Source organism: Adhaeribacter rhizoryzae (assembly GCF_008629685.1).
Lineage (GTDB): Bacteria > Bacteroidota > Bacteroidia > Cytophagales > Hymenobacteraceae > Adhaeribacter > Adhaeribacter rhizoryzae.
The window spans coordinates 1-92,732 of the sequence record NZ_VWSF01000025.1 but is presented as its reverse complement, the minus strand read 5'-3'; the positions used below and the strand labels follow the sequence as shown (position 1 = coordinate 92,732).

Sequence of the window (92,732 nt, the reverse complement as noted above, 5' to 3'; positions counted from 1 at the left end):
ATCTGGCGCCATTGCTTCTCTACTCCAGACCTGCACATGGCTGTAGCCCAGGCAGCGGCCAGTATCCGCTTGCACCACCAGCGAAGGATGCAGGAAAAAGCCTAAGGACTGCTTATCTCCAATCACCCCGAGCTGCTGCTGGTCGGAAATGTTGCGCCGGTTGCGTTCAAAGTTAGGCTGCGTCGTATCCTGAAATACTAAATAATGGGCGCCCACCTCCACTTGCCGCGCACAGTCCGCTTGCAAGTACGAAATGATTTGACTGGTCTGCAAACGGGGGTTATGCAGCAGACGGTAGTAACTCCGCTGCTCGGCTTCGCTCGCACTTAGCTGATGTATCACCACACTTTGCTTTTCTATTATCTTTTCTACTACTTGCTTGACCCGTCGCTCTATCCGAATATTGCTAAATATTGCATCTGCCATTTACCCCCAACAGCTCCCCGCTCCATTTTGTGTCCTAATCGTAGCCCTAATTTAGGGAAGGTGCCCGGAGGGCGGAAGGGTTAAGCTACTCCAGAAGAAAAGCCGTCCCAGCGAAAGCTAAAAAGACCAAAAAAGTACCATAGCATACCAAAGAACCCTAAATAGACAACTGCCTGAGTAGCCTTCCTAGGGAATAATGACTATTTGATTTGATATAACACGAACGCTTCCGTGCCACTTTAACTACCTTAACCAGGAATAATTAATATTTAAATAATTAGGGTGGCTGTTTATGCTGACAAAACTTTCACCAACCCTTTACTTCATTTTCATTAGCTCCGTGCCGGCTAATAAAAAGCAGCCTAAACCATAATCTTCAAAATCGGGTTTGCTGCTGTAGGTTACCGGCTGCCCATCTTTGGGTTCTTTGCCGGTGCCTTGCACGTAACCTAAAAAACCGTTGGGGTGTACCGCTTCCTTCGCAATGGCATTCCAGGATTTGTCAATAATGGGCTTGTATATTTTGGCATCGAGCAAACCATTATTTACGCCCCAGGCCATACCGTAAATAAATAACGCGGTACCGCTTACTTCTTTACCGCCGAAATGTGTGGTGTCGTGCAGGCTTACATTCCAGTAACCATCGGGCCGTTGTATGGGTACCAGGGCATGAATCATTTCCAGGTAGGTTTTCTGGTATTCTTCGCGGTGCGGCGCATTTTTGGGCATAATATCCAATACGCGCACCAGCGCTGCCACTACCCAGCCATTGCCTCTAGACCAATAACAATCCTCGCCGTTGGGCTCCTTGTAGGGCGGTACAAAATCTTTGTCGCGCCACCATAAAGCATCGGCGGGGTTGTACAAACCATTACCGCCTTGTACGGTTTTAGAGTGGTTATACAGGGCATACATTTTTTCGTAGTACGCATTGTCTTTGTACAAATTACCTAAACGGGCAAATACCGGCATAGCCATTTGCAACGCATCAATCCAGTGCCAATCATCTATTTTGGGGCTGTTTACCATGGCATCTACCGAATATTTAATATCCCGGATGCGTTCGGGTTTGGGGTCTAGCAGGTATAAATCGAGGTAAGTCTGGCCGGCGCATTGGTCGTCGGCGTCGCGGGTATCGCGGCCATTGCGCAAACCCCAGTTATGCTTCTGGCCCCAACCTACGGCATAATTAATATATTTTTGCTGCTTATCCACGGCGTATAAAGCCATTAATCCTTCGTAATAAACAGCGCGGGTCCAGAGGTTACTTGGGCGCGTTTTATTCGTGGTTATTTCTTTGCCCGGATCGGGCCAGGTTTTCATAAAATAATCGTTTGTGAGCCGCAGGGTTTGTAAAACCTGATTTTTTTTGGGCAATCGCTGGGCCTGAACAATAGACACACTGCCAAAAATAGCCAGGCTCAAAAGTAATATTTGCCGGAGTGAGGAAAACTTATTTTTCATGGTTAGAACCAGTAATTACTAAATTTATGCGGTTAAAATTAAAGGGTAAAGCTTACGCGGCAATCCTGTTCTATCCTGATTTTAACCAGCCGGTTATTTCTAAAGACCAGAATTAATGATGTTCGAACATTTTCCTGGTTTAACTACGATTAATAATTATATAGTTGTCCGGACCGGGTTGTTTTCCGAATAAAGGTCAAATATTTCCGCTACCTTTACCCGAATTGTAAAACAACAGAAAAATGTCAGTAAAAATATTTGATAATTTTGAGGATTTATCGCAAGATATTCAGCAAAATTGTAAAGGCAGCAACGAAATCCTAATCGGCAAAACTATTTTCGATAAAAGAAATGTAGGGGGCTATTCGGAAGTATTTTTAAGAATAAAAGGCAGCAACCGCCGTTACGACACCAAAATGTACGAAGTAAACGGCAATTTGCGCAACGAAATATTTACCGCTTTGAACGTAAAAGATACCGAAAGCCCGTACAAAGGCGAGTTTACGGCCAGCAAGTTTAAATTATAAATTTATACCTATACCCTATTTAACTTTTTTATAATTCCGTTCTTAAGAGCGCATAAATAGTTTAACTTAGGTATTATTTTAAATCTTAAAAAGAAGGGCAACTAAACAGTTGCCCTTCTTTTTTGCTAATATAATCTATGCCCTTTCAGCAATATTTCTTTCTCGTGTAAATATTAAAGTCTTGCTCCTTTTTTGCGGGCCGCGGGTGTCAGGTATTTATTTAACGCAATATTTTTTTGTTCTTTTAGCCCTTGTATAACCGATGCGGCATTTACCCGGGCGCCCGCTTCGATGGTATGCGTGTGGTCGGTGGTGTTAAAATATTCAGCTTTAACTTTGGCCTCCCCTTCGGCTTCGTACCGGTCCGAAATTATTTTGTTTAAATCTATGAAGTACGCGCCGCTTTGTATAGCGGCTTCGGCGGCCCATTTGCCGTAGTCCTGGTCGTTGCGGTTGGCTTTGCCGTCTTTCCAGGTGTTGCGGGGCACCGGCGACAATACAATAGCCGTGGCGCCCCTAGCCTGAATATCCGAAATAAATTGCCGCAGGTACCAGCCGTAAGAATGAACCGTTTCGTGCTTTTTGGTGATGAGGTTATCTATTTCTTGTGATTCGTCGCCGTTGCTTTTAATGGTACCGCGGGCCCGCAAGGTATCGTTTACCGGGCTGCTATCGTTATGCCCAAACTGCATCATTACAAAATCGCCGGGTTTAATATTTACGAGCACTTTGTCCCACAAACCCATCGTCCGAAAGGTGCGGCTGCTGGTACCACCAAACGCATTATTCCGCACCACTATTTTTGTAGTATCGAAATAAGCAGGCAAAAAATTACCCCAACCCCACAAGCCGCCATCGCCTTTGCCTTTGCCGTTTTTAACCGTAGAGTCGCCGATGAGAAATAAAGTAGGTTTTTGACTGGCTTGGTTTGGTTGCTTACAGGCCGAAACAATTACCATTATAGCGCAAAACAAAACCGGCCAATATTTTAATTGGGTTAATTTATTGCAATTCTGCGCTTCCCTAATATTCGATTTCATAACTGCTTTTACTTTTTAGGGGCAATATAGATGATAAAAAATTAATTACATTTTGCTTTTGCTGCCCCTTTGCTGGCGCGAGCGTCCCGCTCGTGCCCATCATCTCAAGGCCTCCGGCCAATCCATTGTAGATAATTAGCTAATGCGATTTTTTTTAACCTGTTTGTAGCGGCCAGAGGCCGCAGGAATGAAGACACGAGCGGGACGCTCGCGCCAGCGGGAGAATTAAAATAATCAATCTTCATACTTATGTTTTGGAACCAGATATTTATTTAAGGCTATTTTTTTATGTTGCTTTAAGCCTTCCACCACCGAGGCGGCATTTTCGCGGGCTCCCGCCGGGTTGGTGTGGGTGTGGTCGCCGGGGAAATATGCCTTTACTTTTTCAGGGCCCATTTTGTCGTACTTATCCGCGGTAATATTATTCAGGTCTATGAAGTAAACGCTTTCGGCTTGAGCTACTTCGGCGGCCCATTTGCCAAAGGTGTCGCTGGCTCGCAGCACTTTACCCTCCTGCCATTGGTTGCGCGGAATCATCGAAATAATAATGGGCGTTGCGCATTTGGCTTTGGCTTCGTTTATAAATTTACGCAAATACCAACCGTAAGTATGCACGGTTTCCTGGGTACCGTTGGGCCAGGTAAGTTCTTTGGTTTCTTCGCCAATACCCCGCAAAACGCCGCGGTAACCAGCTTTGGTGGTATCGGGTTGGCTACCTTCGTTGTGGCCAAACTGCATCATTACAAAATCGCCGGGTTTTAGCGTGGAAAGTACTTTATCCCAGCGGCCTTCTTTTATAAAAGTGCGGGTGCTGCGGCCCGCCATAGCCTGGTTGCTCACGTTTAGGCGGGTAGTATCAAAAAGCTCGGCCATATAACACCCCCACCCGCCGTAACCGGCATTGGTGTTCCGGACGGTAGAATCGCCGATAATATACAAAGTTGGTTTTAACGCTGGCGTTTTACCCGCGAGGCATCCACCCAACAGCAAAACACCCAGCAGCAAAAATTTGAAAGTTTTACTACTTAACATAATTAATTTTATTTTGACCTAACAAGCTTAATTATAATTGGCGGCCATTTAATATTTTTGGTACCATTGCCTAAATAAAAACTCGGATGCGGCGGTTGGTTGTAAGCTACATTTTGCCAGGCAATGGCCAGGCGGTATTGCGGCTCGTGCATCAGGGTGGGCAGCCGGTGCTCCGTGGGAATAGTAGTGGTAAAAATACGCAGTTCCTGGTTATTGGTGGTCCGGAATATTACTTCTTCCCGCCAATCACCCAAAATATCGGCGCTTAGCACCGGGGTTGCTTTAGAGCCGTTATTCGAGGTGCAGCCTTCTGCGGTAAATAATCGTCCGGCTTGGTATTTGTCGATGTGGTGACCGTCCAGCAGTTCTCGGGTCAGGTCGCCGTCCCACCAAATCACGAAATTAGTAGAAGGTGGATTTTCCCCGATTTTTTCACCTTTTAAGTTGAGCAAACCATCCGAACCGGAAAACCACATTTCGGCACCCGGATTAGCCGAGTCAATATCGGCGGCAACGCCCCGGCCTACGTCTTTGCCTTCGTGGCCGCGCCACAATATTTCACCGGTGCGGGCATCGTACAACGCTGCGCCGGGTCCGGCGGCATTGGTTTCGTTTTCGTGGATGCCAAATACTTCCAAGCCAGGCCGGCTGAGGTCTAAATCGGTTACGTGCAGGGCATCACCGTGGCGGAGGCGGGTAGTAAATAAACCCTGACCATTGTCATCTACTACCATCGCGCCGTAAATAATTTCGTCTTTGCCGTCGTGGTCTACATCGGCAATGCTTAGGCCGTGGTTGCCCATGCCGGAATAAGGATTTTCGCGGTTTTGTGAATCGAATACCCACCTGGACGTTAACTGCCCGTTGCGGTAATCCCAGGCGGCTATTACCGAACGGCCATAATAGCCCCGGCACATGAGCACACTGGGTAATTGGCCATCGAGGTAAGCTGCACCGGCCACAAACCTATCAACCCGGTTGCCGGTATTATCGTTGCCGCCATTGCCACCTACGCCGCCCCAGCCGCCTAAATCGCCGCGCTCCGGAATATAGTTGGTAGTAGCCAGGGCTTCGCCGGTTTGCCCGCTGAACACTGTAAAATATTCCGGGCCTTTTAATATTTTGCCGTTTTGGTCGCGCCAGTCGGCGGCAGCATCCCCAATAATTTTGCCTTTGCCGTCTTTGGTGCCATCGGCGGTTTTGCAAGCGAATTCGGCACGGCCATCGCCGTCCATATCAACCACAATAAACTGGGTGTAATGGGCCCCTTCCCGAATATTTTTACCCAGATTTATTTCCCAGATCAGCGTACCGTTTAGTTTATAAGCCTGGAAAATGGGCTCGTCGGTAAAGCCGTTGGCGGGCGTATCGCGGCTGCGGCCGGTTTGGTGCAATATTATTTCGTATTCGCCGTCGCCATCCAGGTCGCCGACGGAAGCATCGTTGGGGGTGTAACCCGTTGGTGTTTTTAGTGGAATGGAAAAATATTGCTGCACCGGAGCTTGGGCGGGCAGCGTAAAGGAAGTACTGGCCGCTTGTTCTTTACCTTGCAAAATTGGTTTTACAAAATATTCATTGGCGAATTTTAGATCAGCATTAGTATCTACAAAATTAGTGCTTTGGCTCAGTGGCGGTTTGTTTAGTTTAGTTGGCGGTTTGCTCCCGGATTTCCGGTATAAATTAAAGGCAATATTTTCCGGGTCATTGCCCAGCATCCGCCAGCTCACGAATACCTTGCCCCCACCCTGGTTTATGGCTACTAAGCCTCGCCCCAGGTTTTCCATGATACGCTGCGCCCAGCTACTTTCCGGCAAAAAGGTAAAAATCAGCCAGATGAATAACCCAACCAATATTTTGTAAGCTTTCATCCGGGCCAGGTTTTGTATTGGTTTAACAAATAGGAATAAACTGCGGCAGCTAATTTCCGGCGGAATATTTATTCTTTGGTGGCCATTGGCCTTTCATTGCGCGACCATTCGCTCCAGGAACCAACGTACAGCTTCGGGATTTCCAGGCCAGCGTAATCCATTGCTAGTAAGGTATGGCAAGCCGTAACGCCGGAGCCACAATGCACTGCCACATTCTCCGGTTTCCGGTTTTCCAAAGCTGCCGTATATTTGGCTTTTAGTTCTTCCGGCGTTAAGAAGAAGCCCTTTAGGTCCAGGTTAGAGGCAAAAGGAATATTTACCGCGCCCGGAATATGACCGGCAATTAAATCAATTGGCTCCCGTTCGCCGCGGTACCGGTCTGCTTCCCGCACATCAATTACCATAAAATCGGCATCCTGCCGGATGCGCTCTATCTCCTCAATATCTACCGTAGGTAATTGCCAGCCGGTTTGAGGGTAAGGCAAAGCGGGCACCGGCACTTCAGCCCCGGACATAGTAGGAAAACCAGCGACCAAGGCGGCCTGGTACTCACCATCCAGCACCTGTACCTGCGTATGGCCCATGGCCCGTAACATCCACCAGAACCGGGCTGCCGCGTTAGCGCCACTTTTATCGTCGTACACCACTACATGGCTTTCGGGTTTAATACCCAATTGCCCTAATAGTTCTGCGAAACTGGAAATATTGGGTAAGGGATGGCGGCCACCTTCGGCGGCATTCGGTTTTTTATCCGCAAGTTCTACTTCCAAATCCACCAAGAGCGCTCCGGCCAAATGTTCTGCTTCATATTTCTCCCGAACATCTGCCCCCGTGCGGGCATCAATCAGAACCAGGTTTTCTTTATTTTGAAACTGCAGTAATTCCTGGGGATTTAGGATGGATTTCATAGTTGGCGGCTAATGGGTTTTTGGTTGATAAAAATATATCCGAGTACTGTTATGATGAGTAATGACTAAATTTAAGGATAATAGAGAATTAATTAAAAGCCTAACAATACATTATAAAGAGCCTGATATTTTAATCTAATGACAGCGTGTTTGATAAGCTCTTGCGAAGCCATGTTTGTTTTTTGCAATTCTATTTTCTAAAAAAATATTCCTAATAATCTAAAGAATAAAATTGAGATTAATAATGAAAAGGGAATTGTAAGAATCGACAAAATGAAATTAAATATTCTTTGTTGCCTCGAAGTTTGTTGATATGTCAATTTTAATTCTGGGATATTAATAATATTTGCCAAAGGTTTTTTTAGAAAAATGGTGAGCAAAATACAATATATAACTACCACTAAGGTTCCCCATACAGGCGATTTTAGCCCAATTAACAAATAAATTAATACGGGTATTCCTAACGTAGATAAGATAATATTTGAAATTAGTATATTAATTATTGCGTCTGGAACTTGCTTTTTACTCCATTGTCCAATCATTTGCCCACAAAAATGGATAAAAATCCAGTTGCGGATTATTTTATGCTTAATACTCGTAGTTGCAATGTTCAACTTTATTATCCTTTAATTTTAACAGATAATGCATACGACTAATATAGTTCACCTCAACCCCATATTTCGTTCATGTGGGTTAAAATAATGGGTTTGTCATCGGTTACCACAATGGTATGTTCGTGCTGGGCAACGTAACCGCCTTTGTTGCCGATGAGTGTCCAGCCGTCTGGTAGCGTATTAGCATTGGTTGAAGCTGTAGAAATAAATGTTTCGATGGCTACCACCGAGTTTTTCCGGAATCTGGTTGGGTTATATTTATCGTAATAATTGGCAATTTCGTGGGGTTCTTCGTGCAGACTGCGGCCAATGCCGTGGCCGGTTAAGTTTTTTATTACCTTGTAACCGGCTTTTTTCGCCTCGGTTTCAATGAGCCGCCCAATTTCGGCTACCCGCACACCACCTTTAATATTTTGAATAGCTTTCTGCAGAATTTTTTTGGAAGTTTCGACCAGGGGTTGGTGTTGGTGCAAATCCTGGCCCATTACAAAAGAGCCGCCGTTATCCGACCAGAAACCATCTAACTCCGCCGATACATCAATATTTACCAGATCGCCTTCCTGCAATATTTTATGCGGCACCGGAATGCCGTGGGCCACCTCCTGGTTTGTGCTAATGCAGGTCCAGCCCGGGAAATTATAAGTTAGCCGGAGAGCCGATTTTGCGCCTAAACTGTTCAGGATTGCTCCGCCAAAATCGTCGAGTTCTTTTGTGGTAATACCGGGCCGGGCATGGTTGCGCATTTCTTTAAGGGTAGTAGCAACGGCCTGGCTAACCCGCATCATGCCGTCGAGTTCCTCTTGTTTGGTTATAGACATCTTTCTTTTAAGTGTAGATATTGGCTTTAGTCTCTGCTAAACAACGGGCGAGGCCGTTGTCTACTCATTTTGTTTAATTTTCAGTAAACTAAGGCAACAATGTAATCTATCTGTTAGATGGTTACTTTGGCTTTAAAAATTCTGATTCCTAGCTAAAAATCCTTTTACCCGATGCTGTAGATATATTTTAATTTGATTTATTTAAAATGAATCCACTAGCTCACTAATTATAAATAAAAAGAATATTATACCAATAAGAAGGATTACAATAGCTAAGATCCCAAATACTTTCAATAATTCTTTCATTCAGTTCATCAATGCCATACAACTCTTAGGTTAAAAAACCTGGTTAATTTCCTGTTTCAGGAAGCTAATGGCGGAACCGGTAGGCTCTTTTTCGGTGGCCAGAATATTTTCCAGTACGCGTTTAGCTAAATCGGTGCCTTTGGCATTTTCGGGCAGTTCGTGGTACACCCGGTTTATGAGCGTTACCACCTCTTCTTTCGAGCGTTTTACCATTTGCCAGGCTTGGTCGCTCATGTACATTTGCTGCGATACATTGTGGTTAAATTCTTCGCGGATTTCGGCTAATAATACCCGCTGGTATTCGGCGGCCGACTGGCCGGCACTGCTTACCCGCACCAATAAATTACTGGGCGTGATGCGTTCGAGTAACAAACAAACCCGCTCGTAAGCTTGCAGCCGAATGGGCAACACCACTTCCGAGTTTTTCATCCGCAGCTCCAGTATGCGTTTCTGGTATTCTTTTGTTAAATAATTATTTACCAAAGAATACATTCCGTATAAAACCAGTGCAGCCGGTAAAATTAATTTCAGCAAGTCAAAAATATATTCCGTCATAAAAAATAAAATTGGGTAAGGTGCGTAAAAATATAGAAATTAACGATGAATTATTTTGGGAAGCCGCCTGTTTTGTTACTATATGTAAATTGGACGAACAAAATTGTTAAATATTAGTTAATTTTGCATAGTTAAATCTAAAACCATGGAAACAGCAACTTTAAATAAAACCGCTCCCATTAGCTTAACGCCCCGAGCCTTAGAAGAGGTTAAAATAATAATGCAAGATAAAAACGTACCCGCTGAATATGGGTTACGAATTGGGGTGCAAGGTGGCGGCTGCTCTGGCATGTCTTACCTGTTGGGCTTCGATAAAAAGAAGGATAACGACGAAACTTATAATATTGACGGAGTAGAAGTAATAATGGATAAAAAACACGGCATGTATGTAATGGGTATGGAAGTAGATTTCCAGGATGGCCTGAATGCCCGTGGCTTTATCTTCAACAATCCGCAAGCCAAAAGTACCTGCGGCTGCGGCAGCTCTTTTTCTGCTTAATATTTAACTTACGTTGCTTAGTATCAATAAAAAAGCCACTCTGGGAGTGGCTTTTTTTATGGGTAATTATACCCAAATGAGCTAATTGCTGCGCTTTAAAATAATACAAAGGCTGTACCTCCCAATGCGGTTATTCCGGAGAGAATATTAAAACCATTATAAAATTAAACTTACGCAACTTGCGCTTAGGTGTTTACTACTGGGTCATCCTGAGCTTGTCGAAGGATCTATTACAGCATTATAAATTAGATTTAGATCCTTCGATAAGCTCAGGATGACTACAATAATGTAAGTGCCATACCCGAATATTAATAGTAAAATAAAGAAACTAAAGCGCAATTTTAGTTTAATAAGGCGATAGCTTAATTTTCTATGGAATAGCGTTGATGCTATTCTGGATATTATTCCGGTTTTCTAAAACTCATCTGTTAAGCCATTAATCAACCGCCGGCCTTCCTGGCGGGCTGCTTTCTTGCGGCTGCGGTTGGCATTACGCGTAACTAATTTATCTTTTTCGGTGATGCGCACGCCCTCTCCCAACGATATAGCAAATTTGGATTGACCTTGGTTCTTCTCGGCTAAATAAGGCTTCATTTTAGCCGGGGTACTCTTGGCTTCGGTGCGGGCGCGGTATTCTCTCTTGGTTCTGGCCATTTTATGCTGCTAAAATATGCTAGTGCTCCACCAAATTAAAAATTAGAAATTATAAATTATGAATTATCATCAACTCGGCCAATAATGTCTTATTGATGGATAAGTTTTCTAATACATTAATTTGGAGAAATTCTAGCCTTACTTACGAAAAGCACCAGAATAGGTATAAAGCTAAATCCGGCAGAATAGTTAAATTTATAGAAGTTGATTACAGCGGGCGCGCTAAGTAACATCTAAACAAACAGCCCTTCAACCGTTCGCAATTACCCAACCTGCCTGCAAATATTACCGGTTAAGTTGGGGTTAATTAACGTTAGGTTAAAGGGCTGCACCTAAAATGAATAAGCATAGTAGGCTGCTTAAAGCAGCCTACTATGCTTATAATAATATGGCCCCGGAGCCTGAATCTAAAGGCATGGCTCCAAGGTGCCAGTTTAATAAAAAAGCCTAACATTAGTACCGTAGGTTAACGGTATCGTCCAGTGAAAAATCCAGGTTCAGCATTCTCATTTTGTTGCGCAATTCACAATATTCCCGTAGCAATATTTCGTAACGCGGCTGGCCTTCTTTTAACTTTTCCGACGGGGATTGTAAGTCTTCCGGCATTTTGCGGTTGTCTTTTACGTACATTTCGCCTTGCCCGGCTACCAGCCAATAAACATTAAGCTCCGGAAATAATTGTATTAAAAGCTTGAGCTGCTCAATCGAAAGGTTTTGGCGACCAGCCTCGATGTGGGCCACGCCGGCTTTGCCCAGATTCAACAATTCCCCAAATGCTTCGCCAATTAATCGCTTCGACTTCCGAAAAGTCTTTAATCTTTCTCCTATTGTGCTGTTGACCATAATCTAATATTTAAGTAAAAGAATAAACAGGATAAGCTTACTTCTGCATTACCATTACATCATTCATCATAAAAGTAGAGCCGCCGCTGGCTTCTATGTTGTACACTTTCTGTACTCCGCCGGCAAACTCCTTTTTCTGTAATACTTTATAAGCCGCAAAATTCCCCGATTTGCTATCGAAGCAAAGCACCTCATCGCCGGCGGTAACTTCCCCTATTTTGCGGTTACCGTTTTGCGTTAGCATGGGGTGGTTAGGCGTGGCTTCAATTATTTTGCTTTCTAATTTAACTTCCTGTCCTTTTTTACCCGCTTTTTCGGTGGCATTTACCACCACCAGGCGGGTAATCGCGTAGTTTTTAGCTTCGTGCGATACCAGTTCTTTTACCTGTACTTTAGTGGTTCTTTTGGTCGCCGGGTCGATGGTTAAAACTTCATCGCCGGCCTTTACATCCTGCAATAATTTTTTACGGCCATTAGCCATGGCTACTTCCTGCGTACCCGGGAAACAAATATCATTGCCGTAAGTAGCCGATTCGGCTTTCAGGTCTTTGCCCTGACTCATGGCTTTGTATTCCTGAAAAGAAAGTTCTTTCGAAAGCACGTAAGAAAGCTTCAGCACGAAATTCTTTTCTACTTTATCAATGGCGTGAATATCTTCGAAATATTGCTCCCAGATTTTGCCTTCGGTTTTAGAACTGGGCAGGAGCGCCTGGAATTGTTTGCCTTTTTCGTTGGTGTAAAAAATCATCATGCCCAGTTCGGCCATGCCGTCTTTGGCCAGCAGCCGGTACAAATCGATGCGTTTTTTCAGGCCATCGTCGCCGGTAATAAAATAAGGTTTGCGGCCTTCGTAGCGGTCCAGAATATAGGAATTCTCAATTTTTACATAAGTTTCATTATCCAGGTCTTTCACGGTAAACGATTTAGCCTTCTGATATTCCGCTAAGGTTATAGCCCGAAAATCGTCTACAGGTCTGGCATCTGCTACATACAAACTTCCGATTAGCATTAACGATAAAATACTCTTGCGCATAATTGTATTTGTTTGTTGGAAAATTATTTAGAAGACCCAGGCCTGCCCGAAAGCGTTGGCCTGAGTAAATTTTTATTTAAGAAACTTGCTTAAAAGCATCGGCAAAGGCCTGCATTTCGTCCATGCGGCCAATACTAATCCGGCACCATTCTTTGTTGTTGAACTTCCAGTTGCGTACGCCAACGCCGCGTTTCATGAGTTCGGCGGTAAACTTTTCGCCCTCCATTTTCAGCGGGAACATTACAAAGTTGCTCGACGAAGGAATAAATTCGTAGCCTTCTTTTTTAAGCACATCGTAGAGGAAATTCTTGGAAGCCAAGGTTTTTTTCAAAGCGTCTTTTAAAAACTCCTGGTCGTTGTAAGCCGCCAGGGCCGCTTTTACCGAGGTAGCCGAAATACTGAAACCACCGGCGGTATATTTGCTCAAAGTTTTTACTAATTCGGGCTGGGCTACAATATAACCTACCCGCAAACCGGCAAAACCGTACAGTTTAGAGAAAGTGCGGGCCACAATTACGTTCTGGCCTTTGTTAATGGCATCCATCACGGAGGCGGCTTTTGGGTCGGGCAAATAATCAATATAAGCTTCGTCGACAAATACCGGTACTTTTTTAGAAACGCGTTCGCAGAAGGCTTTTAGTTTGGCCGTATCTACCACGGTGCCGGTGGGGTTATTGGGGTTGCAGATATACATGAGTGAGGTGCTGCTGTCTACCTTTTTCTCCATCGCATCTAAATCCAGTTTGTAATCGGCTGTCAGGGGCACTTTGGTCCAGGCGGTGTTAAATTCGGCGGCGCCGCGGGGTAAGCTGGCGTAGGTTGGGTCGCCGGATACAATATTAGAGCCGTTCTTTTCGCTGAAATACATAGCCGCGGCCAGCAGCAACGGCGAAGAACCAGCGCCCATTAATATATTTTCGGGCTTTACGCCTTCGTACTCGGCAATTTTATTTGTTAACTCCCTTATATAAACACTGGGGTATTGGTAGCTCGTTTCCAAAGCCTCCATAATGGCTTTCTTGGCTTTAGCCGACGGGCCAAAAGGGTTTTCATTGGAACTTAACCGGGCTTTCAGCGGCGCCGGCGCGGCCAGTATTATACTCTCATCGGTTGCATAATTAATGCTTTCTTCGAGCAGTTTTTTCCGGGCCACCTTACCAGGCATAGCCAGCAATTGATTAGCAGATCCCGAGAATAAAGTAAGTCCTCCGGCTAAAAGGGCACTGGATTTAAGCCAGTTACGTCTGTTCATTGATGATGCCATAGTTGTATTATTTGTATAAGTGTGAGACATATTTATTATTTATTGATTAACCTTTGTTCGTAGTGGTAGGATATTGCACCCGCTGTTCGGCCAGGCGGCTGTGGACGGCGGCCACCGTGCTGCGCGCCGATTCAAAGGCGCCGGCCATCCAGGCGGTGAGGTAGGTTGTATGCTCCCCGGCGAAGTACACGTTCTTGTCGGGTTTTAAAAGCGCCGGGTATAAATTTTTACGTTCTTCGCTGCCGTACACGGCCCAGCCCCCCATATTGTACAGGGTTTTGTGCCAGGTTACCGAGAACGAGTTTTCGAATTCTTGTTTGTACTGCGGATGAATGAGGCTGCCTTTTTCCAGGGCAAATTTTTCCCGCTCCGCTACTGACATATCCCCTACCCGCTTGGCTTTATCGTTAAAATTGTAGCAGCCAATGAGTACGCCTTTTTTACCGAGGTATCCGTTAGATGGGTAGAATATTTGGGTTAAATCGTTGTTGGTGTGGGTAATGCCACCGAAGATGTGTTCGTCTTCTTCCCAGAAGCGGCGTTTAAATTGCAACCCAATTTTACCAGTTTGGATGTACGGCACAAAATCGATGGCCCGGCTTACATCCGAAGCAAAATTGTGGTTAATGTTGCTGAGCACCGGCAAAGGCAAAGTACAAATGCAGATATCACCTTTAATTTCGTGTTCACCGGTTTTGTCTTTATAAGCTACTTTTACGCCATCGGCCACATTGGTAATGGCTTTTACTTCGGCACCTAACTTTAAAGAGCCGGCAATTTTCTTTTCCAGGGCTTTGGCAATATTATCCATACCCCCTACCGCCTGAAACATGGTCATTTGCAGCTCATAGGTATACTCGGCTACGTTGTAAAAATCCGGGTCGAGCAAGCCCGATTGAATAATATCGACGAGTTTGTGCGGGTCGGCAATTTTGCCGGATTTTTCGCCGGCACCCGGGGCCTCCAGGTAGCCGCGCCGCGCCGATGCCTTGTATAATTTATCGAGGTCCAAGCCACCTTCAGCCCGCAAATATTCCAGTACTTTAGCCGCATCTTCTTTGCTCATGGCTAAATCCAGTTTATCCTGGTCCAGGGCTTTGGCCAGCAGTTCGCTGGTGTAGCCGCGCATATCGTTATGTATTTCGCGGGCCCGTACTTTCTGGTTCGATAATTTGCCTTTGCCTTCGCTGAAATAATAAGTGCTTTCGTTTACGTTGTTGTACACTTCCAGCGGCACACCCAGTTCTTTGCAGTAATGCAGCGTAAGTTTATGGTGGTGCGGTATGCGCGACGGACCAGCATTAAAATATTGGCCTTCATCAAAATTAGAGGTAAGCAACGGTCCGCCTACTTCCTGGTGCGTAGAACCTTTCCGGACACTGAACACGCGCCCACCGGAGCGGTTGCGGGCTTCCAGTATAGTAGTGCGATAGCCTAATTTATTTAACTCATAAGCTGCCGTCATGCCGGCTAAGCCACCGCCTAATATAACAATGTGTTTGCCTTTGCCATCGCCCTGTAACGAGAAGGCGTGAGCCGGTGCACTTGGCATTAAGCCCAGCGCCAGCATAGCCGGGTAAGCCGTTCCGGCGATTAAGGCACTCTTATTAAGAAAGCTTCTGCGAGATATCTTTTTAACCATAATCCAATTAAATAATCTTTAATTTAATTACGTTAAAGGTATAAATTTTATACTTAATCAGCCAAATTATAATATAAAATATAATTTACGCTTTTAAAAATATATGCTTTTCCGAAAAAGTATATTGTTTTGACGAAATACACCATAAAATTTGGGTGTATTTAATTAATTAATTAAATATTATTCAAGAGGTTTGTATAAATAAATTACAAATAATTAAAGTTTAAAGCTGATTATTCAAGTAACCCGTAATTATTTTAGGGCAGTTTTCCGAAAAAAGGTATTTTTAGGACGAATAACTACTGAAATTACACTGTAGAAACTAAAATTCTTATTCTGGCCGAAAAAGCCTTACCTGATTTATCTTTTACCAACATAGCTTTCGGCACTCAGAAAAATATTGCGACTTATTTATTATAGATGAGATTTCTGGTAACCTTATATATAATGTACCTTTAACTTAACCTGATTTAATAGCCTATGAAAAATTCTATTCTGATTTCGGTTTGCTTATTATTTGCTACCAGCGCCTTGGCCCAGCAAGCTGCCCCTGCAAAAAAAACCGCCAAAAAAATAATTAAAACAGCCCAAGCTCCGCAGCCCATCGGGCCTTACAGCCAGGCCGTAGCCGCCAATGGCTTTTTGTTTGTAGCCGGACAGGTAGGCGCCAATCCGCAGACGCGGCAGATGGTAACCGAAAGTTTTGAAGCCGAAGCCACGCAGGTGCTGGAAAATATTAAGCACATATTAAAAGCCGCCAGGTTAGATTTTCGGCACGTGGTAAAGGCCACCATTTACGTAAAGGATATTGGACAGTTTGCGAAAGTAAACGAGATCTACGGCAAATATTTCGTTTCCGAGCCGCCGGCCCGCGAAACGGTGCAGGTTGCCAACCTACCGGGGAATGCTAATATTGAAATATCGGTAATAGCGATTATGGAGTAGGTAAATACTTAAATCTTTGTGGTTTTATTAGTAAGCAATATTTTAAGGCAGGATATTTTATTTATAATTTCTGGCGTGAACTTTCTCCATTTAATATACGGATGATGACATGGCAGCAATGTAATAATTAGCAGCATAAGTCGCCAGCAAAACTAATAGTATGTCTTGTGGTTTATGGTCGTACGAAATGCTGTAGTTATAACTAAATTTTGCCCAATTAAAATCAGGATTCAATAACATTAATCTTTGTCCTTCTTTGTCTTCCAGCACATATTTATTTAAGAAAGCCCCGGTTGCTTTTAATATAAACTCTTGTCCGGTTTGAAAGGAGATTATAATATTTCCTTTCCAATTCATTTGCATATTGGCAACCTCCGTACCATTGTTAGTTACAGAAATAGTAGTGCTAAATATTCCTTTAGGTGTAATTTTAAAATTATCATTACCCACTATAGCATTGGCCTTAAAAGAAAACAAACTATCATAGGTTAGGCTTCCTAACTTTTCTGAATCATCAGTCAGTTCAAATGTCTTGTTGTTGGTGCATTTAATTTCCATAGTTTTAGTTTTTAAATTGTCAATTTAGTTTAGTCATTTCATCTGCCTTGCTAGGTGTTATTATCTGACACCTATTACAATTAATACGTAATTAACATCTTAACTTATGTACAACTTCTGGTTTTATTTATTTTCACCCGTGTCAGGTGTTATCACCTGACACTTATTATATTATAAGTAATATATAATTAACATCATAACTTATGCACTGGCTTCTGGTGTTCTTAGCAAGTATCAGGTGATAACACCTGACACGGCAGAAAAAGTATGAACAATTGTCCTTAGTGCTCCAAAGTCAGCGTCAGGGTGATTTTCTAATAATTCAAAAAGAGTGGGTATCACCAGATAGGCGTCCTCGTTTTCGAAAAAGTCTTCCACTATTGTGTCAAGAAGTAATTCGTTACTTTCAAGTGGCTCTTCATCAACTGATTTGAACCTTCTTAATTCTTTGATTATCTCTGCTGTTTTTTTCATTATGTTGCCAGCTAACGTTTTGGCAGCCAGCCGTTGGTTGCGGATTTATGGAGAAAGTTCTATTGACAGAACGTAAATGTACTTAAAAATTGATTGTTTCGATTACTTCAAAGCAGCAATCACGGCTGGCTGCTGTTGGTGGCAGTTTAAGACTCTTCAATGGATTTAACTAAGTTAATAACGCTAATTGTACTTATGATACAAACCTCTGCAAATTGTTTTTTAACGTCCAATTTATGAACAGTTTGGTTTATAAGATCGACTGAATTTTCTGCAAATTCTATTGCGCTTTTCATTACGGCACGCATTTCTTCATTTTCACCGCCTCTAAGTCTATGCGCTAAATATGTGTGAATTTGATTTTTGAACTTCCCATTGGAAACATCAACTCCTGCAGGCGCAATATGAATACTTAGATTAAATACTGTTCGTGCCATTTTATCCAAAATTGTTCTGGAAGTAGTGCCAATGTTTTGAAAGTCAATTGAATCATTTCCTCCTTGCATAAGTCCAATCAGCTTTTTTTGAAGGTTATTTATTTCTTCCCAAGGAGTTTCTACTAAAATTATTTCTGTGTTTAAAATGTTTACTTTATCGTAATCAATAGTAATTTCTTCTACTCTTAATGTATTCCAATCAGCGCTAATATCAAAATAATGTTTTATGTTTCCGGTTATCCTTGACATATCCGTTGCATATTTAATATAAATAGCGGGGTTTACCAAAAAAGTAAGATAGTAAATTTCCGGCTCCCAACGGTATCTGGCTTGACGTGCCACAGTTTTCATTTCAGAATTTTGAATTACTTCTACACATGCAAAATCCTTATTTACTTGACAGATTTCCTTTACTATATACCTTATTTTTTCAATCATAGTCTAGCTAAATTATCACCAACGTACTGGGCTATGAGGCGGCGAAGCTGCCATATAGGTGTGGTTGTGGCTCGTTATTTTTTATAGTTCCAGACTTTCATTTTTGCCGAAAGTTTTTCTGTTTCCTTTCCCAGTACAATGAAATATTTTGTTTGAAGAATAATTTCAATTAAACAATTCATGATACGACTTCTCCATTTCTGTACAAGGGGAAAAGATGAATTCTGATTTAATCAAGTCTTTTTCAATCTTGGTAACAATTATATAATTATATATTGAATTGTTGTTAACACATTGAAAAGAAGCTTGTTCAGCTTTACAGAAAAATTTATTTGGATTAAAATCCTCCTTTAAATTGATTTTAATTGGTTTCCATCCAGAACTTTCACTAGCAAAATAAACTTGGTAATTATCGCGTGTTTCTAAAACTAGATGTCTTTCATAATTTGTTCTTTCTCCGGGCACAACAGTTTCAAAAATGAAGATGGTTTTAACTGAATCAGTTGTGTTTATTTTATTGTAACTGAATATACGTTTTAAAAACTGTGCTCTTGAAGAAGGATATTTTAATGAACTCTCTTCATTTTTTATTTTTTGAATATAAGGCGGAATCCGTTTTCGCTCATATTCTATTTTAGGCCCTTTATATAATTGCCTTTCCAGAGAAGCAATAGTTGCATTATTCCAATCATTAACGAAAGATATATTTTGTAATTTCGATATTTTTAAATATCTATTATTACTAACATATTCCTCCTGGCAAGAACAAGAACACAACCAAAATAATATTAAGAATAAAACTAATTTATTTATCATCTATACTGATGTGCCACAACTATTGGATATGCGTAATAATTGTGTTTATATTTCCAATATCAGCAAGTGGTTTTAAATTGTAAATTACTGATTTTATTTATCTTACGATTTACCTTCATTTTCTATCTCCCAAAAAATTTACGCATATCCAATTCCGGATTATTCTCCTCCTTAGCTTCATCCGGGTTGGTAGTTATCTTATATGATTTTAAAAATAGCCGGTATAGAAGCTTACAATATATATAACTTACTATAAATTGACAATCATAAACAAAAAAAATGGCGGAATCATGTTCTTCTGTATTATGCTATATTTTATCTAGCTGAATAAGGCTAACTGCCAGAGGCCGGCAGAAATATTCACGAGCGGGACGCTCGCGAAAGCAGAAGAGACAAGTTAGATAAATATAAAAAAGTAAGGGAGCCTGGATATTTAACATCCGGCTCCCCTTGAGTGAGAAATAAAATGAAAATTATTATTTTAAATTACTGCTTTTGGCGGCAGTGGCACTATCTTTAGCAATGGCCTGGATGGTACTTACCAGCCAATCCAAATCTTTCAAAGGCGTATACTCGTGCGGGGTAACGCATACGCCGGCAATATTTTCCCAAACCGTGGCCGACGTATGAATGTGGGCTCTTTTGTTGTTGAAAGAATTATAAACCTAATGATTTAAAAAAGGCTTCCTGGTTTGGTTCCCGGCCCAGAAATTCTTTTACCATTTCTAATTCATCGCGGCTGCTGCCATTGGCTAATATACTGTTGCGGTAACGCATCCCGGTTTTGGGATCCATAACGCCATTTTTCTCGAAAACTGAGAACATATCTTCGGCATACACTTTACTCCACATGTATCCATAAACACTGGCCCCATAGCCCGTTAAATGTCCGAAGGACGCCTGTAAATGGGTGCCTTCCAGGTAAGGGAAAAGCATAACGCTGTTTTGAACTTCTTTTAAAACTTCAGTAGTACTTTTGGGCCCGGCCGGATCATATTTATCGTGTAAAGTCATATCCAGGATGCCGTAGAAAATTTGGGCTGATGCTGCCAGCCCCGAACCTACATTGCGGGCCTCCCACATTTTCTGGTACATGGTCTGGGACATTACCTCACCGGTTTTATAATGCCTGGCAAACAATTTTAAGACATCGTAATTCCACACCCAGTTCTCGAATATCTGGGAGGGTGCCTCTACAAAATCCCATTTTACCGCCATAGCCGTCTGTCCGGCAAGCTCAGTTTTGGCTAATATGCTGTGCAGCACATGACCAAATTCGTGGAAGAAAGTTACGGCTTGGCTGTGAGTCAACAACGCCGGTTTGCCTTCGGTGGGGGCATTAAAATTACAAATTAAAGCGGCGGTAGGTATTTGGTAGCCCTGGCTGTATTGTTTTCCAAAACGGATAGGGGAACAGGCCGCATGGGTAAATTTATCATCACGCGGATGCAAATCTAAATAAAACCGTCCTAATGTAGCGCCATTTTGCTTTACTTCGAACATCCGTACATCCGGGTGCCAAACCGAAGCATTTTTAACTTCCTCATATTTTATCCCAAAAAGTTGCTGCGTGGTCTGGAATAAACCACTTAAAACGTTATCCAAGGCCAGGTATTCTTTTATCTTTTCTTCGTCTACCTGGTATTTCTGCTTCATGAGCAGGTTGTTATAAAAAGCATTTTCCCAGGGGTTTAGGCTGGTAATGGCCGGGTTGTTTAAATGAGCTCTTTTTACGCCCAGTAGTTCGTTTAAATCTGCCTGCGCTTTTTGTTTTACTTTAGCAATCAGATTATTTTCAAAATTCCAAACCGTTTCGGGCGTTTTGGCCATACGCTCAGCGGTTAAATAGGCGGCATAAGTTGGGTAGCCTAAGTGCTTGGCTTTTTTCTGGCGCGCTACTAATAATTGTTGTAGCACGTCCACATTTTTATCGGCAGCGCGGTTATTATATTTTATAAAAAGTTCACGGCGTGCCTGGTCCGATTCAGCAAATTTCATGAAGGTAGTATAGGCGGGGCCATCCAGATTTATAATATACTGGTCGCCTTCTTTTTTCCGGCTCTTAATAAAATCTTCTGGCAAGCCTTTCATATTAGCTTCACTCACCAGCAAATGGTCTTTATAAGTTGCAATATTATTACTAAAGGTCAGCTCTAATTTGGTAATATTATCATTCATCCCCTTTAATTGCTGGCGCTTCTCTCCAGATAAAGTAAAGCCGTTGCGTTCATATTGTTCAACTTGCTCCTTTACCATCTTTTTCCGGCCTCCGGTTAGCGTTTTAGCTTCCGGGGTTAGTGAGAACGCTTTTACCGCCTGGTATAATTTTTCATCCAAGCCGATTTCGTTACGATATTTACTTATTGTCTCCAAAGAGCGCTGGGCTTGTTTACGTATCGCAGAATCTGGACTGGCATTAGCTAAAATATTAATACTCCAGAAAACCGAAGCAATTTTATCATTAAAATCATCGGCGGCGAGCATGGTATTATTAAAAGTATGTTTGCCTTTCGGGATGGCATAAATTCTTGCTAAAGAAACCCTGGTTTCGGCTATAACCTGGTCTGTAGCCTCTTTAATATTAGCGCTAGTAACGTATTTATAATTAATGGGCTGGTTAAAGGAAGTACGCAACGCATTTTTAGGATTAGGGTCCGGGGCAGCAGAAACATTAACCGATAAGAGTAGTAAGACCCAAAAATATTTGTATTTATAAAACCAAGGGGCAAAACGGGAGTAGATTTTAGTCATGATTATGGTGGATGGAGTTAATAATATTCGGATAATATTACATATTTTGTTTAAATATTACAAATTTTTAGACTTGCTTTTTTAGCATAAAGAAAGACCAACCTAGCAGCATATTTGTGCTTATCCGTATCCAGCAAATTAAGGAAAGAACTACAAAAAGAATAGTAGGCGGTGACAACCGTCAATAAAATATTTATATTAATGAGGGATGAATAGATAACCTTCTGTGCCTGCTAACCTCGCTTCATGGAGCTTTAACCGCTCATTTTAAGTTATAGCGCTATTTATTTTAACCAAGAACCGGTTATGTAAGCACCTGGAATAATACAGGTAATTAACTGGCTACCTGTATTTTACCTGTTTACTTCAAAATTATATTTTCTTAGCTCGTTACACCTATTTAAATCCGGATAATGTACCGGGTTCTTCTGTTTTGTAATGTTTTTTTACGGGAGAGGTTTACTTAGGGGCCAGATGTTGGAAAAAATATAAATTTTAAACATGCTTTTAATTATTTATACCTTACTGGTAGCATTTCCAATTTTAATAAGAGTAATAATAAAATAATTAGGCCAGTTCCTATGGCTGCAACCAAGTTTATGAATCTCTGTGCCTTTGTTCTATTACCAAATGCTTTTTTAGTTGCTTTAAAAATCATCAAACCAATTATACCGCCCGAAGCATTTGTAATTATATCGGTAATATCAAAAGCACCAATCGCCAAAATATATTGAAGTCCCTCAATTAACGCACTAATTAAAAAAATCATTAAAAGATGTTTTACAAAAACCCACTTGTCAAATAATAATCCGATATAGATTCCAAGTGGTACAAAAATCACAACATTCAGAATGATTTCACTAACATCAATTTTACCATTTGATATTACAGATTCCCCAAACGGAATTAAGTTTACGCTCCTATTTTCCATGTAAGAAAATCGTACTCCTAATTTTAGAAGTAAAATCCAGGATAATACAATCAAATAAATTATAAATAATACGGCAGTAAACCTGTTTGTTACCTTGTAAATCTTCGATTGTTCTTCCATCTTTTTTGCAAATTCCTGCTTTTTATAAGATTTGAAATATTATCAATGTTAAGCTGGGAAATATATAAAATTCACTATCAACTTCCAATTGCAAATTAAACAACTGGTTCTAATCGGTTCTTTTGTTTTGTAGTGTGTTTTATAAAGTTAGCTGAAGGAAGCAGGCAGAAATATTTACGAGCGGAACGCTCGCGAAAGCAGAAAAGACAAGTTGTAGTAAATATAAAAAGTAAGGGAGCCTGGAATATCAACGCCGGGCTCCCTTGCTGTTAGAAATAAAAAGGAAAGTATTATTTTAAACTACTGCTTTTGGCGGCCGAATTATTTTCCTTGGCAATAGCCTGGATGGTACTCACCAGCCGGTCCAAATCTTTTAAAGGTGTATACACGTGCGGGGTAACGCGTACGCCGGCAATATTTTCCCAAACCGTGGCCGACGTATGAATGCGGGCTCTTTTGAATAATTCGGTAGCTAAATTGCCGGGGGTAATTCCTTTTAGGGCAAAGGTGGCAATGGCCCCGGAGAATTCGGGTTTTAGCGAGGTAATGGTACTAAACCCCGGAATATTCAGGCATTTTTCTACCCAATAATTTTTAAGGTAATGCAGCCGTTTTTGTTTGCGCTCGTTGCCAATGGTATTATGAAAATTAATGGCGTGCCCAATGGCCATTTCGGTCGGGAAAGAGCGGGTACCCAATCTTTCGAATTTCCGGATGTCGGGGCTTTGGGGATCTTCGGGCGCTAATAAGGGCCAGATGTTTTTGATTAAAGGTTGTTTAATATACAACATACCCGTGCCAAACGGCGAACACAACCATTTGTGTAAGCTGGTACCATAATAATCGCCTTCCAAATCCGGAATTTTGTAAGTTAAATGCGCAAACGAATGCGCCCCGTCGATTACCACCTGCATATTGGGGTTGTGCTTTTTGGCAGCGCGGCTTATCAGGGCGGCCGGCATTATTTGCCCCGACCAGTTAATCAGGTGGGTAACCATTACCACCTTGGTTTTGGCCGTAAACGCTTCTTTATATTTCCGGACGATGAGCTGGTTATCCTCGATGGGTAAATCCAGGTTAATAAATTTAAGCACCAGACCGTCGCGTTTTTCGCGCTGCTTCCAGGCATTTATTACGTTGGGGTAATCCTGCTTGGTGAGCACCACTTCATCGCCTTTTTGTAAATTCAGACCGAAAATAATGGTTTCCAGGGCTTCGCTGGCGTTGCGGTTAATGGCTAATTCTTCGGGCGAGCAGCCGGCTAAATCGGCCAGTTTCAGCCTAACCGATTCGCGGCCTTCGTCGAGGGTGCGCCACATGTAGTAAGTTGGCGCTTCGTTGCTGAGGCGATTGTAGCGGTCCAGAGCATCTTGTACCACAATGGGCTGCGGGCTAACGCCACCGTTGTTAAAATTTATTACATTCGGCGAAACCGAATAGGCCTGCTGGATAAATCCCCAGTAATCTTCATTATCGGTAACCTCCTCGTCGGGAGAAACTTCGGGAGCTAAATACTTTTTATCGTCGGCAAAGCTTGGCAAGCCGGGCGTTAGCGTTAACAAACCCGCCAGGCCACCTAATTTACGAACAAAATTCCGGCGATTATGCGTAAGGTCTGAATTCATGTAGTATAATTTTAAACAAGTATTAATAAGTGATGTTATGCAAAATTTCTTGAAAACAGTTTGCTTGTCTAAGGAACTCATCTCTGTCATTCAGGAGGATACTATTTGGCTGCCTGCTAAATAGTTTCCTCCTGAATGACAAATGTGGGTTTCTCGAACCTATATTATTTAAAATATTGCGTAATATCAGTAGATAAATTCAAGGTAAAAAAATAAGTTAAAAGAGCTACCCTGCCGTTGCCAAATTAATATTTTATCAGCTTCGCATGTGCGAAACTACTTCGTTCACGGCGGCAATCATAAGTTCGGTTTGTTTGGGGTCCGGGGTGGTATTCCAGTTGTTCCGGATGGCGTTACCGCCGAGCACCAAACCATCTTTGCGCGGAATAATGTAGCCGTGCGGCGTGCTCAAGCGGTAATTAATTTCGGGTTGTGGGATCAGGAAGGAAAGCTGGCCCGAGATAGGCATTAATTCTTCGTCGTTAAATAATTCTTTGGCGCCTAAACCGGTGCAGTTTACCACGCATTTTTCCGGCAGCTCATCTACGTCTTCCAGTGTACGAAATTCTTTAATCTGAATTTTTCCGCCGAAACGCAAAAAATCATTGGTTAGCTTTTGCAAATAAAGCGGAATGTTAAAAACCATATTGGGCTGATTGACCACGTAATCGGCCCGGAAAGGATGTTGCTTTTTCGATAATTCTACCCGTGCAGGTAACTGACCTGCCAGGTGCAGCAAAGGTGCTTCCTTTGGTACCCGGCTGCCGCCAATAATGTAATGGTCCATCCAGGTAACCATGTCGCCGAGGCCCAGCAAATTCTGGTAAGCCCGAAACGAAAAACTACAAGCTTGCTCCCAGGTAGCTTTAAACTCCGGGGTAATGCGGTCGGGTTCGCAAATTAAATGCGCCGGCGACCAGGTACCGGTAGCCATACTGGAGGTGATTTTGGGCCAGAGTTCTTTGGCGTAGATGGTAACGGATTTACCCATTTCCTGCAACTGGCGGGCGGTAGTTAAACCCATTATGCCACAGCCCATGATGGCAATATTTTGTTCGCCGGTGGTTGCTGCTTTGGTAGCGGCTATTTGACCCATTCCCCACGAAAGCGAAAAACCGCTGCCGCCGTGGCCGTAGTTATGCACAATCGTTTTCTGTCCGAGTTGCTGCACTTCTAACCGGGGCCCCGATAGGCGATAAGGCCTTAACCCTACCGTTTCTTTTATAATGCGGTCCGGGGAAATATTAATGCGAGGTAAGTGGCGGGAGCCGGCAATATTATTGTTTTTCCGGTAAATGCTGTTGCCCGTAGAACAGGAACTGGCACCCATGGCGAGTGCCAGCCCCATTGCTCCGGATTTATGAAGAAAAGATCTTCTATCCATTTTACATGATTGAATTTAATCTGGAAGCTTTTTAATATTTGAGTTTGGAGCAGAGTTCACCGCCTATTCCACAGCTTCTGTTAAACTAAATCCTCCCCCTACCCCCTCCAAAGGGGGACATCAAATACTTTGCGAAAGCCTTATAAAAATGAAAATTAAACTTACTTAACTTGTACCCGGGCGGGTTTGGTAAACGCCTGACCTTTGTGGCTGCCGGAAAACTCTATGTTTACGGTATTACCCGCCTTCGGCGCGGCTAACCCCAGTTCGGACCAGGTTTTGGTTATAATTACCTTACCTTTTTGGTCGGTGGTTAGGTCAGCGAGGGTAGTTGCGTTTAATTTTACCTTAATGGCTAAATTAGAAAGTGGTATAGAATCGATGCCAACCGTATGGTCCAGGAGGCCGCTTTTATCTAATTCATAAATAGTGGCGGTTACATTTACCGGTTCGGCAGCCGTAAAGGCAGAACCAGCTACCGTTACCAGCACCGGCGATATTACCCTATCCACCACCATGGCGTCTTCTTTTTCACAACTCATCAGCAAAAAAGCTGCCCCTACCAGGCTTAAAAATAATTTAGAGCTATATTTTAGTTTCATGTTGCTTAAATCTTTGGTTCTGAAAATAGATTTTACTTTTCTACCCACCACATTTTAGTTTTTTTGTCGTCGGGCCCGCCCATGAGCGTAATGCCTTCTTCTAATTTTGCTTTGTTTAGAGAATATTCCGAAGAAGGATATTGCAAGCGGGTGGGCAGCACGCCATCGTTCAGGAATATGGCGCGGGCATCCGGCGTGGGCATAATGGGGTACCCGGTGCGGCGGTATTCGGTCCAGGCTTCTATGCCTTGGCCAAAGAGCGCAATCCACTTCTGGGTAAGAATATTTTCTTTGGTGGCAGGTCCGGCATTAATTAAATAATCAGTTGGCATGGTTAAACCGTATTGCCCGAAAGAAGCCGCAATGCCTTTTTCGTAATATTCCTGGGCTTTCGCGGCACCACCGGTAATATCCCCATCCAAGGCAGCTTCGGCCAGAATAAAGAGGAGTTCCGAGTAAGTCATGATGGGGCTGGGTGTGGTTGGTGCCGTAAAATAGGTACCGAGTTTAGCGCTGGTAGCCAGGTAGGTAGTGGCAATCGCATCGGGCAAACCGTTGGGCACCCCTTCGTATTTGCCGTTTACCGCTTGTCCGAAAACAGTTAACCGGCTATCGTTCATTGCTTGCAGTTTGTCCACGAAAGTTTTGCTTAAGTTCCAGTCGGTGCGGCCACCTTGTATCATGACTTCGTGCCACTCGTTGTTGCTTGGCCTAACCGTTGAGTGCGTCAGGACGGCGTAATCGGAGTTGCTGGTAAAGACCGGATATTTGGCCGCATCGCTTAATATTTCTTCCATAATGGCTTTGGATTCAGCGGGCTTTTTAGCTGCTTGCCGGTTGGCTAATTTCAGGCGCAAGGAGTTCGCAAATTTTTTCCAGCGCAAAATATTGCCGTTGAACAAAATATCACCCGTTACGGCCGGTCCGCTCACCACCAGCTTTTCGTTCGCCAGTTTTAAGTCGTTCAGCAAGCCCGCGTAAATTGCTTCCTGCGAATCGTACTTAGGCGTGTAAATAGGTGTAGTACCGGTTCCCTGCAACGCTTCGGAGTAAGGCACCGAGCCGTAAATATCGGTCAGCAGCGAGAAAACCCAGGAGCGCATTACCATGCCAATACCTTCGTAGTTGGTGTGGGGCGCCGTTCCGTCCGGCGCCGACTGCACCACCATCCGCTGAAAATTTAAAAGCGCATCGTTGTAAAAGCCTTTCCAGTTGTTGGTGTAATAGGCCGGGCTCATGTTGTAGTTGTCGCCTTCGTCGGAATAAATATTGCGGGCCAAATATTGCACCCACAGCATGCCGCCGTCCAGGTTAATGCGTTCAAAACGGTCGCGGTGGCCCCAGTAACGGTCTACGCTGGTTTCGATGCCGGTGGGCAGGAGCACCGCCGAACTTACCGCCGTGGGCTTGTTCGGACTGGTGTTCATATCGGCAAAGTCTTTGGTACAAGCCGTGGCCAGCAAAACGCCAGTGGCTAAAAAAACGGCTTTCTTTACTTTTATATAGGTTTTCATAAAGATAAATCTGAGTTGAAAAATCTGTAAACTATCCGCTGAACGGGCTTAGAATTTAATATCGAGGCTCACGCCCATGCTGCGGCTGTTGGGTAACTGCCCGTAAGTAAAGCCCTGGGCATTGCCGCCTTGTGAATCTACTTCGGGGTCGATGTGCGGATTATTTCGGAACAGGATAGCCAGGTTACGGCCTACCAACGATACCCGCGCCGATTGCGCTTTGATGCGGTTGGTTAGGAAAGCCGGGAGCTGGTAGCCTAAGCTTACTTCGCGCAATTTCACGTAACTGGCATCAATTATAGCGGCTTCGTGGTAAGTACGGGGGTTGTTGTAGCCGTAGAATAATTTGGCATCGGCAATTACATCGTTCGGCACGTATTCGGGCGCATCGGCAGTACCAATATTTTTCACGCCCTTGCCAATTACGCCTTCTTCGCGGCCAACCGCGGTTTCTTCGTACTGACCAGTCCAGCGGGCGGTGCCGGTTCCTTCGTCGTAAATATCGCCGCCTTTCCGAACATCAATCAAAGCACTCAGGGTAATACCTTTATAGGTAAAGGCGTTCGAGAAACCACCAATCCAATCGGGTTGAATATTACCCAATACGGTTTGCCCCGGCGCTAAACTTGGCGTACCCAATACTTTGTCGTAAATAATCTGGCCATCGGGCGAGCGCAGGAAAGCATTGCCGTAGAAAGTACCGTAGGCCTGCCCTACCCGGGCTTCCGAAGAAAGACCGCGGGTGGTGTACAAGGTGTAAGTGGTTAAACCTTCGGCCAGTTCTACTACCATGCTGCGGTTGCGGGCATAGTTTAAACTTACTTCCCACTGGAAACCATTCGCTAATTGTAAAGGCGTACCGCTCAGCATTACCTCTACCCCTTTGTTCGTTACTTCCCCGGCGTTTAGGAACCGGCGGTTATAACCGGTAGCTTTCGATATTTCTACGCCCAGAATCTGGTCTTTGGTGCTCTTGGTGTAATAAGTCGCATCTAAACCAATCCGGCCGCCCAGGAATCTTACATCAGCGCCAAACTCAGTACCAGTAGTTATTTCGGGTTTTAAGTTGGCGTTGTTAATGTCTGTGCTTTCGCCAAAGGCCGGTAAGGAACCGTTCCAGGGCGTTTTGGATTCGTATAACTGGTACAACTGATACGGATCGGCATCGTTACCTACTTGGGCCCAACTCGCTCTTAACTTCGCGAACGATAAAATATTGCTGTTCATCTCCATCAAATCCGTTACCACCGCACTTAAAGAAACCGACGGGTAGAAGAAGGAATTATTGCTGGTAGGCAAGGTACTGGACCAATCGTTGCGGCCGGTTACATCCAAAAACAAGGCGTTGCGGAAACCAAACTGCGCCGCACCAAACAAACTTTGCACGTTAAATTCTTCGATAGCACTTTCGTTGGTGTTGGGCACGGCGTTGTTGTTAAGCGTATACAACCGATCGATTACCAACTGGGCCACCGAAGTATAGTTGCGCTTGTAATAATTATTGCGGTAAATGCCTCCGGCCTGGCCGTTAAACGAGAAATCGGGTCCGAAATCTTTCTTGTAAGTCAGCATAATATCGTGGTTGGTTTCGGAGTTGCGCAGCACTTCTTCGTTGTAAGCGCCGTACAGGCGGTTGCCGTTCGAAACCCGTTCCCAGTTGGTAACATTAATGCGGGTATCGGTCCAGAAATCTGTGCCGCTTCTTAGCATCAAACTCAGGTTGCTGTTAATATCGTAACTAAGCGCCATACTACCCCGCAGCCGGTCTTTGTCGTTGGCGTTGGGCATATAATCTTGCTGGTAAAAAGGGTTGCTAAAGAAGGTGTGCTGCCAGTTGGGCGGCAAATCGTCGCCGGGCCGCTGAATGTGCACACCGGTATAATCGCGCCAGTTTTTCAGCTGATCCCAGGAAACCGACCGGTGCGACCAAATAAATTGCTGCCCCGACTGGTAAGACCGGTTATCGGAACCAGATTTAATATACTCGGCGCTAACAGTAGCTTTTAACTCGGGCGTTAGGTTATAAGCCGAGCTCAGGTTAATGTTGTTCCGCTGAAAATCGTTGTTGTACATAATACCGGTTTGGTCGAGGCGGCCCAAAGACAAGCGGAAGCTGCCTTTATCGTTACCGCCGGTGAGGGCCACGGAATTCACAAAGGTTTGGCCGGTCTCCCAATATTCTTCCCAGTTATTTGGTTGCGGCGTTAAAGGTGCTACGCCGGTTCCGGTCCACCATTGGCGCACCAAACGGCCGTCCATGGGTGCACCCCAGCTTTCATCGGTTCCTTCGGTACCACTCAGCGGCGCATTTGGTCCGTAAGCGGCGCGGTATTGCTCAATTTCGAGCGGGTCGGTAATAGAGCCGCTCCGGCCGTTGTTGTACCAGGTGCGGTAACCGTTACCGCCGCCGTAAATATCCTGGAAATCAGGTTTAACCGAAGGCCGCTCGGTGGTTATGCTGGAGCTAACTTCTACCCCAATGCCTTTAACCCCGACTCCGTTTTTAGTAGTAATTAAAATAACCCCGTTGGCTGCCCGCGAACCGTATAATGCTGCCGCATTTGGCCCTTTAAGCACCGACATAGAGGCAATATTTTCGGGGTTTACTTCGGAAATGCCCCCGCCATACCGGTTGTTGTTTGCTTGTTGAATGGGTACCCCGTCGATTACAACTAAAGGTTGGTTATTCCGGCTCACGGAGCCCATTCCGCGGATTACAATATTAGAGCTGCTGCCGGGTCCGCCGTTAGAACTTACCTGCACCCCGGCAACCCGGCCCGATAAGCTGTTAACCACGTTAGAGGATTTTACCTGGGCTAATTTTTCACCGCTCACCTCCTGAATGGTATAACCCAAAGCTTTTTTCTCTCTTTCAATACCAAAGGCGGTAATTACGACTTCGCCGAGTTGTTTGGCATCCATCGCCATTTCCACGTTCAGGGTGGTTTTGTTACCCAACGCTACTTCCTGGGTGGCGTAACCAATAAAAGAGAAAACCAGGGTACTGTTGGTGGGCGCTTCCAGTGCAAAAGCACCTTCCAAATCGGAAGCTGTGCCGGTATTGGTGCCTTTTACCAAAACCGTAACCCCGGGCAAAGCACCGCCGCCAGCTTCGGTTACCTTGCCGGTAATTTTTGAATTTTGCGCCATTGCCTGCGATATGCATAACATGACAAGGAACAGGGATAGAATTCTTTTCATAAAGTCACTTTTAAGTTCCAGAACTGTTTAGAATAAGGTGAGCAGAGGCAACAGTTCTATAAACCCCGGCAGTGGTTAATAATGTTTGTTTGGATTGTTTGTTAGTTTGATTTTATTAAATATTTATTAACTATTATTCTACATAGTTAGAATATTTTAATTTAAAAGGCAATTTTATTGAAATATTTACAATTTAGACAAAGAGTTGTAAATCTTGTAAGTTGTTTTTGGAAGGGAATAGATTATAAAGCAATAATTTTTTGAATTTTTCTAATATTAAATTATTAAGCAAACTTTTAAATATTTATAAAAGGCATTTTAATATTAAGCCACAAAGCAATAAACATTCATTATTTACACATATACGCCAAAATATTTTAAGGCATATATAAATAATTACTATACTATTATAAGTAATCAGTTTTAATTTTAACCGTAGCAAATTAAATCAAATATTGACCTTTAATAATATACACGCATAAATCAACAGCAAAATAAAGCGCCGTGTATAAAGAAAGGCCACTACCTTCCGGAAACTATTTCCTTAGAAAGTAATGGCCTTTTTAAATTAATGAAGCTAACCCTTATACCAGACAACTAAGCTGCCGCGAAGAAGCCCGATTATAATAGCGGAAGTAATATTTATTAAAACTTAGAACCAGTTTAATAATCGGTTCTACTTATTGCTTATCCGGATAAAGCCGCGATCGTAAATTCTTTTGCCGCTAACCGCATCAAAAACATACCAGATATCGGCTACATGGGTGGGGGTTGTATAAGTGGTTACAAATTCTTCCGCTCCATTTATAGTTTTATAATCCGTAACCATCTCGTACCCATCGGCTAATGCTTGCTGGTGGGCTTCTTCCTCATCATCAAACTGGTCGAGGTAGTTGTTGTAAACCTGGTGGTAAGTATCGGTTATTGTTTCGTATAAACGCTGTGCCGCCGATGAATCAAAATCCATAAAACCTTCGGGGTCTCTGGTCCATTTACCTTGTAGTTCCATAAGCGCTAATTTACCAGATGATTCTTTAATTAATCTGGCTAATGTGGGTAAAACCCAGATTCTTTATTCCAAAGCAGGCTTGTTTACTTAAAAACCTGCTTTTTAACTTTTCTAAATAATAAAATTTTGCTTTAACCGAATAAGGTTCTGTCGTTTCTGTGCGTTTGCAAAACCAAATAAACTCCTGATTTACAGCATATTTGAACGTTAAACCCAGCCTATTCCCCTTTAATTTCTCTTTCGACTAAACTTCCGGATTAAAAACTTGTTTACCAGCAGCCCCGGGCATTCGTTAGATTTACCTTAAATAATAAATATTTTTTACCTTTAGGGCTCAAAAGTAGCGCCAATGAATAAGCCATTGCCTCATATTTTATTAGTTGATGATAACCGGACTACTATTAGTCTGAATAAATTATTAATTGCCAAAGTAGATAATGCTGCCGAGTTGCATACTGCCCCCGATGGCAAAGCAGCCCTGGAGCTTTTACAGGAATTTGTCCGGACCAATACCCGGTTTCCGGATGTTATTCTGGTAGATCTTAAAATGCCTGTAATGGATGGGATAGAGTTTTACCGGATTTACAAACAAACTTTTGACCCTGATTTGGTGGCGCACACGAAAGTGGTAATGCTGACAACCTCTTTGGCACCCTCCGATTTTAAGCAGGCAAAAGATGAGGGGATAGAATTTTTCCTGAATAAACCCTTAACTACGGCAAAACTAAAAGAAATCTTAGTATAAATATTGCCACTTTCCGTTTACACTATTTAAAATAAGCGCTTATTAAATAGGCTCTAGGTAATTTAACCTGGGTCGCTGCTTATTTTTAAATACCCCCAAGAACACCAGCAAAAACGGAAGTTTGTAATTTTACCTGCTTCTGCTTTTTGCGCCAGGCTTTTTAATTACCTATGCCGGGTTCCGAAGCAAAAATATTATTTGAGTGCCAATTAATAACTGCCTTGCGCGTTATCCCGTTATTGAATTATTTTAATTTATAAAACAACCGCAGGCCTAATCCTGTTTCTTAACCAAATGAGAAATCTGAATACCAACCCGATTAATATTGCTATTGATAAAAATTATGATTCTGATTTTTGCGGGTCCATTCCCCTCAATTTGGTTAATTTAATTCAGCCCCACGGCCTGTTGCTGGTGCTGGATAAAGCAGAATTACAAATTGTGCAAGCCAGCGAGAACCTGAAGGAGTTGTTTTCGCTGCCCGTGGATGATTTTTTAGAGCAACCATTGTCAGCTTATCTGCCGGCCAGTCAGTTCAGCGATATTCAGGAAAAAATTATCCGGCAAAACAGCCAGGATAAAATTCCTTTCAGCCTCACTTTTACGGCAAATGCCAAAACGGTTTTTTTTACAGCCCTGGTGCACCCCAAAGACGAATATATTTTAGTTGAATTAGAAGAAAATGCACCAGCAACCTCCGATAATTCTTTTATTGGACTTTACCAGCAAATAAAATATATTACCTCTTTGCTTAAACAGGCTGATTCTACGGTTGCGGCGGCCCATATTACGGTAAACGAAATTAAGCGAATAACTAATTTCGATAAGGTAATGGTTTACCAGTTCGACCCGCAGTGGAACGGTATTGTAATTGCCCAGGCCAAAGAAGATGACATGGACGATTACATGGGACTGCGCTTTCCGGCCTCGGATGTACCCAAACAAGCCCGCGATTTATATTTCCGCAATCCTTACCGCTTAATTCCTACCCGCTCGTACCAGCCGGTGGGCCTTATTCCGGTTATTAATCCGTTAACCATGCGGTTTACCGATTTATCGGATTGTAATTTACGGAGTGTGGCCACCGTGCATTTAGAATATTTGCGCAACATGCAAATTATGGCGTCTATGTCGCTGCCCATTATTTTCGACGATAAATTGTGGGGGCTCATTTCGTGCCACCATAAAACACCGCTAAACCTGAGCTATGAACTGCGGTCTTCGCTGGAGTTGCTTTCGGGCATTGTATCGGCGCAGCTGGCTGCAAAAGAAAAAGAAAACGCCATGACCTTGCGGGTGCAGTTGCAAGAGATTTACGCCAATTTACTGGAGCAAATATACAACCAGCCAAGTTTTACCGAAGGCCTGCTTACAGGCGAAACCAATTTGCTGGCTTTGTTAAACCTCGCTGGCGTTGCCGTAGTTTACGATGGCGCTACCATTGTATTGGGCCAAACCCCCAACGAGCAGGAAATAAAAGAATTAATTTACTGGCTGCGCCGCCACGAATTAAATAAGTTATACGTTACCAATGCTTTGCCCGCCGAGTATGCCCGCAGCCAGGAATATAAAGAAATTGCCAGCGGCCTGCTGGCCATAGCCATTAATCCGGAACAAGGCGAATATATTCTGGGTTTCCGGCCCGAAGTGCTGCAAACCATAGAATGGGGTGGTAATCCCAACCAGGCCATTCAAATGGAACCCGACGGTAAATCTTACCATCCGCGTAATTCATTTGCTACTTACCAGGAAACCGTAAAGCAAACTTCCCTGCCCTGGGCATTCGAAGAAATAGAAGTAGCCCATGCTTTGCGCAGCGCGGTGCTGGAAAAAATTATTAAAGAAAATTATTAGATAGTAACTTTAGGAGTAGCCTGCTAAAAATGCCTTTGCCTAACGATATTCAGCATACCTCAGCCAACCCAGCGCCCCTTAAAGCAAAAGCCGATCATTACCTGATCGGGATTGGCGCTTCGGCCGGTGGCCTGGAAGCTATTCATACCCTCTTCGATCATTTTCCGAGCAATTCGAGTTTTTCGTTTGTTATTGTGCAGCATTTATCGCCGGACCATAAAAGCCTGATGGCCGAATTATTGTCGAAGCATACGCGCATGCAGGTGCAGGAAGCCGAAGACAACATGCCTACCCGGCCTAATTGCATTTACGTGCTGCCCAGCGGCAAACAGCTTACCTTAAAAAAAGGCCGCTTGCGGTTAGTAGAAAAACAGCGCAGCCGCGAACCAAACTTTGCCATCGATATATTTTTTGAGTCGCTGGCCAAAGACCGGGGGCGCTCGGCTATTGGCATTATTTTATCGGGTACGGGTACCGATGGCACTAAAGGCAGCCTGGCCATTAAAACGGCTGGCGGCATGGTTGTGGTACAAGATCCGCATACGGCAAAATTCGATGGCATGCCCCGGAGCGCGATAGAAGCCGGCTCCGCCGATTTTATTCTGGCCCCCGACTTAATGGCGCACGAAATTCTGGAGTACGCCCGGCAAATACCGCTGGTAAAATCTTTGGTAGAAATGCCGGAAGAACAAAGAAAGCAACAGGTACTGCACGAAATATTAGATTTAATTTGCACCCATACCAAAACCGATTTTAAAGATTACAAAGAAGCTACTGTTTACCGCCGCATCAACAAACGGATGGGTGAGGTAGAAGTAAAAACCCTGGAAGAGTACCTCCAGTATTTGCACGTAAATCCGGCCGAAATAAAAAAATTATGCCAGGAAATTTTAATTGGCGTAACCAAATTTTTCCGCGATCCCGAAGCCTTCGAAATTCTGAAAAATGATATCCTGCCCCGGATTATTGCCTCCAAAACCACCGAAGAATCTATAAAAGTTTGGGTTACAGCTTGCAGCACCGGCGAAGAAGCTTATTCGTTGGCCATGCTGTTTCAGGAATGTTGTGCTGAAGCCAGCCGCGAGTCGCAGGTAAAAATATTTGCCACTGATATTGACCAGCGGGCCTTGGACAAAGCCTCTAAAGGTATTTATTCGTCTTCGATTGAAAAAGATGTATCGGCGGAAAGGCTGGAGAAGTTCTTTTACCCCAAAGGCAATAAATATGTAATTAATGCCGAGGTGCGCAAAATGGTGGTTTTTGCCAAACACGATTTGCAGAAAGATCCGCCCTACAGCAAGCTCGATTTAATTTCGTGCCGCAATATGCTTATTTATTTAAACCCGGCGCTGCAAAACAAGGTAATGGCTACTTTTCCGTACGCCCTTAATTTAAACGGCTATTTGTTTCTGGGCCCAAGTGAGCAGCTCGGCGATATAAAAATGCTGTTTTACGAAGAAAACCGGAAATGGCGAATTTACCGGAAAATAAAAGAAAGTACCCGGCCTCAGCCCAATTATGGTTATGGCAATTACAACCCAACGTTTGGAGTAAGCAACGGTTTGCCGGTTAAAAATACGCAGATTTCGCAGTTCAACGACTTCTTTATGGATGCCGTGGCCGAAACCTATAAAATAACCGCCTTGTATGTTGATGAAAATTATCAGTTGCTACACGGCATTGGCGATATTGAGCGGTTTCTTAAATTTCCGAACAAGCGTTTACAGTTTAACCTGCTCAAAGTAGTACCCAAAGAACTCGCCGTAATATTAAGTGTTGATATACGGAAAGTTTTGCAACACCACCAAGAAGTTGAAAGCCGACAGGTGGTTATAAAATTAAACGAGAAAAACCAACTGGTGCAAATAACCATTAAACCGGTTGATGCAGGTAAAAACCAGCCGCGGGTAATCCTGATTTTATTGCAGGAAATTATTCAAAGTATTACCCCTTTTGTGCTGAGCGAAACCCTGCAAATGCCCGAAACCGATTTTTACCGCCAGCTTACCGCCCTGGAACTGGAGCTAAAAGATGCCCACGAAAGTTTGCACCTGACCGTTCAGGATTTAAGCACGGCCAACGAAGAATTACAATCGGTAAACGAAGAACTCATGTCTTCGAACGAGGAGTTGCAAAGCTCCAACGAAGAAATGCAATCGTTAAACGAAGAGCTGCACACCGTAAACTCCGAACACCAGTTAAAAATAAAAGAGCTGCAGGAATTAAACGAAGATCTGGATAATTATATCCGCAGCTCAAATATTGCCCAGCTTTACCTCGACCACGACCTGGTAATCCGGAAATTTACGCCTTCGGTTAAAGAAATAATTAATATTATCGAAAGCGATTTAGGCCGCCCTATTCACCATTTATCGCATAACCTGCAGTATGCAGATTTTCTGGAAAATATTAAGCACGTTAACCGGTATTCGCTGGAGTTAGAACAGGAAGTAGAAACCACTACGGGCAAATATTTTTTAATAAAAATTATTCCGTACTTAAAACAAGACGGCAACAAAGACGGCGTGGTGGTAAGCTTTGTAGATGTAACCACTCTCACTACGCTAAGCAACGTGGTACAAGGTGTTTTAAACAGCTCGTTCAATAATATTATGGCCCTGAGCGCCATCCGGAACGAGCAAAATAAGATTATTGATTTTAACTGGATATTATTAAACAAAAAAGCCGAGGAATTAATAGGTAAACCGCAAGCGCAGTTGCTTAACAGCAGCGCCCTGACCGAGCTGCCTTTCTTAAAAAAATCCGGGCTTTTCCGGAAGTTTGTAGATGTGGTAGAAACCGGCAAACACCTGCTTACCGAACAACACCTGGAAGTAAACGACCGCAAAGACTGGTTCGAAATATCGGGGGCTAAAGTTGGCGATGGCTTAACCGTAACCATGGCCGAAATAACCCAGAAAAAGTTAAGCGAAGAAAAAATATTACTGGCCTACGAAGAGTTGAAAAAAGCCGAAGGCGAATTAATAAAATTAAATAATAAATTAGAAGAACGGGTAGCCGAACGTACCCAGCAGCTTACGGCCAGCGAAGAACGTTTCCGGTTGGTATCTATGGCTACCAACGATGTGGTTTGGGACTGGGATTTGGTTTCGAACGAAATTTGGTGGAGCGAAACCATTGAGGCCATGTTGGGTTACCCGGCCAGCCAGATGGAAGAAGGCATTGACGGCTGGTTCAATAAAGTGCATCCGGAAGATAAAGACAGTATAAAAAAAGGCATTAACCAGGCTATTAACCGCGGCAAAGACCAGTGGATGGACGAATACCGCATTATGAAAGCCGATGGCACCTACGCTTATGTTTTTAACCGGGCCTATATTTTACACAATGAGTACAAAATTCCGTACCGGGTTTTAGGCTCGTTTATTGATTTAACCGATTTAAAACAGGCGCAGCAAAAACTGCAAAACACCAACGAACACCTGGTGCGGGTTATCGAAGACCTGGATATGTTCGTGTACACCGCTTCCCACGACTTAAAATCGCCGATGGCCAACGTAGAAGGGCTGGTTTTGCTTTTAGAAGAAGAAATAAATTCGTCGGAAGAGATTACGGAAGAAAGCACCCGGCCTATTTTTACGATGATTAAAGAATCAATTAATAGCTTTAAAACCGTAATAAACGACTTAACCGATATTGCCAAAGTACAGCGCGACGTAGACGGAGAAGCCGAGCTGGTTAATTTAAACGAAATTCTGGAACAAGTGCGGGGCAATATTCAGGACTTAATTGCCGGCGTACCCGTACAGTTTAACATTAATTTTGGCGTAACCCAGCTAAACTTCTCGCGCAAAAACTTATACAGCATTTTCTATAACTTAATCAGCAATGCGGTAAAATACCGGTCCTCGGAACGCGATCCCGAAATAACCCTGAGCACCGAACGGCAAGGCCCCTATTTGGTATTATCGGTAGCCGACAACGGTTTAGGTTTAAGCCAAGAAAATGTATCTAAATTATTCGCCCTTTTCAGGCGTTTTCACTCGCACGTAAGCGGCACCGGCATGGGCCTTTACATTGTAAAACGCATGATGGATAATGCCGGCGGCAAAATTGACGTACAAAGCGAAGAAGGCCAGGGTACTACCTTTATCTTATATTTTTTAGAAAGTTAATAAACCGCCCAGGCCGGTTTAGTTAACATTATTTTATTTTAATTATTAGCTATGTTTATTTCCCTGAGTTCTTTTACAGTAGCCAACGATATGGGCGAAGAAGTTAAAACCGCTTTTATTAACCGCCCGCACCTGGTAGATGAAGCGCCTGGCTTTGTACGAATGGAAGTTTTTACGGCCCAGGAAAACCCCAACGAATTCTGGCTTATGAGCTATTGGGAAGATGAAGCGAGCTTTAACGTTTGGTACGAAAGCCACAAATACCACGATTCGCACAACGGCATTCCCAAAGGCGTAAAACTGGTTCCCAAGAGTGTTTGGGTTAAATATTTTAACCGCGTAAGTGTGTAAATATTGCTGAGAATAAAACTTATAATATTGCCGCTAACTTTAAATAATCATTTTCTGAACTGAGCTAAATTCAGTTTACTTAAAATAAACAGATTCTTAAAAAATATTCTCAAATACAAAAAGTAGCCTTACATAAAGTGTAACACCAAGTCAGGAAAGCCGGTATAATTATCCATTCACCTAATAGTTTTCTTATGGATACTAATATGCATCAGAGCGCGGATAATAAATTTATTCCCATGACTTCGGTAAGCAGCGGAACCGGCCACGAAGTAAGGCCTGATGTATATTATTACACAAACCAGATTGTAAATCTGGTGCTGGTTGGAAATCCGTCGGGCGGCGATTGGGTGTTGGTAGATGCGGGCATGCCTAAATCAGCTTCGGAAATAAAAGAAGTATGCCGCGGCCGTTTTGGCGAGAACAGCAAACCCGCGGCTATCGTACTCACGCACGGCCATTTCGATCATGTGGGTAGTTTGGTAAGTTTACTCGAAGAATGGCCGGTACCGGTTTTTGCCCATCCGCTGGAGTTTCCGTTCTTAACCGGTCAGCAGGCTTACCCCGAGCCCGACGTAACCGTACAAGGTGGCTTATTAGCTAAAATATCATCGATTTACCCCAACGAACCCATTAATATTGCACCGGCTTTACAACCTTTACCCGAAGATGGCAGCGTACCTTTTATGCCCGGCTGGCGTTGGGTGCATACGCCCGGCCACTCCCCGGGCCAGGTAGCTTTCTTCCGCGACCACGACCGTACGTTGCTTTCCGCCGACGCTTTTATAACGGTTAAGCAAGATTCGCTTTATAAAGTGCTGGTGCAGAAAGAAGAAGTTTGCGGTCCACCAGTTTATTTAACTACGAATTGGCCGGCTGCTTACGACTCGGTTAAGAAATTAGAAGCTTTGCAGCCGCAAATGGTTGTACCCGGCCATGGCACTTTTATGCAAGGCGAGGCTTTAAGTCAGGGTTTGCGCAAGCTGGTGCAGGATTTTGAGCAAGTGGCCGTTCCGGATTATGGCAAATTTGTAAACAACACCAACCAACATTAAGGCGCTCCGCCTTGTTGCATTGGCTTGAAAATTACCGCGTATATTATCGGCTCTATAATTATAAATATATTCCTAAAACATAATTCCTTTCTGTTAAGAATTAAATCTCTGTGCCGATTATTTTGGCAAAGTAGAAGCGTATTATCAAAATTTAACTGAAAAAGCTATTAAAATTAAGTTGCTTGTTAATACAGGTACTTACTTTTATAAGCCTGAAAATCATCCATTTCAAATAATTAACCGCGTTTAAATTAAATTGCTTTCTACTCTTAAAGCAATACGCGGCTGCAACATACCAAAATACAATCCTACATTAAGCGTTTACTTATTGCTGGCTTAGCCCTTAAGGTACACGCAAATTGGCCGAAAGATGAGGCAAATCATTTGGCCGGTTGACTAACGTCATGCTATAATTGCCGTTCCGAAACGATATTTGTATAACGCTCCTTTGCTGCAAAACTAAATTAAGCAAAGAAGCTTTTACCGCCAGCTTTAAATATTAACTATTGAAAGCCATGAACTTACACAAACCCGATATTTCGCAACCCGCCGACATACAATTACTGGTAGATGCTTTTTACCAAAAACTAAAATCGCAACCTTACCTGTTAGCCTTATTCGATAACCTTTCTAACCGCGACTGGAACCAGCATTTGTTTCAAATGAAAAACTTCTGGCACTCGGTATTATTAAAATCGGCTGCTTTAACCGGACACCCCCAAATATTACATGCTTTGCTACCAGCCCACCAGGCCCAGGTGCGGGAATGGGTACATTTGTTTCACGAAACCGTAGAAGAGCATTTTAAAGGGCCAACCGCTTCGGCCACTAAAGGTTTAGCCGAGCAACTGGTGCGTATTTTTGCTTATAAACCGGCGCGTAACTTTTAAGCATGCTTATTTATTGCGCCCCAACCGGTATTATGCTTTGTTCCGCTATCGGTTAAGCTTACAAGAAACTCTGATTTAAACCCTGATTATAAAAGCCAGTAACATGCAACCACTCGAAATAGCCTCTACCCCTAATTTAGAAAATCTGGCCCACCAGATTACTTACCAGCCCAATAAGTTTAACGTTCAGGTTATTTGGGAAGAAGCCGGGCAAAAAGCCTTGTTGTTTGCCTTTGCCGCCGGCCAGGAACTAAAAACCCATACCACTCCCCACCCCGCCTTGTTAACTGTACTGGAAGGAAGCTGTTTGTTTCACATGCAGGGCAACTCCCAAACGTTGCAAGCGGGTGCAGTTATTATTATTCCGGCCAATATTCCGCATGCTTTAACAGCCCAAAGTAACTTTAAAATGCTGTTGCTTAAATAAATATAATTTAAGCAGTAGCAAAACCAGGAGGAGCTTCGGATAATAGCTAAAATTTGCTTTTATTCGGTTTAAACCATAAAAAGCTTCTTTAAAATATGATGCATTGGCAAAAAGTCCCGGCCTTGTTATGCTTTGCGCTGCTGGTAATAAGTGGCTGTAAATTAAATCCGGTAGCGCAGCAAGATTCCGCAACAGGCGAACTACTGTTTCAATCGGGTTTTGAAGCCGGAGTTAATGTAGTTTCCCGGAACCGGGATACCGATATAATTGGGGCCGATAAAACTTTATCCAGCCACAACGATTGGGTAAATGATTTAGACAACCACCCGGCTATTGGCAATTTCAATATTCAGTTTCAGGGCGGCGATTCTACCATGCGGTATGCCCGCCTGGTACCAGACCCAACTAATGCCCGTAACCAGGTACTTCATTTCTGGCTGAACGAACCCAATGTAGCAGGTTCTAAAGGCAGAATACAAGCTAATTTGTACAACAATAAAGGCGTAAAGGAATTTTACCAATCGGTACGGGTGTTTTTGCCCAACGATTTTAATACGGTGCGTACGTTTCCGAAGCAGATTCATTGGTTAACCATAGCGGAATTTTGGAATAATATTACCTGGAGCCAGGAGGTTCCTTACGGTTTCCGGATTACCCTGGGTTTAGGCAAACCCACCGAAAAAGAAAGTGATTTGCATTTTATTCTGGATGCCCAGGACTGCGAACTATTCCCCGACGGCAAACAAAAATATACCACGCTGTGGGCCGAAACCAACGAAGCCGTTAAAGTACCCATTGGTAAATGGTTTACCATGGATTATTACTACAAAGAAGGTAACCAGCAAAACGGTCGTTTTTACCTGGCCATTGCGCCCGATGGCGAAAAAAGAAAAATAGTTTTCGACCTGCACAAAATTACCCACAACTCCCAGGACCCGAACCCCGACGGCGTTACAGATTTTAACCCGCTTAAGCTTTATACATCTAAAGAACTGATTGCCCACATGCAACGCCAGGTAAAAACCCTGCAAATATATTGGGACGATTTTAAGTTGTGGAAAGACAAAAGGCCGAATTAGGTTGCTTTTAACTATTGGTTGTAGAAGTTGGATTAATACTGGTGATTAAATAAATTTCTAAAATGAGGTTTAAGTACCCCACAATTGTCATTCAGGAGGAACCTATTTAGCAGGTAGCCAAATAGTTTCCTCCTGAATGACAAAAGTGCGCTCATCAAATTCACAAATATTTCAGGTGAAAATATGCAATTGTTAAGGCGACTATTTACTTAATAGCAGTTAATACCTAAATATAATAATAACAAGCCTTTTGCGGTTTGGCAGAATAGGTACAATTTAACGCCACAGGTTTATTTTATAGAGTTTTAACTGGCGGTTTTTCGGTGCTCGCGGTAAAAACTAATAAACAACGAACCCAGCACCAACACCACTACCCCCATAAAAATATACCCTACGTAATCGCCTAACTTCGGGAAAGCCTGGCCTAAAAAATAGCCGGCCAATATGATAGAAGTAATATACAAACACCCGCCAAAGCCGCTTAACAGCATGAATTTTTTAATATCCATGCCACTGCTGCCCGATAATAAAGGATTAAACGTGCGGATAATGGGTAAAAAACGGCCAAATATTAAAGCTCTCCGGGGATGTTTGTGGTAATATTTTTCTGATTTTTCGAGGTATTCGCGCCGGAAAAGTAAGCTGTCTTTTTTATTATGCAGGCGTTTACCTAGTTTGCGGCCAATACCATAACCGGTTAAATCGCCGGCAAAGGCCATTATTATTAAAAGCGGAATTAGCCACCATACCGGCATATCCAGGGTTTTTAGTCCAGCAAAAAGGCCAGCCGAAAAAAGTAAGGTTTCGCCGCCGGGTACAATCAGGCCCACCAAAAAGCCGGTTTCTATAAAAACCAGGGCCGCAATTAAACCTACGCCACCCCATTGAATTAGTTTTTCTGCATCCGGCAAAATAGCCAGTAATTCTAGTTCCAGCATGTTGTCTTATTTAAACGGTTATTATTTAGGTAATAGTAAATAGTAAAGTTTAATCTTATTTTGGATTATTTTTATTTTGCTATTTACCTGAAAATGACCTTTACCGTTTTATTTAAATTAAGATAGCTCACCGCTACGCTATTCAAAAATAACTTTTACCGCAATATTTAAAATATTAATTAAAATATTAAACAGTTTACGTGTTAAACAACGTCAATGATTTAGCAGGCGGTAATACCAGATAGTAAACATTTCCATAATAGCCCAGCAAACAACTTCTCCTACCAGTCATTCAGGAGCATTCGCAGAATTCTAAAAGAAGCTTTTGCTTGAGTTGGATAAACAGGGAATAAACCTAGTCTGGAATTTACCTGTAATGCCTTCCAGGCAGCAGATTCCTGCGGAATAACAGGAGGGATAATATGATTCTATACTTTTAGCTATGGAAAGCCTTTTACAATACTTGGCATTACTATAAAATATCCTGAATAAAAGCAGTTTAATATTTTGCTATAAAAACAGCAGCTTTATAATTAGCGTGGATAACACTGCCAATTATAAAGCTGCTGCCAGACTACTTGCCGCCGCAGCAAGGGTTAAACTGCTAATAAATAATACCAAATAGTATAAGCTATCCTGCATAGATACGCTCTCTGTCATTTTGAAAAAATCTATTGTTTAGATATTCTTACAGGCAATTAGCGTTAAAAGGTATATTGCCTACTTGATTTTCTAACCAAAAGGTCCTTTCAGGATGACAAAAATAAAGTTGCGTTTTTTGGAAGGTAATATTTACTTTTTGGTATAACCCCTTACAGTATCCGGAAAGCCGCCGATTAAACGTATAAAAACAATTTGCTTTAACAATTTAACAGAGGGCAAAAGCCGGAAGCTACTTATGAGATTTAATCTTCTTTAAAAATATTTATTGGGCTTTGGTGGTGGCTACAACCATGGGTAAATGGTTTTTATTAATAATATCAACCACTTTAATTAATTCATCTACCTGCACCGTCCGGTCAATTCGCAGCACAATGGTTGGCTTAACCGTGTTCAGGGCTAAACTTTCCAGGGCGGCATTTAAATCGGTAAAAGAAAGCTGGTTTTTTTCGATAAAATATTCTAACTGGCTATTTACCGAAAGATTAATTAAATTTTTGGGTATGCTTTGGGTATGCTGCGCTTTAGGTAAAAGTAGTTTAATGGCCGTTGGGCTGGCCAATGTCGAAATGATGAGAAAGAACAGCAGCAGAAAAAATAAAATATCTGATAAAGAAGCTGCTTCTACGGAGGCGTGCCTTTTTTTAGTTTTCCTGAAATTCATGGGTCGGCACTTTAAAGAGAATATCCATAAAACTAATAGAGGCCACTTCCAGGGTGTTAACAGTGCGGTCTATTTGGGCAACTAAGTACGTATGCAAGGCATAAGCCAGCATGCCCACTAGCAAACCAGCTGCCGAGGTTATCATTTTTTCGTAAATACCACCCGCAATAATACCAATGCTAATATTATCGGCGAGTGAAATATGGTAAAATGCTTTAATCATGCCCGTAACGGTACCCAAAAAGCCCATCATAGGGGCAACGGCTGCAATAGCCGATAAATAACCCAGATTTTTTTCTAAGTTATAGACCTCTACTTGGGCCGTATTTTCCAGAGCGGCTTCAATATCGCGCACCGGCGAACCTATGCGGCTTAAGCCTTTATTTAAAATACGGGCAATAGGTGAAGCTGTACGCTCACATAAACGCATAGCCTCGTCTATATGCCCGTAGCGCATCAGGTTTTCTACATTTACCAAAAATGCCGGTTTTATTTTATTAGCCGAACGAATAAATAACCAGCGCTCCATGAAAAGATAAAGCGTGGCTAAGGAAAGTATAAAAATAGGCACCATTACAAAGCCACCCTTCAGGAGTAAATCAAAAAGCGATAAACCCATTTCAGGAGAAGTTTCGGGTAAATTAACGGGGTTTGTAACTTGTAATAATATATTTAGCAGTAACATAAGAAATGCTTTTTTCTGATTAAAAAATAATGAACACGCCGTACCCGCTTACCTTTGAAAAAGTAATTAAACCTAATCCGGTAAAATCAGGAAGCAACAGGGCAAACAGGATTTAAGTGCTTAAATCCTGCTTTTCAGAAAAAAGGTTAATTCTAAGGACCGTTCGGAAGAATGCGGTAAAAATCCAGAAAAGAGCAGCGCCAAGCTACCTGCTTAATTAGCTGTTTGGTCTGGAAATTTGGATAGAAAAGCGCGAGCAGCAGAAAAAGTAGCGGAACCGCCAATAGCAAATCAAACTCGTTTACCAATCCGGATCGCGAGGCAGCTGAAGGTACGGCTTCGGTTACTTTTAACGGCTCTGCAGCCGCTTTAGTAAAGTTAGTTTTTGGAGCAAGATCCGCAGTTTGGGCTTTTAACGGGTGTTTTTTCTGGTTAGCACTAATGTTTAGGTTAGCAAAACCAATAACAGATACCAGCAAGTACAGCCCCACCATTAATATTACGGCGAGCCGGATTTTTAATGTTAATAAAGGCTGTTGCTGCATATAAACAAAGATACAGGCAATACTTATATTTTAATACAAGCCGTATTTATTTATTTTTTATGTTTTGCTTCTGTTAAGTCTACCAACCAGGCAGATAGCTATTGCAGCACTTTGGCTTTGTTTTTGGCAACCGTGGCGTAATAAATAGGAATGCCCAGCAAGGTAATAATCAGGCCAGGCCACGTAAATTTAGGTTTATACATAATTAAGAGCCCGCAAAATATTAAAGCCATTAATATGTAAATAATAGGTAAAACAGGGTAACCCAGCGCTTTGTAGGGTCTATCGGCTTCCGGACGTTTAACCCGCAAAATAAATATTCCTAAAATGGTAAGCATGTAAAAACCTACTACCACAAACGATATCATATCGAGTAAATCGCCGTACTTGCCGCTTAAACACCAACCTGCGGCCGCCAAACACTGTACCCACAACGCAAACGCGGGTACTGCATTATTATTTAAGTTTCCTACTTTTTTAAAAAAGAGGCGGTCTTTTGCCATGGTATAATATACCCGCGCCCCAGCCAGAATTAAACCGTTGTTACAGCCAAAAGTAGAAATCATAATCATGAGGGCAATAATAATAGTACCGGCATTTCCAAATATTTCTTGCGAAGCGGCTACAGCTACCCGGTCTTTTTCGGCAGAAGCAATTTCGGATAAGGGGAGTACGGCCACGTACACAATATTGGTAACCGTGTAAATTACGGTTACAATTAAGGTTCCTAAAAATAAACTCAGGCCAATATTCCGGCGCGGGTTTTTAATTTCGCCGGCAATAAAAGTTACATTATTCCAGGCATCGCTGCTGAAAATAGAACCCACCATTGCCGCGGCTATGGCACCTAAAGCCACCATTAAAGTATAGTTACCCGTACTGCCATCGGTTTGTAAGGGCTGCATGTGCCAGGCGTTTTGCCAGTTGGTATTCCAAACATCTGGTTTAAGGGCTAGTAACCCAAAAACAATCAGGCCAAAAAGGCTCAGTAGCTTGGTTACCGTAAAAGTAGTCTGAATTATTTTACCGCTCTGAATGCCCCGGGTATTAATAAAAGTAAGTAACACAATTACCACAATCGATAATAATTGGGCCGAAGATATTTGCAGAAAACCTAAATCCAGCGCCACTAAATCTTCGCTGAACTGGGGAATCAGGTAAGCGGTAAACTTGGCAAAGGCTACTCCTACGGCTGCAATGGTAGCCGTTTGGATTACCGCAAAAAAACTCCAGCCATACAAAAAACCAACCAGCGGGTTATAAGCTTCTTTCAGGTAAACGTACTGGCCACCGGCTCGCGGGAACATGGCACTTAATTCGCCATAACTTAAAGCGGCGGTTAAAGTCATAAAGCCTGTTAGCAGCCAAACCATTATGAGCCAACCGGCGCTGCCCACGTTGCGGGTTATATCGGCACTCACAATAAAAATTCCGGAACCAATCATACTACCCGCCACCAACATGGTAGCATCTACTAAACCCAAAGCCGGTTTAAACGAAGAATCATTCATATCTTAAACTTACCAGAAATAAATAGCAGGAGAAATATAGGGAAAAAGCTTTAACTAAACTTAAATTAAATATTTGTAATACATTGTGCTTATAACACATAAAATAATTGACGAACTCAATTAGTGTAAAAAGGATAGGTCGAAACTGTAGAGAATTATAATTAGTAGCTAACTTTAGCTATATTCTCAACATAAAATATAAAACTTGTAAAATAAAAAACCCTCTCTGCATAGTACAAAGAGGGTTTTCTTTCTCAATTTGTGATCCCGTTTGGATTCGAACCAAAGACCTACTGCTTAGAAGGCAGTTGCTCTATCCAGCTGAGCTACGAGACCATCAAAAAAAAATTACGAACTGGAATTTAGAATTGAGGTATATCTTAAGATACGTTTCGTCATTCTAATTCTAATTCGTAATTCAGTTTTTGTCGGGGTGGCAGGATTCGAACCTACGACCTCCACATCCCAAATGTGGCGCGATACCGGGCTACGCTACACCCCGAACAACACGAAGAACAAATTCCTGGAAGCGGCTTTTGCTAATCGCGGTGCAAACATAAAAGCTTTTTTTTAGAAAAAAAACTTTATTTAAAAAAAATCTGGCGGAGAGAGGGGGATTCGAACCCCCGGTACCCTTTAGAGGTACGGCAGTTTAGCAAACTGCTGGTTTCAGCCACTCACCCATCTCTCCATGCTCTTCCGGTTGAAGAGTGCGCAAATATACAATAACAATTTTCAATTACACAACTGTTCAGCTTAATTTCTGGTTAAGAATCTGCTAAAAAATATTCTTTCCGGAGTATATTTCAGAGGCTCAGGTGCTTCCAAAAATTGTTTTGTTGCGTATACTGCCTTTCAGCGTCCCGGCGTTTCTTCTAAAACAATAGTGCTTCCAAAAGCTTTCCTATATTTGCAGTTTCGCCACTGCTGTTATCGCCCTACATGAACTGGTACCAATCGCTTTCCTGGCTCGAAATATTATTTGGCACCTTATTTCTGTTGCTGTACGGCTCCTACGCTTACCGCATTAAAAGACTGGCGCAATATTTTAAACAAGGTCCGCAGTGGCTCTGGATTAAATTTATTATCCGGTCGGTTTATATGCTGCTCCTGCTTATTGCCGTGCTGGGTCCTTCTTTTGGGGCCATGAAAAAAGAAATTAAAACGGTTGGCAAAGATATATTCCTGCTAGTCGATTTATCTGCGTCTATGAACGTGCGGGATGTTGCCCCTTCCCGCCTCGAAAAAATTAAGTACGAGCTAACCCAGGCGGTGCCGGCGTTTAACGCCGACCGTGTAGGCCTGATACTATTTACGTCCGAAGCTTTGGTGCAATGTCCCCTGACTTTCGACCTGGAAGCCTTACTGCTTTACACCCGTTTGTTAAATACCAACCAAGCCTCCGCTACCGGCACCAATTACGAACCTGCTCTGCAATTGGCCTTACAAAAATTCGAAGCAAATCCTGATTCAGGTAATATTTCGCCGAAAGCCCGGCTAATTACATTAATAAGTGACGGCGAAAATTTTGGGGAAGATGTGCGGGTAACTTTACAACGGCTGCGTAACCAACAAATAAAAGTATTTACGTTGGGTATTGGCACCGAAACCGGTGATTTTGTGCCCGAGGGCCAGAATTTTAAAAAGGATCGCAACGGCCAACAGGTTACGAGCCGGCTAAACGATGAGCCTTTACGGGAAATTGCCCGGCGCACCAATGGTAGCTATTTCGAAATTACAAATGATAAAAACGAAATGGACGAACTGGTGCGGGCTGTTAATTTAGTAGAAGGCGAAACCCAGGAAGCCAAAACCATTGATATTACCGCGAATAAATATATGTATCCGCTTTTTTTAGCGTTAATATTAATAGTAGCTGATGTGCTGATTACAGTTAATGTGATTAAAATATGAGGTATTTCCTCCTGGTTTTATTATTTTTTTCTTCGGTAGGCGATGGGCTGAAAAAAGCTTCGCGCATAAACGAAGGCGTAGCCAAGGCCCAGGAATATTATTTACAGCAAGCCTACGAACAAGCCGAGCAACAATACAACTATCTGCGCAACTCGCTTAACGTTAAAGACGCTGGCTTGCTCTTAAACCTGGCCCATGCTACGTACCTGGCGGGCAACTTAGAGAAAGCCCAAAAATATTACCACCAACTCCGCAACAACCCCGATGCCGATTTGCAAGGCGCTGCCCTCAACCAGTTAGGTATACTGGCTTATGAAGATAATAACCCCGAAAAAGCTTTGTATTTCTTCCGGCAGGCTATAATTAAAAACCCGCGCAACGAGATTGCCCGCTACAACTACGAGCTGGTAAAAAAATATCAAACCCAAAACCCAGCTAGATTTCCGCGCCGTTCCGCCAATCGAAAAAACCCGAAAGAAAAGCAGGCAGCACCGCAACCCAAAAGGGGTCAGGGCGTGAGCGCCTCTGAAGCCGGCAACCCCGATTTTATCAGCGACTTAACACAGCAAGGCCAGGAACCGCCACAAAATAAACCGCAGCCCGAAGGCCCAACGGATAATCAGCAAAATAATTCTACCGGAAACAAGCCGGATAAGCAACCAGTTGCGGGTGGCGATACGCCCCAAAATAGCGGCAACCAACCCGGTAACACCAAAGGATTAAATAATAACAATAATTCAGTAAACCCAGGTGCTTTCGGGGCCAGCGAAAACCCCGCAGAAATTACCAACCAGGAGCAGCAAATGCAAACCTTACACAAACGTTTAGGCAAAACCGATTTATCGCCGGAAAAAGCTTTGCTGTTGCTGGAAGCCATGCAGAATGCCGAATTACAATATTTGCAGCAGTTACCCAAGCCCCAACCGCAATCCCGGCAAAACAAAAACAAACCGGATTGGTAAACTCAAAGTAGCCAAACAGGTTATTATGGCTTGCCTAACCAGCATAATTTTTTATTTTGAATATTCCCCACGCACCATGCAACTAAAAGAAGTATATATTATATCGGCTATCCGGACGCCTATTGGCAGTTTTGGCGGCGCTTTAGCCAGTTTATCGGCTACCCAGCTAGGCGCAATTGCTATAAAAGGGGCTTTGGCCAAAGCCGGTGTAGATCCGAATGAAGTACAGGAAGTACTCATGGGCAATGTACTATCGGCTAACCTGGGGCAGGCGCCGGCCCGGCAAGCGGCGCTTTTTGCCGGCCTGGGCTACGAAGTAGAATGTACAACTATTAATAAAGTTTGTGCCTCGGGTACCAAAGCCATTATGTTTGGGGCGCAGGCTATTATGCTGGGCCACAAAGAAGTAGTGGTAGCCGGCGGCATGGAAAGTATGTCGAATGTGCCGTTTTACCTGGATAAAGCCCGCTTTGGCGCTAAACTGGGCCACGGCCAGATGATAGATGGCTTGCTTAGAGACGGCTTGTGGGATGTGTACAACGATTATCACATGGGTAATGCGGCCGAAAATACGGCCCGCGAAATGGGTATAACCCGCGAAATGCAGGATGCCTTTGCCATTGAATCGTACCGCCGCAGTGCCGCCGCCGCCGAACAAGGCTATTTTAAAGACGAAATAATACCGGTAGAAATTCCGCAACGCGGCAAAGATCCGTTGCTGGTAACCCAAGACGAAGAATATTCTAAAGTTAACTTCGATAAAATTGCCGGCCTGAAACCGGTTTTCGACAAAGAAGGTACCATTACGGCCGCTAATGCCTCTACCCTGAACGATGGCGCGGCAGCAGTGCTCCTCATGAGCCGCGAAAAAGCCGAAGCGCTGGGTGTAAAACCAATTGCTAAAATATTAGGTTTTGCCGATGCCGAACAAGAACCCAAATGGTTTACCACCTCTCCTGCCCTGGCCATTCCCAAAGCTTTAAAAAATGCCGGAGTTAACGCCAACGAAGTTGATTATTACGAAATTAACGAAGCCTTTGCGGTAGTCTCGTTGGCTAATAATCAGAAGCTAAACCTCGAAAACGAGAAAGTTAATATTTTTGGGGGCGCGGTATCGCTGGGTCATCCGTTGGGCGCTTCCGGGGCGCGTATTGTTACCACCTTGTGCAATGTGTTAGATAAAAAGCAAGGTAAAATTGGCGTAGCCGGTATTTGCAATGGCGGCGGCGGTGCCTCAGCTTTGGTTATTCAAAAAATATAATTTTAAATCTGGCATGTTTTTTACAGGCAGCCTTACGTTAAAATGTAAGGCTGTTTTTATTTTAGATACCCTATGTTAAAATTAATGCGCTGGGCAATTGCTTTACTGGCAATATTTTTCTGCCAGACCACCGGCTTTGCCCAACTTAAAAAAGTAGTAACTTACCACGATACCCTTAATGCAAAAGTTAAGGAAGTTTATTTTATGCTGCCCACCGATACGGTACCGCACGGCAAATACCAGCGGTTTTACCGGAGCGGCAAACTGGAAGGCGTAGGCAAATTTGTGCGGGGCAAACGCGACAGCACCTACACCGAATATTTCGAGAACGGCCAAACAAAATTAATAATTAATTACGCCGACAATAAAAAGCAGGGGCCTTTTAAATCGTATTACGCCAACGGCAAATTGTTGCAGGAAGGCACTTACCAAAACGACCAGCAAACCAGCACCTTTAAAACGTACCACGAAAACGGCCAGCCCAAAACCGAAGCAACTTTTGTAAATGGCGTGCCGGAAGGCGTGGTAAAAGAATATTACCCGGATGGCACCTTAAAATCGGCTATAACATACGCCCGGAGCCAACAGAATGGTACGGCGCTTACTTATTTTCCTAACGGCAAACCACACACCGAAGCCAATTACAAAAACGGCGTACCCGATGGCATGTACAAAATCTTTTACGACAACGGCCAACTGGAATCAGAAGCGCAGAATATTGATGGTAAACGGACCGGCAGTTTTAAAAGTTATTACCGCTCTGGTAAGTTAAAATCCGAAATTAATTATAAATCTGTAACCATTGCCAAGCCCAAAGAACAAGCACGCGCCAGCACCAGTATTGTAACAGGCCGCGACGTATTTCAGAGTAAAAATACCACCAGCCAGATTGATGGTTTGGCTAAAACTTACTACGAAAACGGCCAAATAATGAGCAGTATTAATTATAAAGAGGGAGTTAAAGAAGGTTTAACGCAGCATTTTTACGAAACAGGCAAACTCAAGCAGGAAATCCGGTATTCAGATAATGGTACTACCCAGAAAATCACCTCTTTTTACCCGTCGGGCAACGTAAAAGAAGAACAAAACCTAAAGCAAAATGCTAAATCAGGCGACTGGAAGACCTATTACGATGCCCCTAAAAAAATTAAGATAAAAGAAACTTACGAAATCAATAAACTCGAAGGCGACCGCCTGGTTTATTTCGAAGATGGACAGGTACAGGAAAAATCGCCGTACACCAAAGGCAAAATAAATGGCGTGCAGCTACAATATTATCCATCGGGCAAAGTAAAATCCGAGACCGAGTTTAAAGTAGGGCTCCGCCAAGGCGCTTTCAAGCAATATTTCGAAGACGGCAAACCCGAAATTACCGGCATCTACAAAAACAATAAACAATCCGGCATCTGGAAATATTTCGATGCCTCCGGTAAAACAATAAAATCGGTAACTTACCGCAACGGGCAGGTAGTGTCGGATGCGGGCGCTTAATATTTAGAAGCCTTTAGTCCAGGCGCTAAACCTTAGCGTACGTTATTTTTTACCGGACCAGCAATAAAAATATTCGGTTCGAAAAGTAATCTTACTTATTTTCGTAGCGCCAAATTAAATTACTTATGAGCCTGAATAGCCTTACTGCCGAAATACGCAATAACTGGACTCCGGAGGAGATTAAAGAAATATACGAAAAACCTTTGCTGGAACTTATTTACGAGGCATCGCAGGTGCACCGGAAATACCATACCGGCAGCGAGGTTCAGGTGTGTACGTTGTTATCGGTAAAAACCGGTGGTTGCCCCGAAGATTGCGCTTATTGCCCGCAGGCCGCCCGTTACCACACCGATGTAAAAGTGCAGGCCTTGTTGCAGGAAGAAACCGTACTGGCTGCCGCCCAAAAGGCCAAAGCTGCCGGCTCTACTCGTTTTTGTATGGGAGCCGCCTGGCGCGAAGTACGCGATAACCGCGATTTTGACCGGGTGCTGGGTATGGTTTCCAAAGTAAATGATATTGGCCTGGAAGTTTGCTGTACGCTGGGTATGCTGAACGAGTACCAGGCCCAGCGCCTAAAAGAAGCCGGTTTATACGCCTACAACCACAACCTGGATACTTCCGGCGACCATTACGAAAAAATTATTACTACCCGTAAATACGAAGACCGCCTGAATACCATCGAAAACGTGCGCAACGCCGGTATTTCGGTGTGCAGCGGCGGCATTATTGGCTTAGGCGAAACCGACGAAGACCGGATTGAAATGCTGCACGTACTCTCTAACTTGCCCGAGCACCCCGAGTCAGTACCGGTAAATGCGCTGGTGCCGGTAGCGGGTACGCCCCTGGAGCATCAGCCCCGCGTTTCGGTTTGGGAAATGATCCGGATGATTGCCACGGCCCGTATTACCATGCCGCGCACCATGGTTCGCTTATCGGCTGGCCGCACCGAAATGAGCTTACCCGAACAGGCTCTGTGCTTTATGGCGGGCGCTAACTCTATTTTTTCCGGCGATAAATTATTAACTACGCCTAACCCAGGCGTAAACGAAGACCAACTCATGTTTCAGTTGCTGGGTTTATCGCCCCGCAAAGCTTTTAAAGAAGCCGGCGAAGTAGTTGCTTAACCAAATGGATTTGCCCTTAAAATTAAGGCAAAAACTGGCCCAGCGGGAACAAAACGGCATTTTGCGGCAGCTCAAAACCACGGCTGCCGCTATTGATTTTTGCTCAAACGATTACCTGGGCCTGGCCCGCTCGCAAAAACTCCGTGCCCGGCTGGAAGCGGAATTATTAAATTATGCGCACTTACCCGTGGGTGCTACGGGTTCCCGGCTGTTATCGGGTAATTCTGCTTTGGCCGAAGCTTTAGAAAAACAAATTGCCCAATTTCACGCTGCCAAAGCCACCTTGCTTTTTAATTCGGGTTTTGCCGCCAACACCGGTTTTTTCTCGGCAATTCCGCAACGCGGCGATACCATTTTGTATGACGAGGCCAGCCATGCGTCTATTAAAGACGGCATTCGCTTAAGTTTTGCCCAATCGTTTTCGTTCCGGCACAATTCTCCGGATGATTTACAAAAAAAATTTCAACGTGCTACCGGCGATGTTTACGTAGCCGTAGAATCGCTGTATTCTATGGATGGCGATTTTGCCCCGTTAATTGATTTGGTACAGATTTGCGCAGAAAAAGGTGCTTACCTGGTCGTAGACGAAGCGCATTCTAACGGTTTGTACGGTCCCAACGGTGGTGGCCTGGTGCAGGAATTGGGTTTAGCAGATAAAGTCTTTGCCCGCATCATGACTTTTGGGAAAGCGCTGGGTTGCCACGGGGCGGCGATGGTTGGTTCAGAGGCGCTCCGCCAATTTTTAATTAATTTCAGCCGGCCCTTTATTTATACCACGGCCCTGCCGCTGCATGCTTTATTAAATATTAAAACAGCTTACGAACTTTTGCCCGAATTAAACTTTGAAAGAAGCCGGGTTAAACAATTGGCAGTTTATTTAAAAAACGCGTTGGCGCCTTACCCAAATATTAAAGTAAACCCAACCGATAGTCCTATTCAATGGCTGCAAGCGCCAGATGTAGCTTCCTTGAGAACAATCAGCCAAAAGTTGCAAGCCGACGGCATTGATGCCCGGCCTATTTTCAGTCCGACGGTACCAGCCGGAAAAGAAAGGCTGCGCCTGATTGTGCACGCTTTTAACACGGAGGCCGAAATAGATGCATTAGCCGCCGCAATTAGCACGCAATTATGAGAAGAATATTTGTAACCGGCATTGGCACTGATGTTGGCAAAACTGTAGTTGCGGCTATTTTAACCGAAGCCCTGCAAGCCGATTACTGGAAGCCGGTACAATCGGGCACCCTAACCGATTCCGATACCGCAACCGTTAATAAGTTAATTCAAAACAAAAAATCCAGGTTTCACCCGGAAGCTTACCGGTTGCCATTGCCGCTTTCGCCACACGCTGCCGCCGAAGCAGAAAACATAACCATCGAACTTAAAAATATTCAACTTCCGGAAACTGCTAACCATTTAGTTATTGAGGGAGCCGGTGGTTTATTGGTACCCCTAAACAATATTAAACTTATGGTAGATTTGCTGCCAATATTTGCGTGCGAAGTTGTATTGGTTTCCCGGAATTATTTAGGCAGCATTAATCATACTTTATTAACCTGGGAAGCTTTAAAAAACCGCAACATCAACATATTAGGTCTAATATTTAATGGCGAACCCAATACTGCTTCCGAAGACTTTATTCTGAATTATACCGGCCTGCCTAAATTATTATCGGTTTTACCCGAAGAAAAATTAACCCTGGAGATTATTTCGGATTATGCGGTTCAGCTTAGAGATAGATTAAACGTTTTATAATGAATTTAACACAACGCGACCAAGCTATAATCTGGCATCCTTATACACAAATGCAAACGGCAGCGCCACCGTTGCCAATTGTGCGCGGAGAAGGTGCTTTATTATACGACGAGGCAGGTAATACCTACATCGATGCTATTTCGTCGTGGTGGGTTAATTTACACGGCCATTGCCACCCGCACATTACACAAAAAATAACCGAGCAGCTTAACCGCCTCGACCACGTAATATTTGCCGGCTTTACCCACGAACCCGCCGTAGCCTTAGCCGAAAACTTACTACAAATATTACCCGCTAATCAGGCCAAAGTTTTTTATTCTGATAATGGTTCTACGGCCGTAGAAGTGGCCCTGAAAATGGCGATGCAATATTGGCAAAACCTGGGGCAAACTAAATATAAAATTATTGCCTTCCGCGATAGTTACCACGGCGATACCTTTGGGGCCATGTCGGTGAGTAGCCGGAGCGCTTTTACCCAGCCATTTCAGCAATATTTATTTGATGTTTTATTTATAGATGTGCCGGTTACGGGCCGCGAAGCAGAAACCGTTGCACAGCTAAAATTACTGACTGAGCAAGAAGATATAGCTGCCTTTATATTTGAGCCGCTGGTATTAGGCACTGCCGGCATGGTAATGTATAGCCCCGATATTCTGAACCAGCTCATGCAAATTTGTAAAGAACACCAGATTTTAACCATTGCCGATGAAGTAATGACGGGCTTTGGCCGTACCGGCCGCAACTTTGCCTGCGAATATTTATCAAAACAACCTGATATGGTTTGCTTATCGAAAGGGCTTACGGGAGGCGTAATGGCGTTGGGTGTTACTACCTGCGCGCAGGCAATTTTTGAAGCTTTTTTAAGTACCGAAACAAATAAAACTTTCTTCCACGGGCATTCCTACACCGCTAACCCTATTGCCTGTACCGCCGGTATTGCCAGCTACGAGTTGCTCGTGCAACCGCAAACCCAGCAAAACATGCAACGCATTGCGGCCCAACACCAGCAATTCAAGGAAAAATTAAACGGTCATCCGTCTATAAAAAATATCCGGCAAACCGGTACTATTTTGGCTCTGGAATTTAACATGGGCACAACCTCTTATTTTAACCAAATCCGGAACCGTTTGTATAACTTTGCCTTACAACACCAGGTTTTATTACGGCCCCTCGGTAATATTATTTATATATTTCCGCCCTACTGTATTACCGAAGAGCAATTAAATATTGTGTACGGCGTAATCGAAAAAATGAGCGCTTTGCTTACCGAAAACACTGATTCAGCATCTTGAGCCAAAAAGAATATATTGTTATTAGGGGGCACGGTTCCATCTCCCCGCTGGGCCATAATCAGAATTTGGTAGCTAAAGCATATAAAACCGCAACGCCTACCTTTGGTAAAAGAATTTACCAGCATATGGTTACGCCCGTAGGCGCTTTATCCGAAGTTGCCGAAAATTTTCTTAAAGTGTTAAAGCAGGAGAAAAAAAATTACCAATCGGTGGACCGGTCGGTGCTGCTGGCCATCATAGCTGCGCGCCAGGCAGTAGCGGCCGCCGGTTGGCTGAGCGATTCAGAAGTGGCCATAAATATTGGTTCGTCGCGCGGCGCTACGGAGCTTTTCGAGAATTACCTAACAGAATATTTAACCACCGGACAGGTGCCGGCCCCAACTTCACCGGTTACTACCCTGGGCAATATTTCGTCGTGGGTAGCCAACGATTTACAAACCAATGGGCCGGTAGTTAGTCACTCGGTTACCTGCAGTACTACTTTACAAGCTATTGCCAATGGTTTTGCCTGGCTAAAATCCGGCATGGCTACCCGTTTTCTGGCCGGCGGCGCCGAAGCGCCGCTAACCCCGTTTACGATTGCCCAAATGAAAGCCATTGGCATTTATTCCCAGGATCAGGAGCCAACCATTCCTTGCCGCCCTTTAAACGAAGAAAAGAAAAACACCTTTGTTCTGGGGGAAGGCGCGGCCATTTTTGCCTTAGAGAAAGTAAGTGCTGCCGAATTAAATAATTCCAGCCATCCACCCATTATTATCGAATCGGTGGGGTTTGCCACGGAGGCTATTCCGAGTAAAACCGGTCTCTCCAAAGATGGCCAGCATTTTCAGAAAGCCATTCGGAATGCCTTGCAACAAGCTGAAAACACGCAGCCCATCGATTTAATTATTTTACATGCGCCCGGTACCGTTGCCGGCGATGCGGCGGAAATCAGGGCTTTGCAAGCGGTATTCGGCGAGAATAATCTACCTCCGCTCACTTCTAATAAATGGCTGATTGGCCACACTTTAGGCGCTTCCGCGGCTTTTAGCCTGGAGTACGCTATTCACCTTCTCCAGCATTTAGCTCCGCTCTCCTTTCCTTACCCTTGTTTCCTGAATAACAAACCGTTTACAGCTGTAAATCGCATATTAATTTTAGCAGCGGGCTTTGGGGGCAATGCTGCCGCAGTAATTTTATCTTCCGGAAAAAGCTAAATATTATACCTGCGCGGTTATTTAAAGCACTGTTGTCACTAAATATTATGCTTAAAGCTTACTGCTCAGGTTGTTTATGCTGGTGGCAGATTAACGCTACTTGCTATTAAATATTTATCTATAAAAGCGGGTATACTTTTACCAATTGTATCATAAATCATTACCTTTGTGGCACTTTACTAAAAAACCAAACTGTTTTACATGAAAGTTTTAAAATTTGGCGGCACTTCCGTAGGCTCCCCTACCAACATGAAGATGGTGGCTAGTTTAATTAACACACCAGACCCCAAAATTGTAGTATTATCGGCCATGTCGGGTACTACCAATAAACTCGTACAAATTTCTGATAACCTGTTTAAAGCCAAGCAAACCGAGGCCTTGGGGTTAATAGAAGATTTACACCAGACTTATAAACAGGTAATTGACGGCCTGTATAAAACAGATAAATACAAACAACTTGCCTTAGATTTTATTCAAAGCCATTTTGAATTTATTAAATCGCAGGTAAAAAATGATTTTAGCAGCCACGAAGAGCGGGGCATTCTGGCCCAGGGCGAATTGCTTTCTACGGGTTTATTTCAGCTTTTCCTGGAAGAAAGCAATATTTCATCGGTATTATTACCGGCCTTGAATTTCATGAAAATTGATGAAAACGAAGAGCCCGATACCGCTTTTATCTCGCAACAGTTAGTTACTGATTTAGCTCAATACCCCGATACTCAATTATTTGTTACCCAGGGTTATATTTGCCGGAACACCTTCGGAGAGATTGATAACCTGAAACGCGGCGGCAGCGATTATTCTGCTTCTTTAATTGGCGCGGCCATTCAAGCCGAAGAAATTCAGATTTGGACCGATATTGACGGCATGCACAACAACGACCCGCGAATTGTAAAAAACACTTATCCTATCGCGGAATTATCGTTCGACGAAGCGGCCGAGCTGGCTTACTTTGGGGCTAAAATATTGCACCCTTCCAGCGTATTGCCGGCTAAGCAAAAAAATATTCCGGTGCGCCTGCTTAATACCATGCAACCCGAAGCCCGCGGCACTACTATTTCGGCCCGTACTTCTGGCAGCAGCATTAAAGCCGTAGCCGCCAAAGATGGCATTACCGCCATTAAAATAAAATCTACCCGTATGCTGCTGGCTTACGGCTTTTTACGCCGCATTTTCGAGGTTTTTGAAGAATACAAAACTTCGATTGATATGATTACCACTTCGGAAGTAGCGGTATCTTTAACGGTTGATAATACCCGCTTCCTGAACGAAATTATTTCGGAATTGAAAGAATTTGGTACCGTAGAAGTAGACCAGGATCTTTCGATTATTTGCCTCGTGGGCGATTCTATTGAAGCTGCGCCCGGAACTGTGGTAACCATATTTAAATCGCTGCAGCAAATTCCGTTACGCATGATTTCTTACGGTGGCAGCAGAAACAATATTAGTTTATTAGTAAATACCAGCTATAAAAATCAGGCTTTAATTGCCTTAAACGAAGGGGTATTTACCAAAACAGAACAACCCGCACATGCTTAAAGATTTGCAGGAGAGCTGGCAACAAGAGCCTACTCCTTTTTATTTATACGATTTAGATTTACTGCGGCAAACACTGGAAAGTGCCCAGCACGCTGCTTCTAAATATAATTTTCAGGTACATTACGCTTTAAAGGCTAACAGCAACAAACCGGTTTTACGGCTTATTCAGGAATTTGGCTTTGGCGCCGATTGCGTAAGCGGCAACGAAGTAAAACGGGCTTTAAAGCGGGGCTTCGATGCGGAGCACATTGTTTTTGCCGGCGTAGGTAAATCAGATGCCGAAATAAACTTTGCGCTGCAACACAATATTTTCTGTTTTAACTGCGAATCGTTGCAGGAACTGGAAGTAATTAACGAGCTGGCTGGCAAACAAGGCAAGGTGGCTCGCATTGCTTTGCGCATTAACCCCAACGTAGATGCCAATACCCATAAATACATCACTACCGGCTTAGAAGAAAATAAGTTTGGTATTAATATGTGGGAACTGGAAGATGTGCTGGCGCTTTTACAAAATTGTGAAAACCTGGAATTAATTGGTACGCACTTCCATATTGGCTCGCAGATTATGGATTTAACGGTATTTAAAAACCTGTGCAACCGGGTTAACGAAATACAGCAATGGTTTATCAGCCGTAATATTCGTTTACCCCACCTGAATGTGGGCGGCGGTTTAGGCGTAGATTATTACCACCCCGACGAAAGCCCGATTTCGGATTTTGAATCTTACTTTGCCATTTTTAACGAGCATTTAGAAGTTCAGCCGGGCCAGCAGGTACATTTTGAGTTAGGCCGGGCCCTGGTAGCGCAATGCGGCTCGTTAATATCGCGGGTGTTGTACGTTAAAAAAGGTTTAACCACTAATTTTACCATTCTGGATGCCGGCATGACCGAATTATTACGGCCCATGTTGTACCAGGCTTACCACAAAATTGAAAACCTGACCAGCCAGGGTCCGGAAGTAAAATACAATGTAGTAGGGCCTATTTGCGAATCGACGGATTGTTTTGCCAAAGATGTTTTTCTGCCCGAAACCAAACGGAACGATTTTGTAGCTATCCGTACGGCCGGGGCTTACGCCGAAGTAATGTCTTCGGAATATAACCTGCGCGATAAAGCCAAAGCCGTTTACGTAAGTGCCGAAGTGAAAAGCCATTAATTAATATATTTTTATTTCAAATAGAAACGCATCCCAGTTGGGATGCGCTTCTGTTTTAAAGGAATATTGCGGCACCAACGCTACAAATCAAGGGCTCTTTTCTTCAGCACCCTAAATTCGTCTTCGGTAATCGAACCACGTTCCCGCAAGCGCTCTAGGCGTTCAATAGTAGATATTGACTCATCTACATCCGGGCGAATGCCGTTAGCCGTGTCATTGCGATCCGGGTAAATATCGGTGTTCACGTTATCCCGCGAAAAGCTCGACCGGTCGTCGTAGTTATTGTTGCGGTCAGAAGTATAAAATTTATTATCGTTGTAGGTATCGTTGTTGTAAAAATCATTGGAGATACGCCGGGGCGCTACCGTAGCCGGCTGTTCGTTAACGGTAGTTGTTTGGTCGTTAACGGTTGTAGTCTGGTCAGTTGCTACATTATCTCTTTTTACCGTATCGGTCCGGTCACCGGGATGCAAGGAAGCTTCGCGCACCGCGTATTCATAATCTTCGGTAATAGGCCCGCCCTGGTAAGTAGGATAATTCAGGATAGTCCGGGAATCGATATTAGAAACAAATACATTACTACCTTTTTTGTCGAGGGCAGCCGACCCGATAGGTACCAGCAAATAACGATCGTAGTTATCGTTGTAATAACGCTTATCGGCCGTTAAAGCCAGGTAGCGCACTTTCATTTCCTGGGTATCTACAATCAGGTCTTTTACTACACCCAGGCTTTCGCCATCGGAGCCTACTACGCGCCAGCCGCGAACATCGGGGTTATCTTTGGCTACTTTAAAATCTTTAGAATTACTCAAGGGCAGCAAACGCTCATTCCCTTCGGTTCTTATTTCATCATTTCTCATAGTTTTTTCGCTTAAGGTTAGTTTTTAGTAAAGCGTGTTCAGGTTAAAAGCGGGGCCTGCGGCACCAGGGTTACCATACCGGTAGCCGGTACTTCATCAAAATCATTGTCTTCTTTATCGTAGGCAAATTCATAAACCGCCCAGGCTATTAAGGCCAATAAAATAAGGATTAATAACCACCGCCATACCGGCGTTTTTTTACGTTCAATATTAATTTCTGCCATGCTGCTAAATTTTAATTTTTCATAGTTTAATTTAAATCCGGCAATATTTACTGCCTTTTTTGGTCTAATCAGTTGTTTATCGTTGGTTATATTATTTTTAGCCCTGCGCAAAGCTTACAATGCCCAGCATCTGACTTTAACTAAAAAGCTTATACTACCCCAGACAAACAATAATAATTTAATACGCTGGTATTGAGGTTTATGTTAACCCGGTAGCAAACTTGCCATGAAGCCACCAGCCACGCGGGGCCAAACCAGCGCAAAATAGCTGGCAGCAGGTTAAATAATATTTTGTCCGGAAAAGGAAAGATTTTTTACCAACTACTACGGATATTTAAAACCCATAATAAAAATCGGGCTCGCTACTTTCTACCTGGTAAAACCGGGCAAATTTATTAGCCATTTGCAGCGCATGGCCAGCGGCATATTTATCGGCACTTAGTATAAAAGTATAATCCCCTAGTTGCTCCACTATTTGGGTTTTGGTGCGTTTGGTTAATTTTTTCATATCCGCAGCCGAATAGCCGGGCTTGAGGTTTACAATAAACTGGTTAGTAATTCCGAGCAGGTTTGCCTCGAAAGGAGATTGAAAAAATGGCGTAGCATACCGTATTTCGCGTTTTTTAGCTAATTTAAATAATATTGCTTCTACTTGGGCACACGATAATCCATCTTTCAGTTGCACCACGGTTGCATCAGCACTGCCGGTATTAAACTCGTTTTGAATACGATGCAGGTAAGGAAACTGCGCTACAAACCTTGCCTTCTGAGCCGCAGTAATGCCCTCCTGAAAACCGAGGATTATTTTAGAGGTGTTTACGGTTCCTAAATCAATTTTAGATTGCCCGTAGAAGTAAAAATATTCTGGGCAAGGTTTGCCTGGTTTCTTCCACAAATCTTCGCTATTGGTAGTTCCCACTGTACTGGCAGGTTCAACATATTCCGGCTGACATCCCACCGTTAGCGTAAAAAAAACCAACACCAGATATTTACAATATACTTGCTTCATCATTACTTAAAACCCCTTTCCTGCTATTTCTTACGACGCCAATCCATCTTAGTTGGTTGCATGCGCCTTCGTTTAATACTTAAACTTGGGTATATAAGCTTAATTTCGATCCGTATTATTCATTATTTTGAGGCTCAGAATATCTTTCTAACTTTGCTCTCCGTAGCTATACCAAGTTAGATGAAGGCCTTAAAAGAAACCAATTTCAATTTTGCAGGACAAACCGGTTTTTACCGCGGCAAAGTACGCGATGTTTATTATTTCCAGGATAAGCTGGCCGTAGTAGCAACCGATCGCATTTCGGCCTTTGATGTGGTTTTGCCACGGGCCATTCCGTATAAAGGTCAGGTATTAAACCAGATAGCTGCTTTTTCGCTGGCGGCTACTGCCGATGTGGTACCTAACTGGGTGCTGGCTCAACCCGACCCATGCGTAACGGTTGGGGTAAAATGCGAGCCTTACAAAGTAGAAATGGTAATTAGGGGTTATTTGGCTGGCCACGCCTGGCGCGAATACAAAAGCGGCAAGCGCGAAATTTGCGGTCAACACATGCCCGAAGGCCTGCGGGAAAACGATAAATTACCCGAACCCATTATTACCCCCACTACCAAAGCCGCCGAAGGCCACGACGAAGATATTTCAGCCGAAAACATTATTGGGTCGAATCTTGTTTCGGAAAGAGAATACCGCCAACTGGAAGAATATACCCGGGCTTTATTTAAACGAGGCTCCAAAATAGCCGCTGAACGCGGATTAATTTTAGTGGATACGAAGTATGAATTCGGGAAAGCCAACGGCAAAATATATTTGATTGATGAAATTCATACGCCAGATTCGTCGCGCTATTTTTACGCTGATGGTTACGAAGCGCGGCAGGCGAACGGGGAGCCGCAGCGGCAGCTATCGAAAGAGTTTGTGCGGCAATGGCTTTTAGATAATAATTTTAGCGGACAAGCCGGCCAACAAGTGCCCGAAATGACCGACGAGTGGCTCGACCAGATTTCGGCCCGCTACATAGAATTATACGAAGTGGTAACCGGCAAAAAATTTGAACGGGTGCCTTACGATAACGTGGAAGAAAGAATCCGGCAAGGCATTGAACAAAACATTTTAACCATTACACCATCGTAATTTAATTATAAATTGGTACCTTCGCCTTTAAATCTATATTGCAATACGTATGAAATACACTATCGATAAAAAAGAAAATTACACCATCATTACCATTGATGAGAAAAAATTAGATACTACTATTGCTCCTGATTTAAAATCAGAATTTGTGAAATTGAACGCCGAAGGCATCAGCAACCTGATTCTGGATTTGAGCAATGTTAAATACACCGACTCTTCCGGGCTTAGTTCTATCTTGATTGCCAACCGTTTGTGTAATTCATCTAACGGCTTGTTAATATTAGCTGGCTTGCAGGACCATGTAATGAAACTGATAACCATTTCTAAACTGGAGTCGGTTTTAAATATTCTGCCAACTGTAGAAGAGGCTATTGATCGCGTATTTCTGCACGAGATTGAGCGCGACCTGACTAACAAAGAAGAATAATAACGGCTGGGGTAGCATTTGGAATTTGAACTTAAAATATTAGGCAGTTCTTCGGCCACCCCATCGTATAACCGTAATCATACCGCCCAGATTTTAACTATTGGCAATCAGTTAAATTTAATTGATTGCGGAGAAGGCACACAAATGCAGCTGATGCGATACAAAGTAAAGCATCAGCGCATTTCTAATATTTTCATCAGCCATTTACACGGCGATCATTTTTTTGGCTTATTTGGTTTGCTTTCTACCATGCACCTGCAGCAGCGAACCACTCCCCTCACCATTTTTGGCCCACCTGGCCTGGCCGATATTTTAACTTTACAGTTTAAATATTCCAACACCCATTACAATTTTAAGCTCGATTTTCAGGAACTCGATACCACGGTTCATCAGCAAATTTTCGAAGATAAATATATTACCGTCCATACGTTGCCCATGCAGCACCGCGTAAGCTGCTGCGGCTTTTTGTTCCGGGAAAAGCCCAAACCGCGGCACCTGGTAAAAGCCAAACTACCCGATTTTCTCTCTCCGCCGCAACTAGTCCGGCTGAAAAATGGCGAAGATATTCTGGACGAAACCGGCAATATTTTGGTGCGAAACGAAGATGTTACCAGCGAACCTAGCCGCAGCCGATCGTACGCCTATTGCAGTGACACCCGCTACAAAGAAGATATAATACCTTACATAAAAGGTGTAGATTTGCTTTACCACGAAGCCACTTTCCTGGATAATATGTTGGAGCGCGCGGTGTATACCTACCACAGTACGGCCAAACAAGCTGCTACCTTAGCCCTGAAAGCCGAAGTAAAACGGTTATTGATTGGCCATTTTTCGGCGCGCTACAAAGATTTAACGCCGCTGCTCGAAGAAGCCAAAGCTGTCTTTGATAATACCCACCTGGCCCTGGAAGGTAAAACCATTGGTATTCTGGAGTAAATATTATTTAGATATTTTTAAATTCTCGCAATAAGCTACTATCCTAAATATTCAGGGGCTTAGTTCTTGGACCTAAACGGATTTAAACAATATTATTATCAATTTGATAATGCGCCAACTACAGGAGTCATGTTGAGCTTGTCGAAACATCTAATACCTAATAGTATAAAGTAGCTGTCATAGGTTAAAACCTCGCAGGTCTAAAAGACCTGTGAGGTTTGTTCAAAAGCTATTATTACAGTGCGGCTATGGAAGAATCTTTATACGAGCTGGTATAAATCTATTTTATAAGGCTGTTATAGATCCTGCGACAAGCTCAGGATGACCAATTATGTACATTTAAGCGTAGGATTCGCTTGATAATGGTATAACTATATTAGCTAAATATTCTCTATATTTCCTTTCTAAAAAATCCGCAGTTATGTCCGTTACCCTAGACCATTTGCAGGCTAAAAAAACAAAGTTGTTTCTGGTGTTATGCAGTATTTTCCTGGCCAACGCCTTATTAGCAGAAATAATCGGGGTAAAAATATTTTCGGCCGAAGCCTTGCTGGGCTTACCCGGTGCTCAAATTCCGGTTTTACCTGGCTTTACGCTCGATTTTAACTTAACGGCCGGGGTGGTTATCTGGCCTATTGTTTTTATTACTACCGATATTATAAATGAATATTTTGGTAAAAAAGGGGTTAAACGAATCAGCATTATTACAGTTTGCCTTATTTTGTACGCTTTTTTGGTAATAACCATTATAACCAATTTGCCGCCGGCTCAATTCTGGCTCGATGTAAATAGCAAAGATACTACTGGTAATGCCTTTAATATTGATTTTGCCTTTAACAGTATTTTCCGGCAGGGCGGCGGCATTATTATTGGGTCGGTAGTAGCTTTTCTGGTTTCTCAACTCCTGGATGCCTCGGTATTTCACTGGCTTCGGAAATTAACCGGCAGTAAAAAAATATGGCTACGGGCTACTGGTTCTACCTTGGTTTCGCAATTAATAGATTCGTTTGTGGTGTTGTTTATTGCTTTTTATGCGTTTGGTAACTGGAGTGTTGCGCAGGTAATATCGGTAGCCATTATTAATTACATTTATAAATTTACAGTAGCCATTGTGCTCACGCCGCTTTTATACATTGCGCATTACTTTATTGATGGATATTTGGGCCGCGATGCCGAGCTGATTTTACAAGAAGCCGAAAGAGATAAAACGTTATCTGCTTAATTTTTTATTTTATCTGATTTATTGATTTTTATGATTTATTAGCGCTAAAAATTTAATCTGGTTACTCGTTTAGGTACGGAACTATCTTATAATTAAATTGCGTAAAATTTTAAAGCATGTCCAGAATACTTACCGGAATACAGAGTACCGGCCGGCCGCATTTAGGCAATTTACTTGGCGCTATTTTGCCGGCTATAGCCCTTTCTAAAAATTCCGAAAACGAATCGCTTTATTTTATTGCGGATTTACACTCGCTAACCACTGTGCGCGAGGCCGAAACCCTACGCCAGAATACCTACGCCGTTGCAGCCGCCTGGCTGGCTTGTGGTTTCGATACCGAACGTAATATTTTTTACCGGCAATCGGATGTGCCCGAAGTATGTGAGCTTACCTGGTATTTGAGCTGTTTTACGCCGTATCCGATGCTGGCCAACGCGCATTCTTTTAAAGATAAAAGCAGCCGCTTAGCCGAGGTAAATGCCGGTTTGTTTACCTACCCCGTGCTCATGACTGCCGATATTATTTTGTACGATGCCGATTATGTACCCGTAGGAAAAGACCAGATTCAGCACTTAGAGATTGCCCGCGATATTGCCAGCGCTTTTAACAACCGCTATGGCGAAACTTTTGTATTGCCCCAAACCCGCGTAGACGAAAACGTAATGACCATACCGGGCATCAACGGCGAAAAAATGAGCAAATCGTACGGTAATATTATTGATATTTTTGCGCCGGAAAAGGAACTGAAAAAGGTAGTTAAATCTATTATTTCGGATAGCAAAACCCTGGAAGAACCGAAAAATCCGGAAGAGGATGTTACGTTTAAATTGTATGCTTTACTGGCATCGCCTCCCGAGGTAGAAACCATGCGCCAGAATTACCTGAACGGCAACTACGGTTACGGCCACGCCAAGCAAGCTTTGTTCGAATTAATATTAGCGCGGTTTACGCAGGAGCGCGAGCAGTTTAATTATTACATGAACAACCTACCCGAAATAGACGCCCGTTTAGCTGTTGGTGCCGAAAAAGCCCGGACTATAGCTTCCCAAACCTTGAAACGCGTACGCGAAAAAATTGGCTATTTAACGAAGTAAAGGAACTCGGCCGAACCGGAACGTTGCGCATTAGCTTTGTTGGGCAGATTAATAATTTGGTTTAGAATTAATAATTATTATTAAACTTAGAAAAGCAGTAGCTACGGAGCAGACTACAGCAGTTTGGGCGATGAGGGCCTTCTAAGCTTGTGGTGCGTAGCATTCCGACGATAGGAGGAAAACAAGCTTAGACAGCCCGAGTGACCAAACGGGGCCCTGCGGCCTTGAGCAAACTTAAACAGCAACTAACAGTTAGCACCTCAGCCTTGAAAGATGAAATCTTTCAAAAGATAAACAAAGAACCAGACTGTTTAAGGAATAACGGTAAGGAACATTGGCATTAGTCCATAAATAAAAAATCCTGAGCGGCCATGTAGCAACTCAGGATTTTTTTATTAAAGCTGTTTAGATAAATTATTCAGCTTTCCAGACTTCTTTTTTAATGGTATTACCCACCGATAATATTAACCGGGTAGGATTTGGTACCAGCACCAACCGCGATTCTTTGTTCGGGTATTCGTCGGTATCAACCCAAACGCCTTCGCCTTTAAAAGTTTCGCCGCCGGTATTGCCTAATAAATTACTTGGTAAATAGGCGGTAGGTAAAAGTACATCAGAATCCGGGCAAATGCGCTCGTGCACTTCTTCCAATACTTCCTCCAGGTAATCGCCGTAGGTTTCGTTAAAATCATCTTCCAGGTCGTGGAGTTCTTCCTCAACCTCGTCGTAGCGCTCATCGTTGTACGATAATTTACTTAACTCCGCTTTTTTTTCAATTATCGATACGAGAGACGTATTTAATTCTGCAATATTCATAAAAGCAACTGCTATAGATTTAATACAAAGTTTAAAACATGAACGGGCATTTGCAAGTAAAACCCTATAATTTACAAATAAACTAAAATTTCTTTATTATCAGGTTCAATTGCCAGGAGTTTAATAAACCCAACCGCCAATTATGACCGCAAGCACCAACACCGATTTTTTACCTTTAAACGGCACCGATCACCTGGAATTTTACGTGGGCAATGCCAAGCAGGCGGCGTATTATTACCAGACCGCCTTCGGGTTTGAACTGGTGGCGTATGCCGGCCCCGAAACCGGCTGGCGCGACGGGACTTCGTACGTATTGCAACAAGGTAAAGTTAGGCTGGTACTTACGGCCTCGCTCCTGCCCAATTCGGAAATTGCGCAGCACGTACAAAAACACGGCGATGGTGTAAAGGTACTGGCGCTATGGGTAGATGATGCCGAAAAATCGTTCCGGGAAACCGTAAGCCGCGGCGCCATTCCGGCTTTCGCGCCCCAAACCTTAACCGATAATTTTGGTGAAGTAAAAACAGCTTCTATCCGTACCTACGGCGATACCCTGCATACATTTGTAGAGCGAAAAAATTATACCGGCCTTTTTATGCCGGGTTATGTTGCCCGCCAAAGTTCTTTTAAAACTACGCCGCTGGGGCTACAATATGTAGACCATTGTGTGGGCAACGTGGGCTGGGGCGAGATGAATAAATGGGTTCGTTTTTACGAGGAAGTAATGGGCTTTAAGTTGCTGATAACTTTTGATGATACCGATATTTCTACCGATTATTCGGCCTTGATGTCGAAAGTAGTTTCGAACGGGAACGGCTACATTAAATTTCCGATAAACGAGCCCGCTGAAGGCAAAAAGAAATCCCAGATAGAAGAATATTTAGATTTTTACGGCGGCCCCGGCGTACAGCACATAGCCTTAGCCACCGACGATATGCTGCATACGGTTTCGGAATTGCGCCGCCGCGGCGTAGAATTTTTGGTAGTACCCCGCAATTATTACGACGACCTGCTGGACCGGGTAGGCCATATAGACGAAGATTTGCCAGCCCTGCGCGATCTGAATATTTTGGTTGATCGCGACGAAGAAGGCTACCTGTTGCAAATATTTACCAAACCCGTAGAAGACCGGCCCACCTTGTTTTACGAAATTATTCAACGCAAAGGCGCTAAGTCTTTTGGCAAAGGCAATTTTAAGGCGCTTTTCGAAGCCATAGAACGCGAACAGGCTTTACGGGGCAATTTGTAATTCTTAATTTAAACTGTAATTTAACTCCCCTAAAATATTAGAGAACCCGAATTAAATATCTTAATTAAAATAAAACTATGTTAGAACCAGCTATTCAAAGCAAAATAAACACCTGGCTTAATGGCCCTTACGACGACGAAACAAAAGCCGAAATAAAAAGATTATCGGAACAAGGCGAAACAGAAGCCTTGGGCGATGCCTTTTACCAGGATTTAGAATTTGGTACCGGCGGTTTGCGGGGTATTATGGGCGTAGGCAGCAACCGCATGAATAAATATACCTTGGGCGCCGCCACCCAGGGACTGAGTAATTATTTAAAAAAATCTTTTGCCAACGAGCAAGTAAAAGTAGCCATAGCCCACGACAGCCGCAATAATAGTCCGGAATTTGCCCGCATTGTAGCCAACGTTTTCAGCGCCAACGATATAAAAGTATATTTTTTCGAAGCCCTGCGTCCTACTCCGGAACTCTCGTTTGCTATCCGGCATTTGGGTTGCCACAGCGGTGTGGTACTAACGGCTTCGCACAATCCCAAAGAATACAACGGCTACAAAGCTTACTGGAACGATGGCGGCCAGGTAGTGGCTCCGCACGATAAAAATATTATCAACGAGGTGAAAGCCATTTCGGGCATTGAAGAAATTAAATTTGAGTCGAAAGAAGAAAATATTCAGGTAATTGGGGCCGAGGTTGATAACGCCTACATCCAAATGGTAGCGGGTTTGGCCGTTAACCCTGCAGTAATAAAGCAACAGCACGACTTAAAAATTGTTTACACGCCTATTCACGGCACGGGTATTACGTTGGTACCGAAAGTTTTGGAGCGGCTGGGCTTTACCAACGTAACCATTGTGCAGGAGCAAGCCACGCCAGATGGTAATTTCCCGACGGTAGTTTACCCGAACCCCGAGGAAAAAGAAGCCATGAGCCTGGCCTTGCAAAAAGCTACCGAAATTGATGCTGATTTGGTACTGGCCACCGACCCCGATGCTGACCGCGTTGGCATTGGCGTGAAAAACCTGAGCGGCGAATTTGTACTCCTGAACGGTAACCAAACCGGCAGTTTGCTCATTTATTATCTTATTAAAGCCTGGAACGATGCCGGCAAACTTACCGGCAAAGAATTTATTGCCTATACCATAGTAACTTCCGACCTGATTGGTGAAGTGGCCAAACGTTACGGCGTAAAATCTTACCAAACCCTTACCGGCTTTAAATACATTGCCGAAATAATTCGTTCGCTGGAAGGTAAAGAGCAATTTATTGGCGGCGGCGAAGAAAGCTACGGTTATTTGGTAGGCGATTCGGTGCGCGATAAAGATGCCGTGGCTTCCTGCGCCATGATTGCCGAAATGGCGGCAGCGGCCAAAGACCAGGGCAAAACCTTGTACCAGCTCATGATTAGCATGTACCAGGAATTCCGGTTTTACAAAGAAGACTTAATTTCTTTAACCAAAAAAGGCCAGCGGGGTCAGCAGGAAATTGCCGAAATGATGCAGGAACTCCGGCAAAACCCACCCCAAACCATTAACGGATCGCCGGTAGTGCAAATCCGGGATTATAAATCGGGAGAGGTGAAAAACGTAGAAGCCAACGCTACCGAAACCATTGATATGGAACGCTCGAACGTGCTGCAATTTATTACCGCCGATGGTTCTAAAATATCAGCCCGGCCATCTGGTACTGAACCAAAAATTAAATTTTACTTTAGTGTAAACGAAGCCTTAGCTTCCGAAGCCGATTTTGATAAGGTAAATCAACAACTTTCGCAGCGTATTCAGGATATTATTTCGGATATGAAGCTGAGATAAATAGCTGATTTTTAAATAATAAAAAAGCCTGCTTTAAAATATTAAAGCAGGCTTTTTTATGAACTTCGGAATATTTATCAATAAGGTTTAGATTCGTGGGAAACCCGCTGTGCTTCTTCCACGCCTTCTCTCGGCGAAGTAGCTCCAATCGGCCCTTTATCGCTTTGGTCTTTTAGTTTAAGCTGCAAGCCTTCGGCTACCCGGCGGCCGTAATCCTCATCGGCCAGCGTAAAGTGCTCAACCATTTTATCCTGAATTTTTTTATCGCAGGTGCTGAGCGTGGTAACTAGGTTTAAAATCAGTTCGTCGCGTTCCCAGTCTTCAAAGTTGCGGTACGTTTCTCCGGCCTGCTTAAAGTCGTTGGTCCGGTCTATTTTTTGGCGCACCAAGTTAGCTTCGTAGCGAGGAGTATAGGGTTTATCGGCTGCCTTGGCTTCCTGTAAACCACCTAAGAACGATGGCTCATAGTTAATGTGCGGGTTCTGGCCTTCGGCAAAATCCGTGTTAAACGCCATTTGTCCGCCCCGTTGGTTGGTAGCTACTTTTACCCGAGGAGCATTAATAGGCAGTTGCAAATAATTAGCGCCAACCCGGTACCGTTGGGTGTCGGAATAAGAGAAAGTACGGCCCTGCAGCATTTTATCATCGGAGAAATCCAGGCCATCTACCAATACGCCGGTACCAAAAGCCGAAAGTTCTACTTCGTTAAAATAATCAACCGGGTTCCGGTTCAAAGTCATTTTACCCACGGGCAGCCACGGGAATTGCTCTTTGGGCCACAGTTTGGTATCATCTAAGGGGTCGAAATCCAGTTCCGGATGCTCATCGTCGCTCAAAATTTGCACAAACAGTTCCCACTGCGGGAAATTGCCAGCTTTAATGGCTTCGTATAAATCCTGCGTCGCGTGGTTAAAATTCTTACCCTGAATTGCTTCGGCTTCGGCCTGGGTTAAATTGCGGATACCTTGCAGCGGCTCCCAGTGGTATTTTACCAGCACAGCTTCGCCATCGGCATTTACCCATTTATAGGTGTTAACGCCCGAGCCTTGCATTTGCCGGTAGTTAGCCGGAATACCCCACGGGGAAAACAGGAAAGTAGCCATGTGGGTAGCTTCGGGAGTGCCGGCAATAAAGTCAAAAATGCGCTCGCCGCTCTGAATATTGGTTACCGGGTCTGGTTTTTGGGAGTGAATTAAGTCCGGAAACTTCATGGCATCCCTGATAAAGAATATTTTCAGGTTATTACCTACTAAATCCCAGTTACCATCTTCGGTATAAAATTTAACGGCAAAGCCGCGCGGGTCGCGTAAGGTTTCCGGCGAATGAGTGCCGTGCCCTACCGTAGAAAACCGCACAAAAACCGGCGTTTGCTTTCCTTTTTCCTGAAATAATTTAGCTCTGGTATATTTGGCAACCGGCTCATCACCTACGGTTCCGTAGGCTTCGAAAACACCATGAGCACCAGCTCCCCGAGCATGCACTACCCGTTCCGGAACCCGCTCCCGATCGAAATGAGATATCTTTTCAATAAAGTGGTAGTTTTCCATGGTGGCAGGTCCCCGGTTGCCAACCGTGCGGATATTCTGATTATCCACAACTGGGTGCCCCTGGCGGGTAGTGAGAATCCGTTCTTTTCCGTCGGCTCCCATTCCATTTCCGCCCGGACTTCCCTGGCCGTTACCGGCAGCGCCATTTCCGTTGGCACCGTGGTTGAGTGGTGTTTGGTTTTCTTCTTTTATCATAGCCTTTTAGTTAAACAATCATTTTTTACTTACCCGTAAGCCGGTATAAATGTTTTGAAATAAACTTGTTTTTTACGCAGAAAACAAAGTTTATTAAAATAATACCGGTTTAATTTACAAGCAGTTATATTTTGAAAGCTTAAAGCAAACCATTACTACCAATATTTATGTACCCGGCGATCCGGTAAACTTATTCATGAAAGGCTTAAATGGTTAGGTAAGTGAAAATTTACTTTTATTTTCCCCACTTTTTAACCCAGTTCGGGTAATCGGTATGAAGTAATTTAGCCGGACGGGTATTGTACCAACTGTAACCTACGCGCCGTTCGTTTTCAATTTCGGCCAATGCGTACCGCTTAATGCCATCCCGGCCGGTAAATATGGGTTTATTGCTTTCTAATTCGTAAAAGCGGGCCCAGGTAATGGCGTTTGGGTCAGCGATTACTTTAACATCCCGGCCTTTTGGCTGCGTAGCATCGGTTACTTTTTGGGTAGTAATACCAGTAATTTTAACTTTTTCCAGCCAGGCTACGGCGGCAACAACGGCTCTTTTTATTTCCGGATTTGGATTAGGAATATGCATCAGGAAGTCTAACACGGCTACCGATTCGGAACTACTCAGCGATGCCAGTTCAAACTTACGTGCTGCAACTGGTTCCAGGGTTTTATAATGGTGCTGCGCTCCCCAGGCCGTTAGTCTACCGTTTTGATAATATTGGGTTTTCAAGATGCATTTTAAGCCTTTATTCACGGCGGTTTTGGCTTGGGCTGCTAATTTTTTGTCTACGGCACTGTAGCCATCAGCTTTGGCGGCCGTTTTTGCAAGCACCCACAAAGCATCGGTCATGGCGCCGTCGTTGTAAGTTATGTGTTTGTGGTAACTGCTGGTATCTGGGTAAGATTGGGGCCAACCGCCGTTGGGGTACTGCGCCAGGAGTAAATATTTTATGCCATTTTCAGCCGCTGTTAAATATGCCGGATTTCGGGTTTCGGTATAAGCTTTAACTAAATAATTTATTTCGTAAGTAGTAGATTTATCGTCGATGGTGGCGTCGGGCTTATTTTTATCTTTTAACAGCAGCGCTTTGTGTTCATCAGTAATATTTTTTTGGTAATTGGTGGCATTGCCATTGTACTGCGGCCAGCCGCCATTGTCCCGCTGGTAATTGAGCATCTTCTCTGCAGTGGTGTCCTGCTTAGTTGCCTGCTGTACAATCTTTGTTAAGGCTTTTACTGCGGAATTGTTTTTTTGCAAAAAATAGCTGCTGAAAAAAATAACTCCTAAAACTAGCGAGAACTTAAACATAGACGGAATATTCTTGGGAAAACAAGTTTATCTAAAACTAACAAATCCTTTTTTATTCTAAGCTACTAGTCTACATTTTTTATTAATAAAATAAATAATTATATATAAATAATAAACCCTGCTCTTTTGGGAGCAGGGTTTAGCAATAATAAAAAACTTGTAATTCTAAAAAGGAGGTTCTTCTACATCAAAGGTCGATCTGGGTAAAGAATCGCCGTTCATTTTGCTGCCTAACACTTTAAAGCTGCCCCCGCCCGGCGCATCGTCGAAATTACTGGGTGGTAAACCGCCGCCAAACGGATCATCGCCAAAGCCGCCGTCCAGGTCGCCGAATTTAGTATACTTACCAATAAATTTAAGCGCTACGTTGGCTAAAGAACCATTCCGGTGTTTTGCAATAATTACTTCGCCTACGCCTAAAGTCGGGTTACCCATTTCGTCTTCGGTAATGCCATAATATTCGGGACGGTACAAAAAGCAAACCATATCGGCATCCTGCTCAATAGAACCGGATTCGCGTAAGTCGGAGAGCTGCGGTTTTTTATCGCCGCCGCGGGTTTCCACGGCCCGGCTTAACTGCGACAACGCAATTACCGGCACGTTCAGTTCTTTGGCCAGCATTTTCAAGGCCCTGGAAATAGAGGCAATTTCCTGCTCCCGGTTACCACCGCCTTTACCACCTTCCGAATGACCACTCATCAACTGCAAATAGTCAATAATAATCATTTGAATATCGTGGTGGGCCTTTAAGCGGCGGCACTTGGTACGCAATTCCCGGATAGATAAACCAGGAGTATCATCAATAAATATTGGTGCTTCGGAGAGTTTGGATATTTTATGGTTGAGCTGCGCCCACTCGTAATCGGCTAGGTTACCTTTCTTAATTTTTTCCCCTTCGAGTTCTGCTTCCGACGAAATTAAGCGGTTAACCAACTGCAACGACGACATCTCCAAAGAAAATATTGCCACTGGCTTTTTAAAATCAATAGCCGCATTCCGCATCGCCGAAATTACGAACGCCGTTTTACCCATTGCCGGACGAGCGGCCAGAATAATTAAGTCGGAAGGTTGCCAACCGGAAGTTACCCGATCCAAAGCGGTAAAGCCGCTCGGCACCCCGGTTAAACCGTCTTTTTGGTTTTTCTTTTCCTCCAGTTCTTTAATGGCCTTGTGCATCAAGGAGCGCATGTCGTCGAAGTTCTTCCGGATGTTCGATTCCGATACTTCAAATAAAGATTTTTCGCTTCGGTCTAATAAATCGAAAACGTCGGTGGTATCTTCGTAGGCTTTGGTTAAAATATCAGTGGAGATAGAAATCAGTTCGCGCTTAATGGCATTTTCCGTAATAATCCGGGCGTGAAATTCTACGTTGGCCGCCGAGTTAATACGCGTGGTCAGGTTCATGATGTAGTAAGGCCCGCCTACTATCTCCAACTCCCCTTGTTCGCGCAACTGCTGGGTTACCGTTAAAATGTCAATCGGTTCTGATTTATCGAACAACGCCAGAATAGCTCCGAAAATACGCTGGTGCGCATCTTTGTAAAAACTCTGGGGTTTCAGAATATCAATTACCGCCGTTAGGGCATCTTTTTCCAACATTAAAGCACCCAAAACCGCTTCTTCCAGTTCCAGGGCCTGCGGAGGCAATTTACCAAAAGCTACCGGCGTGGTGGTTTTGGGCGTCCAGGCCGCTTTGGTTTTCACTCCTCCAAATTTTACATTATTCTCCTCCATACTTACAAATCTAACGAACTCCCGGGCTGTGTTATTAACAATTTATGCACACTGTACTTTTGGTTTGAATTATATCATTACCTTGGAAAATAAATCCGGCGGAATAAAAAATATAAAACCAAGGCGCAGAAGTATTTAAACTTACTGGCGGCTTTGGCCAAGGAAAAGGCACTTTAACCGGAAATTTATTTTTGTACATTTGCTAAGCCCATTAGTTTTTTTCATGACGCAAACTGCACTGCAAAACATACATCTGATTGCCACTGGGGGCAGCATTATGCATAATTTAGCCCTGGCTCTGCATCAGAAAGGACTTACCATTACCGGCTCCGACGACGAAATATTTGAACCCGCGCAAAGCCGCTTAAAAGCGGCCGGTTTATTACCCGCCCAGGAAGGCTGGTTTCCGGAAAAAATAACTTCCCAACTAGATGCCGTTATTGTGGGCATGCACGCCCGGCCCGATAATCCGGAACTGTTAAAAGCGCAGGAATTAGGTTTGCCGGTATATTCGTTTCCGGAATTTATTTACGAGCAGTCCCGCAACAAACAGCGGGTGGTTATTGGCGGTAGTCACGGCAAAACTTCCATTACCTCTATTATTATGCACGTGCTCAAACACCATAACTGGTTGTTTGATTACGCTGTGGGCGCGCAACTGGAAGGCTTTGATAACATGGTGAAGCTGACCGAAGAAGCCCCTATTATTATTATTGAAGGCGACGAATATTTATCTTCGCCGATTCAGCGGGTACCTAAGTTTCATTTGTACCATCACCATATTGGGGTCATTAGCGGCATCAGTTGGGATCACATCAACGTTTTCCCGGACCCGGACACCTACCGCAAACAGTTCCGGATATTTACCGACATGACGCCGAAAGCCGGGGTAATTATTTATAACCAGGACGATGAACAGGTATTGCGCGTATGCGTGCCCCGGAACCCCGATGTAAAATTTATTGGCTATTCGGCGCACGAACACGAAGTTTACAACGGCGTAACGTACCTGACTACCAAAAAAGAAAATATTCCTTTACAAATATTCGGGGAGCACAATTTACAAAATATAAGCGCTGCCAAAGAAGTTTGTAAACAATTAGGCATAAAGTCGCAAGGATTTTACGAGGCAGTAGCTACGTTTAAAGGTGCCGCCCGCCGCTTAGAATTATTGGGCAGCCACGGCACCGTACGGGTTTACAAAGATTTTGCCCACGCGCCTTCTAAGGTAATGGCCACCACCCAAGCCATTAAAGACCAGTTTCCGGAACGGAAATTAGTAGCCTGTCTGGAGTTGCATACTTTCAGTAGTTTGAATAAAGATTTTCTGCCGCAATACCAACAGACCTTAAATGCTGCCGATGTGCCAATTGTGTATTTCAACCCCAAAACGCTGGAGCACAAACGCATGCCAGCTTTAGCGGCGGCGGATATTACCCAAGCCTTCGGCAACGAAAAAATACAGGTATTTACCGATAGCCAGGCTTTGGCCGATTACCTGAAATCGCTGCGGTGGGAAAATCAGAATTTATTGCTGATGAGCTCCGGCACTTATAATAATATGGATTTAGGAGAATTAGCTACCGCTATTCTTTCGTAATAAAAGCCTTACTGCTTCTATGAAATTAAACCTGAAAAGACCCATTGTGTTCTTTGACCTCGAAACCACGGGCGTTGATATTTGCAAAGACCGGATTGTGGAAATTAGTATGCTTAAAGTTTTGCCTACCGGCGAAGAAATATTAAAAACCAAGCGCATTAACCCTACCATTCCCATTCCGTTGGAATCGAGCATGATTCATAAAATTTACGATGAGGATGTAAAAGATGCGCCCACTTTTGCCCAGCTTGCTAAAGGCATGAACGAATTTTTACAGGGTTGCGATTTGGGTGGTTATAACCTGTGCAAGTTTGATATTCCGCTGCTGGCCGAAGAATTTATGCGGTGCAATATTGAATTTGATATATCGGACCGGGCCATTGTGGACGTTTGCAAAATATTCCACCAGATGGAGCAGCGCACCCTATCTGCGGCCTACAAATTTTATTGCGATAAGCCCCTGGATAACGCCCACAGCGCCGAAGCCGATACCATTGCCACCTACGAAATCCTGAAATCGCAGATCCAACGGTACGAAAACGTTTCGATGCTGGCCGCCGATTTAAAAGAAGTGTTTCCGGTAAAAAACGACATGGAGCAACTGCACAAATTTACCGCCCAGAACTGCGTAGATTTAGCCGGTCGTATTGTGTACAACGCCGAAGGTAAAGAAGTATTTAATTTTGGCAAATACAAGAACGTGCCCGTAGAAGACGTATTCCGGAAAGAACCCAGTTATTACGATTGGATGCAAAAAGGAGATTTCCCGCTTTACACGAAAAAAGTAATTACCCGCATTAAATTCCGCAGTAGCGCCAGCGCCTTCATGAAGGTTAGCAGTTAGGCTTAAAGTTGCAAGGTTAAAGGTTGAGGATTATCTCAATCCGGTTAAATATTATCGGCCCGCAAAACTTAGCTAAAGCATTAATGCGCTTTGTCTGATTTTAAGCAGAAAGCCAGCACCAGGATTGAAATTAAGGCGATTTTCTTTTTATTCATTTGTTCTCTTTTATGAATGAAGTTACAAAAAAGCCAAAATGCAAGCCGTCTAAATAATTCACAGCTGTCATTCAGGAGGAACCTATTTAGTTAACTGCCAAATAGGTTCCTCCTGAATGACACGTGTAGACTCCACTAACTTGTTAAAAGTAACCAAATGGTGCTCGCGTAACATCAATTTCTAATTTATACCAATAAAAAAGCTGATGGTTCTGGCCACCAGCTTTTTTGTTTTTAATATTTTTAACAATCAGAAGATCGCGATTATTTTTTGCGGTAATATTTCAGCGCCTCGGGCATTAACCGTTGTAAATCGGCGATGCGGGTTTGGTCGGAAGGGTGCGAAGACAAGAAAGTTGGCGGGGCACTACCGGCTCCTTTCTGCGACGCCATTCTTTGCCAGAACGGCACTGCCTGCTGCGGATCATAACCGGCAATCGCCATAAATATTAAGCCCAGGTGGTCCGATTCCGATTCTTGTTTACGGCCGTGCCGCAACATACCCAACTGGCTACCTAGCCCAAAAGCGTTCATGAATAAATTTTGCGAAGCCGCCGAACCGCCTAATGCCGCCGCGGCTACTGAGCCACCCGCCTGGGCAGCTACAGCCTGGCTCATACGTTCTTCGCCGTGTTTCGCAATGGCGTGGGCAATTTCGTGCCCCATAACCACAGCTAAGCCGGTTTCGTTTTGAGTTATGGGCAAAATGCCGGTGTAAACGGCCACTTTTCCGCCGGGCATACACCAGGCGTTTACCTGTTTATCCTGAATTAAATTAAATTCCCACTGAAAGCCTTGTAACTGACTGGACATATTATTCTGGGACATGTATTGCTCTACCGCCCGCTGAATTTTGCCACCTACCCTTTTTACCATGGCCGCATCGTTGTTATTTAAAACCTTAGCGGTATCTAAAACCTGGCGGTAAGCCTGGTAACTCATAGTTTGCATTTCGGCGCTCGAAACCAACGATAGTTGCCGGCGGCCGGTAATAGGCACGGTAGCACAAGCTACTGTAGCTAAAAAAACTGCCGAAATCAATATTTTCCTTAACATGCTCTTAATTTTTTAAGTAAACTTTTTTAAATCTTTCCTGACATTTTTTCTCCAACATAGTCTGCCAATAACGGCTAAAATAACGAAGGTTAAACTTCCGCTTGGTATTTTTGCTTATGCACCTTTCATGCCAATTGCGGTTTATACGGTTTTGTTAATATAAAAAGTTATGGCCCCACCAAGGTCCGATCTTGGCATAATCTTAAAATCAGATTTTTATGCCCGGAAATATTAATTTATTTTTGGCTTGCTTAATTTAACCCCACATGAAAATATTAGCCATCGGCCGCAATTACGCCGAACATATAGCCGAACTAAATAACCAGATTCCGGATGAGCCGGTTATATTTTTTAAACCCGATACCGCGTTACTCAAAAACAACGACCCATTTTATTACCCGGATTTTAGCCAGGATATTCACCATGAAATAGAAATAATATTGCGTATTTCGAAAGAAGGCAAAAACATAGCGCCTAAATTTGCTTCTAAATATTACGATGCATTGGGCTTGGGTATTGATTTTACTGCCCGCGATTTGCAAGCCAAAGCCAAAAGCAAAGGCCTGCCCTGGACGGTGGCCAAAGGCTTTAACGGCTCGGCACCGGTATCGGAGTTTTTACCGATCAGCGATTTCCCGGATTTAAAAAATATTAATTTCCGGTTACAGATAAACGGTCAGGAAAAACAAAACGGCAACACCAGCATGATGCTGAATTCGTTCGACGATATGCTGGCCTACATGTCGCGGTTTATTACCCTGAAAAAAGGCGATATTATATTTACGGGTACTCCCAGCGGCGTTGGGCCTATTAAAATTGGCGACCGGTTAGAAGGATTTATAGAAGATAAAAAGCTTTTAGATTTTGAAATTAAGTAGTAAAGCAGGCGTAGTTTTTTTCAGCCTAATATTTCTTTTTGCTTTGGGCGGACAGGCCCAGTTTAATCAGTTACAATATACCCCGGATTTGGTACCCACTGGTTATTTTGGGTTCCCGATAATGCCGGGGCAGCAAAATTTCCTGGCGGGCAGCATGGGCGAAATCCGGCCTAATCACTTCCATGGGGGCATTGATATTAAAACCAACCAGGTTACGGGCTTGCCGGTGTATGCGGCCGCCGATGGCTATGTTTCGCGCATCGAGGTTTCTACCTACGGCTACGGCAATATGCTGTACCTTACGCACCCCAACGGCTTGGTTACCACGTATGCCCACCTCGAAACTTTTGCGCCCGCCATTTGGGATTACGTGCTGCGCAAGCACTACGAACAGGAAGCTTTTGAACTGCGCTTAAATGTGCCCAAAGATTTATTTGTGTTCCGGAAAGGCGATGAAATTGCCAAATCGGGTAATACGGGTGGCTCGGGCGGACCGCATTTGCATTTTGAAGTACGCGACGATAAAAATGCTTTGCTTAATCCGCTTAAATATACTTTTCCCGAAATCCGCGACGATATTGCTCCTACTTTTAACGCTATTGCCATTAAAACGCTCTCGATAGACGGGCGGGTTAATAACCGCTTTGGCCGCTTTGAATTTACGCCGGTAAAAAATGGAACCGGCTTTACCCTCCCCGACACGCTTTCGGCGCACGGTTTACTGGGTTTAGAAGTATTTGCTTTCGACCGCCTGAACCAGGCCTTAAACAAGAATGGCGTACAGCAGGTAGATATTTTAATTGATGGTAAACCTTTTTATAATCATTTAATTGATGGAATACCTTTTGAATTAAACCGGCATGTATCGTGGCACATTAATTACGAGCACTACAAAACCACCGGCAAAAATTTTCAGAAGTGCTACGTGGACGATGGTAACCGCTTACCTATTTACAACGCGGGCGCTGGGCGGGGCAAATTGCGCGTTGAGCCCGGCCGTACTTACGGTATAACCATGATTTTAAAAGATTCGCACAACAATACCACCACGTTACAGTTTACCCTGCGCGGCGAAAAACCATCGTACTTTTATACGCCCGGGCCACCCGTTAAAAAACCGGATTTTGGCTACGAAGTATCCGAAAATTTATTAAAAGTAATGGCTACCGACACTGCCCGTCAGCCGCAGAACATGCGTTTGTTTGTGGGTAAAATGCAGTACGATTTAGTACCGAGTTATGCGCAGGCATCTTACGCCGTTTACCTGTACGATTTACGCGGCGGCCTGCCCGATTCTATTAGTTGGAACAATCAAACTAAAAAATTCACGCAAAACGTTTCCATTCCGGCCGGTACCGATTTTTCTTACACCAACCGGTACATGAATATTATTTTCAATAAAAATTCTCTTTTCGATACGCTTTACCTGCACACCGCATATACAAATGGTATTTACAGCATCAGCAGTCCGCTTACGCCGTTGTTTCAGCCAGTAAAAGTAACGTTAAAGGCCAACGAAAATATTCTGGATAAGAGCAAAGCCGCCGTTTATTATTTAGGCTGGGGCAACAGCCGGGGCTTTTTAGGCGGCGTATGGGAAGGCGATAATATTACCTTTTCGGCCCGCAACTTAGGTAAATATAAAATATTAAGCGATACTAAACCGCCTACGGTGCGTTTACTAACCAAATCGCCGAAAGTAATAAAATTAAAAATAGGCGATGATTTATCGGGTGTTACTTCTTTCCGGGCAGAACTGAACGGTGAATTTTTGCTGATGCAGTTTGAACACAAAAACGCGACGCTTACTTCGGAACGTTTAAATAAAGCAGAACCATTGGCCGGCGATTTTGTGCTGCGGTTAAAAGATGCCATGGGTAACGAAAGTGTTTACCGGGTAAAAATTTAAATAAATATTTTACTTATTGTTTATTGTACAAAAAGCCCGGATTTAATTATCTTTGGCTGCCTAACCTTTTTATTATTGCTATTATGAAATTAAATATTGGCGATGAAGCTCCAGATTTTGCTGTACCGGACCAGGATGGCATCGTACATAAATTAAGCGATTACCAGGGCCGTAAATTAATTATTTATTTTTACCCGAAAGACGATACCCCTGGCTGTACGGCCCAGGCCTGCAACCTGCGCGATAATTATTATGCGATGCGCGAGAAAGGGTACGAAATAATTGGCGTAAGCGTCGACGACGAAAAATCGCACCAGAAATTTATTCGGAAATTTGAGTTACCTTTTACACTGTTATCCGATACCGAGAAGAAAATGGTAGAAGATTATGGGGTTTGGCAAGAAAAATCGATGTATGGCCGTAAATACATGGGCACCATGCGCTATACGTTTGTGATAGACGAAAATAGCATTATCCAGGATATTGTTACCAAGGTAGATACCAAAGATCATGCTGCCCAATTAGTTAAAGATTAAATATTAACCTTTTTCGGCTACTATTTTGGTAATTAATTCTTATAATTGCCAGTTTGACACTTTTAAATTTAAATATTATTTATCAACTTACCGCTTTTAATCATAACGCCTAAAATATACTTATGAATCCATTTAATTACGATACCGAAGAACTTAAACAAACTGCCGCGCAGGTAAGACGCGACATTCTGCGCATGGTACACGCCGTTAACTCTGGTCACCCGGGCGGCTCACTAGGCTGTACCGAATTACTGGTATCGCTGTATTTTAAAATGATGGATCATAACCCGGATTTTAAAATGGAAGGCCGTAACGAAGATTTATTCTTCTTATCAAATGGCCACATTTCGCCGGTTTGGTACAGCGTACTGGCCCGGGCCGGTTATTTCGATGTAAAAGAATTAGCTACTTTCCGGAAATTAAATTCCCGGTTACAAGGCCACCCGGCTACCGAAGAAAACTTGCCCGGCATCCGGATTGCCTCCGGCTCTTTAGGTCAGGGTTTATCGGTTGCTACCGGCGCTGCCCAGGCTAAAAAATTAAATAACGATAAAAACCTGGTATACGTGCTGATGGGCGACGGCGAACTGGACGAAGGCCAGGTTTGGGAAGCTGCCATGTACGCGCCGCACCATAAAGTAGATAATTTAATTGCCATTGTAGACCGTAACGGCCAGCAGATAGACGGCCCGACCGATGCTATTATGTACCTGGGTAACCTGCACGCCAAATGGGAATCTTTTGGCTGGAAAGTGCTGGAAACCAACGGCAACGATTTCGATGAATTAATTCCGACTTTAGAAGAAGCTAAATCTTTAACCGGCCAGGGTAAACCCATTATGATTTTAATGAATACCATTATGGGTTTTGGCGTTGATTTTATGATGGGCTCGCACAAATGGCACGGCGTTGCCCCTAACGATGCCCAGTTACAGGAAGCATTATTGCAGTTAAAAGCAGCCAGCAACGATTATTAATAAAAGCGTCGGCGGCTGATAACCTTTTATTTTGCAAATTGCCACATGCTTGCTTCCCGGTTATTATTTTTTGTTTGCCTGCTTTTTTGCCTGTTTGGTAATATTACCGCACAGGCGCAGGCAAATAATCGCCCGGAAATACCCAGAAAAACCCGTATTCTGTTTATGCTCGATATGTCGGGCAGTATGCTGGCTAAATGGGAAAACAGCACCCGCACCGAAGTAGCTAAAAATTTACTTTCGAAGCTGGTAGATTCGTTGCAGCAATACCAGAATTTAGAATTGGCGTTACGGGTTTACGGGCATTTGTACGGGCGCGAAAGCAATAATTGCCAGGATTCGAAGCTGGAAGTACCGTTTGCCGAAAACAACGAAAAGCAAATTATTAATCGGTTAAAAACCATTACGCCCAAAGGAAATACGCCTATCACGTATTCCATCACCCAATCGGCAAATGATTTTCCGGCAGATAAAACGGCCCGGAATATTATTATTTTAATTACCGATGGGTTGGAATCGTGCGGCGGCGACCCGTGTGCGGCTTCGCTGGCGCTGCAAAAAAAGAATATTTTTTTGCGGCCCTTTGTTATTGGGATTGGCGCTGATACGCAGTTTGAGCAACAGTTTTCGTGCGTAGGACAATATTTTAACGCCGCCGATATAAATGCTTTTAACAGTATATTAAAGCAGGTTGTAGATATTGCCTTAAGTAAAACCACCGTTGCCATTGAGTTAAAAGATGACCGCGGGCGGCCCGTAGAAACCAACGTAAACCTAACGCTGCTTAATAGCTTAACCAATGAGCCGGAATATAATTACGTGCATTACCTGGACCAGAACGGCAAACCCGACAACCTGGACATTGATGCCGTAATTAGTTACGATTTGGTTATAAATACCGTGCCGCCCACAATTTTGCCGCGCCTGGATATTAAACCGGGTAAGCACAACGTGTTCTCGGTACCTATTCCGCAGGGCACCTTGCATTTACGGCAAGACGGACCCTCGCCTTATGGGCAGGTACAGGCGCTGGTACGGGAAAATAATTTGGAGAAGACTTTACTGGCGCAGCCATTTGGCTCCCGGCAAAAGTACTTAACCGGTAATTACGATTTAGAAATATTAACCTTACCCCGCATTTATATGCAGGATGTAGCTGTAAAAGCCGGCTTAATGACCACGGTTACTTACCCGGCACCCGGTATTTTAAGCATTCCTTCGGATATGCAGGGTTACGGCAGTTTGTATACAATAGATAATTCTGGGCAGCAAACCTGGGTTTATAATTTGCCAGAGGTAATCAATAAATTAAATTTACCGCTTCAGCCTGGAAATTACAGGCTGGTTTACCGTAGTAAATTTGCGCGGGGCAGTAAATTCACCGATGTGCAGGATTTTACGATTCGTTCTGCAATCACCACAACCGTTAAACTATTTACGAAATAAAGATGAAAGATTTCCCTTATACCGAGTCGAAAGATACTCGCTCCGGTTTTGGTGCCGGTTTACACGAATTAGGAAAAACCAACCCCAATGTGGTAGCGCTTTGCGCCGACCTGACCGGCTCCCTGAAAATGGATGCCTTTAAAAAAGATTTCCCGGAAAGGTTTTTCCAGGTGGGTATTGCCGAAGCCAACATGATTGGCCTGGCTGCCGGTATGACCATCGGGGGTAAAATTCCTTTTACCGGTACTTTTGCCAATTTTTCTACCGGTCGGGTGTACGACCAAATTCGCCAGTCGGTGGCTTACTCCGGTAAAAACGTAAAAATTTGTGCCTCCCACGCCGGGGTAACTTTAGGCGAAGACGGCGCTACCCACCAGATTCTGGAAGATTTGGGCATGATGAAAATGCTGCCCCACATGACTGTAATTAACCCCTGCGATTTTAACCAAACCAAAGCTGCTACCATTGCCATTGCCGATTACGAAGGCCCGGTTTATTTGCGCTTTGGTCGCCCGGTAGTACCTAACTTTACCCCAGCCGATCAGAAGTTTGAAATTGGCAAAGCCTGGGTATTAAATGAAGGCAAAGACGTAAGTATTTTTGCGACCGGCCACTTGGTTTGGAAAGCTGTTTTGGCCGGAAAAATATTGGCGGAGCAGGGCATTGATGCCGAAATTATTAATATCCACACCATTAAACCATTAGACGAAGAAGCCATCTTAGCATCGGTAGCCAAAACCCGTTGCGTGGTATCGGCCGAAGAGCACCAGCTAAACGGCGGCCTGGGCGACAGTATTGCCCAGCTTTTAGCCCGTAAAATGCCGTTGCCATTAGAAATGGTAGGCGTAAACGATAGCTTTGGCGAAAGCGGTACTCCGGAGCAGTTAATGGAAAAATACCGGTTAAATGAAGGCGCCATTGTAGAAGCCGTACAAAAAGTAATGGCCCGCAAATAGTTGTCAGTTTTTGGTTGTCGGTTGTCCGGAAAAGGCAACTACTATCCGACAACTGACAACCATATACCGACAACTACACATTGGAAGATAAAGAACTCGTACAAAAGTTTTTAAACCCTGATAGCCGCAACTTTGCCTACAACCAGTTGGTGCGGAAATATCAGCAAAAGGTTTACTGGCACATTCGTAAAATGGTTATCGACCACGACGATGCCGACGACTTAACGCAGGAAACTTTCATTAAAATCTGGAAAAACCTGGAAAACTTCCGCCAGGAATCCCAACTCTACACCTGGATTTACCGCATTGCCACCAACGAGTGTCTTAATTTTCTTTCCTCCAAAAGACGCAAATTTTTTTTACCTTTAAATGATGTTGCCGCAGAGCTGGCCGAAAAAATTGACGCTAGTCCTACCTTAGAAGGCGACGAAATTCAAAAAAAATTACAAAAAGCCCTGCTCCGGCTGCCCGATAAGCAACGGTTGGTCTTTAATATGCGTTACTACGACGATTTAACGTACGAGCAAATTTCCGATATATTGGGCACCTCGGTGGGTGCCTTAAAAGCCTCGTACCATTTGGCTGCAAAAAAAATTGAAGAATTTTTAACGCAACATTAAACCTAGACCCTGATTTTCACTCTAATAAATATGAAACTGGACGAAATACCGAAGAAGAATATTTACGAGGCGCCGGCAGATTATTTCGACAAGTTGCCGGGAGTAATGATGAACCGGGTTACTGCCCGCCAGCAAACCCAAGAAATATTTGTTTTTAGCGCTTTGCCATGGCTGAAGAACGCTTTAGCGGGATTAGCTTTGGTAATTTCATTTATTTTTATATTTTTAACTAATAACTCAAATCCTGAAATTAATGCTGCTGGAAGTAATCAGATTCTGGCTTCTGTATCAGAAAATGAGGCTATGGAATATTTGTTAACTTCTGACCAGCTGGACAATTACGATTTGGCAGTTTTGCCCCAGGCAGAGCAGGATTTTACCCACGAATTTATTCAGGCATCGGAAGCTGAGATAATGCGGGAAGTAGAATTAGCCGATTTAGATGAACTATCTTATTAAAATGAAAAAATTACTTTTAAGCATTATTTTACTTTTTTTTATTATTGGTGCCCAAGTTCCGGGATTCTCTCAGGATAAACATCACCCCAGCAAAGAGCGGTTACAAAATATTCAGAACGCCAAAATTGCTTATCTTACCGAAAAACTGGATTTAACGCCGGATCAATCGCAAAAATTCTGGCCCATCTATAACCAACTCGAAACCGAAAAAGAAGTTTACCGCGAAAAATGGCATTCTTTACGTAACGAAAACCTGGATGCCATGAATGATGTTGAAATCAGGAATGCCCTGAATAACCGTTTAAGCTGGCGGCAAAGCGAACTGGATCTGGATAAACAATACATGGATAAATTTCTGCGGGTTATTTCGGTACGACAATTAGCTACCTTGTACCGCAGCGAACGGGAATTTACCAAAGTGTTATTAAAAAAACTGGACTCCGAACGCACTGCCAAGGGCAACCGTTAACCATATTTTAAGTATATCTTTAAAGCCTGAACTTATAATTCAGGCTTTTTTTATGTTCTTTCGCGAAAAACTAAGTTTATGCTCTCGAACCGTCAACTTTTTTTACAACACCAGGCCCAGACTTCCGATTTTCCGCTAATGCTGGAAATTGAGAAAGCCGAAGGCGTTTACCTGTACGATGTAAACGGACAGGCCTACCTCGATCTGATTTCGGGTATCGGGGTTAGTAACGTTGGTCATAGGCATCCGGAGATTATTTCGGCCATTCAGGCGCAGCTAGATAAATATTTACACCTAATGGTTTACGGCGAGTTTGTACAAGCGCCGCAAGTGTTATTAGCGCATGCCTTGCAAGCCACTTTACCTTCGCACTTAAACAATACTTATTTGGTAAACTCCGGGGCCGAAGCCGTAGAAGGCGCCCTGAAATTAGCTAAAAGATATACTGGCCGCACGGAGTTAATTTCTTGTTTTAATTCGTACCACGGCTCAACGCACGGCGCATTATCGGTTACGGGCAGCGAAAACTTTAAAAGAAGCTTCCGGCCGTTGTTGCCCGATGTTTCTCATATTCGTTACAACCACTTACCCGATTTAGCCCTAATAACCAATCGCACTGCCGGCGTAATTATTGAAGCGGTACAAGGCGAAGCCGGGGTTCGGTTGCCGGACGTAACTTATATGCGTGCACTGCGGGAAAAGTGCACCCAAACGGGCGCGCTGCTCATCATGGACGAAATTCAAACAGGTTTTGGCCGTACCGGAACGTTCTGGGGATTTGAAAAATATGGGATTGTGCCGGATGTGGTATTGTGTGCCAAAGGCATGGGCGGCGGTATGCCCATCGGAGCATTTATTTCCTCATCCGAAATAATGGGTGTATTTAAAAACGACCCGATATTAGGCCATATTACCACCTTTGGGGGCCATCCGGTTTCGTGTGCGGCGGCTTTAGCAACTTTAAACGTAATACAAAACAGCAACCTGCTAGCCCAAGTAGAGGACAAAGCAAATTTATTCCGGCAATTATTGGTACATTCCAAAATAAAGGCAATCCGGAACAGTGGTTTATTAATGGCTGTGGAGTTCGAATCTTTTGAGGTACTTAAACCCATTATAGATAAAGCCATTACCAAAGGTGTTATTACCGATTGGTTTTTATTCTGCGATAATTCTATGCGCCTGGCTCCGCCCCTGGTTATTACTGAAAACCAAATACAGGAAGCCTGCACTATTATTCTGGCCGCCATTGCAGAAGTTTCTTAACCGGTATTTTCTTTTAATTTAAACCGGGTAAACTATATTTGGCTTTTCGAGTAAAAGCATTACCTGATTTAAACCATTTAAACTGGTAAAATTCAAGAAGCCCTTATCCGGATAACCTTCCAGCAACATCTACATGGAGATTATTATAGTTTTATCGCTGCTCTTAATTGCCATTATATTATTTGCTACCGAAAAGATTTCAGTTGATATTGTTACCTTAATCATGCTGATTGTGCTTTGCACAACCCGTATTATTACCCCGCAAGAAGCATTTGCCGGTTTCAGCAGCGATTTTATTGTAATACTGGCTTCTATTTTTGTGCTAACGGCGGCTTTAGAAGAAACCGGTATTTTAGAGTTTATGATTGCCCGTTTGGTAAATATTGCTAGTCGGGGGGCGCATATTCTGCTTTTCCTGGTAATGCTTATTTCGGGCACTATATCGGCTTTTATGAATAATACCACCGTAACGGCCATGTTTGTGTCGCCGTTGCTGGGCGTATCGCGGAAACTAAAATTCAGTGCTTCTAAAATATTAATGCCGCTGGCTTTTGCTTCTATTCTGGGTGGTACCTGCACGCTTATTGGCACTTCTACCAACGTAGCCGTAAGCGGGTACATCGATAAAGCAGGCTTTGAGCCCGTAGGGATGTTCGAAATTTCGGGAATTGGCCTAGCTATTTTTGCGGTAGGCATGCTTTACATGATGACCATCGGCCGCAGATTATTGCCCGATCACCAGGAAAGCGTTTTGACCGAGGAATATAAAATGCAGAAATATATTACCGAGGTACTCGTGCGCCCAGATTCGCCGCTGGTAAATCAACTGGTATACGCTTCGGATTTAAGCAAAAAGAAATTTAAAATGCTGAATATTATCCGGGGAAAAGAAAAATTTCTGCCGGATTACCGCACCCGCATTCAGGCCGATGATATTTTGTTAGTAGAAGGCCAAATAGAAGATTTAATTACCATTCGGGAAACCAAAGGCATTGAAATAATGGCCGATGTGGTATTAGAAGATGCGCTCCAAAGCCCCGATATTCGGCTGGCCGAAATATTGATTACTGCCCATTCTAATCTTATCCGCCACACCATTCGCGAAATTGATTTTCAAAGACGTTATGGCTTAACGGTGCTGGCGGTTTCGCGCCAGGGCGAAACGCTCCGTACGCAAATTAGTGATGTAAAACTGAAGTTAGGCGATTTGCTTTTGGTGCAGGGCGCGCAGGAACGGCTTAATTATCTACGCTCTAACCAGCACTTAGCCGTACTAGAAGAATTTTCGCAAGTGTTGTTCCGGAAACGCAAAGGTATTATTACCATTTCGGCGTTTGTGCTGGCCATTATTCTGGGTTCTTTTGAGGTATTGCCTTTGTCTATTTGTTTTCTGAGTGCCGCTGTTATCAGCATTTTAACAGGTTGTATTAGTACCGATAGAGCTTACCAGGCCATTGATTGGCGCTTGCTGATTCTGATTGGGGGCATGACGGCTTTTGGCGCGGCAATGGATAAATCTGGCGCCGCGAAATATTTAGCCAGCGGCATTGTAGATTTGCTGGCTCCTTATGGTACCATATCTATTTTGGCTGGTTTTGTTTTCCTGACGGTGTTCTTAACCCAACCCATGTCTAATGCTGCTGCCGCTCTGGTAATTGTGCCAGTAGCGCTGCAAACCGCCGAAGCCTTAAATTCTGAACCCCGTACCTTTGCCATTGCTATTATGTTAGCCGCTTCGGTATCGCTGGTAACGCCTTTCGAGCCTGCCTGTATTTTGGTTTACGGGCCGGGCAAATACAAATTCAGCGATTTCCTAAAAGTAGGCTCTGGTTTAACCCTGATTCTGATTGTGCTAATTATTGCGTTGGTACCGGTAATCTGGCCTTTATAGCCGGGTGCTAGCTTTTTAAAAATATTCCCGCTAAGTGGTTAAGTGCTACAACCAGGTTAAAGCGCGTAAGTATTGTAAAAGCCAGGCTAAACCATGATACCTGGTAAAGAAAAATATTATGCCAATGCTCCTTAATAATATTCCATAAATAGCTTGGTTTGTCCGTTTATCTTTTGAAAGATTCCATCTTTCAATGCTCTAGTGCTAACTAATTTTATTTGTCTAAGTTTGCTCCCGGCCGCGGGGCCCCGTTTGGTCATTCGGGCTGCTCATCTTTCCTTTCCTCCTACCGTCGGAATGCTGCGCACCGGAAACCTGAAAGGCCCTCATCGCCCAAACTGCTGTAGTCTGCTCCGTAGTTACGGCCTTCTAGGTTCTATAATAAGTCTAAAGTCAATTAACAAGCCTGCTCAACAAAGCTAATCCGCAACAATATGGATAGGCCGAACTCCTTCCCTAATTTAGGGCTACGATTAGGACACAAAATGGAGCGGGGAGCTGTTGGGGGTAAATGGCAGATGCAATATTTAGCAACATTCGGATAGAGCGACGGGTCAAGCAAGTAGTAGAAAAGATAATAGAAA

General features: G+C 43.6%; 81 protein-coding genes, 3 tRNA genes and 1 pseudogene. 43 read left to right on the top strand and 42 right to left on the bottom strand.

Translation table 11 applies throughout. The annotated features are described in order from the left end of the window. Positions 1-426, bottom strand: a pseudogene (locus F0145_RS22335) (hypothetical protein); the annotation flags it as partial. A 318-nt stretch (positions 427-744) separates the two neighbouring features. Continuing rightward, positions 745-1,890: a glycoside hydrolase family 88/105 protein gene (locus F0145_RS22330; protein ID WP_150092167.1), complete on the bottom strand. Its 1,146-nt coding sequence runs from the start codon at positions 1,888-1,890 to the stop codon at positions 745-747. A 242-nt stretch (positions 1,891-2,132) separates the two neighbouring features. Between F0145_RS22330 and F0145_RS22325 the strand changes: the two genes are divergently transcribed. Then, positions 2,133-2,417 (top strand): hypothetical protein, encoded by a 285-nt coding sequence (locus F0145_RS22325; RefSeq protein WP_150092165.1) that lies wholly within the window; start codon positions 2,133-2,135, stop codon positions 2,415-2,417. A gap of 173 nt (positions 2,418-2,590) precedes the next feature. Here the strand turns inward: F0145_RS22325 and F0145_RS22320 are convergent, their stop codons facing one another. From F0145_RS22320 to F0145_RS22295, 6 genes are all read right to left on the bottom strand, one after another. Further along, positions 2,591-3,457: a rhamnogalacturonan acetylesterase gene (locus F0145_RS22320; protein ID WP_223816203.1), complete on the bottom strand. Its 867-nt coding sequence runs from the start codon at positions 3,455-3,457 to the stop codon at positions 2,591-2,593. Positions 3,458-3,691: 234 nt separating this feature from the next. After that, positions 3,692-4,489: a rhamnogalacturonan acetylesterase gene (locus tag F0145_RS22315; protein ID WP_150092163.1), complete on the bottom strand. Its 798-nt coding sequence runs from the start codon at positions 4,487-4,489 to the stop codon at positions 3,692-3,694. A gap of 8 nt (positions 4,490-4,497) precedes the next feature. Beyond that, a complete protein-coding gene (locus tag F0145_RS22310; RefSeq protein WP_150092161.1) occupies positions 4,498-6,357 on the bottom strand; it encodes a rhamnogalacturonan lyase in 1,860 nt (619 codons plus the stop codon). A 68-nt stretch (positions 6,358-6,425) separates the two neighbouring features. Further along, positions 6,426-7,265 carry a sulfurtransferase gene (locus F0145_RS22305; protein ID WP_150092159.1) on the bottom strand — a complete coding sequence of 280 codons (840 nt, stop codon included), beginning with the start codon at positions 7,263-7,265 and terminating at the stop codon, positions 6,426-6,428. A gap of 667 nt (positions 7,266-7,932) precedes the next feature. Further along, positions 7,933-8,697 carry a type I methionyl aminopeptidase gene (map, locus tag F0145_RS22300; protein ID WP_150092157.1) on the bottom strand — a complete coding sequence of 255 codons (765 nt, stop codon included), beginning with the start codon at positions 8,695-8,697 and terminating at the stop codon, positions 7,933-7,935. 336 nt (positions 8,698-9,033) lie between these two features. Continuing rightward, a complete protein-coding gene (locus F0145_RS22295; RefSeq protein ID WP_150092155.1) occupies positions 9,034-9,558 on the bottom strand; it encodes a DUF7935 family protein in 525 nt (174 codons plus the stop codon). 145 nt (positions 9,559-9,703) lie between these two features. On the opposite strand from F0145_RS22295, the gene F0145_RS22290 reads away from it, so the two are divergent. Continuing rightward, positions 9,704-10,057, top strand: coding sequence for a HesB/IscA family protein (locus F0145_RS22290; RefSeq protein WP_150092153.1), 354 nt, complete (start codon positions 9,704-9,706; stop codon positions 10,055-10,057). Positions 10,058-10,471: 414 nt separating this feature from the next. On the opposite strand, the gene F0145_RS22285 is transcribed toward F0145_RS22290, so the two are convergent. The 5 genes from F0145_RS22285 to F0145_RS22265 form a co-directional block, all read right to left on the bottom strand. Further along, positions 10,472-10,711 (bottom strand): hypothetical protein, encoded by a 240-nt coding sequence (locus tag F0145_RS22285; RefSeq protein WP_150092151.1) that lies wholly within the window; start codon positions 10,709-10,711, stop codon positions 10,472-10,474. 453 nt (positions 10,712-11,164) lie between these two features. Further along, positions 11,165-11,554, bottom strand: a complete 390-nt coding sequence (locus F0145_RS22280) for a helix-turn-helix domain-containing protein (protein WP_150092149.1) — start codon at positions 11,552-11,554, stop codon at positions 11,165-11,167. Positions 11,555-11,591: 37 nt separating this feature from the next. Then, positions 11,592-12,587, bottom strand: a complete 996-nt coding sequence (locus tag F0145_RS22275; RefSeq protein WP_150092148.1) for a Hint domain-containing protein — start codon at positions 12,585-12,587, stop codon at positions 11,592-11,594. 76 nt (positions 12,588-12,663) lie between these two features. Then, entirely contained in the window at positions 12,664-13,851 is a 1,188-nt protein-coding gene (locus F0145_RS22270; RefSeq protein WP_223816202.1) for a pyridoxal phosphate-dependent aminotransferase, read from the bottom strand. Positions 13,852-13,897: 46 nt separating this feature from the next. Further along, positions 13,898-15,493 carry a flavin monoamine oxidase family protein gene (locus F0145_RS22265; protein WP_223816201.1) on the bottom strand — a complete coding sequence of 532 codons (1,596 nt, stop codon included), beginning with the start codon at positions 15,491-15,493 and terminating at the stop codon, positions 13,898-13,900. Positions 15,494-15,973: 480 nt separating this feature from the next. Here F0145_RS22265 and F0145_RS22260 point away from each other — a divergent pair, with 480 nt between their 5' ends. Further along, positions 15,974-16,438: a Rid family detoxifying hydrolase gene (locus F0145_RS22260; protein WP_150092146.1), complete on the top strand. Its 465-nt coding sequence runs from the start codon at positions 15,974-15,976 to the stop codon at positions 16,436-16,438. 90 nt (positions 16,439-16,528) lie between these two features. Here F0145_RS22260 and F0145_RS22255 read toward each other — a convergent pair whose 3' ends face one another. From F0145_RS22255 to F0145_RS22240, 4 genes are all read right to left on the bottom strand, one after another. Beyond that, complete coding sequence (locus tag F0145_RS22255) at positions 16,529-16,996, bottom strand: hypothetical protein (protein ID WP_150092144.1); 468 nt, start codon at positions 16,994-16,996, stop codon at positions 16,529-16,531. 234 nt (positions 16,997-17,230) lie between these two features. Then, on the bottom strand, positions 17,231-17,470 hold the full coding sequence (locus F0145_RS22250) for a hypothetical protein (RefSeq protein ID WP_150092142.1): 240 nt from the start codon (positions 17,468-17,470) through the stop codon (positions 17,231-17,233). Between the two features lie 146 nt (positions 17,471-17,616). Beyond that, positions 17,617-18,345, bottom strand: a complete 729-nt coding sequence (locus F0145_RS22245) for a hypothetical protein (RefSeq protein ID WP_150092140.1) — start codon at positions 18,343-18,345, stop codon at positions 17,617-17,619. A 165-nt stretch (positions 18,346-18,510) separates the two neighbouring features. After that, positions 18,511-19,161, bottom strand: coding sequence for a hypothetical protein (locus F0145_RS22240; protein WP_150092138.1), 651 nt, complete (start codon positions 19,159-19,161; stop codon positions 18,511-18,513). A 495-nt stretch (positions 19,162-19,656) separates the two neighbouring features. On the opposite strand from F0145_RS22240, the gene F0145_RS26905 reads away from it, so the two are divergent. After that, positions 19,657-19,791: a hypothetical protein gene (locus F0145_RS26905; RefSeq protein ID WP_262719893.1), complete on the top strand. Its 135-nt coding sequence runs from the start codon at positions 19,657-19,659 to the stop codon at positions 19,789-19,791. A gap of 27 nt (positions 19,792-19,818) precedes the next feature. Here F0145_RS26905 and F0145_RS22235 read toward each other — a convergent pair whose 3' ends face one another. From F0145_RS22235 to F0145_RS22200, 8 genes are all read right to left on the bottom strand, one after another. Further along, a complete protein-coding gene (locus tag F0145_RS22235; RefSeq protein WP_150092136.1) occupies positions 19,819-21,912 on the bottom strand; it encodes a M3 family metallopeptidase in 2,094 nt (697 codons plus the stop codon). A gap of 511 nt (positions 21,913-22,423) precedes the next feature. Continuing rightward, a complete protein-coding gene (locus F0145_RS22230) occupies positions 22,424-22,963 on the bottom strand; it encodes a VanZ family protein (RefSeq protein WP_150092134.1) in 540 nt (179 codons plus the stop codon). A 290-nt stretch (positions 22,964-23,253) separates the two neighbouring features. Further along, complete coding sequence (locus F0145_RS22225) at positions 23,254-24,588, bottom strand: aminotransferase class V-fold PLP-dependent enzyme (RefSeq protein WP_150092132.1); 1,335 nt, start codon at positions 24,586-24,588, stop codon at positions 23,254-23,256. 256 nt (positions 24,589-24,844) lie between these two features. Then, positions 24,845-25,972: an FAD-dependent oxidoreductase gene (locus F0145_RS22220; RefSeq protein WP_150092130.1), complete on the bottom strand. Its 1,128-nt coding sequence runs from the start codon at positions 25,970-25,972 to the stop codon at positions 24,845-24,847. A gap of 161 nt (positions 25,973-26,133) precedes the next feature. Further along, positions 26,134-26,574 (bottom strand): hypothetical protein, encoded by a 441-nt coding sequence (locus F0145_RS22215; RefSeq protein ID WP_150092128.1) that lies wholly within the window; start codon positions 26,572-26,574, stop codon positions 26,134-26,136. A 32-nt stretch (positions 26,575-26,606) separates the two neighbouring features. Further along, positions 26,607-28,088: a SusD/RagB family nutrient-binding outer membrane lipoprotein gene (locus tag F0145_RS22210; protein ID WP_150092126.1), complete on the bottom strand. Its 1,482-nt coding sequence runs from the start codon at positions 28,086-28,088 to the stop codon at positions 26,607-26,609. A gap of 48 nt (positions 28,089-28,136) precedes the next feature. Continuing rightward, positions 28,137-31,289 carry a SusC/RagA family TonB-linked outer membrane protein gene (locus tag F0145_RS22205; RefSeq protein ID WP_150092124.1) on the bottom strand — a complete coding sequence of 1,051 codons (3,153 nt, stop codon included), beginning with the start codon at positions 31,287-31,289 and terminating at the stop codon, positions 28,137-28,139. A gap of 676 nt (positions 31,290-31,965) precedes the next feature. Next, entirely contained in the window at positions 31,966-32,298 is a 333-nt protein-coding gene (locus F0145_RS22200) for a hypothetical protein (RefSeq protein WP_150092122.1), read from the bottom strand. 349 nt (positions 32,299-32,647) lie between these two features. Between F0145_RS22200 and F0145_RS22195 the strand changes: the two genes are divergently transcribed. From F0145_RS22195 to F0145_RS22160, 8 genes are all read left to right on the top strand, one after another. Next, positions 32,648-33,043 (top strand): response regulator, encoded by a 396-nt coding sequence (locus F0145_RS22195; protein WP_150092121.1) that lies wholly within the window; start codon positions 32,648-32,650, stop codon positions 33,041-33,043. A gap of 294 nt (positions 33,044-33,337) precedes the next feature. Further along, on the top strand, positions 33,338-34,897 hold the full coding sequence (locus F0145_RS22190; protein ID WP_150092119.1) for a GAF domain-containing protein: 1,560 nt from the start codon (positions 33,338-33,340) through the stop codon (positions 34,895-34,897). Positions 34,898-34,926: 29 nt separating this feature from the next. Continuing rightward, the gene (locus F0145_RS22185; protein ID WP_150092117.1) at positions 34,927-39,033 is read left to right on the top strand and encodes a chemotaxis protein CheB; all 4,107 of its coding nucleotides are present in this window, start codon (positions 34,927-34,929) and stop codon (positions 39,031-39,033) included. Between the two features lie 51 nt (positions 39,034-39,084). Further along, positions 39,085-39,384, top strand: a complete 300-nt coding sequence (locus tag F0145_RS22180) for an antibiotic biosynthesis monooxygenase family protein (protein ID WP_150092115.1) — start codon at positions 39,085-39,087, stop codon at positions 39,382-39,384. Positions 39,385-39,578: 194 nt separating this feature from the next. Further along, a complete protein-coding gene (locus tag F0145_RS22175; RefSeq protein ID WP_150092113.1) occupies positions 39,579-40,439 on the top strand; it encodes an MBL fold metallo-hydrolase in 861 nt (286 codons plus the stop codon). Between the two features lie 515 nt (positions 40,440-40,954). Beyond that, a complete protein-coding gene (locus tag F0145_RS22170; RefSeq protein WP_150092111.1) occupies positions 40,955-41,329 on the top strand; it encodes a group III truncated hemoglobin in 375 nt (124 codons plus the stop codon). 103 nt (positions 41,330-41,432) lie between these two features. Further along, positions 41,433-41,756: a cupin domain-containing protein gene (locus F0145_RS22165; RefSeq protein WP_150092109.1), complete on the top strand. Its 324-nt coding sequence runs from the start codon at positions 41,433-41,435 to the stop codon at positions 41,754-41,756. A 95-nt stretch (positions 41,757-41,851) separates the two neighbouring features. Next, a complete protein-coding gene (locus tag F0145_RS22160; RefSeq protein ID WP_150092108.1) occupies positions 41,852-42,835 on the top strand; it encodes a hypothetical protein in 984 nt (327 codons plus the stop codon). A gap of 305 nt (positions 42,836-43,140) precedes the next feature. Here the strand turns inward: F0145_RS22160 and F0145_RS22155 are convergent, their stop codons facing one another. From F0145_RS22155 to F0145_RS22120, 8 genes are all read right to left on the bottom strand, one after another. Further along, a complete protein-coding gene (locus F0145_RS22155; protein WP_150092106.1) occupies positions 43,141-43,773 on the bottom strand; it encodes a DedA family protein in 633 nt (210 codons plus the stop codon). A 925-nt stretch (positions 43,774-44,698) separates the two neighbouring features. Further along, positions 44,699-45,097 carry an ExbD/TolR family protein gene (locus F0145_RS22150; protein WP_150092104.1) on the bottom strand — a complete coding sequence of 133 codons (399 nt, stop codon included), beginning with the start codon at positions 45,095-45,097 and terminating at the stop codon, positions 44,699-44,701. Beyond that, positions 45,078-45,782 (bottom strand): MotA/TolQ/ExbB proton channel family protein, encoded by a 705-nt coding sequence (locus tag F0145_RS22145; protein WP_150092102.1) that lies wholly within the window; start codon positions 45,780-45,782, stop codon positions 45,078-45,080. Before F0145_RS22145 ends, F0145_RS22150 begins: the two co-directional genes overlap by 20 nt. Positions 45,783-45,934: 152 nt before the next feature. Then, positions 45,935-46,327, bottom strand: a complete 393-nt coding sequence (locus F0145_RS22140) for a hypothetical protein (protein ID WP_150092100.1) — start codon at positions 46,325-46,327, stop codon at positions 45,935-45,937. A 98-nt stretch (positions 46,328-46,425) separates the two neighbouring features. Further along, entirely contained in the window at positions 46,426-47,838 is a 1,413-nt protein-coding gene (locus F0145_RS22135; RefSeq protein WP_150092098.1) for an APC family permease, read from the bottom strand. A 262-nt stretch (positions 47,839-48,100) separates the two neighbouring features. Further along, positions 48,101-48,174, bottom strand: a tRNA-Arg gene (locus tag F0145_RS22130). A gap of 92 nt (positions 48,175-48,266) precedes the next feature. Continuing rightward, positions 48,267-48,340 (bottom strand) — tRNA-Pro (locus F0145_RS22125). A gap of 98 nt (positions 48,341-48,438) precedes the next feature. Further along, positions 48,439-48,529, bottom strand: a tRNA-Ser gene (locus tag F0145_RS22120). A 251-nt stretch (positions 48,530-48,780) separates the two neighbouring features. On the opposite strand from F0145_RS22120, the gene F0145_RS22115 reads away from it, so the two are divergent. The 11 genes from F0145_RS22115 to lysA all read left to right on the top strand — a co-directional run bounded on the left by F0145_RS22115 (position 48,781) and on the right by lysA (position 61,525). Then, complete coding sequence (locus F0145_RS22115; RefSeq protein WP_150092096.1) at positions 48,781-49,752, top strand: vWA domain-containing protein; 972 nt, start codon at positions 48,781-48,783, stop codon at positions 49,750-49,752. Continuing rightward, positions 49,749-50,714: a tetratricopeptide repeat protein gene (locus tag F0145_RS22110; RefSeq protein WP_150092094.1), complete on the top strand. Its 966-nt coding sequence runs from the start codon at positions 49,749-49,751 to the stop codon at positions 50,712-50,714. Before F0145_RS22115 ends, F0145_RS22110 begins: the two co-directional genes overlap by 4 nt. Positions 50,715-50,790: 76 nt before the next feature. Then, a complete protein-coding gene (locus tag F0145_RS22105) occupies positions 50,791-51,975 on the top strand; it encodes an acetyl-CoA C-acyltransferase (protein WP_150092092.1) in 1,185 nt (394 codons plus the stop codon). A gap of 72 nt (positions 51,976-52,047) precedes the next feature. Beyond that, the gene (locus F0145_RS22100; RefSeq protein ID WP_150092090.1) at positions 52,048-53,466 is read left to right on the top strand and encodes a toxin-antitoxin system YwqK family antitoxin; all 1,419 of its coding nucleotides are present in this window, start codon (positions 52,048-52,050) and stop codon (positions 53,464-53,466) included. A 125-nt stretch (positions 53,467-53,591) separates the two neighbouring features. Then, positions 53,592-54,590 (top strand): biotin synthase BioB, encoded by a 999-nt coding sequence (bioB, locus tag F0145_RS22095; protein WP_150092088.1) that lies wholly within the window; start codon positions 53,592-53,594, stop codon positions 54,588-54,590. Between the two features lie 4 nt (positions 54,591-54,594). Then, positions 54,595-55,722, top strand: coding sequence for an aminotransferase class I/II-fold pyridoxal phosphate-dependent enzyme (locus tag F0145_RS22090; RefSeq protein ID WP_150092086.1), 1,128 nt, complete (start codon positions 54,595-54,597; stop codon positions 55,720-55,722). Next, the gene (bioD, locus tag F0145_RS22085; RefSeq protein WP_150092084.1) at positions 55,719-56,342 is read left to right on the top strand and encodes a dethiobiotin synthase; all 624 of its coding nucleotides are present in this window, start codon (positions 55,719-55,721) and stop codon (positions 56,340-56,342) included. The genes F0145_RS22090 and bioD overlap by 4 nt, the downstream gene beginning before the upstream one ends. Continuing rightward, positions 56,342-57,634 carry an adenosylmethionine--8-amino-7-oxononanoate transaminase gene (gene bioA / locus F0145_RS22080; protein ID WP_150092082.1) on the top strand — a complete coding sequence of 431 codons (1,293 nt, stop codon included), beginning with the start codon at positions 56,342-56,344 and terminating at the stop codon, positions 57,632-57,634. The genes bioD and bioA overlap by 1 nt, the downstream gene beginning before the upstream one ends. Continuing rightward, complete coding sequence (locus tag F0145_RS22075; RefSeq protein WP_223816200.1) at positions 57,631-58,830, top strand: beta-ketoacyl synthase N-terminal-like domain-containing protein; 1,200 nt, start codon at positions 57,631-57,633, stop codon at positions 58,828-58,830. The genes bioA and F0145_RS22075 overlap by 4 nt, the downstream gene beginning before the upstream one ends. A 201-nt stretch (positions 58,831-59,031) precedes the next feature. Next, a complete protein-coding gene (locus F0145_RS22070; protein WP_150092078.1) occupies positions 59,032-60,369 on the top strand; it encodes an aspartate kinase in 1,338 nt (445 codons plus the stop codon). Then, entirely contained in the window at positions 60,362-61,525 is a 1,164-nt protein-coding gene (gene lysA, locus F0145_RS22065) for a diaminopimelate decarboxylase (RefSeq protein ID WP_150092076.1), read from the top strand. Before F0145_RS22070 ends, lysA begins: the two co-directional genes overlap by 8 nt. 80 nt (positions 61,526-61,605) lie before the next feature. Here lysA and F0145_RS22060 read toward each other — a convergent pair whose 3' ends face one another. The 3 genes from F0145_RS22060 to F0145_RS22050 form a co-directional block, all read right to left on the bottom strand. Further along, entirely contained in the window at positions 61,606-62,385 is a 780-nt protein-coding gene (locus F0145_RS22060) for a PRC-barrel domain-containing protein (protein ID WP_150092074.1), read from the bottom strand. 38 nt (positions 62,386-62,423) lie between these two features. Continuing rightward, positions 62,424-62,609, bottom strand: a complete 186-nt coding sequence (locus tag F0145_RS22055; protein ID WP_150092072.1) for a hypothetical protein — start codon at positions 62,607-62,609, stop codon at positions 62,424-62,426. A gap of 334 nt (positions 62,610-62,943) precedes the next feature. Continuing rightward, entirely contained in the window at positions 62,944-63,621 is a 678-nt protein-coding gene (locus tag F0145_RS22050) for a hypothetical protein (protein ID WP_150092070.1), read from the bottom strand. 177 nt (positions 63,622-63,798) lie between these two features. Between F0145_RS22050 and F0145_RS22045 the strand changes: the two genes are divergently transcribed. The 5 genes from F0145_RS22045 to trpS all read left to right on the top strand — a co-directional run bounded on the left by F0145_RS22045 (position 63,799) and on the right by trpS (position 68,428). Further along, positions 63,799-64,749: a phosphoribosylaminoimidazolesuccinocarboxamide synthase gene (locus F0145_RS22045; RefSeq protein ID WP_150092068.1), complete on the top strand. Its 951-nt coding sequence runs from the start codon at positions 63,799-63,801 to the stop codon at positions 64,747-64,749. A gap of 49 nt (positions 64,750-64,798) precedes the next feature. Beyond that, the gene (locus tag F0145_RS22040; RefSeq protein WP_150092066.1) at positions 64,799-65,176 is read left to right on the top strand and encodes an STAS domain-containing protein; all 378 of its coding nucleotides are present in this window, start codon (positions 64,799-64,801) and stop codon (positions 65,174-65,176) included. An 18-nt stretch (positions 65,177-65,194) separates the two neighbouring features. Next, on the top strand, positions 65,195-66,112 hold the full coding sequence (locus F0145_RS22035) for a ribonuclease Z (RefSeq protein ID WP_150092064.1): 918 nt from the start codon (positions 65,195-65,197) through the stop codon (positions 66,110-66,112). A 421-nt stretch (positions 66,113-66,533) separates the two neighbouring features. Further along, the gene (locus F0145_RS22030; protein ID WP_150092062.1) at positions 66,534-67,334 is read left to right on the top strand and encodes a queuosine precursor transporter; all 801 of its coding nucleotides are present in this window, start codon (positions 66,534-66,536) and stop codon (positions 67,332-67,334) included. A 116-nt stretch (positions 67,335-67,450) separates the two neighbouring features. Further along, positions 67,451-68,428: a tryptophan--tRNA ligase gene (trpS, locus tag F0145_RS22025; protein WP_150092060.1), complete on the top strand. Its 978-nt coding sequence runs from the start codon at positions 67,451-67,453 to the stop codon at positions 68,426-68,428. Positions 68,429-68,842: 414 nt separating this feature from the next. On the opposite strand, the gene F0145_RS22020 is transcribed toward trpS, so the two are convergent. Continuing rightward, complete coding sequence (locus F0145_RS22020) at positions 68,843-69,244, bottom strand: hypothetical protein (RefSeq protein WP_146899253.1); 402 nt, start codon at positions 69,242-69,244, stop codon at positions 68,843-68,845. A 142-nt stretch (positions 69,245-69,386) separates the two neighbouring features. On the opposite strand from F0145_RS22020, the gene hppD reads away from it, so the two are divergent. Both hppD and F0145_RS22010 read left to right on the top strand, forming a co-directional pair. Then, positions 69,387-70,493 carry a 4-hydroxyphenylpyruvate dioxygenase gene (gene hppD / locus F0145_RS22015; RefSeq protein ID WP_150092058.1) on the top strand — a complete coding sequence of 369 codons (1,107 nt, stop codon included), beginning with the start codon at positions 69,387-69,389 and terminating at the stop codon, positions 70,491-70,493. A gap of 77 nt (positions 70,494-70,570) precedes the next feature. Then, positions 70,571-72,304, top strand: coding sequence for a phospho-sugar mutase (locus F0145_RS22010; protein WP_150092056.1), 1,734 nt, complete (start codon positions 70,571-70,573; stop codon positions 72,302-72,304). 77 nt (positions 72,305-72,381) lie between these two features. Here F0145_RS22010 and F0145_RS22005 read toward each other — a convergent pair whose 3' ends face one another. The 3 genes from F0145_RS22005 to dnaB all read right to left on the bottom strand — a co-directional run bounded on the left by F0145_RS22005 (position 72,382) and on the right by dnaB (position 77,086). Beyond that, entirely contained in the window at positions 72,382-73,953 is a 1,572-nt protein-coding gene (locus F0145_RS22005) for a catalase (RefSeq protein WP_150092171.1), read from the bottom strand. A 328-nt stretch (positions 73,954-74,281) separates the two neighbouring features. After that, positions 74,282-75,220, bottom strand: a complete 939-nt coding sequence (gene pelA / locus F0145_RS22000; protein ID WP_223816199.1) for a pectate lyase — start codon at positions 75,218-75,220, stop codon at positions 74,282-74,284. 297 nt (positions 75,221-75,517) lie between these two features. Continuing rightward, positions 75,518-77,086, bottom strand: coding sequence for a replicative DNA helicase (gene dnaB / locus F0145_RS21995; RefSeq protein WP_150092052.1), 1,569 nt, complete (start codon positions 77,084-77,086; stop codon positions 75,518-75,520). Positions 77,087-77,309: 223 nt separating this feature from the next. On the opposite strand from dnaB, the gene F0145_RS21990 reads away from it, so the two are divergent. Both F0145_RS21990 and F0145_RS21985 read left to right on the top strand, forming a co-directional pair. Continuing rightward, positions 77,310-78,686, top strand: a complete 1,377-nt coding sequence (locus F0145_RS21990) for a UDP-N-acetylmuramate--L-alanine ligase (protein ID WP_150092050.1) — start codon at positions 77,310-77,312, stop codon at positions 78,684-78,686. A 19-nt stretch (positions 78,687-78,705) separates the two neighbouring features. Beyond that, complete coding sequence (locus tag F0145_RS21985) at positions 78,706-79,530, top strand: 3'-5' exonuclease (RefSeq protein WP_150092048.1); 825 nt, start codon at positions 78,706-78,708, stop codon at positions 79,528-79,530. Positions 79,531-79,949: 419 nt separating this feature from the next. On the opposite strand, the gene F0145_RS21980 is transcribed toward F0145_RS21985, so the two are convergent. Further along, positions 79,950-80,741 carry a M48 family metallopeptidase gene (locus F0145_RS21980; RefSeq protein ID WP_150092046.1) on the bottom strand — a complete coding sequence of 264 codons (792 nt, stop codon included), beginning with the start codon at positions 80,739-80,741 and terminating at the stop codon, positions 79,950-79,952. Positions 80,742-81,007: 266 nt separating this feature from the next. Here F0145_RS21980 and F0145_RS21975 point away from each other — a divergent pair, with 266 nt between their 5' ends. From F0145_RS21975 to F0145_RS21925, 11 genes are all read left to right on the top strand, one after another. Next, a complete protein-coding gene (locus F0145_RS21975; protein ID WP_150092044.1) occupies positions 81,008-81,619 on the top strand; it encodes a fumarylacetoacetate hydrolase family protein in 612 nt (203 codons plus the stop codon). Further along, entirely contained in the window at positions 81,606-83,528 is a 1,923-nt protein-coding gene (locus F0145_RS21970) for a M23 family metallopeptidase (RefSeq protein WP_223816198.1), read from the top strand. Before F0145_RS21975 ends, F0145_RS21970 begins: the two co-directional genes overlap by 14 nt. An 83-nt stretch (positions 83,529-83,611) precedes the next feature. Further along, positions 83,612-84,064 (top strand): thioredoxin-dependent thiol peroxidase, encoded by a 453-nt coding sequence (gene bcp / locus F0145_RS21965; protein WP_150092042.1) that lies wholly within the window; start codon positions 83,612-83,614, stop codon positions 84,062-84,064. 122 nt (positions 84,065-84,186) lie between these two features. Continuing rightward, complete coding sequence (locus F0145_RS21960; protein ID WP_150092040.1) at positions 84,187-85,041, top strand: transketolase; 855 nt, start codon at positions 84,187-84,189, stop codon at positions 85,039-85,041. A gap of 45 nt (positions 85,042-85,086) precedes the next feature. Beyond that, complete coding sequence (locus F0145_RS21955) at positions 85,087-86,487, top strand: vWA domain-containing protein (protein ID WP_150092038.1); 1,401 nt, start codon at positions 85,087-85,089, stop codon at positions 86,485-86,487. A 2-nt stretch (positions 86,488-86,489) separates the two neighbouring features. After that, complete coding sequence (locus F0145_RS21950; RefSeq protein ID WP_150092036.1) at positions 86,490-87,443, top strand: transketolase family protein; 954 nt, start codon at positions 86,490-86,492, stop codon at positions 87,441-87,443. A gap of 80 nt (positions 87,444-87,523) precedes the next feature. Then, positions 87,524-88,063: an RNA polymerase sigma factor gene (locus tag F0145_RS21945; RefSeq protein WP_150092034.1), complete on the top strand. Its 540-nt coding sequence runs from the start codon at positions 87,524-87,526 to the stop codon at positions 88,061-88,063. 30 nt (positions 88,064-88,093) lie between these two features. Further along, positions 88,094-88,522: a hypothetical protein gene (locus F0145_RS21940; protein ID WP_150092033.1), complete on the top strand. Its 429-nt coding sequence runs from the start codon at positions 88,094-88,096 to the stop codon at positions 88,520-88,522. A 1-nt stretch (position 88,523) separates the two neighbouring features. Further along, entirely contained in the window at positions 88,524-88,991 is a 468-nt protein-coding gene (locus F0145_RS21935) for a hypothetical protein (RefSeq protein WP_150092031.1), read from the top strand. 78 nt (positions 88,992-89,069) lie between these two features. Then, positions 89,070-90,257: an aspartate aminotransferase family protein gene (locus F0145_RS21930; RefSeq protein WP_150092029.1), complete on the top strand. Its 1,188-nt coding sequence runs from the start codon at positions 89,070-89,072 to the stop codon at positions 90,255-90,257. A 133-nt stretch (positions 90,258-90,390) separates the two neighbouring features. Continuing rightward, positions 90,391-92,148 (top strand): SLC13 family permease, encoded by a 1,758-nt coding sequence (locus tag F0145_RS21925; RefSeq protein ID WP_150092026.1) that lies wholly within the window; start codon positions 90,391-90,393, stop codon positions 92,146-92,148. Positions 92,149-92,545: 397 nt separating this feature from the next. Here the strand turns inward: F0145_RS21925 and F0145_RS26715 are convergent. Beyond that, a partial coding sequence (locus tag F0145_RS26715; protein ID WP_223816197.1) for a hypothetical protein occupies positions 92,546-92,732 on the bottom strand: 187 nt, incomplete at its 5' end.

What these genes read in the sequence shown, in the direction of transcription:
- F0145_RS22275 (WP_150092148.1), bottom strand. Translation starts at nt 12,587, where the DNA reads ATGCGCAAGAGTATTTTATCGTTAATGCTAATCGGAAGTTTGTATGTA.
- F0145_RS22100 (WP_150092090.1), top strand. Translation starts at nt 52,048, where the DNA reads ATGTTAAAATTAATGCGCTGGGCAATTGCTTTACTGGCAATATTTTTC.
- F0145_RS22180 (WP_150092115.1), top strand. Translation starts at nt 39,085, where the DNA reads ATGTTTATTTCCCTGAGTTCTTTTACAGTAGCCAACGATATGGGCGAA.
- F0145_RS22110 (WP_150092094.1), top strand. Translation starts at nt 49,749, where the DNA reads ATGAGGTATTTCCTCCTGGTTTTATTATTTTTTTCTTCGGTAGGCGAT.
- F0145_RS22230 (WP_150092134.1), bottom strand. Translation starts at nt 22,963, where the DNA reads ATGGAAGAACAATCGAAGATTTACAAGGTAACAAACAGGTTTACTGCC.
- F0145_RS22170 (WP_150092111.1), top strand. Translation starts at nt 40,955, where the DNA reads ATGAACTTACACAAACCCGATATTTCGCAACCCGCCGACATACAATTA.
- F0145_RS22150 (WP_150092104.1), bottom strand. Translation starts at nt 45,097, where the DNA reads ATGAATTTCAGGAAAACTAAAAAAAGGCACGCCTCCGTAGAAGCAGCT.
- F0145_RS21975 (WP_150092044.1), top strand. Translation starts at nt 81,008, where the DNA reads ATGAAAATATTAGCCATCGGCCGCAATTACGCCGAACATATAGCCGAA.
- F0145_RS22210 (WP_150092126.1), bottom strand. Translation starts at nt 28,088, where the DNA reads ATGAAAACCTATATAAAAGTAAAGAAAGCCGTTTTTTTAGCCACTGGC.
- F0145_RS22010 (WP_150092056.1), top strand. Translation starts at nt 70,571, where the DNA reads ATGTTAGAACCAGCTATTCAAAGCAAAATAAACACCTGGCTTAATGGC.
- F0145_RS22290 (WP_150092153.1), top strand. Translation starts at nt 9,704, where the DNA reads ATGGAAACAGCAACTTTAAATAAAACCGCTCCCATTAGCTTAACGCCC.
- F0145_RS22215 (WP_150092128.1), bottom strand. Translation starts at nt 26,574, where the DNA reads ATGAAACTAAAATATAGCTCTAAATTATTTTTAAGCCTGGTAGGGGCA.
- F0145_RS22225 (WP_150092132.1), bottom strand. Translation starts at nt 24,588, where the DNA reads ATGAATTCAGACCTTACGCATAATCGCCGGAATTTTGTTCGTAAATTA.
- F0145_RS21955 (WP_150092038.1), top strand. Translation starts at nt 85,087, where the DNA reads ATGCTTGCTTCCCGGTTATTATTTTTTGTTTGCCTGCTTTTTTGCCTG.
- F0145_RS21980 (WP_150092046.1), bottom strand. Translation starts at nt 80,741, where the DNA reads ATGTTAAGGAAAATATTGATTTCGGCAGTTTTTTTAGCTACAGTAGCT.
- F0145_RS22315 (WP_150092163.1), bottom strand. Translation starts at nt 4,489, where the DNA reads ATGTTAAGTAGTAAAACTTTCAAATTTTTGCTGCTGGGTGTTTTGCTG.
- F0145_RS22185 (WP_150092117.1), top strand. Translation starts at nt 34,927, where the DNA reads ATGCCTTTGCCTAACGATATTCAGCATACCTCAGCCAACCCAGCGCCC.
- F0145_RS22160 (WP_150092108.1), top strand. Translation starts at nt 41,852, where the DNA reads ATGATGCATTGGCAAAAAGTCCCGGCCTTGTTATGCTTTGCGCTGCTG.
- trpS (WP_150092060.1), top strand. Translation starts at nt 67,451, where the DNA reads ATGTCCAGAATACTTACCGGAATACAGAGTACCGGCCGGCCGCATTTA.
- dnaB (WP_150092052.1), bottom strand. Translation starts at nt 77,086, where the DNA reads ATGGAGGAGAATAATGTAAAATTTGGAGGAGTGAAAACCAAAGCGGCC.
- F0145_RS22265 (WP_223816201.1), bottom strand. Translation starts at nt 15,493, where the DNA reads ATGGTTAAAAAGATATCTCGCAGAAGCTTTCTTAATAAGAGTGCCTTA.
- bcp (WP_150092042.1), top strand. Translation starts at nt 83,612, where the DNA reads ATGAAATTAAATATTGGCGATGAAGCTCCAGATTTTGCTGTACCGGAC.
- F0145_RS22005 (WP_150092171.1), bottom strand. Translation starts at nt 73,953, where the DNA reads ATGGGAGCCGACGGAAAAGAACGGATTCTCACTACCCGCCAGGGGCAC.
- F0145_RS22175 (WP_150092113.1), top strand. Translation starts at nt 39,579, where the DNA reads ATGGATACTAATATGCATCAGAGCGCGGATAATAAATTTATTCCCATG.
- hppD (WP_150092058.1), top strand. Translation starts at nt 69,387, where the DNA reads ATGACCGCAAGCACCAACACCGATTTTTTACCTTTAAACGGCACCGAT.
- F0145_RS21960 (WP_150092040.1), top strand. Translation starts at nt 84,187, where the DNA reads ATGAATCCATTTAATTACGATACCGAAGAACTTAAACAAACTGCCGCG.
- F0145_RS22200 (WP_150092122.1), bottom strand. Translation starts at nt 32,298, where the DNA reads ATGGAACTACAAGGTAAATGGACCAGAGACCCCGAAGGTTTTATGGAT.
- bioD (WP_150092084.1), top strand. Translation starts at nt 55,719, where the DNA reads ATGAGAAGAATATTTGTAACCGGCATTGGCACTGATGTTGGCAAAACT.
- F0145_RS22280 (WP_150092149.1), bottom strand. Translation starts at nt 11,554, where the DNA reads ATGGTCAACAGCACAATAGGAGAAAGATTAAAGACTTTTCGGAAGTCG.
- F0145_RS22060 (WP_150092074.1), bottom strand. Translation starts at nt 62,385, where the DNA reads ATGAGAAATGATGAAATAAGAACCGAAGGGAATGAGCGTTTGCTGCCC.
- bioA (WP_150092082.1), top strand. Translation starts at nt 56,342, where the DNA reads ATGAATTTAACACAACGCGACCAAGCTATAATCTGGCATCCTTATACA.
- F0145_RS22330 (WP_150092167.1), bottom strand. Translation starts at nt 1,890, where the DNA reads ATGAAAAATAAGTTTTCCTCACTCCGGCAAATATTACTTTTGAGCCTG.
- F0145_RS22260 (WP_150092146.1), top strand. Translation starts at nt 15,974, where the DNA reads ATGAAAAATTCTATTCTGATTTCGGTTTGCTTATTATTTGCTACCAGC.
- F0145_RS22140 (WP_150092100.1), bottom strand. Translation starts at nt 46,327, where the DNA reads ATGCAGCAACAGCCTTTATTAACATTAAAAATCCGGCTCGCCGTAATA.
- F0145_RS22030 (WP_150092062.1), top strand. Translation starts at nt 66,534, where the DNA reads ATGTCCGTTACCCTAGACCATTTGCAGGCTAAAAAAACAAAGTTGTTT.
- F0145_RS21935 (WP_150092031.1), top strand. Translation starts at nt 88,524, where the DNA reads ATGAAAAAATTACTTTTAAGCATTATTTTACTTTTTTTTATTATTGGT.
- F0145_RS21985 (WP_150092048.1), top strand. Translation starts at nt 78,706, where the DNA reads ATGAAATTAAACCTGAAAAGACCCATTGTGTTCTTTGACCTCGAAACC.
- F0145_RS22270 (WP_223816202.1), bottom strand. Translation starts at nt 13,851, where the DNA reads ATGGCATCATCAATGAACAGACGTAACTGGCTTAAATCCAGTGCCCTT.
- F0145_RS22245 (WP_150092140.1), bottom strand. Translation starts at nt 18,345, where the DNA reads ATGATTGAAAAAATAAGGTATATAGTAAAGGAAATCTGTCAAGTAAAT.
- F0145_RS22070 (WP_150092078.1), top strand. Translation starts at nt 59,032, where the DNA reads ATGAAAGTTTTAAAATTTGGCGGCACTTCCGTAGGCTCCCCTACCAAC.
- F0145_RS22040 (WP_150092066.1), top strand. Translation starts at nt 64,799, where the DNA reads ATGAAATACACTATCGATAAAAAAGAAAATTACACCATCATTACCATT.
- F0145_RS22090 (WP_150092086.1), top strand. Translation starts at nt 54,595, where the DNA reads ATGGATTTGCCCTTAAAATTAAGGCAAAAACTGGCCCAGCGGGAACAA.
- F0145_RS22325 (WP_150092165.1), top strand. Translation starts at nt 2,133, where the DNA reads ATGTCAGTAAAAATATTTGATAATTTTGAGGATTTATCGCAAGATATT.
- lysA (WP_150092076.1), top strand. Translation starts at nt 60,362, where the DNA reads ATGCTTAAAGATTTGCAGGAGAGCTGGCAACAAGAGCCTACTCCTTTT.
- F0145_RS22305 (WP_150092159.1), bottom strand. Translation starts at nt 7,265, where the DNA reads ATGAAATCCATCCTAAATCCCCAGGAATTACTGCAGTTTCAAAATAAA.
- F0145_RS22115 (WP_150092096.1), top strand. Translation starts at nt 48,781, where the DNA reads ATGAACTGGTACCAATCGCTTTCCTGGCTCGAAATATTATTTGGCACC.
- F0145_RS22320 (WP_223816203.1), bottom strand. Translation starts at nt 3,457, where the DNA reads ATGAAATCGAATATTAGGGAAGCGCAGAATTGCAATAAATTAACCCAA.
- F0145_RS22310 (WP_150092161.1), bottom strand. Translation starts at nt 6,357, where the DNA reads ATGAAAGCTTACAAAATATTGGTTGGGTTATTCATCTGGCTGATTTTT.
- F0145_RS21950 (WP_150092036.1), top strand. Translation starts at nt 86,490, where the DNA reads ATGAAAGATTTCCCTTATACCGAGTCGAAAGATACTCGCTCCGGTTTT.
- F0145_RS22295 (WP_150092155.1), bottom strand. Translation starts at nt 9,558, where the DNA reads ATGACGGAATATATTTTTGACTTGCTGAAATTAATTTTACCGGCTGCA.
- F0145_RS22240 (WP_150092138.1), bottom strand. Translation starts at nt 19,161, where the DNA reads ATGATAAATAAATTAGTTTTATTCTTAATATTATTTTGGTTGTGTTCT.
- F0145_RS22155 (WP_150092106.1), bottom strand. Translation starts at nt 43,773, where the DNA reads ATGCTGGAACTAGAATTACTGGCTATTTTGCCGGATGCAGAAAAACTA.
- pelA (WP_223816199.1), bottom strand. Translation starts at nt 75,220, where the DNA reads ATGCTCAATTACCAGCGGGACAATGGCGGCTGGCCGCAGTACAATGGC.
- F0145_RS22255 (WP_150092144.1), bottom strand. Translation starts at nt 16,996, where the DNA reads ATGGAAATTAAATGCACCAACAACAAGACATTTGAACTGACTGATGAT.
- F0145_RS22190 (WP_150092119.1), top strand. Translation starts at nt 33,338, where the DNA reads ATGAGAAATCTGAATACCAACCCGATTAATATTGCTATTGATAAAAAT.
- bioB (WP_150092088.1), top strand. Translation starts at nt 53,592, where the DNA reads ATGAGCCTGAATAGCCTTACTGCCGAAATACGCAATAACTGGACTCCG.
- F0145_RS22055 (WP_150092072.1), bottom strand. Translation starts at nt 62,609, where the DNA reads ATGGCAGAAATTAATATTGAACGTAAAAAAACGCCGGTATGGCGGTGG.
- F0145_RS21930 (WP_150092029.1), top strand. Translation starts at nt 89,070, where the DNA reads ATGCTCTCGAACCGTCAACTTTTTTTACAACACCAGGCCCAGACTTCC.
- F0145_RS22135 (WP_150092098.1), bottom strand. Translation starts at nt 47,838, where the DNA reads ATGAATGATTCTTCGTTTAAACCGGCTTTGGGTTTAGTAGATGCTACC.
- F0145_RS21925 (WP_150092026.1), top strand. Translation starts at nt 90,391, where the DNA reads ATGGAGATTATTATAGTTTTATCGCTGCTCTTAATTGCCATTATATTA.
- map (WP_150092157.1), bottom strand. Translation starts at nt 8,697, where the DNA reads ATGTCTATAACCAAACAAGAGGAACTCGACGGCATGATGCGGGTTAGC.
- F0145_RS22285 (WP_150092151.1), bottom strand. Translation starts at nt 10,711, where the DNA reads ATGGCCAGAACCAAGAGAGAATACCGCGCCCGCACCGAAGCCAAGAGT.
- F0145_RS22250 (WP_150092142.1), bottom strand. Translation starts at nt 17,470, where the DNA reads ATGAAAAAAACAGCAGAGATAATCAAAGAATTAAGAAGGTTCAAATCA.
- F0145_RS22235 (WP_150092136.1), bottom strand. Translation starts at nt 21,912, where the DNA reads ATGACTAAAATCTACTCCCGTTTTGCCCCTTGGTTTTATAAATACAAA.
- F0145_RS21940 (WP_150092033.1), top strand. Translation starts at nt 88,094, where the DNA reads ATGAAACTGGACGAAATACCGAAGAAGAATATTTACGAGGCGCCGGCA.
- F0145_RS21990 (WP_150092050.1), top strand. Translation starts at nt 77,310, where the DNA reads ATGACGCAAACTGCACTGCAAAACATACATCTGATTGCCACTGGGGGC.
- F0145_RS22195 (WP_150092121.1), top strand. Translation starts at nt 32,648, where the DNA reads ATGAATAAGCCATTGCCTCATATTTTATTAGTTGATGATAACCGGACT.
- F0145_RS22045 (WP_150092068.1), top strand. Translation starts at nt 63,799, where the DNA reads ATGAAGGCCTTAAAAGAAACCAATTTCAATTTTGCAGGACAAACCGGT.
- F0145_RS22145 (WP_150092102.1), bottom strand. Translation starts at nt 45,782, where the DNA reads ATGTTACTGCTAAATATATTATTACAAGTTACAAACCCCGTTAATTTA.
- F0145_RS22205 (WP_150092124.1), bottom strand. Translation starts at nt 31,289, where the DNA reads ATGAAAAGAATTCTATCCCTGTTCCTTGTCATGTTATGCATATCGCAG.
- F0145_RS22165 (WP_150092109.1), top strand. Translation starts at nt 41,433, where the DNA reads ATGCAACCACTCGAAATAGCCTCTACCCCTAATTTAGAAAATCTGGCC.
- F0145_RS22050 (WP_150092070.1), bottom strand. Translation starts at nt 63,621, where the DNA reads ATGATGAAGCAAGTATATTGTAAATATCTGGTGTTGGTTTTTTTTACG.
- F0145_RS22020 (WP_146899253.1), bottom strand. Translation starts at nt 69,244, where the DNA reads ATGAATATTGCAGAATTAAATACGTCTCTCGTATCGATAATTGAAAAA.
- F0145_RS22105 (WP_150092092.1), top strand. Translation starts at nt 50,791, where the DNA reads ATGCAACTAAAAGAAGTATATATTATATCGGCTATCCGGACGCCTATT.
- F0145_RS22220 (WP_150092130.1), bottom strand. Translation starts at nt 25,972, where the DNA reads ATGGATAGAAGATCTTTTCTTCATAAATCCGGAGCAATGGGGCTGGCA.